This is a genomic window from Aequorivita antarctica (assembly GCF_007997155.1).
Taxonomy (GTDB): Bacteria; Bacteroidota; Bacteroidia; order Flavobacteriales; family Flavobacteriaceae; genus Aequorivita; species Aequorivita antarctica.
In genome coordinates this window covers 173,015-288,357 of record NZ_VORT01000002.1, presented here as the reverse complement: position 1 = coordinate 288,357, position 115,343 = coordinate 173,015, and the positions used below count along the sequence as shown (strand labels likewise).

The window sequence follows — 115,343 nt, the reverse complement described above, 5'->3', positions numbered from 1 at the left end:
ATAACGATTGGAAAGTTAAAAGAAAACCAAGATCGAGGCTTAAATTCTGGCATTACCGATTTGGGTTTTGAAGCAATCGATCTCTTACTTGATAACACTGAAGGAAAAAGGATCCCAATTGATATAAAACACTTGAGTACGACTTCTAGGAAAGCATATTATAACCTACTCGATACAAAATATACATCAGAAAAAATTCCAATTATCGCCAGTCATGCAGCTTGCAACGGCAAACATTCCATCGTGCAATGGGATCAAGTTGGCATTCCCGAACACAGAGAATGGTTCTGCGATATTGACATCAATTTTTATGATAACGAATTGATACGAATTGCTAAAAGTGATGGAATTTTTGGTATACAATTGGACGAAAGGCGTATTGGTAGTAGCAAAGCAATCTCTGATAGTAAAATGATTTTTCCAAATAAACGAAAACAACTTCAGAAGAAAGCGCTGTTGGTTTGGAGGCAAGTACAACATATTGCCGAAGTACTGGACAAAGAAAAACTATTTTGTTGGGGAATACAGAGTATTGGTAGTGATTTTGACGGAATTGTGAATCCAATCAACGGTTTGTGGACCGCCGAAAACATGAAAGATCTTGCCGAAGAAATGCTGGACCACGCTGAAGATTATCTTTCAAAAAATCTTATAAATCTCAATGATTTAAACAGAATCAATGCAGAAACAATCGTGGAGCGCGTGATGCACGTTAATGCGATGGAGTTTATTAATAGAAATTATTAAAGATTGTCAATTACTACTCAGCATCCATTCAAAAATCATGGGTTTTGGTAGTTTCTTGAATTTAACCATAGTAAAAGGCGTAGAAATAACCATGGTGGCATTTTCTCCTGCTTTTGGACCTTTTCCTTCGAAATGAATTACAACCTTGTTTTCCTTTTCAATAATTTCTATTACCGCAACGGAATGGCCTCCTGTGGATGTTTCGCCACTATTTATGAAAGCTACGTTTTCCTTTTCAAAATCTACTTCTGGAAGAGGAATCCCCGGCTTACGAGTAGAATTAATAGTAGCGAAGATTTCCTGAAATACCTCAGGCGTTTCAATAATTAGATTTCTTTGAGTAGTAAAATTGCTGTGTGAGTTTGAGATAAGTACCTGAAACGGAATGTTTTTGCCAGACACATTAGTTTCTGGAACAGCCGTTTTGCAAGCCGTTAATAATAACAAAGGAATTAAAATTACAATACTTTTAATGTACTTTCGATATAGCTTCTTCATATAGCTTTTCATACAAAGGCACAATTTTTTTTGTATCGTAAATCATTGCAGCCTCTATTGCCTGTTTCTTGAATTGGTTCAAAACTTCATCAGATGCTAAAATCTTCATAGCGTTTTCAGCCATTTCGTCCACATTGCCTACATCACTTAAAAAACCACTTATTCCTTCAATATTCACTTCTGGCAAACCTCCAGTATTACTTGAAATTACAGGAACTCCACAAGCCATAGCTTCTAAGGCAGCAAGTCCGAAGCTCTCCTTTTCAGAAGGAAGGATAAAAAGATCTGTAAAACAAAGAATTTTATCAACCTCATTGCTATTGCCCACAAATAGAACTTTTTCCTCAATACCTTTTTTGATACACAGATTTTCGCAGGCTTCGCGTTCGGGGCCTTCGCCAACAATAATTAGCTTTGAAGGAATTTTTTTCTGAATACGGTCAAAGACTTCAATTACATCTTTTACACGTTTCACTTTCCGAAGATTACTTACGTGAGAAATGATACGTTCGTCTTTGTCTGCCATCAAATCACGCTGACATTCGGTAAAAGTATTTACTTTCTTTGGAATATCAATAAAATTTGGAACTACATGAATTTCCTTTCTAATATCGAAAAGTTGTAGCGTGTCTTCTTTCAAGCTCTTTGAAACGGAAGTTACTACATCACTATTATTTATGCTGAAGGTAACTGCTGTTTTATAAAAAGGATGGCTCCCAACCAACGTAATATCGGTTCCGTGAAGTGTTGTAACCATTGGGATATAAATGTTTTCTTCTTCCAGCATTTTTTTCGCCATATAACCAGCATATGCATGCGGAATGGCGTAATGTACATGAAGTACCTCGATTTTATGGAGTTTAACCATATCTACCAACTTGCTGGAAAGCGCCAGCTCGTATGGCTGATAGTGAAACAGGGGGTATTCTGGAACAGAAACTTCGTGAAAGTGAATGTTTTTTGAAAGCAATTCCAACCGAACAGGTTGTTTGTAGGTTATAAAATGTACTTCGTGACCGTGCTCGGCAAGTGCCAAGCCCAACTCTGTGGCTACTACTCCACTTCCACCAAAGGTTGGATAACATACTATTGCTATTTTCATTTTATAGTTTTCAAGTTTAAAGGTTCAGGTTTCAGGTTTTCTAAAATATTCTAAAAATTAATAGTCAATCGCCTCGTATATGGCCTCTTGGATTTTGCTGCGCAAATCACTCTTAATCAACTTTCTATTTTCGGGATCGGGAAAGGTGCGGTTCGATAAAAAGACGTACACTATTTCTTGTTCAGGATCTGCCCATGCAAATGTTCCTGTAAATCCGCTGTGCCCAAAGCTTGTCATTGAAACACAGCCGCAAGTTGGCCCGGAAGTTCCCAATTGGGGTTTATCAAAACCAATTCCACGTCTCACATTTTTATCGCAATAATAACAAGTGTTGAAAAGATCCAATATGTCGGGGTTGAAATAACGCTTACCGCCATAAAAACCTTTCCAAAGATACATTTGCATTATTTTTGCAACATCGTTAGAATTGCTGAATAATCCCGCATGACCACTTACGCCGCCAAGCATCGCTGCTCCTTGGTCGTTCACATAACCTTGAACTTTCTGCTTTCTGAAAACATCATCTTGTTCGGTAGGCGGAATATTGTCTTTTGAAAACTTTTCTAAAGGATGGTACATTGTGTAATTGGCACCCAAAGATTCGTAAAGGTTTTCTTGGACAATCATTTCCATTGGTTGTTCAAATTTCCGTTCAAGATATTGCTTCAAAATGTAGTATGGAAGATCGCTGTACTTATATTCCAGTTTTGGGTTTAAATCACTTTCACGAATATCTTTGTATATAGTATCCATATAATCCCTTCGCATATAAAGGTTTTCAGCAACTTGCACGTTAAAATCCTTTCCTGGAATATCGGAATAATATTTTGAGGAAACGCCTGTTTTTTGTTCATTATAAGTATGCCTGTAAAAAGGAATCCAAGCCTTGAAACGCGCATAATGCGAAAGCATTTGCTTTAAAGTAACATCTGCTTTGTTTGAGTTTTTATACTCAGGAAGCATTTCAGAAAGCTTTGTATTCAAGCTTAATTCTTTCTTATCTGCTAATTCCATCACTATGGGCAGACTTGCTAAAATTTTTGTCAATGAAGCGAGGTCGTAAACAGTGGAATCGCGAACTTCCTGTTTTTTATCGTATTCGTGGTAGCCGAAATTTTTCTGATAAATAATCTTTCCTTTTCGTGCCACTAAAATCTGCGCTCCTGGATACATTCCTTCACGGATCCCCAAATTTGCGAGTGAATCTATTTTTTTCAGTTTATAGCTGTTCACGCCCACGCTTTCGGGAGTTCCATATTGTAATCTTCGCAAAGATTTTGTTTGCAAAAAAGTGTTCAATGGAAAATCTTCTCCTAATGAAACTGGCAATTTGCCCTTCGCCTCTCGAGCCCCAAAAATTAGTTGAGCAGAAAGTTGTTGTGAAATTTTACTGTTTTGATAAGACATTATTACACCTTCAAAATTTGCGGTGGTTTTCAAATCTAGCATAGCATATGGTCTCGCAAAAACATCTAGTATTACAGTATTTGTCCTTGCAATTTCATAAAGCCAAACGAGTTCATTTTCAGAAAATTCAAACTTTTTCCAAGGGGTTTCGTTGCTTCTGTGAAAGCCGATAATTACATAATTATATTCCTTTAATTTCTGAACATAATCGTCTAGACTAATAGCCTTAACCCAATCTACATTGCCGTATTTTTTTAACTCGTTTAAAAAATCTTCTCCGGAATCATCGCCAAAATTGAGGTATGCAATTTTTTTCTTTTGAAGATCTTTAATAGGAAGAATGGCGCGGTCGTTTTTAATTACGGTCAATGCATTGTCCATCGCTTCTTCGTAAAGCGCATCATCGTTCACGGAGTTTAAATCTTCAACCAGATAGGCCAGACTTACGGGTTTGTAATGATTTAAGCCAACTTTGTATTTAGCATAAAGAATTTTCTTTACTGAATATGCCAAGCGTTTTTCGGTAATTATTTCTTCGTTGTATGAATTAATGAGAAATTCCATAGCCTTCGGAACATCTTCGGAAATTAAAAGCACATCATTTCCGGCCAAGAAAGCTGCCAGTTCAATTTCGCCAGGATTCTTAAAGTCTGATGCACCTTTCATATTGAGGGCATCGGTAAAAATAAGGCCATTGAAACCCATTTCTTTTTTCAAAAGATCTGTAACCACTTTTGAAGAAAGTGAAGAAGGGTAATTCATTTGCGGTTCCAAAGCAGGAATATTCAAATGCGCCACCATCACACTATTCAAGCCTTGGTTTATCAGTTTTTTATAGGGATACAATTCCAAAGTATCCAACCTTTCCCTTGAGAAATCCAAGGTGGGTAGGGTTTTATGGCTGTCCATATCAGTATCGCCGTGGCCAGGAAAATGTTTTGCGCTTCCCATAATTCCTGCACTTTGCATTCCCTTCATGAAAGCTAGTGCCTTTTCGGTTACGTTGTCTCTGTCCTCTCCAAAAGAACGGTTACCGATTATTGGGTTTTTTGGATTTGTATTAATATCCACAACTGGAGCAAAGTTTATATGAACACCCAACCGTTTGGATTGTTCACCAATACGGCGACCTACTTTTTCAACAATTTTATTGTCGGTAATGGCACCCAATGTCATATTCCACGGAAAAGCATACGTAGAGTCAAGTCGCATTGCCAACCCCCATTCTGCGTCCATCCCAATCATTAAAGGTATTTTGGCTAATGATTGAAATTCATTATTCAGTTTCGCTTGGCGTACTGGTCCTCCTTTTGAAAAGATAATTCCTCCCAGATGATAATTCGTGATTAAGTCTTTTATTTTATCGGTTTTGGCTTTTGGATCGCTACTGAAAATATCAGCCATAAAAAGCTGGCCCATTTTTTCTTCCAAAGTCATATTTTCGTAGATGCTATCAACCCATTTCTTTTGGTTTTGGAAATCCTTTTTAAGGATCAAGGGATTGTTTTCCTGAGCAATTGCCGGGAAATATATAGATATAAGAATACAGGCTAGCAAAAATTTCTTCATAGCATGGAAAAGGGATTATGATAAAAACCGATTGTGCCAACTTTCTGTGGCAGGAACTTCCCAATTTTCAAGGTATTCTTCTTTTGTATTTACAAGATTGTTAAAGACGACAGTATTTTTTGAAACCGATTTGTCCTTTGCCATTTTTCTGAAATCGGTCAAAGGTTTATAGGCTATATATTCGCCCGAATAGAAGGTAACATTCATTTTATCGAGCAAGTCCACATCAAATTTTTCTTGAAGCGATTGAATAAAATGTACCGACGCATCAATACTGCAGCCCGAAGCCGACGCATTGGCCTGATTGAGGCCGAGAACAATAAAGCGGTTGTATTTTATTTCGAGTCCAGCTTCAAGTTCTGCGCCGTGGGCGGTCCATTTGGTGAGGAAATCGTTTGTAAGTTCGGTAATTTGAGCAACTTCATCATCGCTCAACTTTCTATTGGCCTGATATACCCATACTCGGGAATCATCAGGCAGGTTTTTAAAATCTATCAACATTATTTATAAATCTTCTGCATTTGCAATCATTTCTGCAACGTCCATCACTTGCACGTTTTCTTCAGCGTTTTTGGCCTTTACCCCATCCGTCATCATTACCATACAAAACGGGCAACCGGTAGCAATTATTTTTGCCGAAGTCTCCATAGCTTGTTCGGTTCGTTCTACATTCACGTCTTTATCTCCAGCTTCTGGTTCCTTAAACATCTGCGCTCCGCCAGCACCACAGCACATTCCGTGTTTTTTGTTGCGTTTCATTTCTACCAATTCCACTTCCAGTTTTTCGAGTAGATTTCTTGGAGCTTCGTATTCGCCATTGGCTCTTCCCAAATAACATGGATCGTGGAAAGTGATTTTTTTTCCTTTGAATTTTCCGCCTTCCACTTTCAATTTACCTTCATCCAATAATGACTTAAGGAACTGGGTATGGTGCATTATTTCATAAGTACCACCAAGTTCGGGATATTCATTGCCTATTGTATTAAAACAGTGCGGACAAGCTGTTACAATTTTCTTTATTCCATAACCATTCAGCACTTCTATATTAGCCATAGCCTGCATTTGGAAGAGGAATTCATTTCCAGCTCTTTTAGCGGGATCGCCCGTACAGCTTTCTTCTGTTCCCAAAACTGCGAAATCTATGTTTGCTTTGTGAAGTAATTTCACAAAGGCTTTGGTTATTTTTTTTGCTCGGTCGTCAAAACTCCCTGCGCAGCCCACCCAAAAAAGCACTTCGGGCTGCTTGCCTTGTGCCATATATTCGGCCATTGTTGGGACTTTTATTGGTTCACTCATTCCTTAAGGTTTCAGGTTCCAGGTTTCAAGTTTCAAGTTCATAACTTTGAACGTTGGAGCTTTTAATTTGGAATTTTAGATTTAATCTTTAAATACTTCTATTGTTACTTCTTTTTCCACCAAGTCGGTGAATCTTCCTTTGTATCGCGTGGCTCTCACCAAATGGTTATCAACCCAGTGATAGTTACCGCCACGGGGCTTTCCCATCAACATTGTGTGGTATTTAAAACCGTGTTTGTCAAGCCAAGTCTCTGTTACTTCACGATGGGCTTCTGTTCGAGAGGTGAAAAAACAAATGATGTGGCCTTCGTCATACCATTTGTTCAATGTTTTTAACGCATCGGGAAATGGTTCACAGGTTGCCATTCTTTCAGGTTCTTCATTGGGAATATCCTCGGTAATGGTTCCATCAATATCAATCAAGTAGTTTTTTATCCCTTCAGGAAGAATTGGGCTCACATGTTCGCCCTTTTCTACTTTATCGTGCAACATTTTTTCTACTTCTTCTTTTTTCATAGTCATGACCGCAATCGCGGATATCTTTTCGTTTTAATCAAAATTTTCAATCAATTCTCATTCTTCCAGTTCAAACGGTCCATTTGGTTATAGGGCCAAGGCGCTCCGTTGTTTTCTATGTTGGTCATTGCAACGTTCAACTCAGTTGGCGCAGCAGACTGTTCCATTACCAAATATTGGCGCATATCCATAATAATACTCAAGGGGTCTATACTTACGGGACAAGCCTCTACACAGGCGTTACAAGTGGTACAGGCCCAAAGTTCTTCGCGTGTAATATAATCGTCCAACAACTGTTTTCCGTCTGGTTTGAATTCGCCGTTTTTGTCGATGTTCTTCCCTATTTCTTCCAAGCGGTCTCGGGTGTCCATCATTATTTTTCGGGGTGAAAGTTTTTTACCCGTAATATTTGCTGGACATTCACTGGTGCAGCGGCCACATTCTGTACATGTGTATGCGTTTAATAGTTGAATCCTGCTTAAATCCATTACATCGCTAGCGCCAAATTTTGAAGGAGCTTCTTGTGTTCCTTCAGCGGGAGCCGCAAATGGATCTACGTTTGGATCCATCATCATTTTCACTTCGTTTGTAACTGATTCTAAGTTTTTAAATTTTCCTTTTGGGGTTACTTTTCCGAAGTAAACATTCGGGAAAGCCAATAAAATATGTAGGTGCTTGGAAAAATATAGATAATTAAGGAAGATGAGTATTCCCAAGATATGCAACCACCACGCACCCCGCTCAATGGCGAAAAGTGTTCCTTCTGAAAACCCGTCTATAAGCGGAACGATGAATTTACTAATAGGAAATGATCCAGCTTCAACATAATGGGCCGCTCCAAGAGATTGTAATGATTGATCGGCAGCGTTCATTGTTAAAAACAGTACCATTAATACCATTTCAAAATAAAGGATAAAGTTACCGTCGTTTTTTGGCCATCCTTTCATTTCAGGATTCCAAAATCGTTTTAATTTTTGAATATTTCTTCGAGTCCAGAAAAGAATAACGCCCACTAAAACCAATAGTGCTAATATTTCAAAAGATCCAATTAAAAAGTTGTATAGTCCTTCTGGAAGTATTGTGGAAAGAACGCGATGCGTCCCGAAAATACCGTCGATGATAATTTCCAGCACTTCAATATTAATAATTACAAAACCAACATAAACAAAAATATGCAGCAAACCCGGAATGGGTCTAACAACCATTTTTGATTGTCCCAGTGCAATACGGACCATATTACTCCATCGTTGCCCTTTATTATCAGAAGCGTTCACTTCTTGGCCCAATTTGATATTGCGGATTATTTTACGGATGTTGAGCGTAAAATAACCTATTCCCGCCGCGAGGGCAATGCTGAAGAGTATGTTAGGAAGATACTGCATGATTTATTCGTCTGGGTTGTCCGGTGTTACGTATTCTTTCTGCTTTTTACCAAAGACTGAAATGTTTACGTAACGTTTTGGATTTAGTTTAACATCCTGAAGAAGTTGTTCAAGTTGTCTTGAAGCACCTTCTAAATTGTCGTATAGTTTGTCGTCTTTAAGCAGTTTTCCAACAGAGCCCTCACCACTATCAATTCCAACCACAATTTTATTCATCCTGTCAATCATATCTTGCAGGTCTGAAACCAATTTTCCAGTTTCTAATTGTGCCAAGGAATCGGTAAGTTGGGAAAGATTAGTTGCGGTTTTATCCAGATTGGTAAACGTATTGTCCAGTTTTCCTGTATTGTTAGCCAGAATATGGTTTAGGTTTTCGGAAACTCCTGAGAACGAATTCAAAGTATTATTCAGGTTTTCGATGGCTTCTTTCAGGTTTTTTCGCGTTTTTTCATCAACTATGTCGTTCACATTCAACAATAGTGTGTCAACGGTAGCCAATGTATTGTTTACTTTTTTCTCTAAGGGCCCGAGTGCTTTAGTAACGGCGGTCAGCATACCATCTTCCACATCGCCACGCAGGGTATCGCCACTTTTGGCAATATTATTTGCATCGTACTCAGGGTAAATACCTAAGTTTTTTCCGCCGAGAAGGCCTGAACTATATATTCTAACTACACTATTTCTAGAAAAGTCGAAATCTTTTTCTAAGGTAAATTTAACCACTAACCCCCCTTTTGAATTGGCAAAGGAAATTTTTTGCACCTTCCCCACGGTGAGACCATTAATTGTAACTGGGGCCGCTTGAGCCAAACCCTCCACATTGTCATATTTCACGAAAAATTCACGGTTTTTATCGAGAAGGTTGGTGCCTTTTAAAAAACTATAGCCAAATATTAATAACAATATGGCGCCAATGGCAAGAATTCCGGTTTTAACTTCTTTGGATAGTCTCAAGAGTGCAATTTTAGATTTTGAACAAATTTAAGTGATAAATATAAAGAAAGCTTGCTAATTGGCTTTCGATTTTAACACTTCTGGCACATTAACTTTTTTTCCATTTTTGAATGCAACAATGTATGCAGATGGAAAACCTTTTTGCTGCACAAATGTTTTCATAACCTGAATTTTGTTGTAGTCAGAGGTTTCGGCGTAGTAATACTTAAATAGTCCGTCTTCCTTGACGCGCGCTACATCTTTGAGTCCCTTAAAATTACTGGGTTTCGGGTCCAATTTTCGGCTGGTAGCAGCCAATTGTACTTTAAAAACCACGCCTTCGTAGTTATCTACTTTAGTTGTTTGGATTGCTTTTTCAACTTCTAGTTCCTTTACTTCGGGGTCTTTAATATTATTGTTTGCTACGGAAAGACTGTTAATGTAGGTTTTAATGGCACTACTTATTTCCCGTGCCATATCGGTCTGTCCTTTTGCGGAATTCAAATAAGCCCCTTCGTTTTTATTGGTAAGAAAACCTGTTTCAATCAACACACTTGGTATATAAGTGTTGTGAAGTACCCAAAACCCAGCCTGTTTTACACTGCGGTCGTTTTGTTTCAGATTGTTTACAATATTATTTTGCACCAAACTTGCCAAAAGAATACTTTGGTCTAGGTATTCTTCTTGCATTAATACCATTCCTATTAACGATTCTGGGGCATTTGGATCGAAACCGCCGTATTTTTCCTTATAGTTGTCTTCCAAATAAATAACCTCGTTTTCTTTCTTTGCAACCTCAAAGTTGGCTTGGCTTTTGTGCAATCCAAGAACAAAGGTTTCTGTGCCAAAGGCATTGCTGCTGTGGGCATTACAGTGAACGGAAACAAAAAGATCTGCATCTGCCCTATTAGCTATTGCGGCACGTTCACGTAATTCAATAAAAACATCTGTTTTGCGGGTATAGATTACTTTTATGTTTGGAAGTTTTTCCAGCTCTGCCCCTACTTTTAAAACAATATTGAGTGATATTTCAGATTCTTTATAACCATTTCCTTTGTTTCCATGGTCGTGCCCACCGTGCCCAGCATCCAAAACAACAACAAATGTTTTTATAGGGTTTTCAGCTGCAGAAGCAGGTAAATTAATTATTGTGAAAATTATTATTAATAAGAAAGCAGTAAGAGTTTTCGTTTGCATATACTTGTTAACGATTGATATTATTCATTATTATTACAAAAATTGACGGTTTTAACCACGACCGCTGTGCAAAAAGGCTAAGGAAACAGGACAGATTCGAATTTAAAATAAGGAGTATCTAACTTACAAAACCAAGCCGTCATTTTAACTGTCTCCCTTTAATCCTGTTTCATTTCAGTCATGTTTCGCACTACCATTTCAATGATATTTTCTTTTTTTCAAAAATTTCAATTAAAAAAACGTACCCCAAAAAATATGTTTATTTTTGACCGTTTCAAATACTGAGCCAAATCTACAAAATAATAGCATCAGAGCATTGCAGACCAATAGGCATTACTTAACAATCTTCTTAACATTCCTGCTTCTTTGCAGTGCAGTTTTACATGCACAGGACATTCCGCCAAAGAATGAAGCTAACATCCCCAAAACCACCAAAGAAGATACTATTTCAGTAAATCTAAAACCGATTGTTGATGAAATCAACGAGCAAGCTCAAGACACCGTAAAGACTGATTCTATAAAGCCTCCCAAAGAAACCTTGACGGATGTGGTTGATTATTATGGCGAAGATTATGTACTTCTCAACAGAAAGGAGAATAGAGTTTATATGTACAACAAAGCTTACATTATCTATGGAGATATGCGTATAGATGCGGGCTTGATAATTCTTGACTACAACAAAAACGAAGTTTATGCAAAAGGAATAGACAGCGCAGGGGTTTACAGCCAACGACCCATTTTCGTGCAAGCAGCTAATAAAGTGGAGCCTGATTCCATTCGGTATAATTTTGACACAAAAAAAGCACTTGTTTATAACAGCCGAACGGAGCAAAACGGTTTTCGGGTTATTGCCGAAGTGACCAAAAAAGTAAACGATTCTGTGGTTTATCTTCGGAATGTGAAGTTTACCACTTCAAAAAACATTGACGATCCGGAATATTATTTCTACACCCGTAAGGCGAAGTTTGTTCCCAAGAAAAAAATTGTAACAGGTTTAACCAATATGTACATTGCCGATGTGCCAACACCTGTGGGACTACCGTTTGCATATTTCCCGTTGACAGAAGACCGTACTTCTGGTTTTATTATTCCTTCGTTTGGGGAGAACAATAGTCGCGGTTTCTTTTTTCAAAATGGCGGTTATTACTTCGCCATCAATGATTATTTGGATTTTAGCCTTTTGGGGGATTATTACACCAACGGAAGCTATGCCCTTCGTGGGGAATCTGCTTATGTGCTGAAATATAAATATCGCGGAAACTTCAGTGCACGTTATGAGTACCTTGTTCAAGAAGAGCGTGGTTTTCCTAATTTCCAAGAAAGCGCTATTTATAACATTCGCTGGTCGCACATGCAGGACACAAAGAGTAATCCGAGTTCTCGTTTTTCGGCTTCAGTAAACTTGGGGAGCAGTAAATATTTCAACCAGTCCATTAATCAAACCAACAATGCCAGCGCATTGGTGAATACGCTGAGTTCTTCCATTTCTTACGCAAAATCATTTGAAGGTGATCCGCAGGTAAATTTTACACTTGCTGCCACCCATTCGCAAAACACAAATACGCAGCAAATATCCATGTCTTTGCCAAACCTAAATGCGAGTGTTTCCAGAATATACCCTTTTGCCCCAAAGGATGGCACTAAAAAAGGCATTATTCAGAATATAAATTTTCAATATGATATTTCCGCAGAAAACCGAATCCAGACTACCGATTCGCTTTTCTTTAAACCAGAGATGTTCAACAGCGCGCAGATTGGGGCGCAGCACAATATTCCCCTCACCACAAATTTTAAAATTCTTAAATATTTAAGTGCTTCCGCAGGAACTAACTATCGGGAAACCTGGGTTTTAAAAAGCACTCGCAAACGCTATGACGAAGCCGCTTTTGATGGTCAAGGTGGCGTTGTTCAGGACACAATCCCTGGCTTTGAAAGTTACCGAACCTATAACTTCTCAACCAGTTTAGGAACTACGCTGTACGGACTTTTTAACTTCGGAAATGATAAAAAAATACAGGCCATTCGCCACGTGGTGCGCCCTTCCGTCAGTTATAACATAAATCCGGCATTTGATAGGTATTATGACGAGTTCATTATACCCGAAACAGCCAATGAGGCTGCGGGTGAAACCGTGCAATATTCCCGTTTTGAAAACACGCTCTACGGTCCGCCGAGTAAAGTATATTCCAGCAGTATCGGGATGTCCTTGAGCAATACTTTTGAAGCCAAGATGCGGGATAGCGATACCACAGCTGTGGAACCCAAAAAAGTTACGTTATTGAACAACCTGAACTTTTCTACGGCTTATAATCTTGCGGGTGATTCTTTAAATTGGAGCCCGCTGCAATTTAACGGAAGCATCCCCATTGTGCCAAAACTTGATTTCAACTTCAGTGGGTCTTTGGATCCCTATGCCTTAGATAACAACAATAACAAAATAGATGTTTTCAACATTAACAATGGTGGAAGTCTGTTTAGGCTTACCAATGCCAATGTGAGTATCAACTATTCCTTTAGCAGTAAAGATTTTGAAGCAAAAACCAAGGATACTGGGATAGACAATGAAACCTTCCGAAACGGTGGCCGACCGGATGATCTTTTTGGGGAAGCTTCCAATATTTATGATGGGCAGATTTATAAAAACAACGAGGAAGAAGACGTTGATAAAACTAACATTGAGTGGTACAATTTCACCATTCCCTGGGATGTTCGCTTTGCATATACCATCACCTACGGCAATGGCCAGCGGCAAAATGAAATATCTAGCCAATCGTTTATGATGAGCACCAATATGGAACTTGCGCCCCGCTGGACCGTAGGCGTTTCCTCGGGTTATGATTTTAAGAACAAAGGAGTTACCCTTACACAGTTCCGTTTCCAACGCGATCTGGAAAGCTGGCAAATGAGCTTCAACTGGACGCCCATAGGCAGTATCAACACGGCTTGGTATTTCTTTATAGGTATAAAATCTTCTATGCTTAGTGATATTAAGTATGACAAGCGTAGGGAAAGTGATAAAAGGCTTTAAATCAATGAATGATTATTAATGAGTAGTTAGATTATACTAATCATTCATTACTAATTACTCACTACTAATTACTCACTACTAATTACTAAAACATGAAAAAGATAATTACGACACTGCACGCCCCTGCTCCAATTGGCCCATACAATCAAGCGGTTCTTAACGGCATTATGCTCTACACTTCTGGGCAGATAGCCATTGACCCAAAAACAGGTAACTTGGTAACGGATGATATTAAAACCGAAACTAAACTGGTAATGGAAAACTTAAAGGCCATCCTTACCGAAGCCGGAATGACGTTTGAGAATGTTTTGAAAACCAGCATTTTTATTAGCGACATGCACAACTTTGCAGCCATCAACGAGGTGTATGCAACTTACTTTAATGAAGCCACTGCCCCAGCCCGCGAAACGGTTGAAGTAGCAAACCTGCCCAAATTTGTGAATGTGGAAATTTCAGTGATTGCTTCGTTATAAGTGACTATTAGAAAATTTTAAAAAACCCCTACTTTTAAACGTGGGGGTTTTTTTATTAAAAGCCTTTACTAATATAGTCTGATATTTTTTTAAAAAACAAGCCCGTTTGTAACAAAGGCTACAAAACAAATCATTTTTAACAATTAATTTTGATTAAAACTTAAGAATGATGCAAAGAATTATATTATTAGTAGCAGCAACATTAATTTCATTTTGCAGCTTTTCGCAAACAGCTCCTTTTGAACTTAGCATAGAGCCAATAAATATTAATGGTTTAGGAGGAATTCAATCATATGCCGTTGGCCAAGACAATGGCAAATGGCTTATTGTTGGTGGCCGTTTAGATGGATTGCACCGAAGACAGCCTTGGGCCGCTTTTGATATCGCGGGAAATAACAATCAATTAATTGTTATAGATCCACTCACAGAACAAAAATGGTCAGCACCACTTACTTCATTGCCAACAGGAATCCAAGAACAATTAAGTTCCACTAATATGGAGTTTTTTCAAGAAGGAGATTATTTATATTGTATAGGTGGTTATGGATATAGTGCAACAGCAGGTGATCATACAACATATGCCAATCTTACTGCAATAAAAGTTTCTGATGTAATTAATGCCATTGTAACAAACTCAAGCTTTTCAAGCTATTTTAGGCAAATTGCAGACCCTCAATTTCAAGTTACAGGTGGTGGATTAAATAAGATATATGATGTTTATCATTTGCTTGGTGGGCAAAAATTTATTGGTAGATATAACCCCAATAACGGACCAACATTTGTTCAGGAATATTCCAATCAAATTAGAAGATTTACAATCGCAGATAATGGAACTTCCATAACAATTAATCACCTGCCATCTTATACAGATACTGAAAATTTGCATCGAAGAGATTATAATGCAGAAAGTCAAATATTACCAGATGGAACAGAAGGTATCACTATGTTTTCAGGAGTTTTTCAACAAACTATAGATTTACCTTTTTTAAACTCTGTTACTGTAGCTTCTGATGGATATGCTGTAAATAATGCATTTCAACAATATTACAATCATTATCATTGTCCCGTATTGCCAATATATTCAATAACAGAAAATGAAATGCACTCAGTGTTTTTTGGAGGCATTGCTCAATTTTATGATAATAATGGCACCTTAGTTCAGGATGACAATGTGCCTTTTGTAAATACAATAGCACGAGTTACAAGAGATGCCAATGGCGTAATGTCTGAGCATAAATTACCAATAGAAATGCCCGCATTACTTGGATCTGGCGCAGAGTTTATTCCAAATTTAAATTTCCCGCATTTTGAAAATATGGTTTTTAAACTAGACAACATTACAAATGAAAATACCTTAATAGGGTATATATTTGGTGGGATTAGTAGTTCTCAGCCAAACATTTTTTTCATTAATGATGGAACTCAAAGTACGGCAAACAACCAGATATTTAAAGTATTTATAAAAGCAGCTTCCCCACTATCAATTGATGACTTTAACGCCGCAAGTACAGATGTGCTTAATTTAAAAATTTATCCAAATCCAAATGACGGAATTTTAAATCTACAATTTAATTTAATAGAAAAAGATGATGTGAAAATTTCCGTTTTCGATGTTAAAGGAGTGCTAGTAGATAAAGTTGTTTTGAAAAATTTAAAAGCAGGTAAAAACAATTATTCAAAGGAAATTAAAAATCTTACCAAAGGAGGTGTGTATCTAATCACTCTTGAAACTTCAACTGGAAAAGTAACGCATAAATTAATTATAGAGAATTAAATGAAGATAGATTAAAGTTTTTTTTATTACTATTTCCAATTAAGGTTTACGTAAATACGTAATCCTTTTTTTTTGAAACTAATAGAATTTCATCCAATGGCTTTTGAGCTAGCGAATTCGCAATATGATAAAGGTTTAGATATACAGGATTTATTGTCACTATGGAGGCCAAAAACTAACTGCTGAACACCAAGCTGGCAACGCTTATGGAGTTAAGGCGGAAGTAGTTGGGTTTTTAGCTATATTTGGAGTTAAACAATATAACCCTATAAGGGCGTATAAATGTAACAGTTGCATTTATACACATGTTGCCAGTAATTTGAAAGAATCTTGGAAGTAACCAAAAAAGACGTAGAGAAACTAATTGAAATAAAGAAAGCAGATTCTTTTCTCAATCATTTATGGAATTTTATTTCTCGTGATTACCGAGCGCAAGGCGAAATTAGTAGAAGCTTTATAAAAGTTTGGAAACAGAGTTTTTGGAATGGAGGATTTTATCCTGTTTTTAGATTTGAGTTCAATGCAAATAATCATTTGATAAATATAACGGGCAAACTTAATCCCATTGCTAAATTGCTGATTGGACTTATATCTTGTGGATTTATAATCGGTATTTTTCCAAAAAACCCTACCGAATTCGACTATTTAAGTTATTGGTTGCCAATTTCCGTGGTAATTATTTTCTTATTTATTTTGATTTTTATTTTTCGGAAATTATACCTTTTTGAAAAACGAAATCAACTCGACGATATATTTGAACAATTAGATATAGAAATTGAAGAGAAGAAACCTGAAAAAGAGTGGTCTGCCAAAAACATTTTAATTAGACTTTTCACATATCCATTTTGCTTATTTCTAATCGGAATAAATGTTTTTTTAATCATTCCGAACGGACAATATATTTTGGCATTAGGAAGCCTTGCAATGGTTTCCTTTTATCTTATAGTGGATTTGAAAATGATATTTCGAGAAAAAACTACTGGCAACAATGTATAAAAAAATAGGGCAAGTAAGTGCTAAACCCAATGTTTCAGGCATATTTGCGAGGTCGCCAAATCTTTTGATTTGGCTTTTAGAAAAATAATTTAAAACAAAATACAAAAGATTTGGCTTGTGGATAATCCGAAACATAATTGTTTATTTACAGCCCTACTTCTTTTATGCTAAACGTTGTGCACAAGCATAAAAAGCCATTTAGATAAAATTCAATAGCACTTAAATTGGAGGTAAAAGTATACACACCGCGCGCTGCCCTTCAGGAATATGTTTTAAACATATCCACTGTAAACGTCTTGCTTCCCGAGGGTATTAATGATGTGGTAACACCTTATCCTCCTACTCCATTTCAATCGTTGATGTTTTACTGCAATCATCCTGTGTCCATGGGAAAGGTAGTGGAAGGTGATTTTCAAAAACAGCCACTTACGGTACTAATAGGTCCCCAGTTTTCGCGTGTGAACATCAAAGTACATCGTCAGTTAACGGCAATACGTGTCGATTTTCTTCCAGGTGGCATGTATCGTATGTTGGGCATCCCCATGCATGAACTGTTCGATGCTGGTTTTGATGCACTCGATTTCTTCGGTAGCGAAATGAGGAGTATCAACGAGCAATTGCAGAACACCCCTAATATAGAGGAAGGAAAAAATATTGTAGAGAAATTCCTTTTAAATCAAGTTACGAAACTTAAAGGAGTATTGCCCGTTGATGCTGCCTTGCGCCTGCTCATGACCCATAACGGCAATATGCCCATCGAAAAAACCGCCTCGGTTTCGTGTTTGAGTATAAAACAATTCGAAAGGAAGTGCAAAGAAAGAATTGGGATGAATCCAAAACTATTTGCACGTATTTTAAAATTTTCAAAAGCTTACAGATTGCACGAATCTTGCCCAGAACTTAATTGGACACAAATAGCTTACGAAGCAGGGTACTATGATCAGATGCATATGATTAGGGATTTCAAAACCTTTGCTGGGGTAAATCCTTCCGTAATTGAGCAGCAACTTCTGTCCACACCTTTGCGGATGCAAAAAGACCTGCGATATTAAGTTGTCTATTTTTTACTATGCAGACCCTATGTGCTCCACATATCTTTGTTAAAAAACATGACAGCAAATTCAAAAAACAGCATAATGATCAGTGCAATTCGCATCACCATAGTATTCCTTTTGTTTTGTGATTTTTCTTTTGCACAAGATACTTTAAACACAATAACCAAACCCTTACACCTGGAAGAGTTAACAGGTTTTACGCAAACATTCTATTATAGTCAGGGCCAAGAGGAAAGAGCTAATAGTATTGCTGTTTTTATGGACAATGCCGGAACTTATTTTCAAAAAGAGATAGGATTTACACCCAAAACTACACTGTATATACTTGCCCCTCAAGACTGGAAAGATTTTGCCGCCAAACCGCTTCAAGAGGTCTATGGATTTCCCCATAATGTAGATAGTGGTCACTTGGTAATTGCAGCCGAAGACAATGATTTTTGGCGCAGTTTTTTGCCCCCTATAGAACAACTTCCATCCCCTATCGCAACAGAAGTTATAAAAGCTTATGGTAAACCAGACGGTTCTTTCAGCATGATGCCCTTCTTTGATTTGCTCGCCCTTCATGAAATGGGACATTCCTATACGGCACAGGCTGGTCTGAAAATGCATAACTATTTGATGGGTGAATTGTTTGTAAACATCATGTTGCATGCGTATATAGCCGAAAAACAACCCGAACTTTTGTCAGCTTTGGAAGCTTTTCCTAATATGGTAGTAGGAGCCGGTACGGCAGCATATAAATATACTAGTTTAAAAGACTTTGAAGAATTGTATCCAACTTTGGGGATGGGACCTAAAAATTACGGATGGTATCAAAGCAAACTCCATTCAGCCGCCAAAGATATTTACAATAGTGCTGGAAAAGAGGTATTGCAAAAACTTTGGAGAGCTTTAGAAAATCATCAAGAAGAAATGAATGTTGAAGCATTTATTAGCATGTTAAATAAAGAAGTACATCCCTCGGTAGCAAATGTTTATTTAGAATGGAATAAAGCTGAATAATAAATTGCATATTGCTAAGAACGTGTAAAATAAATGCTTCGTTCGTTCCATTTTTAGGAAATTAGTAGCTTATAAGCAACCATCCTTAAACATAAACGTCGTCTTCAGTAATAAGAATTATTTATTTACTCATTTTAAAATCTACTTCATAAGATACAGATAGCTACTATTCGTTTATAAAAACCATCACTCAATTGTCCTATCTTTGCCCGACTAAACAATAAGATGGCTTCTACTCTACTTTCATCCCCTTTACAGGGTTTTACAGATTACAGGTTTCGCAATGCGTTCAATCATTACTTTGGTGGGATTGATACATTCTATTCGCCGTATATTAGGCTGAATGGAAAACTGAAGATTAAGCAATCCTATCAAAATGATATATTACCCCAAAACAACACAAGCTTAGAGGTGATACCACAAATAATTACTAATGATGCCGATGAATTTGTATATGTTGCCAAATACGTGCTAAGTTTAGGTTATAAAGAATTGAATTGGAATTTAGGTTGCCCGTACCCAATGGTTGCCAAATCTGGAATGGGCTCTGGCCTAATCTGCAATCCCTCAAAAATAAACGAGGTTTTACACAAAGCCCACAACGAAACAGATATTTTGGTTTCAATGAAAATGCGGATGGGATACGAGAACGCTGAAGAAATTCTAGATGCCTTTCCTATTTTAGACAAATATCCCCTTAAAAACATTGCCATTCACGCCAGAATAGGAAAGCAACTTTACAAAGGTCCGGTAGATTTAGATGCCTTTGAAAAGTGCATTGGTAGTACCAGACACAAGTTGTACTATAACGGAGATATTACCAGCGTTGCCGCTTATAAAGCTATTGAAAAACGCTTTCCAACAATTGATCATTTTATGATTGGCCGTGGCTTAATTGCCGATCCTTTTTTACCTAGTATGATCAAAAATAACACTACGGAATATCCCGAAAACAGATGGGCTATTTTCTCAGAATTTCACGACACTATTTATCAGCAATACGACGCCTATTTGTCTGGGCCCACACCTATAAAAATGAAAATGCTCGGTTTTTGGGAGTTCTTTTCCCAAGCAACATCAAATCCGCAGAAAACATACAAAGCCATAAAGAAAGCCACAAATCCTATAAAATACAAACAGGCTGTTGCTCAAATTTTAAATACCGAAATGAAAGTTGCAAGCTATTAAATGTAGAAGAATTGAATAAGGCGGAAAATGAAATGACGAGTTGGACTATTTGCCCGGAATGCTTAGGCCGCGGCAAAAAAAGCCGGAGGCTCCGCAAGAAAGTTAAACTCCGTTACCAGTTAGCATTAAATCAATTTGAAAAAACGAAGGGTGAAGGGACGGCTCCTGTCCCTCCAAAAGGTCACTTAGATTCCTGCATAAACTGTAACGGATCTGGGTTGGTTCCTGCTGACAGCCCTCCTATAGTTGATAAGGATAACTACCCACATATTGCTATTATTGGTGGTGGTATAGGAGGCGTGGCTTTGGCTGTGGCTTGTTTACACCGCGGAATTCCTTTTACTCTTTATGAACGCGATAACAACTTCGAGGCTCGATCACAAGGCTATGGACTTACTTTGCAACAAGCTAGTAAAGCCATTGAGGGCTTGGGCCTTTTCTCATTAGAAGAAGGCGTAATTTCAACAAGACATGTGGTTCATACCACAGATGGAAAAGTGATTGGCGAATGGGGCATGCGAAAGTGGATGGATGCAGATGCGCAATCATTTTCAAAGCGTACAAATGTACATATTTCACGGCAGTCCTTGCGCTTAGCGCTGCTTGAGCAACTCGGCGGCCATGATGTGGTTCAGTGGGGACACCAGTTAGTAGATTTTAAGGAATGTGAAGATAAAAGCGTTAATCTAAGCTTTCAAATAAACGGAGATATAAAAATAGCGAAGGCAGACCTTCTGGTTGGAGCCGATGGTATTAGAAGTTCGGTGCGAAGCTTGCTCATTGGTGAGGATATTAACCCTTTAAGGTACCTAGGTTGTATTGTGATTTTGGGTATTTGTCCATTAGAGGCGCTTGATGGTCTCGATAGTGATTTGTTGGACTCTGCTACGGTATTTCAAACCGCCAATGGCAATGAAAGGATTTATGTGATGCCTTATGCGTCAGACTCGGTGATGTGGCAACTTAGCTTCCAAATGCCAGAAGAAGAGGCTCAGGCCTTGAGTGCTCAAGGAGCTCAAGCTCTAAAGAAAGAAGCCTGCCTTAGAACTCAGTGGCACGATCCCATACCTCAGATTTTAGCGGTTACCCTAGAATCTCAGGTTTCTGGCTATCCCGTTTATGACCGAGCATTACTCAAGCCGGAATTGTTAGAGAAAAGTGGCCCAATAACGCTGATTGGAGATGCGGCTCACCCTATGAGTCCATTCAAAGGACAGGGTGCTAATCAAGCGTTGCTGGATGCGCTGGCACTGGCTCGGGGCATCTCAAGAGGTTGTAGGCCTTTATCGAACTGGAGAGAAACTGGAGTGAGGAAAAGTGTATTAACTGATTTTGAATCAGAAATGTTAGCACGCAGTGCTTCCAAAGTGAAAGATTCAGCCGCCGCTGCACAGTTCCTACATTCCGAAATTGTTTTGCATGAGGGTGATGAGCCTAGAGGACGGTGTATAAATAAAAAAGATGAATAGCTATGACTATAATTAATGGGGGCTTAGTCACTTAACCTAGAGTATAGCACTTTTTAAATGCCATACTAATTATAGCTGAAATGTTAGTGGCAATTTAAAAAGTTCACAAAATGGAAAACTCCTCCATATATTTCAATAAAAAAAACTAAAAAATTTGTGAAACCGAATAGTTGCATTTATATTTGCAACCGAACAGTTTCGCAAATAAAACCTAATGAGATGAGAAGGGACATTTTTCAAGCAATTGCCGACCCCACAAGACGGGCTATTATTGCCTTAATTGCATTGCAAGCAATGACACCCAACGCTATTGCTGAAAACTTCAACACTAGCCGACAAGCTATTTCTAAACACCTTCGCATACTTACAGAATGCGAATTGGTGAAACAGGAACAACAAGGTAGAGAAATTTACTACTCACTTGAAATTGAAAAAATGAAAGAGATTGATAAATGGCTTGCTCAATACAGGAAAATTTGGGAAACGCGATTTAATCAACTTGACAACGTATTATCAACAACTAAAAAACAGAAAAAATGAATAATGATTTGCTATTTGATTTTACCGTGGAGAAAGCAACTAAAACGGTAACAATTGTCAGAGAATTTGCAGCTGAACTTCCTTTGGTTTGGGATGCATATACCAAACAAGAAATTCTGGACCAATGGTGGGCGCCTAAACCTTGGGCTTCAAAAACAAAACTTATGAATTTTGAAGTTGGCGGACGAAGATTTTATGCGATGGTAAGCCCGGAGGGTCAAGAGCATTGGTCCATTCAAAAATATACTTCCATTAGTCCAAAAACTAATTTCAAACTATGGAATGCTTTTGCAGACAAAGATGAAAACCCAGAATTGCCAGGTTCTGAATGGGATCTAAATTTCAGCGAACAAAACGGAAAGACAAAAGTGCGTATTACCATTTATAACGAATCACTTTCTAGAATGGAAAAGATGATTGAAATGGGCTTCAAGGAAGGATTTACAATGACAATGAATAACTTGGAAAAATTATTGGCAAGTTTGACGCAAAAATGATTTACGTATTCAAAACATCTGTCAAAACTAAAATGCAAATAAATAAGCTCAAACCCCATATTGACAATAGTCTGCCGAAAGCAAAATGGAATTTTGATCTTGATGACATCGATAAAATTTTGTGTATTGATAGTGAAGAAAATATTATTTTACCAATAATAAATTTGCTAAAAACTCATAATTTCTACTGCGAAGAATTTGAATAAAAAATAATCGAGCGGAAAGAAGGCTATTGAACTGAATTACGGAGTGAAAAAATAACACCAGAATTAAAAAAACGTCCGGAAAAAATCTTCTCAGATGTTTTTTGTTCTATAAATTCATTACCAGCTTCCGCCGCCGCCGCCTCCAAAACCACCGCCCGAGGATCCTCCTCCACCCGAAGAGCCACTGCTAGAAGGCGAACTGACCATGGTAGACTGGGCCGATGAAATGGACTCTGAAAAAGAATTCGAGAAATTATGCATGGTAAATGCGCCCGCAGATGAAGTGTACCAACTGGGTGGCTGTATATTTAGTGCTTCAAACTTCTTCGCCCATTGATTAAAAAGGCCAAAAGCTAGCGCATAACCCATCGTCGTTTCAAAATAGGAAGGACTATCCTGCAAAAGCATTTTCAGTTTGTTTTGCTCAGCAATTTTTATGAAGTTTTTAAAACCTTTTAAATCCGAGAAAACATCATTGCCCTTTGCATTCTTCTTTACCATATAAACCGTCATAAACAACAGGAAAATTCCAATAGGAACTACTGCCAGAGCTGCCCAAAGTCCCCAAAAGAACAAAAAGACAAAAAAGAGCAAGACTCCAAGAAGCGAAATACCTATAACGGTCCTAGTTTGCATTTTCTTAGCCTGTGAATCGTAATAAATTTGTGCCTTATCCTTCAAAATCATCTTTGCTGTACTCATTGTAGTATAAAAGGTATCTATCAGGCTGCTGACTAAGATTTCTTTTTCGTTAGTACTAGAACCAATTCCAAAGAGCCCCCTATAAATGGTTTCTTCATATTTGGGTGCATCAGCTGGCAATGGTCGCAATCGGGTAAGCTTAGTATCGTCTTTCCCGAACCAGCCCTTTTTGGGAATCTGTTCCATTTTGATAATGCCGCGAGATCCCCAATAAGGTATCAAGGATATAAGATCTGGAGTATCTGCGTTGTCATCAATTAAAAATCCTGCCATTGCCGGATCCACACCGCTTGGTGGAAAATAACTCGTGGTTGCCACTACCCTATCATCTTTGCCGTATTTGTTCCATATTAAATAAAAGATGAGCAGCATTGCCCCAAGAATCAACGTCCAACCGTAATCAGTCCAAAAAGGCCACCACGGTTTCAACTCCTTTACCGATCCCACGGGAAGGTTTAATAAAACCGTTACACTCTGCCCAGGGCCAGATAGAAAGTCTTTGTGACTTTCGACAGTAAAAACTCCGTCGGTGTATTTAATATCAAAATCCTTACTAACAGCTGTATCCCCGATGAAACCAGAATACACAAAAAAATCTTCCACATCTGCATCTACATTTATTGGAAGATGGACCGAAAAATCTATCTGCTGAAATGCAGCATACCAATCATCTGGCTTTACATTCCAATAAAACTGTATTTGTTCCTTCTCAAAAAGAAAAGCGTTGTAAACCCTGTATTTTATTTGATAGTGCTGCGGCCCAATAACCGTTAAATCTTTATCACCAATTTTAATTTTAAGGTTACTTGATAGTTTTTGAACAAAATCAAAGTCTGCCTCAAACTTATGGTCTGGAACGTCAATTTTCCTGATTTTGATTTTGCGTTTTTCCTGTTTGCCTTCAGCTGTAACCAAATCATATTCAGTCCGGATGTCTCTAAAGATTCCGTGTTTGTAGGCGGTAAAAGTGAGGTCGTAATCCTCCACCACATCAAAATAACCCTCGCTATTGATATAAATATCTATTTGAGCCTTGTTAACAGTAAAATCTTGTGCAAAACCCTCAAGAAAAAACAAAACTCCAAAAAGAAACAGGAATAGTTTTTTCATAACCAACGTATTTAATTAAAACTCACTTTTACGTTTTCACGGCTAGCCTCTTCTGTTTCAAAATATTCAAAATGCTGATAACTGAACATTCCCGCAAACAATACGCCGGGAAAGCTTTCACCATAAGTATTGTTCTCGCGTACAGTGCCATTGTAGTAACGACGACTGCGCTCCAAGTTTTCCTCAATTTCGTTGAGTTTTTGTTGCAAATCTAAAAAGCCAGCATTTGCTTTTAAATCTGGATATGCTTCTCCCAAAGCAAAAATGCTTCGCAGGGTTTGCTGCAATTGGTTTTCGGCCTTTATCTTTGCGTTTATATCATCTGAAGGTACGGCCATTGCTGCGTTACGGGCGTTGATAACGCTTTCCAAAGTTGTTTTTTCGTGGGCGGCGTAACCTTTTACAGTCTCCACAAGGTTCGGAATTAAGTCGTAACGACGTTTTAAAGCCACGTCTATATTGCTCCATGCATCTTTTACCACGTTTCTGTTTTTTACGAAACGGTTAAAGACAATGACTAGCAAAAAGACAATCACCACAAGGACGCCGATAAGAAGAAGTACAATACTCATAATTGGTTAGGGTTTATTGATTATTTTTTAATGAAGTAATCATTTCATAATGAATTACTAAGATACATTTTTATTCGCTTTATATTCTATACTGCCAAAATAAAACACTACTATGGTTTAATTATTTTTAAAACAAAAACATTAATTTAATAGCTTCGCAATGCTAGATTCTTTTCAAAAAAGAATAAAGAACACTAACCAACCAAATTTTCCGATTTTGAAAAAAACTACCTACCTCCTATTCTTTCTATTGATTCCCTGCTATTTAATTGGACAAACCGACAGTATTCAAAAAAAACTAAAATTCTCTGCTGATTTTAAATTTCGAGTGGAAGAAGACTGGGATTCCCAAAAATCAGACGGAACCTATCGCGACGACCGAACCCGTCTGCGATACCGCGCAAGACTAGGCGCAACCTATGCCTTTAAAGATTGGGTGTCCTTCGGAATGCGGATACGGACCGGACAAGCCAACAAACAACAGGATGCACATTTAACTTTGGGCGACCAGTTTAGTAGCGTACCCATTACTTTTGAAAAATTATACGCCAATTTCAGCTACGATTGGTTGAGTGCTTGGGTGGGAAAAAATTCATTTCCTTTTGAAATGCAGAACGAGCTTTTTTGGAGCGACAATGTTTCTCCTGAAGGTATTTATTTTTCGGGAAAATTCAATTTTGAAAACGATTTTCTGCAATCATTAAAAGTAAATACCGGTCATTTTATTTTCGCTACTAGCGGCACTTCCTTGGACAAAGACAGCTATTTTGAAGGAATTCAGCTCGTCTCTTCACACTGGCAAAACCGGATAAAATTTTTCCCTGCTTTTTATTATTTTAAAAACATGCCGAACATTCCAGATGGGAATGATACGTTCAATATAGAATACGCAATTGTTCACATGGGGGCGAAAGTAGATATCTTTAAAAACCCAAAAATAATAGTAGGTTTCGACTATTATCAAAACGTGCAGGATTATAACGGAAATGATTCTATTCCGAAGCTATTACAAAGTCAAAAAACAGCTTATGTTGCCAATGCCGGTATTGGGAAATTAGACAAAAAAGGCGACTGGAAAATTCAGCTGACCTACACCTATTTAGAACGTTTTGCGGTTGTGGATTATTTGGCACAAAACGATTGGGCTCGCTGGGATTATTCCTCCCAAAACTCGCCAGACGGAAGGCTAACAAACTTTAAAGGTTTGGAAATAATGGCTGGATATGCGTTGGCAGAAAATATGGATTTAAGACTGCGGTTCTTTACCGTTGAGCAAATAGTGACGTATGGAATCGCCAAGGAAAATGGCAATCGCATACGTCTGGATTTTAATATTGGGTTTTAATATTTTTGAAGAAGCACTTTTAGAAAAACACTATGTCGCAAATAAATTTGTTCCACTTTGAAATGGATACGGAAAAAAACCTGCTTCCAAAAGACGGAACGGTGAATTACTTTGGAAAAGTTTTTTCTGAAGAAGAAGCCAGCCGTTATTTCAAAATTCTTCTCAATACAATCGATTGGAAAAACGACGAAGCAATGATCTTTGGAAAAAAGATTGTTACCAAAAGGAAAGTGGCTTGGTATGGAGACCATGGGTTTGACTACACCTATTCAAAAATTACCAAAAAAGCACATTTGTGGACACCAGAATTAGTATTACTAAAAAAACAGATTGAAAAAAAAAGCGGTGAAACCTTCAATAGTTGTTTGCTGAACCTCTACCATTCTGGCGAAGAAGGAATGGCCTGGCACAGCGATGCCGAAAAAGATCTAAAAAAGAACGGCGCAATTGCCTCTGTAAGTTTTGGAGTAGAACGCAAGTTTGCTTTTAAACACAAAGAAACTAAGGAAACGGTCTATTTTAACTTGGAGCCTGGAAGTCTTTTGATAATGAAAGGCACTACGCAAACACATTGGCTGCACAGATTGCCTCCAACTAAAAAAGTGAATGAAGCTAGAATTAATTTAACCTTTAGAACTATTGTTGCTAATTAACGAAGTAGATTTATTTTCTAAAAAACTCTTAAACCTTTTTAAATTTTTTGAAAGAAATAAGTGTTTCTAGGCTAAGATGATTTCTTAAAACTACTCCCCATCTTCTTCAGTCTTTATTGCATTTGGATCAAAATCTACTGGATCACTATTATCATCTGGCGTTATTGGTAGCTCCTCAAACTCCAAAGTCAATTTTTTATTGAAAAGCTTTTGGTATAACTCTCGAAAGGTGTTAAAATCCACTGAATATGAAATTCCTGCTCCCTGCTCAAATATCTGGTCTTCCCCTATAAATTGTAAGTCTGCTTGTCGGTTAAAGAATGTCATACGCAGGCTTCCATCATCATTGATAAGCCATTGCACCTCAATATCGCCCGCAACGGAAGTTTCGTTGGCACCACCCACGGGCACTCCTACTTTTCCATTGATAAGAATTCGTTCCGTAATTTTTGTAGAAATTGTAAGATCTACATAATCAGCGGTTTCTTGGTCTGGGGTATTATCGCCAACAGTGTACCCAACGCCAAGACTAAATTTTCCATCTTGATCTGCAAAAAGATCATTGACTAAACTTGAAACCCTATCTGCTAAAGTTCCCGCAAAAGCATTGGAACCTCTGTAATTATCGTTCACAAAATTACCTGTTGCCAATAAAAAGATAGCTTGGTTCTGTTTCTGATCATCAGTTTTAAGTTTGTATTCTAGCTCGCTCTTTAGTGTTGAACTTACATTCGGAAACTCTATGTCAAATTTTAAAGCTGGTTGGGCAAGTTCACCATTTAACCCTACGATAACCTCAACTGGAATCTTTCGGTTTATGGAAGGGTTATCCAACAAAATAGATGGATTGGCCTGTGTTTTATAGATAGCACTCAAGTTTAAGTTTGCTTTTTCTGGGGCACCATCCCAAGTTATGTTTCCACCAGGTACTACCCCAATCTTTCGTTGAATTATTCCACTATAGCGAAAATCAAATACTCCTTCATAAACTTGAAAATCGCCATACATCTGGAATTTTCCTTTTGTATTAATTTCAATAAGAAGAATTCCCGCTCCACGTCCTTTCAAGGTGGAATTATTCACCTTATCTACCACTACCTCTACTTCAGCATTTTTATTGATGTCCAATTCAAAATTAAGCGTTAATCCCTTCGATTCATTAGTGACTAATGTTTCTCCGTTAATACGCGCTTCTTTTTCTTTTGGCGAAAGGAAATACACAAAGGAATCATCACTGATAGATTCTGTATCACTAATAGGAATTTTAAACGTAGTGCCTCTTTCAGTAGTTGCATCAACATTAATAACCAATTCGTCAATAGGCCCTTCAATGTCTGCCCTTCCACTTATAAATGCTGTTCCGTAATACAAAGCATCTTCCTCAGGTGGTTTGTCCAGGACCAATAATCTTTCAGGCGCTTCTATATGTAGGTTCAGTTCCCAATTGCTAAAGTTAGTGTGGGTTGCATTTCCATATAACACACCTAAAGTTTTATATTTTGTGTCCTCTATTTGTGTGCCATCAATTTCAAATTTATTTTTAGTCACAATAATTTGGGCGCCGGTTTCAATATCAAAATCGGTATTTAGATAAGGAATTTTCAATCCACTGTTCTCCAGTGTGAAACGTCCCAAAATATCGGGTGACTTGTAATTGCCCGAAACCCGTGCATTACCCGTTATTAGTCCACGGATATTTGTTATTACATCGCCACCAAAAGGGCTAAATGCCTGCATATTGAATTGGTTAAGATCAACATTCAACTGTATTTGCGGGTTTTTGGCAGAAACATCTATCTCGCCCACTGCGTTGATTGACTTCACATTGTTATTTGTTAGTGAAGTATTTATCCTGTATTTGGTCAAATCTTCATTGCCGTCAATCTTTAAATCCAAATCACCGAATGGAATTTCATTTATAATTACGCCGTCAATGGTAACCGCACTGTTGGGATAATATGCACCGTTCTTCTGAATAAAATCGAACTTCCCGTTCATATTTCCCTGAAGCCGTAAACTGTCTATTTCAGGGGTTATATTACCAATATTGACATCTTTGAAACGCACTTTCAAATCCTTATACGTAGAATCCCTCATTACTCCCGCCATCTGTATTAATTCATTATTATGGCTAAGCACCAACGAATCTATTCGGATTTCCTTAAAATTATCATCAAAAACAACCTTGTTTAAACGGTTATTGTTTTCGTTAAGAAACCAAACATTGCCTTTATAAGTTATATCAGATTTTTTTACCCCAATTACAGATTTCCCTTCCGGATTGATAGTATGGTATAAAGAGAGGTTGAAAAGGTCCTCTTTCTTTTCGCCACCCTTAAACTCAGACCTCACATACATAGTGTCGTTCAAGGTTTTGTTGATGACGTTTACATCTTTCAAATTATAAAAACCAGTGTAAACTGAATCAGCTGATATATATGTGTTATACAGCGGGTTATCATTATCTACTTGAATGTTTAATTTACTTATATAATTATCAAGAATAATAACCTCCGGCGAACGGAAATCAAGCTTAAACTTAGATTCATCTGAAGAAACAGAACCTTTCACACGTGTATTATCGCCAAGTTTCAGTTGTGGTACAAAGACGTCAATAATTTTATTATAGATCACAAATTCATAATCTAAATATTGATTTGTAGTAACCTCCTGTGGAATGTAGTTTGTATAGATACTAGCGATCCCGTTCTGAAATAGATTGGGCATATCTTCAATTAAAAACTCTCCCGAGATTTGACCATTAATAATGTCGGGCGAGTTAATTTCAATAGTTCGTTTAGGGCCTTCGAAAGAAGAAGTGACTGTAAAATCATCGAAATAAAAGTTGTCGCGTTCGTTTTGATAAAACGTTTGGCTAAAATTAATGGTACCTATAACGTCGTCAATTGTTTTTCCTTGCATATCAACCACAACTTTCCCTGTAAAGACTGAAATACTATCACGCTTTATCAGATTTAGTTGATTCAATTCCGCATACTCAACATCTGCCTCAAAATCAAGTTGATTCGTGTCCGAGGAAGCATCTATCAAACCTTTAAACTGTAATTTTAAGTTTGGATCGTCTATGGAAAGTTCACCGTTAAAAAGCGGATTTTTCATATTCCCCGAAACAACTATATTTTTATAATTATATCCTTCAAAAGCAAATGAAGAAACCGTTCCCGAAATTTCAGTATTTATGTTCTTTTTATTAAAACCGCTACCGTCAAAATCAAGATTGGCTGTCATTTTTCCGAGGGAAGTGGTGTTTGCGATCTTACCTAGATTAAAATCTTTCAAAACCACGTTTCCTTTATAGTAGGCGTTGTCTATATTGTTGATGTTGCCCATCTTTAAATCTACATTGGCCTGCCCTATTCCGCTTTGTAAAATGCTTTTTGTATTAAGTTCATTGCCAATTATTGAGGTATTTCCATTAAGGCTGAAACCTCCCAACTCTTTCAATTCAACTGGAACCACATCGCCCAATACACGAGGCATAAACCTTCTCAGATCAAAATAATTAGTAGAAATATTGTGATTGTTAGCAATAATAGTATACTCTTTTTCTGAATCTAAAATATTCTTAAAAGTATAATCGCCTTGAATATTGGTGTCTCCTGTTTTAAGAGTTACATTGTTCGCTGTAAAATCATTCAAAGTTCCTTTAAGCTCGGTGTCCAATAAAATCAGTTGATCTGGACCAAATTCGTTGTAAAAACCATTTAAATCGTTTGTTGCGACTTTGGAATCCTTCAAATTTGCTGTAATCACTACATTATTTACAAAATCGGTCATTCCATTTTTAGAATAATCCAAATCCACATCGCCCATAACTTTTGATTCTGCGGTTTCAAGGTTGAGGTCTTTCAGGGTGATATTTGTTTCAGTATATGAAAAATCCGCTTGCATATTCTTAATTGTGATTCCGCGTGCGGCTACCAATGAAAGTTCCTTGATATTTGCTTTTACTTCTGGGCCATTGATTTTAAAATTATTGGCAACCACATTTACATTGTCCAAAATGAAAACGTCGGGGTTTTCAAGATTTTCATCTGTAATTTTAACTCTGCTATTGGTTAAGGTTACATCATTGCTGAACAGCGAAAATGGGGAAGTACTTGGTTTGCCGGTATCAAACTTTTTTGCGAAAATGGAAAGGTTATCGGTTTCTTCGTCTTTATATGTTTTAACGTAGAGTTTGGCGTGGTCCAGCACTATCTTTCCAAAACCAAGATTACCTTGTATCAAATTTTGAAAACTTATAATGTTGGTTTGAACTTCTTTACTATAAATTAAGGTATCTTGATGATGGTCGGCAATAAAAACTTCCCGAATATCAACTTCACCTTTCCAATTAAGGCCCAAACGTTTTATATTGATATCGGTACCGTAAGTTTCGTTAAGGTTAGTTGTCACTTTTTTTGCGGCCCAAGTCTGTACTGAGGGAATAGAAAAAATAATCACTATAAGCACGAGCAGCAATACAATGATTACGAAGGTGCGAACTATTATTTTCCGAAGTTTTTTGATACGCTTTTAAAGTTTTAATTTTACAACCAATAAATATACCTCTTTTGCTTTGACACAAAAAAACTGCTACATCCTCGGCATTGAATCTTCCTGCGACGACACTGCTGCTGCCGTAATAAATAACGGCGAAATACTGAGCAATGTTGTTGCTACACAAGCAATACACGAACAATATGGCGGTGTGGTCCCAGAGCTTGCCTCGCGTGCGCACCAACAAAATATTGTTCCCGTAGTGCACCAAGCGTTACGCAAAGCAAATATCGATAAAAATCAGTTATCTGCCATTGCTTTTACGCGCGGACCTGGATTGATGGGTTCGCTTCTCGTAGGTGCCTCATTTTCAAAATCTTTGGCGATGGGCTTGGGTATTCCGCTGATAGATGTGAACCATATGCAGGCACATATTTTAGCACATTTTATTAAGGCCGAAGGACAGATTGCACCGAATTTTCCTTTTTTGGCGATGACTATCAGTGGTGGCCACACACAGATTGTGAAAGTGGTTGATTATTTTGAGATGGAAATCATTGGCCAGACAATTGATGATGCTGTAGGAGAAGCTTTTGATAAAAGCGCAAAAATCCTTGGACTGCCCTATCCTGGTGGGCCGTTGGTTGATAAATATGCCCAGAAAGGAAATCCAAAAGCTTTCAAGTTTCCAAAGCCTAAAGTGAATCCTATGGATTTCAGCTTTAGTGGTTTGAAAACTTCAGTGCTTTATTTTGTTGAAAAAGAAGTAGCTAAAAACCCTGACTTTATTTCTGAAAACATGGAAGACATTTGTGCGAGTCTGCAATTCACAATAGTAGATTATTTGATGGATAAACTGAAAAACGCAGTAAAAAAAACAGGTATAAAAGAAATAGCTATAGGCGGTGGAGTTTCAGCGAATAGCGGTATTCGCACTGCTTTAAAAGAAGCTGAAACAAAATACGGCTGGAAAACCCACATCCCAAAATTTGAGTTTTGCACCGATAATGCGGCAATGATTGCCATGGTGGGCGAATTGAAATACAAAACCCAAAATTTTGCGGAAAATAATGTTGTAGCTTCGGCACGCATGAAGTTTTGAGAATATGAACCCCAATTCCGAAGAAATATTAAAACGCATTAGAATCGCACTCAGCCCTTGGAAGAAAGACATTGAGGAAAAGCGCATGTTCGGTGGTACATGTTTTCTTTTTAAAGGAAAAATGTGTGTGGGCGAAACCAAAGAACGTCTAATGGTTAGGGTTCCCGCTGAAAGAATGAAAGAAGTAACAAATAGTCCATTCGTAAAACCAATGGATTTTACTGGAAAGCCGATGAAAGAATTCATTTTTGTAACAACCCAAGGTTTTGATACCGAAGAAAAATTACAACAGTGGATTGAGATTGGCGTCGCGCACGCAAAAACAAAACTGAAATAGATGCAGCTTTTTTACACTCCCAACATTTCTGAAAATTCAAAAGAAATAACCTTTGATAAAGAAGAAAGTCGCCACATCGTCAAGGTTTTACGGATGAAGGAAGGTGATTCCTTTAAAATCACAAATGGAAAAGGTTCTTTTTTTGATGCAGAAGTAATAAGTGCCAACCCAAAAGGATGTTTGGTAAAAATCATTTCTGAAGAAGTTCAGCAACCCCTTTCCTATCAACTACATATAGCCGTTGCTCCCACAAAACTGAACGATCGTTACGAATGGTTTATGGAAAAAGCTACAGAAATTGGTATTTCAGAGATTACACCAATAATCTGCGATCACAGCGAACGAAAAGTAATTAAATCCGAACGCTACGAAAAAATCCTGCAAAGCGCAATGAAACAATCATTGAAGGCCTATTTGCCTATTTTGAACGAAGCTGTTTCCTTCAAAAATTTTGTAACTTCTGAAAAGACTACTGAAAGCCTAAAATGTATTGCCCATTGTGAAGAAACCGATAAAAAATCGTTGAAATCGGTACTTATTCCGAAGAAAAAAGTGATAATCCTCATCGGACCTGAAGGCGATTTTTCTAACGAAGAAATTGAATTTGCAAAAACGAGTGGTTTTATACCAGTTACTTTGGGTGAAAGCCGTTTACGTACAGAAACCGCTGCGATTGTGGCCTGCCACAGCGTCGCTTTTATAAATGAGTAATAAAACAAACACATAATTTAAAGTACTTCGTTTTAAATTCTTTAATATTCTTTCCGAATTAGTACTTTTGAAAGCTATGCGAATAAAACTCTTTTCTCTTTTCTTTTTCGTTTTCATTGGAAGCATTTCGGCCCAAGAAATTGCCCTTTTGCAGTACGGTGGCGGAGGTGATTGGTATGCAAATCCAACTTCGTTACCTAATCTTGCAAAATTTTGCAACGAACATATTGACACGGCTATAAAAGAAAAACCACAAACTGTTACTCCCGGAAGTGTTGATATTTTTGATTACCCTTTTGTTCATATGACAGGACACGGAAATGTATTTTTCTCTACTGAAGAAGCTCAAAATCTCAGGACCTATTTAATGAGTGGCGGCTTTCTTCACATTGATGACAACTATGGGATAGACCAATATATTCGTAAGGAAATCGTGAAAATTTTTCCGAATAAAGAACTGAAAGAGCTTCCAGCCAGTTACCCTATGTTTAGTTATGTTTATAAGTTTCCACAGGGAATGCCCAAAATCCACGAACACGATGGTGGACGACCACAGGCCTTTGGAATTTTTGAGGAAGGTAGATTGGTTTTACTCTACACTTTCGAAACCGATCTTGGCGACGGTTGGGAAAATCCCGAAGTGCATAACGACCCACAGGAGGTTAGGTTGAAAGCACTACAAATGGGCGCCAACATTATTAAATACGTTTTTGAAAATTAATTTTCTTGTATTTAACCTATTCAAATACTATCTGAATCCCTTAACAAAACTTTGATTTTTTGTACCTCGGAATATAGTATATTTACGGCGTGAAGACCACCGCAAAAGCAATAACCTTAGGTATTTTAAGAGCCCTCGCTGTATTGGTGGGGATCGTGATATTACTTTGGTTTTTATTTGAAATCCAAGCACTCATACTCTACATTGGTTTGGCCTTGGTACTTTCTTTGATTGGCAGGCCAGTTGTGTTATTTTTAAAAAGAAGATTAAAACTCGGCAATACATCTGCCTCTGTTATTACCCTTCTTTTGATTATAGGCACCATCAGTTTGCTTCTCAGTATTTTTGTTCCTATAATCATTGAGCAAGGAAAACATATTTCCAAAATAGATTTTGATCAGGTAAAACGCGATTTAAATGAATTGAACATTCAAGCCAGTGATTATCTTGGCGTGGACCACTTTCAGCTGGTTGAGGCCGTCAAACGCACTACTTACATTCAAAACTTGAATGTTGAAATTATACCCAGTTTTATTGATATTTTCTTTGGAAATATTGGCGGAACTATTGTTGGTATATTCTCCGTTTTGTTTATTTCATTTTTTCTATTAAAAGATGAATACTTAATAGCCCGCTCTGTACTCGTCTTTGCGAAAAACGGAAATGAAGAAAAGTTCAAACGAATATTAATAAAGATTAAAGAGTTACTTTCTAGATACTTCATCGGTTTACTGTTGCAAATTTCAATTTTAGCTCTTTTTTACTCCGTATTATTGCTCTATCTGGATATTCGCGATGCAGTAGCAGTTGCAATAATCTGTGCATTTTTAAACATTGTCCCCTACTTGGGCCCAATAATAGGCTGGGTTCTAATGTTGCTTGTTGTAGTTTCAAACAACCTTGGCGCCGATTTTTCCAGCGGACTTTTACCTTTATTGCTTATTGTTACGGGTGGTTATGCTATCGCACAGGTTTTCGATAATTTTATATCGCAGCCCGTTATTTTTGGTCATAGTGTGCGTTCACATCCGCTAGAAATTTTCATAATTATCTTAATAGGAGGTTTCGTTTTTGGTATTCCAGGGATGATACTCGCCGTTCCAACTTACACAGCCTTAAAGGTGATTGCCAAGGAATTTCTTTCGGAATATAAAGTTGTTAAACGACTTACCAAAAATCTTTAAGGTTTGTTCAACCAATTACTTTTAAATACCGAAGTACAGGATTTTATTAGAAATTTTGAGGGGGAAGTTTCCAAACTCGCTTTCGCTGGAAGTCCGTTTGAAAAAGTTACTGTGCAAGAGCTAATGCAGCAAATTGAAAGTAGAAAAAAGGCAGTGAAAAAATTACCCACCTGGTTTGAAACTCTAAATATTTTGTTTCCGCCAAAGTTGAATTTGGAACAGACTTCTTCGGAAATCACTGCAAAATACAAAGCTTCTTTGATTAGTGGAAACACAATTGCGGATATTACGGGCGGTTTCGGTGTGGATAGTTTTTTCTTTTCTGAAAAATTCCAGACCGTGCATCATTTTGAAACGAACGAAAGGCTTTCTAAAATAGCGCAACACAACTTTGGAGCTCTCGGGAAAGAGAATATTGCTTGTTTCTCTGAAGATGGCTTAAAAGCTGTTTTAAACAATAAATACAGTACCATCTATGCAGACCCTTCCCGCCGTCACGAGAGTAAAGGCAAGGTTTTTTTTCTAAAGGATTGTCAACCCAATATTCCCGAGAATATTTCTGAACTTCTTAACCATTGTGATCAATTTCTTTTAAAAACTTCACCAATGTTAGATATTACTGTTGGTTTGAGTGAATTACAGGGGGTTTCAGAAATTCATATTGTAGCAGTTGATAATGAAGTGAAAGAACTATTGTGGTTGCTGAAGAAAGAAGCGGATGCCAATCCAAAAATCAAAACAGTTAATTTCACGAAATTCGGCACTGAAAAATTTAATTTTGAATGGAATGAGTCCGCAACTGCCAAATATAGTTTGCCACAAAAATATCTATTTGAGCCCAATACTGCCATTTTAAAAAGCGGTGCATTCGATTTGGTTTCTGAAAAATTGAAGCTGAACAAACTTCATAAAAACACACATCTTTTCACATACGAAACATTAGTAGATTTCCCGGGAAGAAGTTTTTTTATTGAAAAAACGGTTCCTTACTCCAAATCTGAAATGCGTGCTGCGCTATCCTTCAAAAAGGCGAATGTTGCAACCAGAAATTTTCCGGAATCTGTAGAAACCCTCCGTAAAAAGTGGAAAATTGCAGATGGTGGAGATGTTTATTTGTTTTTTGTGACCAATTTGGAAGATAAAAAGGAAATAATTGTTTGTTCAAAGGTTTAAAACGGTTTTTTTTTAAGAAATTTATTTACCATTCAATTGATTTCAACCGCTTTAAAATTTATCTGCAAAAAAGGCTATTTTTTGTTTGCGTTATTACATTTGAAGACTTACATTTGCAACCGCATTTTAGGATGACACGTTCATAAAAACTGGAGAGGTGCCGGAGTGGTAACGGAGCAGATTGCTAATCTGTCGACGGGTAACCGTCGCCAGGGTTCGAATCCCTGTCTCTCCGCATTATAGAGTTTAAATAGAAAACTCACAAATTACAGTGAACAATATTAATTGCTGTTCACGGGGTGTAGCGTAGCCCGGTTATCGCGCCTGCTTTGGGAGCAGGAGGCCGCAGGTTCGAATCCTGCCACCCCGACAAAAACCGAACACATTGTTCGGTTTTTCTGTTTATTATTGGTCGCGTAGCTCAGCTGGATAGAGCATCTGCCTTCTAAGCAGACGGTCACAGGTTCGAATCCTGTCGCGATCACTTAAATCCCCTACTTAGGGGATTTTTTGTTTTTTATAAAGTATCTTTTACTGATTTATTTTGATATCTATAGTAGCATTAATTTCTAGGATATCATTTCCCGCATTGGCCTCGGAAATAAGTCTTGAAATTTTTGTTTGCGACTCTTTTAATTCTTCTAATCGTCTTTTGTATTTATCAATATTTCCAAGATTGCGTTCTTCGCGGCTAAATATTTGTCTATTATTAAATTTGATTTTATTGCCAATAATTGAAAACAATATTTCTGCGGCTTCTTCAGGTGTAAATTTTCCCTTTATTAAATCTACGGTTTCATGCTTTTTCATCTAAGTTTTTTTTAAAGATCGATACAAATATGGGTATGTTTATTCATATATTTTTATTTATATTTACTATGCTATTAATAAAATTATTTAATGAATTATACTCTCAATCAGCTCAATATATTTTTAAAAATCACAGAGCTAAAAAGCATTACCAAGGCGGCGGAAGCACTCTATTTAACACAGCCAGCAGTATCCATTCAACTTAAAAATTTTCAAGATCAGTTTGAAATTCCATTGACAGAAGTTATTGGCAGACAACTTTATGTTACGCCCTTTGGTCAAGAAATTGCCGAGGCTACAAAACGGATTTTAGCCGAAGTGGAAACAATGAAACACAAAAGCTTGGCCTTTAAAGGAAAACTTACCGGTCGTTTAACCATTGCAGTGGTTTCCACAGGCAAATATGTAATGCCATTTTTTATATCTGAATTCTTAAAAATCCAGGGTGGAGTGGATTTGGTTATGGATGTAACCAACCGTTATCAAGTGTTGGAATCTCTTGAAAAGAATGAAGTTGATTTTGCCTTTGTCTCGGTTCTGCCAGACAATTTGAAAGTAGAGAAAATTAGCATTATGGAAAACAAATTGTTCTTGGTAGCAAACCCTGAATTGGCGAAAACATTTTCAAATAAAACTGAAGATATTTTTGATGACTTACCTTGGATTTACCGCGAAGAAGGCTCTGCGACAAGACAGGCGATGGAGCGTTTTATAGCGAATAAGAATATTCAAGTGAATAAAAAAATTCAGCTTACTTCTAACGAAGCGGTCAAACAGGCGGTTTTGGCAGGATTGGGTTTTAGTATAATGCCTTTAATAGGATTAAAAAATGAACTTAACGACAATGAAATAAGTATAGTTCCTGTAAATGGACTTCCTATAAAAACTGCTTGGAATTTAATTTGGTTAAAAGGAAAAAAATTCTCTCCTGCTGCCCTAGCTTATCTTGGATATTTGAATGAAAACATTGAATCTGTAATAAAAGCTCATTACAGTTGGTTAGAAAAATATTAAGGGTTGCAATAGTCACAGAATGTGGGATCTTGGAATGTTACTCCATTCTTTTCACGGTTACAATTAAAACAACATTTTTTGCAGGAAAAACTGTAGGCTTTTATACCTTTTGTTGGCAGCTTACAAAGGCTACAAGTTAAACCTCGAATAGCGTTAACAATGTTGAAGCCTGGCGCATTGCATTCTGGGCAAAGCAAATTTATATTAGCTATTAAGTTTTTTGTTGCCAAGTGAATTGCTTCCATTCTTGTAGGATTGTTCATCGCTCGCATATCGGTTTCGGCGGTGATAATTTTCCCTTTATTCAAAAGTTCAATAACTTGATTTTCTAATGAAAGGAAGTTTAGAAAATCTTTTATAATTATTTCCGGAAGAGTATTATCGCTAGATTTCAATATTACGCCGTGTTCTGGAAATCCAACTCGGGTAGTAAATTCCTTTAGATCATTCAAGTTTTCAATTTTTTGATGATTGAAATTTGTCTTTTCGGTGAAATGCCGCCCTATTATTTCAAAATCGTTTTTTACATCTATAAGTATAACCAATTCCTCATTACCAGTAATAAATGGGCTTTCCGGATTTGGGCCAAAAGAACCTTCACTTGCAATCGCCAAAGTTGCGCTGGTATTTGAAAGGGCAGCGAGCGCCTTGACCCGAGCAGTTTCTAATGGATTTTTTATTCGTTCAATCTCTCCACTAAAAGTGCCAAATTGATCCGTATTGAAACCCTTTGGCACTTCACATTTCATTTGATATTCATTTTTAAAAAGAGGTGCTATAATCTTCTCCTTACGGTGCATTGTAGCAATAATTACGTCCCTTTTTCTGAAAATTTCAACACCGTTATATTTCTTCATTTTCAATATAAAATCAAACCGTAGCTGTTAATTTAACCTTCATTTCATCCTTCTTTACAAATGGTTTCAGGCTATTTGAAAAATTTTCCCATTTCATTCCTCGATTGTATTTTTTAATAGTATCGTTGTCTTTCACATCCATAACCATCAAATAAATCCATTCGTTATCTAAAAGACTTCTTAAGTTTTCATTGTTGAGTAGTATTTTTTCCACTCCTTGAATTGGAGCTTTAATAATAACCGAAAGTCGCAGTGGTTGGTGGTACATTTCAGTATCGCTTTGTTTAACCGATTCCTTTGGAAGTCCCATTTTCAAATCGCCACCATTGCCTTGAACTACCCCAAATTTTCCAGTGATATTATGGGTTATTTTTGAACCGCCACCAAAAGTATCATTATCAACAGTTGAGAAGTAATAATGGTTATTGATCCATTGTGTTACTACCATCGGACCCTGCATTATTCCTTCCAGTGCGGCGCCTTCCGTATCTAATTCCCAATCGTACGAATGTAAAAAACAACGTCCGCCAAGGTTTAAATTTTTGGTCAGTTCTCTTGGTGCGACTATAAAACTTGCGTTTTTGGCGAGACCCCATTCTGGACGAGTTTCGGACCAACTGTTTGCTTTGCTCTGCGCTTGCGATATGCTTTTGTCCTTTTCACCCAAACGTTCTGCTGTTGCATTTTTTTGCGCCTTCGCAAGGTTTTCTTTTAAAATTTGCACCGATTGCGAATGTGTTTTAGGAACTTCTGAATCAAAAATCACAATTTCATCAGTTGTTGTATTATGCTCAGCTCCTATAAAAATTGTTTCGCGAGGAATTTCGAAGGAATAATTTTTCAGCAATATTTCTCGTACTTCTTTCAAGTTTGCCAATTTTGCTAGCATTCGCGCATTGTGTCTTCCCGGACTTGCGGCACATGCGCCACAATCCAAACTTGAACCGAAAGGGTTGTTTGCCGTATGACTTCCGTGACCCACAAATAAAACAATTGGCGCAAAAGTTTGCCAACCGGTGAGATCAAAAGCTCCTTTTACAATCGCCACTTTTTCCTCTAAGGGAATGCTATCTGTATGCAAGTAGTTTTCATTAGTGCAGGTATTTATTTTCGGTTCATATATTTCTTCGTAATCAGTAATTTTCCGATTGTTTCTTCGGTAATTATAGCCCGAAAAAAGCGTTCTTCCTATTAATGAAAATCCGTAAAAAACACCCGAACCTTCTACGTAGCCAAACGCTGAAGGAAGCATATTCTTCATTCTTCGAAGGAAATATTCACTGAAGTTTTTTAGCGTATTTCGCTTTGCGAATTTCTCAGCCTTCTCCGATTTGTCTTTTTGAGGAATTTCAGAAACAATATAGGCCGAGCCAACTATTGGAGGACAAGATTTGCGAACAATTGAATCATTCTCGTTTTTATAATCCATCGCTATTCCGAAGAATCCCGCATAACCGAATGTTTCGTAATGACCAACATTTTCTATATGTCTTCGCATCAATTCTGAACGTGTATCAATACACAGTACAAATTGAGCATCCGGAATTTGTATTTTTCTAACTTTAGAATTCAGCGCTATGTTATTTTCTTCTAGCGTCTTGGCTAATTTTTTCTGCCAACTCTGCTCCCACGCTTTTAACCAAAGATGGCGAAGCGAGTTAATTGCTGTATTTTTATCCGCAGTCAAATTTTTTGGCAGAAAATCTATATTCAAATTATCTGCAATGAAAAGACGCACCGCCAAATAATCTAGCATTGTAATGGGATATTCTTTCTGCCAAGCTGTGTTAGCGTCATTTCGATGTTTTATGTAGCCCATCCAGCCCGGTAACGCCGCTAGATGATACTTGAAAATTTCAACACATTCCTCTTCTGAATAATTTTTTACTAAAACCATTAAGGCATCAGCCGCGGTTTCTGGAATTTCATTGCTATTTTTAAGGTTAATTTCAGTGTCGTATTTGGCAAGCTTTCGCCAAGAATTAAAAAAGCCTTCGTTTTTGTTTGGCATTTCCCACTCTGCGAGTCCTTCGTCCATAAAGGCGGCAAGCCATTTCGAAACAATTCGGTCAATGTCGGTATTGTGGCTTCTTTTGCAAATAGTTTTTTCAGACTCCATCTTTTTTAGAGATTCCAAAGGCGTAATTTCAAATCCATTTTCTTTTAAAAGATTTGTCACTTCACTTTCTTCAATTTCTTTGCGGTTCCAAGCTTGGCGATAAACGGAAACTTCGGGAAAAGATCTTGATCCAAAAAGTTTTTCAGCTTGTATCACAGCTTCCGAAAAATGGCTTTCCTCGAAACCTACCAGCGGATTGGAAGTTACAAAAGAATAAAGAGGCCAAGTTGTGCCGACAATTTTTGAGGCTTCGTCTATACTTTGCTGCAATTTTGAATACATTATAAAGATTTCTTATTTGAAGTTAGAATGGTTTTTTTATAAGGTTGTGAATCGTTCATCAATTTTACATAGAGCCACGGCACTTTCCTATAAACACCTAGTTTCATTATAAAGAAACCGATTAGGAAAATGATTCCGAAGATGATATGTGCTGCGGAGATAGACACTGGCGCATCAACCATTGGCATGTCTGCCATTAAGATTGTTACAGCGTTGTATAGCATTGCATAAAGCACAATGCCAATGGTAAAAAGCAGTATCGGAAAAACGATTTTTTGAATGGATGAAAAAATCTCCTGTTTCACAATATTGTAAGTTATCTGACCAACCGTTATTGCTACAATAAGCGTTAGTATTATTCCGCTATCCATTGCCGTTCCTTTTCCTGTGAGATATGAAAAAAGTACAGCTCCCATAGCTCCAAACAGTAGTACAACTAAAGTTTGTAATGGTGTAATTACAATTTTATAGGGCTTTGTGGGATTAGTTTGTTGAATTTCTTCACCCGAAGAAAGAAACAAATAAGCCTTATAAAATCCGTGCAAAATAAGGTGGGCTACGGCAGCATTGAAAAAACCCAATCCGCATTGCATAATCATAAAACCCATTTGGGCAATTGTGGAACAAGCCAGTTTTTGTTTTACGTTCACTTGAAGCAATTTCGTGAACTGTGCCGTTACAGCAGTAATTCCGCCAATTATAAACAGAAGTGTTAGTGTGTGTGATTCAAAAAGCAGTGTCGAAAAAAATGCGAGTAATATTCCGGCGCCATTCACAAAACCAGCGTGCATAAGTGCCGAAGCTGGAGTTGGCGAAGTCATAGCTGAAAGCAACCACCGCTGAAAAGGGTACATTGCAGATTGGATTATTGCAGCCATAATAATACATACAGCAGCAACTATTTTTATGTGGGCAGGAAGTAGGCTAAGTTTGGGAATAATACCTTCAATATTATAGGTGTCGGTTTGCGTAGCTAAAAGGATTAATCCTGCTCCAAGAAATAAAGTGCCCAATAGAAAATACTTTTGAGCGTATTTAGCTGCTTGCCGGGCCTCTGCCCAAGACCTGTTTATTCCTATTAATTGCGCCATAAATATTCCCATTAGCAACCACGAACCTATAAAAGGTATAATGTGGTTGGACATTACGAGAAGCATTACTGAAAATAAAAATCCCAAACTGTGGAGCGTGAAACCCAGTTGATGGGAAAATCCTTTTAAATAATTTTTCGAGTAATTACTTACAATGGCGCTAAAAAATGTAACTGTTGTCCAAATTAAAATGGTAAATCCATTAATTCTGAAAACGTCCTCCCAATACCAAGAAGGTGTTTGTGGAAAAAAATAAATAATTGTTAGAAGATTGACAGCGAAAAGTAACCAAATTAAGAGAGGAACGAATGTAAAAATGTTTAAATGGTTGGTGGTTTGAGGGCTGTGAAGTAATTGTGGGTTGGTGGGTTGTTTCAGGGTGACCTGCATAATTTTTAAGGTTTTTTAAAAAATTGAAATTTTGAGCTGATAACCAAATTATCAACGCGACAAATTTCCAAAAACCTTTTTATAAATTTTTATTTATATTTTATATCATAAGCATTAAATTAATTTATGGTTCGCTTATTTCCCACGGCTTTATTTCCTTCATTTTTTTGAATTTAAAAGAAAATCAATCTAAGAAAATATTTGAAATTGTATCCGGATTTAACTATTCCGGATACTCTACGCGAAGGTGATAGATATTGTTCAATTTCTTCTTAAGAACCTTTTTTATGGTCTCAATTTCCTTAAAAGTAATATTCGCATTTAAAAACTGCCCCTGCGCCATTTGATTGTTGATTATCTTTTCAACAAACTCGTCTATAATTGTAGAAGAGGGTTCTTTTAAACTTTTACTAGCGGCTTCTACACTATCTGCCATCATCAAAATTGCAGTTTCTTTTGAAAAAGGAATGGGTCCTGGATAGATGAAATCTTCTTTGTTGGCCTCGCCCTGTTGTTCTCTTTCTTTTTTATAGAAATAATACACCAAGCTTGTTCCGTGATGGGTACGTATAAAATCTATCACTCTGTCTGGAAGGTTATTTTTTCGAGCTATTTCTATCCCTTTTATTACGTGATCTATAATTATTTTAGCACTTTCCTTCGGATCCAATTCGTTATGTGAGTTTATTGAATTGGCTTGGTTTTCAGTAAACATTGTAGGATTCAGCATTTTGCCAACATCGTGATAGAGTGCCCCTACCCTAACCAACATGCTGTTTGCACCAATTTCATTGGCGGAAGCTTCGGCTAAATTTGCTACGTTCAATGAATGGTGAAAAGTTCCAGGAGCTTTGTTTGAAAGCTCTTTGAGTAATTTTGAATTGGTATCGCTCAGTTCCAATAAGGAAACGTCAGAAACCAACCCAAATATTTTTTCATAAAAATAAATCAAAGGATGGGCAAAAAGAGTGGCCAAACCACAAAGGATAAAATACCCGAAATTTTCCCACTGAAGGGTTTGTATATTTCCTTCTTGGATTACAAAGAATGCAAAGTAACCAAGAATGTAAATCAGCGTTATCTGCCCCACTGAGATAAACAGGTTTGCTCTTTTATACAATTCCGAAACGGTAAGAATGGTAACAATTCCTGCAATAAACTGAAGGAACATATATTCAAAACTGTTGGGCACGATAAAGCCAAGCAATAGTATGGTCAAAACGTGTACAAAAAGCCCAACACGCGGATCAAAAAAAGCTTTCAGGATAAGCGGCAGAATACAGATTGGCACCACATAAACATAATCAGAATGAACTTTCAATACAAGTGTGGTAAGGAAAACCATCAAAAAGATGTTGAAGAATATAAAGGTTACTTTTGTATTGTTGTTGTATATATATGGTCTATAATTTTTCAGAAAAAGAAAAAGCATTAAAAAAACCAAAGAAACGAGCATAGAATAGCCTACCAAAAGCCACAGGTAATTGTTTTTGCTCCAAATTTGGCTTTGAAATTCAGCTTTCAACGATTCCAGTATCTGAAATTTATCACCTTCAACCACTTCGCCCTTTGCTATAATACGTCCACCTTTTTCAATGATTCCGCGGTTTGGATTAAGTGCTTTTATTTCAGCATCTATTGAGGCTTCCGTTAGTTTTGAATTTAACTTTACGTTGGGTTCAAAAACTTCGTATAAAAGATTGTAAAGAAGCACCTGAACGTCTTCGACTTTATTTTTTTCTACCAACTCCCGTACCTTTTTGTTCAAATTCTCTTTTTTGAACAATTGGGAATAGTTGCGTTCTTCAATCTCGTTTCCTTTTTTCAGGTAAATAAGCCTATCATCGTCGTAAGTATGAATCTCATCGGTAACGCCATTTTTATAAACTTCGGAAATAAAAACATCGGCTAATCTCTCAATTGCTTTTTCGGGAGTTTTATAGAGGCTATCTATATATTTGGTTTCAAGATTATTGTTGAAGTTTTCGATAACATTTTCCTCTATTTCACTATTATATTCAAAATAGGGAATGGCATTGGCTCGAATTTCTTGTCGCTCTCTCTTTAAAGTATCTTCGTTTTTCTTTATTGTGAAACTGAAAGGTGCATACAGGTTTTCATACTGCCAGGGTTTTCCTTTCTGGAAATTATATTTAAACTGACCGCCCTTAGGCAATAAATAAATGATTAAGAGTGTGGAAATTATGAAAAGAAAAACCTTATAAATAAGGGATTGGTTTTTGGCGAACAAAGAAAAAAGGTTCTTCATAAAATGATTACTTAGAGTAAAGGTATAAATAAGGAACGAGTTATCCCAAAACCATTACTTGCAAAGATTGATTTTTAAGATGGAAATCCGTAATTTCGCAGTCCTTATTTCAAATATAAAAACTAGTAGCATGAGTAATAAAGTAGTTATCGTATCCGCAGCCAGAACCCCCATCGGAAGTTTTATGGGAGGCCTTTCATCATTAACTGCAACCCAATTGGGTTCAGCAGCCATAAAAGGTGCATTGGAAAAAATAAATCTTGATCCATCTTTGGTGCAAGAAGTTTATATGGGCAACGTAGTGCAAGCTGGTGTTGGACAAGCTCCAGCACGTCAAGCTGCTTTAGGTGCTGGTATTCCTGACACTGTTCCTGCTACAACTATTAATAAAGTTTGCGCTTCTGGAATGAAAGCCGTTATGAATGCTGCACAAGCTATTGCTCTTGGCGATGCCGATGTAGTAATTGCTGGCGGAATGGAAAGTATGAGCAACATTCCTCATTATGTGCATATGCGCAGTGGAACAAAATTTGGGCCAGCTACTCTGATTGATGGCATGCAAAAAGACGGTTTGGTAGACGCTTACGATCATAACGCAATGGGAACCTGTGCCGATCTATGTGCTACAGAATATAAATTCTCTCGTGAGGACCAAGATGCTTTCGCCATAAAATCATACGAACGCTCTGCAAAAGCTTGGGCCGATGGAAAATTTAATGAGGAAGTTGTTCCTGTTGAAGTGCCACAGCGTCGTGGAGAACCAGTTATAGTTTCCGAAGATGAAGAGTTCAAAAATGTAAAAATGGACAGGATTTCTACTTTGCGTCCTGCCTTTTCAAAAGACGGAACTGTTACTGCTGCAAATGCATCAACCATCAATGACGGTGCAGGAGCAATGGTTTTGATGAGCGAGGCAAAAGCAAAAGAATTAGGACTTACTCCCTTGGCTTACATAAAAAGTTATGCCGATGCTGCGCAAGAGCCAAAATGGTTTACCACATCGCCCTCAAAAGCACTTCCAAAAGCAATTGCTAAAGCTGGGCTAGATATTAAAGATGTAGATTATTTTGAGTTCAACGAAGCATTCGCAGTTGTAGGTCTTGCAAATATGAAAATTTTGGGTCTTAACGATAGCAACGTAAATGTAAACGGAGGCGCTGTTTCTTTGGGGCATCCACTTGGCTGTAGTGGTGTTCGTATTTTAATTACCCTTCTGAATGTCTTGAAACAAAACGATGCTAAAATTGGCGCCGCAGCAATCTGCAACGGCGGTGGTGGTGCTTCTGCAATGGTAATTGAAAGAATCTAAACCGTATATTTCAATAATTTCTGAATGGATTACGGTATCTGCAATTTAAGCGTTGTCCCACTTCGAGCCGAGGCTTCCGATGTGAGTGAAATGGTAACGCAGCTACTTTATGGAGAACATTTCAAAATACTGGAAACTCGTAAAAAATGGAGTCGCATCCGTTTGGCTTTTGACAACTATGAAGGGTGGATAGACAACAAACAATATATAACTATTGCTGAAGAGAATTATTCAGATTTTGAAAAACAGGAATTGAAACTCTCATCAGATTTGGTAGACTTTGTAACTGCTTCAGACAATCAACTTTTTTCTATCTGTTTGGGAAGCAATATCTCGGCCTCGGAATATTTGAGACATCATTTTGAAGGAAAGTCAATTTCTAAAGTACTTCCTAAGGAACATCTTATTGAAACTGCATTAATCTACCTAAATACTCCTTATTTATGGGGAGGCAAAACTCCATTTGGTATTGATTGTAGTGGTTTCACCCAAATGGTTTACAAACTGAATGGATACAAATTACTCCGCGACGCTAGTCAACAAGCAACACAGGGCGAAGCGCTGAGTTTCATTGAAGAAAGCGAGCCTGGAGATTTAGCTTTTTTTGATAATGACGAAGGAAAAATCACCCACGTGGGCATCATTATGAAAGATAACTACATTATTCACGCCCACGGAAAAGTACGTATTGACAGGCTGGACCACAGTGGTATTTTTAATTATGAATTGCGCAACCACACACACAAACTGCGAGTAATTAAAAGAATTATATAAAAAAGCAAAACCCCTGAAATTTCAGGGGTTTTGCTTTTTTAATATTTGAAATAAATATTATCCTTGCTTTTCCAAAGCTTCAAGTTTAGCTTTCATTTCTTTATATTTTACATCATCGGCAAGTTGTCCATAAATGTTCATTAAAGTTCTAACAACCTCTTGACTGTCTGGCTTCAATTTAAATGCTTTTTCCAAATACGGCAACGCATCTGAGTATACGTCATTACGCTGTTGTTTCAATTGATCATACTTTTGATTGTCTGCTCTAGAATTTCCTAAGCTGTTCATTTCTTCAACCAAGGCATCTTCGCCAGAAAGTTTCAAAACTGCTATGTTAATTAATGCTGCTTCATAATCTGGATTTAATTCTAAAGCTTTTTCATAATACTCAATAGCTTTTTCATTGTTGCCTATTTCGGCACTTCCAACACCAAGGTTGAAATAGATTTCTGGGTTTTCAGGGTCAGATGCCACGATTTTGCCCATCAATTCATTATACCTTGCAATATCACCCATTTTATAACTCATATCGGCATCCGCACGCATTAAATAAACATCGTTAGGACTCTCCGCGCGGGCATCCTTCATTAATCCCATTGCTTTTTCGTTATCGCCGTTTTCAATATAAATAAGGGTCATATTTCTAAGAATTTCACCTTTTTTAGATTCTGTTACACGTTTTTCAGGCTTAATAAATTGACCTGACTTTACAGCTATATTTCGAACGTTTTCATTTTCAAAAGCTTCCACTTCACCAGTTTCTTTATTAGTTGCAACAAATTCTTCGGTTTCACCCGTGAAGCCAGAATCCAATACCATTTGATAATACTTTAATGCAGAATCATAATCTTTCCCATTAACTGCATTGCTAGCAGCATAATACAAATCGGAAGGATCTTTGGTTAACTTATAACTAGTATACAGTTTATCCGTTGCCATTTGGTACTGACCAGCGGTTTGATCTTTTACAGCACTATTAATCAAGGCGGCACGAAGATTCTGTATTGGACCAGCTAACTGGGCTTCCATTTTCGGATCCATCTCGAGTGCTTTACTAAATGCTTCTACAGCACCCTTTAATTTAGTGTAATCTGAACCACCGGAACCTAATAATGCTTCTCCTTTTGCTGCGTAATATTGTGCTTTTAAGGCATTATCGACTGTACCTAACAAAGGTTCAGCTTCACTCAAATAGCTTAATGCTTCACTGTATTCGTTTGATTGTATGGCCTTTTCAGCTTTTTTTATTTCCTTTTTTTGAGCAAATGAAATAGCAGATACAAAAGCCAGTCCTGTTATTAAAATTCGTGTTTTCATGTGTTAAAGTTTATTCGTTATTTTCGGTTTGAGTTTCGTTATTATCAAGATTAGTGCCATCGTTGTTTTCGTCACTGATTTCTAAGTCTAGGTCTTCTTCGTCTTCATCCTTCATTGCTTTTGCAACTGCAGCAATTGCGTCATCTTCCCTTACCTTTATTAAACGTACACCTTGTGTGGCGCGGCCCATAACGCGAAGGTTTGCAACAGCCATTCTGATAGCAATACCAGATTTATTGATGATCATCAAATCATCATCATCGGTTACATTTTTTATGGCCACTAATTTACCGGTTTTTTCGGTAATATTAATAGTCTTTACTCCCTTTCCACCTCGATTGGTAATTCGGTAATCATCAATTGATGAACGTTTTCCATAACCGTTTTCGGAAACAACAAGTATGTCTGAATCATTTTCATCTACCGCAATCATCCCTATAACCTCGTCGTTTTTGTCACCGAGCCTAATACCACGTACCCCGGAAGCGTTTCTTCCCATCGATCTGGTTTTTTCCTCTTCAAAACGAATGGCTTTTCCTGAGCGTACTGCCAACATCACTTGGCTTTTGCCTGTTGTCAATTTTGCTTCAAGCAATTCATCATCCTCACGAATAGTGATAGCATTGATACCGTTTGTTCTTGGTCTAGAATATTGTTCTAAAGGTGTTTTCTTCACTTGCCCTTTTTTGGTGGCCATAATTACATAATGACTGTTTATGTAATCTTCATCCTTTAAATCTTGTGTACAGATGAAAGCTTTCACTTTATCATCCGGTTCAATATTTATAAGATTTTGAATAGCTCTTCCTTTTGAAGTTCTTGTTCCTTCGGGAATTTCAAAAACACGCATCCAGAAACATTTTCCTTTTTGTGTGAAGAACAACATATACTGGTGATTGGTTCCAACGAATAGGTGTTCCAAGAAATCTTCATTTCGCGTGGCTGAAGCTTTTTGTCCAACCCCACCCCTATTTTGGGTTTTGTATTCTGAAAGTGAAGTACGTTTAATATAACCTGCGTGCGAAATGGTTAAAACCACTTGTTCGTCCGCAATCAAGTCTGTAATACTTACGTCGCCACCAGCATATTCAATAACTGAACGTCGCTCATCGCCATATTTTGCGCGAATTTCCTCAAGTTCTTCTTTGATTATTTGCATTCTGCGTTCTTTGCTCGCAAGAATTTCTCTATAATCTCCGATAGTTTTCATCAATTCTTCATATTCCGTGCGCAGTTTATCTTGCTCCAGACCCGTCAACTGACGAAGACGCATTTCAACAATGGCCTTGGCTTGAATTTCTGTAAGCTTGAAGGACTCCATCAATTTCTCTCTTGCCTCATCGGCATTGGAAGAAGCACGAATTAAGCGGATTACTTCGTCAATATTATCTGAAGCAATAATCAATCCTTCCAGTATATGTGCGCGTTCCTCAGCTTTACGAAGCAAATATTCGGTACGACGAACCACTACTTCGTGGCGGTGTTCCACAAAATAATGAATCAATTCTTTCAAATTCAACATCTGTGGCCTTCCTTTTACCAACGCGATATTGTTCACGCTGAAACTGGACTGCAATGCTGTAAATTTATATAAGGTATTTAAAACAATGTTTGGAATGGCATCTCGCTTCAAAATGTAAACGATGCGCATCCCATTTCTATCACTCTCGTCACGGATGTTTGAAATGCCCTCAATTTTCTTGTCGTTTACCATATCAGCGGTCTTTTTAATCATGTCCGCTTTGTTTACTTGATATGGAATTTCAGTAACGATGATACACTCCCGTCCCTGTACTTCTTCAAAACTCGCTTTTGCACGCATCACAACGCGCCCTCGCCCGGTATGGAAGGCTTCACGAACACCTTCGTATCCGTAAATGGTCCCGCCCGTTGGAAAATCAGGAGCTTTGATGTGCTGCATCAACCCATCAATATCAATATCGTTATCCTCAATATAGGCAATAGTTCCGTTTATAACTTCCGTAAGGTTGTGAGGCGGCATATTTGTTGCCATTCCCACCGCAATTCCGCTTGCTCCGTTAATCAAAAGTCCGGGAACACGCGTTGGAAGAACAGTTGGTTCTTTTAAAGTATCATCAAAGTTTAATTGATGGTCAACTGTTTCTTTGTCAATATCAGCAAGCATATCTTCAGAAATTTTCTGCATTCTTGCTTCAGTATAACGCATTGCTGCAGGGCTATCGCCATCTACGGAACCGAAGTTACCTTGACCATCCACCAACATATATCGCAAGCTCCATTCTTGTGCCATACGCACCATGGCATCATAAACTGATGTATCACCATGGGGGTGATATTTACCGAGAACCTCTCCCACAATTCTAGCGGATTTCTTATGAGCGCCCGTAGCTTTAATGCCCAGTTCGTGCATTCCGAACAAAACCCTTCTATGTACGGGTTTCATTCCATCGCGAACATCTGGCAGCGCACGTGACACTATGACCGACATCGAATAATCGATGTAGGCAGACTTCATTTCATCTTCAATGTTTATAGGGATTATTTTCTCACCTTCAGCCATAAAAAATAGGTTTAATTATCGTTGTTAAACTAATGGAGCAAGATACACTTTTTCGTAGGTTTAACAGGGGTTTTAGCATTCGTTATTCACGAATTTATTAACAAAATTGGGGGTCAAAATCGTTAATAAGTATCGTTGCATATCCTTTGAATTCCACTATATATTTTGTCCTTTTACTAAAATGATATCAAAGAGGAACAGTTTTTGTCCTATTTTGGTTAATTTAGTACTTTTAAGAAGAGAGGATATTTAAAATATGGATGATAATTTTTCCCCAAGAGTTAAAGATGTAATTGCTTACAGTAAAGAAGAAGCGTTGCGTTTAGGTCACGATTTTATTGGCACTGAGCACTTAATGCTCGGTCTTTTAAGAGACGGCAACGGCAAAGCGGTAACTATACTGAACGCACTTGCGATAGACTTAAACCACCTGCGAAGAAAGGTGGAGATATTGAGCCCCGCTAATCCGGGCGTTACAACAAATACGAACGATAAAAAGAATCTTCACCTTACCCGTCAAGCGGAAAGAGCGCTGAAGACCACATTTTTGGAAGCAAAACTTTTTCAGAGCAATTCCATTAATACGGCTCATTTGTTGTTGTGCATTCTTCGGAATGAAAACGACCCAACTACGAAATTGTTGAACAAAATGAAGATAGATTATGACGTGGTAAAAGACCAATTTAAACTTATGATCACAAACGATGACGATTATATAGATACGCCAAGTGCTGAATCATTCCCGAATGAAGATGACACTTCGGCTGAAGATGCTGGAAAAGAAAACTTATTTTCAGGAACCACAGCAAAAACGAACAAAAAGTCCAAAACACCTGTTTTGGATAACTTCGGAAGGGATCTTACTGCAATGGCAGAAGAAGGAAAACTTGATCCTGTTGTAGGTCGCGAAAGCGAAATTCAACGTGTTTCACAGATTTTAAGCAGGAGAAAGAAAAACAACCCCTTACTAATTGGTGAGCCTGGCGTTGGTAAATCTGCAATCGCAGAAGGCTTGGCCCTGCGTATAATCCAGCGAAAAGTTTCACGGATTCTTTATGACAAAAGAGTGGTTACTTTAGATTTGGCAAGCCTTGTGGCCGGAACCAAATACCGCGGTCAGTTTGAAGAACGCATGAAAGCCGTGATGAACGAGCTTGAAAAAAATGACGACATTATTCTTTTCATAGATGAAATTCACACTATTGTTGGTGCTGGTGGCGCTACAGGTTCATTAGATGCTTCAAATATGTTCAAACCTGCATTAGCACGGGGTGAAATTCAATGTATTGGCGCAACCACTTTGGATGAATACAGACAGTATATTGAAAAAGACGGTGCCCTCGAAAGACGTTTCCAAAAAGTATTGGTTGAACCCACTTCTGTTGAAGAAACTATCGAGATTCTTATGAATATAAAGGATAAATACGAAGCTCACCACAATGTAATTTATACAGATGAGGCCATTGAAGCTTGCGTGAAGCTTACAAATAGGTATATGACTGAGCGTTTCCTTCCAGACAAAGCTATTGATGCTTTAGACGAAGCTGGCTCACGCGTTCACATAACTAATATTCACGTTCCCGATAAAATTTTGGAACTTGAAAAACAATTGGAAGAAGTTCGTGAACTTAAAAATACTGTCGTAAAAAAACAGAAATACGAAGAAGCCGCAAAACTTCGGGATGACGAAAAGAACTTTGAAAAGGAACTTGCGATCCAACAGGAGCAGTGGGATGCAGATTCAAAACTTCACAAAGAAACCGTTTCCGAAGAAAATGTTGCAGAAGTGGTTTCAATGATGACCGGAATACCCGTGAACAGAATAGCACAGACTGAAAGCACCAAGCTTGCAGCCCTACCCGACCGAATAAAAGGTAAGGTGATTGGACAGGATGAGGCTGTTGCTAAAGTGGTAAAAGCAATCCAACGGAACCGTGCGGGATTGAAAGACCCAAACAAACCAATTGGTTCCTTTATTTTCTTGGGACAAACCGGTGTAGGTAAAACCCAACTTGCAAAAGTATTGGCTCGTGAATTGTTTGATTCTGACAACGCGTTGATTAGAATTGATATGAGCGAGTATATGGAAAAATTCTCCATTTCACGCTTAGTTGGTGCACCTCCAGGATATGTGGGCTACGAAGAAGGCGGACAGTTAACTGAAAAAATAAGAAGAAAACCTTATGCTGTACTTCTTTTGGACGAAATTGAAAAAGCGCATCCAGATGTTTTCAATATGCTTCTTCAAGTTTTGGATGACGGATACTTGACAGACAGCCTTGGAAGAAAAATTGATTTTAGAAATACTATTATCATTATGACTTCCAATATTGGAGCCCGCCAAATTAAAGATTTTGGACAAGGTGTTGGTTTTGGAACAGCTGCAAAAAAGAGCCAAGAAGATACGCATACAAAAAGTGTGATAGAAAATGCTTTGAAGAAAACCTTTGCGCCTGAATTCTTAAACCGAATTGATGATGTTATGGTCTTTAATGCATTGGAAAGAGAGGATATCCATAAAATTATCGATATTGAACTGGACAAACTTTTTCTTCGAATTTCAGATTTGGGATACGAGCTCAAACTTACCGAAAAAGCAAAAGATTACATTGCCGACAAAGGTTTTGACAAGCAATACGGTGCAAGACCACTAAACAGAGCCATTCAAAAATATATTGAAGATGCCTTGGCGGAAGAAATCATCAACAGTAATTTGCAGGAAGGTGATGCAATAACAATGGATCTTGATGAAAAGACAAACGAGCTTACAATAAAAATAAAAAAACAGAAGAAAACAACCGAATCTTAACTTCCGTTTTTTACCTTAAACATCCCTAAGTAACACTTGGGGATTTTTTTATTTTAAAAATTCGTAAATTAGAAAGACCAAATAAGTTTATTATGATTGATAATTTACATTTTGAATTTGGAGAAATTCGCGTTTTTGAAAATTTTGTGGTAGTGGTCATGAAAGAAGGAATTACCGTAAAGCCTGAATATAATGATGATTTGGCTGATATTGCGGAAAAATATTATAAAGGAAGAAAATTTGGCTATATCACTTACCGTATAAACAGCTATGCCGTAAACCCAATGGTTTACTTAAAAACCTCGGAAATCGAAAATCTAGCCGCATTCGCAGTGGTTTCTGCAAGTGGATTGAAAGCTAGCAATTTGGAAGTTGAAAAGCGATTCTTGAAAAAACCACTCAAACATTTTACCAGTCTGGATGAAGCAAAAAATTGGATAAATGAAATGATTGAAAACGCATCTCCAAAATTCTAAAAAAACAGATTATTTTATAATCTTAAATGACTTTTTAGTATTTCCAAACCCAGTGGCCATAAGAATATACAGTCCATTCTGATAATTTGAAAAATCAATGGTAATGGAAGTATTTCCATTATTGGTTATCGTTTCAAGTTTTTTCCCTGCAAGGTCGAAAATAGTTACCCCTTTCACTTCTTGAGTATTGCTCAAAACACAATTGTTGTTATTAGCCTGTTTTGAAGCAATAACCTCCTCTAGATTATGCTTTTTAGTTTCTAGCACTAATGGAATACAATCACTAATGGAGTCTAAATTTGCATAAAAGGGCTCTGTATTTTTAAAAAAGCAACTCAAATGCCCCGCTTCATTAATATCTGGGTGACCTCCAGGAGCATTTATTATTGAAAGAGACCCTACACCCTCTACCCACACAGCATTTTCTGTACTGATAGTATTGCCAGGTGCTGGGGAAAAATAAAAATGCTTGTATTCATTCCCATCTACCAATGGTCTTTCAACAATGGAATCCAGTAAAAAAGGTCCGCCATCATGCGGAAATGGACTAATGGGATTTTGCATATTGAATATATCACCTTGGCTCAGTGAAAAATCATATAATAAAAACTCCTCATTGAATCCTTGAGAAACTACATTCAAATAAACTTTTTTATTTGCCACATCTTCCCGGAGTAAAAAGGTGCGGGAAATGTAATGATACCCATCCAAAATTTTATAATTTTTCCCATCAACAATGGTGTCGCCATCTGTAAAATACACATCTGTTAAACATCCGAAGTAACAGGTTGTAAAATGCCATTCATTAAGATTATCCAGTAATGGCTTATAGCTTTGTGAAAAAACTGAAATACCAAAAAAGATAAAACACGTAAACAATACTATTTTTTTCATAATATAATTTCGTTTCAATAATTAAATTTAACCAAATAAGATATCTGCGTCAATATCCAAAGATTGTAGAAATGCAACACTTGCGTGAATATCATCTGCCATCAATCTATCATTCTCAATAAATGGCACAATGGAGCGATAGGGTTTTAGAAAAGACTCAATAAATGGTGAAGACTTTTTCGGCTCCCTAAATTTCAACGCTTGTGAAGCATTCATTAACTCAATAGAAAGTATGGTTTCTATGTTTTCAATTACACGTAAACATTTTGTGGCGCCGTTGGCTCCCATACTCACGTGGTCTTCTTGACCATTTGACGAAACAATAGAATCTACAGAGGAAGGAGTAGCCAATTGTTTATTTTGGCTCACGATGCTTGCGGCGGTATATTGAGGAATCATAAATCCACTGTTCAGTCCGGAATTATTTACCAAAAAAGCAGGCAATTCCCTTAGACCGGAAACCAATTGATAGGTTCTCCTCTCAGAAATATTGCCCAATTCTGCCATGGCAATCGCCAAATAATCGAGTGCCAATGCCAAAGGCTGCCCGTGAAAATTTCCGCCAGATATAATAAGATCTTCGTTTACAAATATGTTGGGGTTATCAGTTACTGAGTTTATTTCAGTCTTAAACGTTTTATGTACAAAATGCAATGTATCCTTCGTGGCTCCATGAACTTGTGGAATGCAGCGGAAAGAATATGGATCTTGCACGTTTTTCTTTTCAGAAAGTCCCATTTCACTTCCTTCCAAAAATGCCAAAATCTGTTCGGCGGTTTTAACCTGGCCTCTGTGTGGTCGCACCAAATGAACAAGCGCGTTGTACGGACTCATATTACAATCAAAAGCATCTACTGAAACAGCGCCAATCAAATCGGCCAAATAGGAAAGCTTATAACTTTTCAGAAGACAATACACACCATAAGCACTCATAAACTGGGTTCCATTCAATAATGCGAGCCCTTCTTTGGCCTGCAGTGTAATGGGTTCCCAATTGAATTTTTTAAGCATTTTTTCTGATGAAATTCTTTCGCCCCCGTAATACACTTCCCCTTTGCCGAGCAACGGCAGCGAAAGATGTGCCAATGGTGCCAAATCGCCCGAAGCGCCCAAACTTCCCTGGTTGTAAATTACAGGCAGAATATCGTTGTTATAAAAATCAATTAGCCTTTCAACAGTTTCAATTTGAACACCGCTATAGCCATAACTGAGCGATTGTATTTTCAGTAAAAGCATCAGTTTTACAATAGGCTTTGGTACGAATTCGCCAGTTCCACAAGCGTGTGACATCACCAGGTTTTCTTGTAATTTGGAAAGGTTTTCAGAAGAAATTTTCACATTACATAAAGAACCAAAGCCTGTGTTTATACCATAAACAGGGGTTTCGTTATCCTTCATTTTATGGATTAAATACTCTCTTGATTTCTTTATATTAAGCTGCGCTTCTTCAGAAAGTTCCAAGGTTTTATGGTTTTCAATGATTTCCTTGACGGAAGCTAAATCAAGGATTTCAGAACTGATATAATGTATTTCTTGCATTGGGTTGGTATTCTTTAGGCAAAAATACTACTTTTAAATTGCTGCGCTATCTTTCTTCGTTTCAAAAGCAGATTAGCTTACTTTCTTTCATTGAATCTATATGAAAAATTAACAAAATATCGTGGATAGAATTGTTTATTCATTACGTAATTTTACGTTGAAGTTAAAATTCGTATAAAATGAAATGCCCATTATTAAATTATAAACTAATCGAAGATGTATATGTGGGCATTCCATCTTCCTATTTCTTAAATATTTTAAACAGATGAAAAGATTAAGTTTATTCGTTTTGGTGCTCTTCGCAATTTCTTGCAAACAAGAAGAAAAACCAGATTATTCCGTTATTAATGGAACCGTTGAAAACAACACCGCCGAAACTGCTCTTATCCGCGGAAATGATTTTGAAGCCAGTTTTTCTATTAATGAAAAGGGGGTTTTTACAGATACACTTCACATAAAGGTCGATGGTTTTTATGATCTTTCTGTAGGTCGCGAACGCACGGAAATTTATCTCGAAAAGGGAAAAAACCTTTCCGTTAACTTAAATGCAGACGAGTTTGACGAGAGCCTAAAATACTCGGGTGATTTAGCTAATATCAATAACTTTTTAGCAGCTAAATATCTGTGGAATGAGCAAAAGATGGATAATAAAGAGGTGTACTTACTGGATGAGAACAAGTTTAAGGAGCGATTGGATCAAAACCAAAAAAGCATCGACAGTTTATACGTTGTAAATAAAATTGAAAATGAAAATTTTAAAGCAAAGTTGGCTGATGAGGATAACTATTCCCACGCACTTATGGTTGAAAATTACAAAGATGCACATCGCTATTATTCAGGAGATGAGACTTATAGGGTTTCAGGCGATTTTTATGATGGACTTAAAGACATAAATTTTAAAGATACTCTAGCATTTAGAAATTCTGTAGGGTATCAAAATTTACTGGAAGCCCATTTTAATAGATTGGTGAATGAAGAAACTTTTGAAAGTGGCAATAACAACCAAACGGTTATGTATCTAAAAAAAGTCAATGAAGCTTTGCCTAACGGTTATGCGAAAGATAAAATGATGAGTTCCTACTTAAGGTTTGGGCTTAAACCAGATGAAACCTTAGATGAGGCCTACAATATTTACAAAAACAGCAACCCAAATCCTGAGAATCTTGCAACACTTACCGAGCGCTATAACAAATTGAAAACCATTACAGCAGGAAACCCCTCACCTACTTTCAATTATGAAAACCACAAAGGCGGAACAACTGATTTGGCTACTTTAAAAGGCAAGTATGTGTATATAGATGTGTGGGCCACTTGGTGTGGGCCTTGCTTGCGCGAAATACCTGCCTTAAAAGAAGTTGAGAAAGATTATCACAACAAAAATGTGGATTTTGTAAGCCTTTCTATAGACGAACCCAAAGATTATGACAAATGGAAAGCAATGGTTTCTGAAAAGGAATTGGGTGGAATCCAGCTAATGGCGGATAATAATTGGAAATCAAAATTTGTGGAAGATTACGCTATTATGGGAATCCCGAGGTTTATTTTGATCGATCCGCAAGGAAACATCATTTCTGCCGATGCGCCGAGACCTTCAGACCCAAAATTGAGAAAGATATTTGACGGGTTGATGTAATTTAAAACAGCTTTTGTCCGTTCGAGAGTAGTCGAGAACTTAGAAATTCTGATGTCATTTTTGTCTCGACTTCAGTTTATCCTGAGTGAACAACAAGGCGCGAACGGACAATTTTATTGCTCCCCATTCGATTCGTTTTCTATCTCGGGTTGTTCTAACAAGTCTAAATACGCTTCTGCCAGATTATCAATTATATCGCCTGCCATTACAGCTTCATAACCCATTTGCCCAAAAGCTATGTCGCCAGCGCGACCGTGTATATAAACCCCAAAAACCGAAGCCAACAGTGGGTCGTAGCCCTGCGAAAGCAGTCCGGTAATCACACCACTAAGGGCATCACCACTGCCTGCGGTTGCCATTCCAGGGTTTCCAGAGGTGTTTATATAAAGTTTATCGCCGTAAACTATTATTGTATATGCACCTTTTATAATTACCACAAGCCCGTGTTTGCCTGAAAATTTCTTTACTTTTTCAAGTTTGTCATAATCATCTTTCCATTCACCAATAAGCCGCTTCAATTCGCCAGGATGTGGTGTTAAAACGGAATTCTTAGGAATGAGTTTGAGCAACTCCTTATTTTCGGAAATATTGTTCAAAGCATCGGCATCAATAACAAAAGGAATGTTTTTTTTCTGAAATATACTTTTCAAGGCTTCAACGGTAGCTTTGTTTTTTCCAATGCCCATACCAATTCCAATGGCTGAGGGTTCAAAATCTACTGTAATATCACTTATAAATGCTTCCTCTTTATCGGTAATAACCATTGCTTCGGGAATTGAAGTCTGCAGAATATTGTAGCCGCATTTGGGCACAAAAGTAGAAACCATGCCGGCGCCAATTCTAAAAGCTGCGGCAGTTGAAAGCACAGCAGCACCAATCTTTCCGTAACTTCCCGCAACTATCAACGCGTGACCGTAGGTACCTTTATGTCCAAATTTATCACGTGGCTTATAAAATCGTTGTGCCTCCGGTTTTGAAATAAGCTGTGCCAAAGGCTCGGTATTTTGCAGAAATTCCAAATCTAAACCAATATCCAAAACGTCAAAGTTGGAAACAAAAGAAGCTGTTTCTGGTAAAAAGAAAGCCAGTTTGGGTGTTTGGAAAGTTAAGGTATGATTGGCGTTCACAACAGCCTCCTTGTCTTCTAAAGGCGAGTTGGAGAACAAGCCACTAGGAATGTCTATGGCAAGTTTAAAGGCTTTGTTTTCGTTAAGGTATTGAATAAGTTTTTTCACCCAACCGACAGGGCATCGGTTTAAACCAATTCCGAAGATGGCGTCTACAATAATATCTTCATTGTTGATTTCTGGAAAATCAGCTTCACTTTTCATCAAAATCGGCCATTTTTTGGTTGCGTTTTTGATCTTCCCGTAATTGAGTAAAAAGTTTTTTGAACGTTTGTCGCTGCAATTCACCACATATACAATCACATTATAGCCATGCTCTATCAGCAATCTACCCACCACCAAACCATCACCGCCGTTATCGCCAATACCACAAAAAATATGAATTGGCACGGGAGCCCCTTGCATTCGCTGGTGCAACCAGTTGAATATTTGCGTGCCAGCACGCTCCATCAAAGCTTCCGAAGTAATTTCTTGTCTTTCAACGGTGGCTTTATCGGCTTCGTATAACTGTTCTGAGGAAAATATTTTCATATAAAAAATCTATTTTGATAATTCGATTCTAAAAATAATTGGGATTGGCGTGTTAATTGCACCAATACATTCAAAGATAACAACATTCCTTCGCATTGTTGAAAAGAAGGTTTATAACTAATTGCGGAGCAACAAAAAAAACGACTGATAATTTTTAATTTTAAAAAAAACCATATCATGGAAACCAGAGATAGTTTACTTCTAAAAATGCGCCCCGACATTCCTTCTGCCAAAATAAGCCCGGATATGTCTTCCGACGAATGTTTTCAAAACAAAACATTACGACCTGTGGCAAAACTTCAGAACGATTTGTTGCTGGCAGTTTTTAGAAACTACGTGGCAAAACACAAAAACGTTTTTTATGATCTTTCTATTGAAAAGAAGCTGGATTATATTGAAAACGCTATCCACAAAGACATGAAATTCCGGAACTCGCTAAAGGGAATCATCATTGGCCAATTTACTTTGGAAGAGTTTGACGCCTATATCCAAAACTCTTCTTCCCTAAACAAGCGGATGATGGACATAGTTAAGGAACGGTTGAAAAGCAATATTCAGCTTTTGGAGTATGATTTTGCATGATTAAATAGGTATTAGTGAAAAGTGATGAGCGAATAGTTGTATTTTTTCCAACTCTCAACTCACTAATACTGATTCCCCGTTTAGGTCGGTGGTCAAAACATCGCTCATATAGTTGAAAAAGGGACGGAGCAGCTGATAATGGTGAATCAAATTGTCTATAAAATCAGCAGCGAATATTTCTTTATCGGTGAAGCGATGGTTTACAAAGAAGCTTTTAAGCCTAATTAAATCTATATTTTCATCTTCTTTACTGAAACCCTTGGGAGCTGTCTTTACAGCGTATTCCTGGTTGAAATTTCCAAAGGCTTTTTTGAAGTCCTTTTGGGCCAAAATCTCCCGTATTTCAGAACTATCCATTTCAAATTCTTTCCGTATCCTTAAAAGATCGGCTGGATTTGGATCAAAAAAACCTCCTGCCATATAACTATTTCCAGGTTCCAACCGCAGGTAATATCCGCCACGCCGTTGTGCTCCCGCCCTACTAAAACTCACGCTTCTATGAAAGTTATAAGGTGTTTTGTCATTGCTGAAACGGATATCACGATTGATTCTAAATACTTTTGTGGTGGCTATTTCATCGGTAACATTCAACCCCTTTTCTACAGCAGCATAAAACTCCTTCAGCACCTTTTCATTTGCCAAATACTCCTTCTTATGCTCCTGCATCCATTCACGATTGTTATTCTCCTTTAGTTTTAACAAGAAATCGAAAGCAGGTTTGGGAATAGTTGGGTTCATCATTAGTTTTTTTGGATAGTAAAGATACAATGTACAATTAGTAATGAATAATTAGTAATTGATAGAATAGATAAAATTACTTATATTTATGACAACAACCTTAAAACCAATTTAATATGAATGCAACAACAAAACCAAACACAGCTTTTTGGATAATCGCTATTCTCGCACTTCTATGGAACATAATAGGTGTTTTTTTTTGGATAATGGAACACTTTTTAATGACCGAAGAAATGAAAGCTGCCTACCCACCCGAAGAACTTGAACTAATAAACAGTGCGCCATCATGGGGGATTTATGTCTATGGAATCGCCGTATTTGGTGGACTATTGGCAAGTATCCTGTTACTGATGCGCAAGAAAATGGCCGTCGCTATCTTCGGAATTTCTTTATTGGCCATTTTAATACAAATGGGATACTGGATTTTTGGCATGGATTCCGTAGGTGTTATGGGACCTCAATCACTGATTATGCCTCTTATTGTTATTGCCATTGCTATTTTTGAATATTTCTATAGCAAAGGAGCTGCACGAAATGGATGGCTACAATAAAATTAAAGAAACAACATAAAGAAAGCTTTGGAGAAACACATTTAGTGTCCATCCAAAGCTTTTATCTGTGGTATTGATTCATAAAATATTAAGCCATAACATTGTTTGACTCCAATACGGTAATATTTGCATTGGGATCAATTTTATAGATTATGTTTTTCACTACTTCTAGCTTCTTGGTATTGCGGGTTACCAAAATCATCTTTTCATTACTATCGTGGTGAATCAGCTTTAAGATACCATCAGTGCTTTTCTTGTTTAGCAGAATCTCTTCCTGTATCAAGAGGTTTTTGCTTGAAAACACCAAAATGATTTTATTTTGAACAGATTTCTTCATAAAATATTCAATAGTTTTACTGATTGCAACAATTGCAACAATACTATAAGCTGCCATCGTGAAATCTGCAAAAACAACCGTTCCTAAAAGGATTACAACACCATCCACAATCAAGATAAGCTGGTTGTAAGGCAATCTTATTTTAGTGGAAAGAATACGCACCAAAATGTCGTTTCCGCCTGTGGTAGCACCTGCATTCATCACTATAGATACCGCCACACCTATGATTACACCCCCAAATACAGAAGACATCAACACATCGTTGATAAACACCTTTCCTCCAGTTATGGAGGTTATAAGGTCTATATAGAAGGAAACCAAGATCATAGAGAACAAAGTCTTCACCCCTGTTTTAGCTCCCAAGACCCTTGTACCCCAAAGCAACAAAGGAATATTGATTAACAGCGCAATCCAACCTACAGAAAAGCTCGTAAGTTCCTTGATAACAATACTCAAACCCAAAATACCCCCAGGTACGATGTGGTGGGGAATAATAAGCAAGGCATAGGCAACGGATAATAACAAGGAACCCAGAAACACATAGGTATAGCTTTTTAGCTCGGTGAGCACAATTTGCTTTTCTAACTTGATGGCGAAAACTCTTTTCATCTTGATTGTATTATAAAAAAAATCCCTTTGATTTTGTATTTATCAAAGGGACTTTAAAACGATTAGTATGGTTTTATCATTCACTTTGAGGTATGGGTATATGCTTGCGAATACGCTTATGCATACTGCAATTAAAATAAATGGAGTGTGTTGTATTTTTCATTTTCAAATATTTCTTAAACAAAAAAAGCGTTCCTCTTTGGGGAGGAACGCTTTTTATATTTTATATATAATCGCCCTATACCCCGGAAGTTTCTCCGTGCATCTTACAAATATTATTTGAGCGAAATTGTTTCATAATTATAGGGACAAATCTATGACAATATATTTTAGGGTTAAATATGTTTTGGGAAAAGTTTTTGATTTTTTTTGTTTCCTAAACGATTGGTTTAACCTTAAGTACCTAATAGGTTCGGTTTTGGGTTGCAGTGGATATGCTTTTTAAGCATTCTCCATAGTGCGTTTAGATTTTCTATAAAGGTAATTTGGATAAATAGTACGCTTTGCAAAACGGTTCAGTTTATCGCTGTTTACCATTTTTATATATATCTGTCTAGTAACTCCGAAGTATTCGTAGGTATTGCCATCCAAATAGGTAATCTCCAAGAGCATTCCTTTATGCTGAAAATCTGCAATGCCAGAATTAGTGATAGTTTCTGTGTATTCTTCAAGGTTTGCAGCTTTGGTTTCTGGGGCAACGCTTACCAGAAAGTGATAGCCATCTATAATCTTACGGCTGTTTATTTCAGCTTCTTCACGCAACGCATCTCCATCTTGGAACTTGTCTGGATGCCACTCTTTTACCAAATTGCGGTAACTGGTTTTTAGTGCTTTTAGCTCTATTTCCTTTTCAACCCCAAAGAGTTTTTTGTATTCGTTGATGCGTTTCATTAGCTTATTTCTTTAGCGGCCGCGAAAGTAGTGTTTAATTATGAGGAAAAAGTAATTTTATAATCATAATATTCATGTGTTATGTTTGCGCCCAGCGTTTTAAATCTATTTAAAACAAAAAACCGTTGCAAAGGATCATGAATTTAAGCTTGCTTATACAGCACTATATGACTTTTTTTGTGAAGCGTTTGCGAAAAACATCCTAACGAATCAAATTATATTATAATACTTTTAATTAACGCAAAGTGCTAAAAAAGTAAAAAAAAGGAGGTATCCCTTACAGATACCTCCTTTGCTATTATTTATACTATGCTTTATTGCGGTTGAACCACAGTATTTCCGTCAAGGATTACTGCAGTTTGCGCTAAGGCTCTTCCGTTTAAAGAAGCTCCTGTTTGTAATGTAATACCAGTCATTGACAGGATAACACCTTCAAAATGCGCAGTAGTTCCAAGGGTTGCTTCCCCGCCTACTTGCCAGAAAATGTTCGAAGCTTTTGCCCCTCCTTCTAAAGTTATGTTTACGGCAGAACTCATATTTAGATCTCCAGCAATTTGGAAAATCCATACATCATCTGCTGTTCCCGAAATAGTTACATCAGTAGGCATTATTACAGTATTAGTCCATTTGTAAAGACCTGTAGTTAATGTTAATCCACCGATATTTCCTGCCCCAAGTTCTACAAAGTCAGGCGTAGGACGTCCCGCTGCATCATTGTATGCCGTAATCATATTTTCAACCGCTGTGGTTAATTTTATCGGGGTTGGTGCTGCCATATCTGCTGCATATATTTTTCCCGTTACCTGAGCAGATGTAGCGTAACCGGTATAATCTGTTAAGGCCAATCCGGTGATATACGATGTGGCTGCAGGGCTTAAGCCTAAGTTACCTGTAACAGCAGAAGTCGGAACGTTATTGATAGCTGTTTTCGCTAGAATTACATAATTTCCTGCGTCGCCAAGATCAACAATTCCTAAACCGGGTTCGCTGGCTCTCGTTGTAAAGCTCAATTCGGTGTTAGCTTCAAGCGCATTTCCGGCTACGTCTGTTACTCCAGTAGCTATTGTTACCGTGTAGCTAGTATCAGGACCTAAAAGTGTTTCTGAAATAAACTTTGCAGTAGTTCCTGAATAGGAAACAGTTCCCTCTAATTGAAGGTCTGCTTGTTTTACTGAAAAAGTTGAAGCATTTATAGTGGAGGAATCCATTGCTTCACTGAAGTTTACAGAGATAACTTTATTTCTTGCAACGTCAATCTCATTAGCTTCCGGATCGGTTGATAAGACGGTTGGTGCAATGACATCTGCTTCAGTTGAAGTACCAGTAGTAAAACTCCATACTTGTTCTGTTTCAATTGCTTTTCCTCCTAAATCTTTAGCATCTGTTGTTAACATTGCCGTATAATTTGATAAAGGATTCAAATTAGCTGTAGGTGTGAAACTTGCGGTTGTACCTGAAAAACTAACATCTCCAGTTATACTATTATCACCGTCCGTTAAACTAAAAGATGTGGCATTGATAGTTGTAGGATCCATAGCTTCGTTAAACTCTATTGTAATAACTTGATTACGGGGCACCTCAATGGCATTGCTTGCCGGATGGGTAGAATTTATTGTTGGAGGAATATTTGTTTCAGTAGTTTCATCTTCTGAACAGGCTGTAAATAATGTAACCAATGCTAATGCAAAGGCAGGTAATACATTTTTGATTTTCATATGTATAGGTTTAAATGAGTGTGAATAATTGTCACAGGCGTAAGGTAGGTTTTCGAAATCCCTTTAATGTTAATTACTGCTTTCCTTAAGTTAAACCATTCCCATGTTTATCAATCTACTAATGTAATCTACATAAAAGAGAGCCTTGTTTACCATTTGCAGACAAGGCTCTCTTTTAATTATGAATGTATTTTGTTTTTTAGCTATATTTTTTCAAATACCAGCCTGTAATGTTCCATTACTTCTTTTTCAAAACACACCCGATTAGGGCTTATTTTAAAAACTGCTACTTGATGTCTAAATTCCGTATCAGTAATTAATTTTGGAAGCAGGGAAAGGTATAAGAGATACTTTTTGAAATTGAACTTCCGGAACTTTTTTCTCCACTGGGCTATGGTTTCAATATAGTCTAACCTGCCACTACTTTGAGAGATAAGTTTAAAATGGGGTTCGGCATTGCGTATTACCATTTCGGGTCCATACGGAAGCCACGAGCCGGGAAATTGTTTAATCATTAAAGCCATCACATGCGCCGCTGATCCTTTTTCGGCATTTACATCTATATCTTTAAAGTCGATCATATTTTTGCCAAAGGTCATGGTCTGCATATAAAATCTGCCACCAATGGGCAGCAAGTTGTAAAGTGTTTGAAAGAAGTCACTATAGATTTTTTCTTGTTTTCCGTCTTTCCATTCTTCTATTGAACAGAAATGCTCCAACCCACCAATACAGCTAATGGCGTCAAAGGTTCCAAAATCTTCAGGTTTTACCGTACGGCAATCTTTTACGAAGACCTTCATACCATTGTTTTGGCATGCTTTTGCCTGTCCTTCAGACAAGGTTAAACCTATACTTCTGGATCCCCTCTCGGTATTTATGTAATTGATAAAAGGTCCCCAACCACAAGCCATATCGAGTACTTTACTTCCCTTTTTAATGTGGAGGCTATCGGCTATGAATTTATGTTTTTCTTTTTGCGCTTCTTCTAAAGACATTGAAAAATCTCCATCATATTTTGCACCGCTATAATCTGAAGATTCACCCATACTTAAACGAAATATTTCGTCAATGGTGGTATATGTAAAGTCTAAATCTTTTTTTTCAGCCATATGCCCGGTTGTTAGTTGGTTTTCTTAAATGCGTTTTTAGTATGTAAAAAAAACCATCCGTTAAGATGGTTTTTTTACTGTTTGACTTTAAGACTGTTATAGCAATCTTACTTTTACAGCGCTCAGACCTTTTTCTCCTTGCTCCACATCAAACTGCACTTTATCATCTTCACGGATGTTGTCAATTAGATTAGTTGAGTGAACAAAAATGTCTTGGTCTGTGTCTTTTACTTTTATAAAGCCAAAACCTTTAGCTTCATTGAAAAATTTTACGGTACCTTCTTTCATTACATTTACTTTTTTAATATTTATTAGTTTATTTATAAATTTTTTTAACATTGTTTTTGTCATTTTAATTAGAAAATTGTTGTCTTCGCTTTATTGGCTGACAACAGTTTGTTTTCGCCCTAACAATCGGAGCATTTTAATATGGGCTACTATTGCAAGCCCAAAGTTTTTCTTAACATGATACTCCATACCGTATTCTTCTGCGGTTTCTGCTACAATCTTGGTCAATTTTTTATAATGCACATGGCATACATCTGGTAATATGTGGTGTTCCACTTGATAGTTCAGCCCTCCTATCATCCATGATAAAAATTTACTTTTGGGTGAAAAATTAGTGGTTGTGTTAAATTGGTGGCTGTACCAGTCGTCACTCATATCCCCTTCTTTATTGGGAAGTGGAAATTCATTTTCAGGCATAATATGGGCTACTTGAAAAACGGTACTCACCAAAAGCCCTGTTACAAAATGCATACTAAAAAAGGCTAGCAATATAATCCACCAAGCCTGCGGTACCATAATCAATGGCAACACCAATGCGTAAGTATAATAAAGTAGCTTCCAGCCTATCATAGAGCTTAACACTTTTTTGAATTCGTGTTTTTTATTGAAGAACCCCATATTTTTATAGCGTGTAAGGCGCACAAAATCTTTTGTGGTAATCCACGATATGGTAGATATCCCGTAAAAAAACCATATATAAATATGCTGAAAACGGTGGAGCCAATAGTGTTTTGCGTGGGGCGAAAACCTTAAAAAGAACGGTGCATTAATATCATCATCTGCATGCTCTATGTTTGTAAAGCTGTGGTGCAATACATTGTGCTGTACTTTCCATACCGCATCATTAGCACCTATAAGATTAAAGGTGTACCCCAAAATGGTATTTACTTTTTTATTTCTGGAATAAGACCCGTGAATAGCATCGTGCATAATGCCCATTCCTATACCAGACATGCCAAGGCCAGCTATTAAATAGGCTGTAAAAAGGGCCCATACCGATGTAATTAAACCCGTAGATAACAGAATGATTGGGACAAAAAAGAAAGAAAGCATAACCACAGTTTTCGTCACCATGTTTGCATTGGCGTTCCTACTGATGTCATTTGTTTTAAAATAGGCATTTACCCTACTCCGCAATGTCTTAGAAAAAGTGGCATTTTTTTTTCTCGAAAATTTTGGATTATGTACGCTGTTACTCATGAGTTTATTTGCTAACATGCCGAAACCAAGAATATCCCTCAAAAACAAGGGGTTTTATCATTGGTTAAAGAATGGCGCAGTGTTTAGCGAATTTATTATGAAGAAAACTTTTTGAAGATAACTATTGTTGTTAATCCTATTGGTTTTACCATAAAACGCCTGATGCACTACGACTGTTAAAGTATAGTAGAAAGCGAAGGATTAATTAAAATTCGATGGAGATTAAAAAAAGATAAGCTGACTAAATCATTGATTTCTGTAAAAGTAGACTAAAATAACGGGGCATCTCCATTTTATATGTTAAAGGATTGATTTACAAATTTATAATCAAAAACGTCATTGTTCAGAAAGACGCAACTGCCTGTATTACGCGCAGTCCAATTGAAGCAACCTGCCGTGGCAGAATTCCAATCTGGTACTAAAAGTTTCATGAGATTGCCGCGGCCTATCGACCTCGCAATGACAGTTAATAATTAAAGGATATAAATCCGAACCTTCTTCTTTTTAAGGCGACTGTTGTTCAGTTTAACTACCAATTGATTGGCAAGAGCTAGCGGTACTGCAACAAAGGCACAATCCTGTTTTAGTTCTATAGCGCCCAATTGTTCATTGGTTATGTTTCCCTGTTTGATGAATAGCCCCGCAATATCGCCTTTTGAGATTTTGTCTTTCCTCCCTCCCGAAATGAAGAGCGTTTCCCAGTATTGTGGCACTAATGGCGATGCTTGAGGAATTTCTATCGGTTCTGTTTTTTCAATAAATTCAGGCAATAGCTGGTTTTTCCACTTTAGCACATAGGCGGTACCTTTTTCATTAACCCTAGCCGTTCTGCCGTTTCTATGCGTAAATTCTACTGCCGAATGGGGCAGCTCGTAATGGATAATAAATTTTAATTCGGGAATGTCAATCCCTCTAGCCGCAAGATCGGTGGCCACCAATATCTGGCTGGTGCCATTTCTGAATTTTATAAGCGCCCGTTCCCTGTCTTTTTGCTCCATTCCGCCCGAAAAACACGCGTGGCTTATCTTGTTTTTATTTAGAAAATCACTCACAATTTCAATACTATCCCTAAAGTTGCAAAAGATTATTCCAGGTTGATTACCAAGGTAAAGCACAAGTTTCAGTAAGGTCTCCAATTTGTCTTTATCTGGTGAAATTATCGTTTTGATGGCAAGTTTTGGATCTGTCTTTTCCGATAAATAATCTAGTACCGTTGGTTTGTCTAATTTTACAAACTTAGGGATTCCAACTCCCTGTGTGGCAGATGTTAATATGCGTTTACTTACACCAGAAAGTTCACTCAATATTTCACTCATTTCGCTTTCAAAACCTATCTCTAGCGACTTGTCATATTCATCCAACACCAAGGTATTGATACTCGCTTTTGAAAAACGGTCATCGTCAAAGTGATCTAAGATTCTCCCAGGTGTACCTACTAAAATAGCAGGGGTATGCTTCAATTCTATCTTGTCCTTGCTCTTGGCCCTACCGCCATAAACTGCATTAACCTTAAAGCCGGACCCCATATTCCGAACTACTTGTTCAATCTGTATGGCAAGTTCACGCGTGGGAACAACAATCAAAGCTTGTACCTCGTGGTTATCTATATTTAAACTTTTAATTATGGGCAACAGAAAAGCCAATGTTTTCCCAGTGCCAGTTGGTGATAACAAGATGGTGTTTGCTGTCTTTTCAATTACGGCAATAGCCTCCTCCTGCATAGGGTTTAAGGCCGCAATGTTGAGTTTTGCAAGAATATCCTGTTGGTCCTTTATTTCGTTTGCCATTATTTCTGTTTCTTCTTTTTCTTTGTTGGCTTTGCGGGTGTTTCTGCTTTTGGAGGAATAATAGATGTTTGCGCAAGTTGATGTGCCAATATCTTATCCACCAACTCTTCCTTAGTCAAATGATGGAATACTGTGCTAATTTTTTCCTTAAATTCCGCTGAAATGGTTCGGTTGGGTTTTGTTTTAAAGATTTTTTTTGCCCATAAAAATGTATTGCTTTCCTCTGTGCTTTGGGCGTCTGGCTTTTTCATTTCCGTAAAAACGATCCCTAGTTCTTCTTCAAACTCTGGGATTTCAAAAACCTCCTCTTGCTGGAGTATCGTTACCGAAAGTCCTGCTGCTCCTGCCCTAGCCGTCCGACCGCTTCGGTGAACATACGTTTCATAAGTATCTGGCAAGTGATAATTGATTACATAACTGATTTCCTTAACATCCAGTCCCCGCGCGGCAAGGTCTGTGGCTACAAGTATGTCTATATTTCCTTCCCTAAACTGACCCATCACCCGATCGCGGATGGCTTGGGTAAGACTCCCGTGAATGGCGCCAGAAGAGAATTTATTAATGGCTAGATTCTTTGCCAGTTTATTGACCGCAGCTTTTGTTTTACAGAAAATAATACCCCGCTCCCCTTCCTTAGAACTTAAAAAGTGTAGCAATACCTCTAGCTTTTCAATGGGTTCCACCACCATAAATCGATGGTCTATGCCCTGATGGCCCATCGTTTCCATATTGGCTTCTATGTGTAGCACGTGCTTGCTCATATAGTTTTGAACCAATTGCTTGATGGTTCCGGGCATTGTAGCGGTAAACAGAAGCGTTCTTCTGCCTTTTGGAATTTCAGCAATAATGTTGTCCAAATCGGTTTTTAGGGCAGTAACCATTTCATCTGCCTCGTCCAGAACCAAATAGGCTACATTTTTAAGATCAATGGCATTCCGCTTTATTAAATCTACCAAACGTCCAGGTGTTGCCACCACTATGTGGGTGGCATTTTTTAAACGCTCTATCTGCGGTTTTATAGGGATACCGCCACAAAGGGAGGCAATACGTATTTCGGGACTGTGCGTGGCGAAGGCCTCTAAATTGGCGTGTATTTGCTGACCAAGTTCTCGCGTAGGTGCCAGGATGATGGCTTTAATATTGGTATTCTTAGGATCTATAAGTTGTAACAATGGCAATCCAAAGGCTGCCGTTTTCCCGCTCCCAGTTTTTGCCAAGGCCACTACATCCTTAGTTTCGGTCAAAATGAGTGGAATTGTTTTTTGTTGAATGTCTGTGGGCACTACAATGTTTAACTCTGCTAAACTTTGCTGTAATGAAGGGTTGATTCCTAAAGAGGAAAAGGTATTGGGCATAGTAAAATTTTCGGCAAAGATAGTCAGGGTTTTGGTGGAAAGGGATAAATATGTCAGGAACTTGGCGCTGTGGTCCGAGTTTTCTGTTTGGTTAATTCACAAAACCTCCGTACACTCTTTGGTAAATCAGCTATTCTATCTCGACATTGCGTCCTATGATTTAGAATAATGCTTCTACTTCAATATTTTATAGTTTATCACCAACCTCTTTGTTTGGATCAATTTTCGCCAGTCTATAAAGAAAAGGCAGAAAAGAAGCACTAAGCTTAATATTAAACTTGCAATTGATTCCCAAGAAAATGTATTCTCTATTATACTTTCAATGTTTTCTGAGGCGTATTTACCAAGATGTAATGCAATACTATCACTCGTAAATTTACCTATGATAAATGCAGGTATAATATAAATGGGTTTTATTCTGGAAATGCCCGCCCCTAAAAAAAGTGGTGTGGTGGGAAGTGGCAATAAGGAATACGCAAGAACAATCGCTTGTCCCTTCCATTTATTTTCTCTCATTTTATCGCCAAGAAACTGAATGTCGTTATTTTTTGATTCTTTTAAATACTTAGTTGCTAATAATGGAGCATATAAAAGCAAAATGTATCTACCCAAGACCGAGCCAACAACTCCTATTATAATTACTAACCACACATTCAATTCAAAAATGATCTGAAAAAACATCATTATTGTAAATGCTGGTGGGAAAGGAAAAGGGACTATATCAAATAGTAGTGCACCTAAAAAAACTAATATATATTGCCACCACATTTTATACTTTTCTTTACTAAAATTTCTATTAAACAATTACCACACAACGGTCTAAATAAACAGCCGTTTTAATAGCTCTATCATAGCCGAAAGGTAGTTAATTGCGTTGGATTCCCTTTGAATGTTCAAAGTAATTAATTTGCAAAGTCATTGCGAAAGAACAACCAAAGAAGAGACTGCCCGTAATGAGTAAAGTCGAAAGGAAGCAAATCGAATATAAACTTAATAAATCTGCCTAAAACCTCGTCATTGCGAAGGAGGCACGACTGCCTTGTACTGAGCGCAGTCGAAGTGAAGCAATCTGCCGTGGTGTAGTTTTAATCATGATGGCAAATAGCTTCCAGAGATTGCAACGCTACGCTCGCAATGACGAGTTGGTTCATGAGATTGCCTCGCTGCTTTTGCAATGAGGGTTTGAAGCAGGAGAGTGCTACCTGCGCTCACAATGAAGACAACGCATCATTTCCAATTCTCATAAGTCATTTCAAATTTAACTTCGCCCTTTCCGTGTGTTCCAATTTCTTTCCAACCCGTTTTCCTGTAAAAACTTTCAGCTCTTGTATTGGGAGCAGTTCCCAGCCAAACATTCATTTTGGTTTGTTTAAAATACCAATCCAGCATAAGCTTTTGCAATTGTTTTCCTATTCCCTGTTTGTCATAGCTTGGATGTACAAATAGCGCCCAAATATTGTTTTCTTGTAAGTCCACTATCGAAAAGCCAACTATCTTAGTGTCTATTTCACATACCCATCCTTTTCCTCTTTTTGTTATAAACTCCAAACAATCCTCGTCTGTAACTAAAGCAGGGTTAGACAGTGTATTTTCGGTTACAGCATTTCTTACTATTTGAATTTTCTTTATGTCCGCCGCTAATGCTTTTCTAAAAATCATTTTTTCTATAAGTTTTTAGTATTACTTTTCCAAAACAACATGCAGTACATTATCTATAAGGTGGGCCTGAAACCCAACCAACAATTGATTGCCGTGTTCCCTTGGTTATAGGGGTAACCCGATGCATAATAAATGATGGGAAAATTATTACAGTCCCCTTCTCTCTTGGGGCATTTACTATGTTCTGATTAATCATAAACTGTAAATCTCCTCCTTCATAATCATTTGGATCTGATAACTGAATGGTCATACTTAGCTTACGCGCTGAAATTTCTCCCGCACCGAAATCTAAGTGCCATTCAAAAAAATCGCCTGTTGAATATCTTGTAAGCTGCAACTCCTGGTGAAAGCCCAATAAATCAAACCAATATCTTTCATTATTACAATTAACAGCAAGCCCTGCCAGCTTATTATAAATCCAATCATTGTCTTTGCTGTTTTCAATAAACATTACAGAACTTTTCCTTAACTCATCTCTATACTCACTTTCTCCAGCTACAGTTGCTTTTATTGTTTTGTCATCATCCCAAAAGCTTAGTATGTTATCTATTTCATGGGGGAGAAATAATCCTTGATAGTATACGTATTCTGCAAAGTTGTGTTTGAGTGGAAGACCAAATGAATAGTTTATTGACATAAAATAAAATGTTTCTATAAAAATTTAAAATTAGGGTATTATTAATAAGTTGTAAGCTAAAAGATAAGGTATTGTATTCTACATCTTTTCTAAGCTAGTTCTATCCCATTTAGAAGTTTTGGTTGCTGCTATATAAGTTGTTTGTAAAAAGTCGTGCAAGTTTTTTTCTGGATTATCTGAGGTTTGTACATCTTCATATTTTAAGAAAAACTCCCCCATTTCGGGGCTGTAGAATGCCTCTTTCGGCAAAACCTTCTGCTCTCCAAAACGCGCATCACTGGGGTATGCATAGGCATAAAAAACAGGGATAGGCGAATCTTTAGAGCCAGGCCAAAACCCGGCACTGCAGACCTCTTGTGAGTAAGCTTCCTGCATTACGTCCAAAGGCATATTGGGCATGCCGCCTTGATGAAGCGGCGCGGGTTTTCCTGAAAATCGAGTAACAGCCAAGTCAAATGCGCCCCAAAATAGGTGTACCGGACTCGCCTTTCCTATAAACTCACTTCTGAATTCAAGAAAAACGGCATTCACTTTAACCATAGCTCTCCAAAGTGCATTCGCCACCTCTGGATTGTAGGCCTTGTTAATCACGTTCTCTGCGAATGGAATTGCTGGCTCCATTTCATTTGGACTTGCGTGAATTCTAATTGCTAGTCCAATGCTTGCTAACTTTTCAAAAAGCTCTTCATAAAAACTTGCCACAGTTCTGGGTTTTAAGTCCATCGTCACCGTTTCGGCATTGGAACATTGAATAAGCAGTTTATGCGTTTTAAAGTTAAAATCTATTTGGAATATTCGCCCTTCAAAGGAAATTGCATTGGTTGAATAGCCTGTGGGGGTTATATAAAGCGTGGTATGCCAAGAATGATTTTGCCACGGCATCGTCTTTAAACGTATTTTTCCAACAATTTGAATCCATTGGTGCAGTGTTTCAATGGTGTCTTGCATTTCTGCAAAATTTAAAACTGGCCAGTTCTTTTCATTTCCCATTTTTACAATCTTTAATAATACATATGTCTATAAATCCAAGCTTTAGTTTTTTATAATTATGCTTTCAAAAATATAAAACCCAAGAACACATAAACTGTTCGTGGGTTTCAAATTAAATTATTGAATAAAGTGCTAAGCATCAAACCAAATATAGTAATAATAGTTAGGCATTTAACTTATCTTTTTCTAAGATTTTAACAATTACAGATTACACTGGTGATGCTCGAGGGTATTTTTATAAACTAAATGTTTACTACTACAAAAGATAGTTTTGCACGCTTCTTTCCTGGCTCGTTGAAGTGTTTGATTAAAGTAATTCTATTCGTAGTACCCGTTTTTTTATCGCTTACATGGTTTATATCTCCACCATGAGTCTCTGCAACAATTTGTGCTAAAATCAAACCCATTCCCAACTTACAGAAACTGATATTTTATAGTTTTAGATTCTGTTGTAAAAGAAAACAGGAAGTAAAGAACTTCCTGTTTTGCTTTTAATTTTTGGTTTTGGTTTTTCTAGGTTTATCACCTGGCAATCCTTTTTCGTTAATTGCCATTGCGGTACAAACTCCGTCCTCTATTTTTAATAAAAAATCAACCGAATTACTACTGCCAGCAACTGATTCTTGACTAACTGAACCATCATTCCAAGTCCACTCTATCTTCAATTTACAGTCTCCGTTTGGGCAATCCCCTGTTGGTATTACACAATCACCATCTTCAACCGAAAATACTGTTGTATTACCAGCACATCTTTTTGTAAAACTTATATCTTGCATACTAACTTTTCCTACACCACCATCAGATCGTCCTACTGTCCATGAATCTTCATTTGTTATATTACTTGATACTTCTTTAGCCAACAGAGGTGTACTTTTGTCTATTTTTTTTTCTATGCGAACTGGTTCATGCATTCTTTTTCCCGTTGCCATTCCACTCGTCGCATCTCTTGGGCTTTTTACTTCCGTAACAGAATTATCTAAAGAATTTACACTGTATTCTGACATTGCTTTATAGTAATCGTAACCTTTCTTTCCTGATGCCTGATTAACCGTAACATCTATTGGTGCTTTTGCATCATATTCAAACATAATAGAAAATCCCGTTTCTGTGGGGTTTACTCGGCACTTAACATTTTTTTTTAAGTCATATCCTGCCGATTTTGCAGCTACTTCTTGTGCAACTAAATGACTCGAGATACTTGTAATAGCAACTAGGGCTATTGTAATGATTTTTGTTTTCATAATTTCTAAGGTTTAAATTATTTAATTTTCTGGTAATGAGCTCGATACAATCAAAAATTATGCCCTATTCATCATTAAATAATAATTATAAATTATAAAAAAAGAAGATTAAAATTCTAAATGAATTTGCCCTTCTTATTGCTTTATATAGTCAGGTGCGTAAACAAATCTGCGTTGCCATTCAAGTATTGACAAGTGAACGAACAACTATTTTATTTGAAATAGTTACAAGCTTAGTGGAGGAGCGCTAGCTGGGGGTTGAAAATTAATGAAGACAACAGTTGTTTTTTACCTCAGGTCTTTGCTACTGCTGTTTTTCCAAAGCTCAGTTTATTAGTTCCCATTATTAAAAGCCACAAACAGATTCCAATTTCACCAAGGGGTGCTGGCATTCCCGTTATGTCAGATAAAATCGTTGTGTGGAAACCTGAATATAGAAAACCTCCAAAAAAGTTTATTAAATACCCAAAGCAACCCGCCATTAAAAAAATACCAAGGAGCTTTGGAAGGAACCCTGATTTATACACTAAATAGCCAAACGGGAACAACCAAAGACCCCAAAATACTTGTAAAACTGTTAGTCCAGTGCTATAATTTTCAAGCTGTAACATCACTTGGGTTTGAAGGTTGCTTTCTCCAAGTTTTTCTAAATATTCTGGTTTCGTAATAAGGGTTAAAACTGAAAATTTGTTTAGAAAGTTTACAAAAGAAATAGGTACGCTTAGTAAAGCAAATAACACCATTAGGCTTGCGTGGGTTTTATTTACTTCGTGTAAAAGTCTGTACAAAGCCAAGGGTAAAAATATAAAAATGACAGAAGAGATGATACCAACTATAATTTCCAGTCGAAACAACCATTCAGAATTTCGTATGTTAGCTACTGTTGTTGTTGCGCTCTCGCCTATTAATTGAGAAGGAATGTACACAAGATAAATCATTCCGGTTATCACTAGCAGTAAATATAACAACCCCGCTACCCTAGCTTTCTTATTTCTTGATTTCATACTGATGCATCTTGATTTTTTGGCCACTTAAAGGCATTCCAAACAATTAAAAAAGTAAGGATACTTTCTAAAAATGCCATAAAAGCATAAAAGCCATACCACTCGGTCATTGAGTTAATTCCTATAAAGAGCATCATTAACGTAAATAATATCCCAAATACTATATTGAGGATTCTATTCAAGCTTGGTTTGAGGAGAACAGATGCCGCAACCATTACCGAGGGAATCGCTAAAATTAGGGTTGCTATCAATAATTTGGTGGGACTGTCCAATATATTTTCACCCGTAAGTAAACCATTTATTTTCCCTGGGGTGTACAGTTCAAAATAGTCTCCATATAAGTAGCAGAAGGTTACGGAGGCCCATAAGGCAGCAAGTTTTATTTTGATGTTTACTTTTTGGTTTTCCAACATAACGCAGTTCAATTTTGAGTGTCTCTAATTATAAAGACGCAAAACCGCTGCAAATAGTTGCCTAGGTTTTTATTAGTAAATTGTTTTCAGCTTGTGGCTCCCATTTTTAGTTCAACTATATATAAACATACATACTTGACGTTGCCCATTGCGAACCATCGCTTTTATCTATTCCTATTTGACTTGGAGATGCAGTTGGCAGTCCTTTTATTATAATCTTATCATTATTTAGCAAATCGAACCTATACTTACCATAATTAGACAACGGAATTAATACATTACTTGTCATTAAAAGTGCTTTTGTTCCATTTGGCAAAACAGCATCAATAGGATCGCTGAATTGAATCCCAGCATCACTGGCTATTCGTAAACCATCTAGAGGCTGTGAATTAGTATTGATGAAATAATAGTACCACTGTGTGGCTCTTACGGTAAACGAAATAACAAAGGGAATTGGGGCATCATTGGTTGCTAAAGCCAGTATATCATCAAAGGCGATATGTAATTTGCCAAGAAGGTTACTATCCTCCCTTTCATTCAAGCTTGGATGGAGTATTGTTTGGTTTCCAACGGTTTCATTTTGGGTGTCTGCGCTAGAAAAAGACAAGGAAACCATCCTGTCTAAGGGAAGGTCTGTGTAATTATAAAACAAGGGGTCTTGAACAGTAATATCAAAATCAAAGGCCGTGATACCGAAGGTGTTGTTAAGTTGCGTTAAATAGGAAGAAACAGTTTCATCTGTAGGGGCAAATAATTGAAAGCCATTTGCTGTCTGTTTTAGCACGATGCCCATTTGCCCAATAATCTCTTTAAAATGACCAGCGGGAGTAAAATTTAAACCACGCATAAGGGTGTTCTCAAAATAGGAATGAAAAACCTGTACAGAACAAATAGGTTTATAAGTAATTTGATTCATTGGATTTTGGTTTAAGGCATTAGAAGATTCAAGAAGTGGGTAGCTGCTTTTTTCAATTATTCAACATTCCTTTTAAGGCCGTATTCTTGTTCCGCAAATCAATACCACCTTCATACACTGCTTTTAAGTTGACAAGGAAAAACGACCATCCGGAATCGCAGCCCAGCCTAATTCCTCTTTTTGATTGGTTATCTGTTGGAATATTACTTTGTGTTAATTCCACAAGTACATCATCCTGATCTTGAGTAAGTTTAACTTCTACAAGGCAGTCTCCAGCAAAAGTGAATTGCAACAGGTCTATCCCATTGGCTTCTATAATCTTTCCCGATTCTACAGTATCATACAAATACCAAGACCAGTGATAGCTGCTATTTTTTTCAATGTTTTTGTCCTTTGGTATTTGTTTGCCCGCTGCATTCTCAAATACAGCTTTGCTCAAAAACCATTTTTCAATTTCCTGAGGGATGGTCCAAGCGTTGTATATTTCTGAAATACTTGCCTTAACAGCAATTTTCTTTGTGAAGGTTTTCCAATTGTAATCGTCCATAGTTCGTTCTGTTTTTCAGCTTGTTGGCAATAGGCGTATGTAAAAGAATTTTATGTAGTATATAAAAACCCAAGAACACAAACCGTTCTTGGGTTTTAGTTATAAAGGGGAGAATATATCTTTGTTTTAAACCAAATATAGTAAAAAATGCTATTTTTTTAAACTGTTTATTAAAGATTTTGAAGGTTATAATCAGGACTTTATCTGTAACGAGGAAGAAAACAGTTGTTTTAAATTCATTTTTATGTCTTTGTCTCATCCTAAAAAAAGCCTAAACCAAAACTAAGTTTTTCTACCAACTAGTTCATAAAAAACGGCATTCTTGTTGGGTCGTATAGACCACACGAATGCCGTGCTTATTAGCTGTATTAATTTTAATGTTTTTCTAGCTTTCCAAGAATGCTTTCAACAGCGGTTTTTATTTTTTCAATAGCACCTGTTAAGGCGAGATCTATGCTGTCTGCTTGATTAGTGACAGCGATGGGCTGTCTGCCTTCAAGTCTGGCTTCTAATAAACAGGAAATAGCATTAAATCCATCCTTTTTTCCATTTTCATCTTTTAAGTGAACCTCTACTCTAGTAATATGAGATTCAAACCGCTGTAAGGCTTCCTCAATTTGAGAAGTAAAAAAATCTTCCGTTCTTTTTTCTCCAGAAATAGTCTTATCTGTATTTATTTGTATTGTCATTTTAGAATCGTTTTTTATTGTTCTTTTTTATAAGTTTCTATGATGCCATCTAAGGAGTCTAAATACCCCTTTAGTTTTTTGTTGTTTGTTCCATTTTTCGTGTCCGATAGAAATGTTTTGGATACTTCGGTCATATCATCAATCAATTCTGGATACTCCTCATGAATTTTTAAGGTGGTCAATCGGATATTTTCAATAATTTTATTTTGAGATTCCATTGTCTATATGTTTCAAAAAATTAAAGCAGCTTTAAAGTAAGCTTGCTTTTAATAAATTCTATTTTAAGCCTGTAAGGCATTTTGTTTGACGTTTCTTTTTTGAACTTTTTTGGTGAGCTAAAGATTACCGTGTGCAGCTAATGTGCTTTGTGTTGCCTTCTGTTGGTTACTCTCTAAAAGTTTAAGCAATAATCATTTTTTGTTTTGTTGTTTTTTTATTGTTGTTTTATCAATCGCAAAGTGGTTGGTTAGTTGGTTAACATTTCCAGTTGGATTTGTTGGATTAGTCTGTTCTGTTGTTCTTCTAAATTTCAATCTATCTTCAATAATTCCCATATTTATGGTTTTTAAATGTACATTGACAGTATACGGCTCTAATACTAAAACATTGCCAATACTGTCTTAAAACCAAGAACTTAAATCTTGCAGTACCGTAACCATTACCATAAACTTGCAACCTACGTTTTAGCTATTTTTTTTATTTGAAGAGATGGCTGTAACATCTCAACGTTGCCGTTTTGACACACAGCTGTTTAGAAATATATAGCAGTGCTACGGATTATGCTGGAGAAATGGACTGCTACAGGATGTGGTAGTTTTTCAGTATTTTGAATGATAGTTTGGAATACTACTAATTTTGGATTGCCATGCGATACAATCGCGTGGGAGCGGGGGGCAATAAAACACTCGCAACAGTGATGGTAAATAAACTATATAGATTATAGTCCTTCGTTTTTAGTATTAGCTGCTGGTTTTTCAGTTGAGGTAATACAATCAATTTTCCATTGCTCACCGTATTTTTTATAGATTGCCGTCCAAGCAAAATGTGTGTTTTCTTGAACAGTATCTCCCATTTGATCTTTATAAGTTAAAGTCACAATTTTATCAACTATTGTATAAGCCATACTTCCATCGTCTGAAAACTTAATTATGGGTTCAGCTACATCATCCCATTTAATAAATACTACTGATGAGAAATAGTTATTGTACCGAGAAATCGTTTCTTCTTTTGTAGGAATACTAATCATTCCTTTATTTACAGCTATAAAATTATCAGAAAACTGGTTTGCAAATGAAATTGAATCTTTATTAAAATGATAATCCCTTTGGGCATCATGCAATTCTAAAATCTTCTTTTTCGCTTCTGATTCATCAAATTCTTTTTTACAAGATGCAGAGATAAAAAGAATTAAAATGAATGGAATCATTTTTTTCATACTTTTGATTTTAGCTATGATAGGCTTGTAGTTCATTCTATTTAAAAACAGCTTTATCACCATATTGGGTTATAGCATCAAATTTTGACTTAATCCCTTCGTATTTATCCTGTTGTTTCTGTGCTTTGTAAAGCTTCATTTGGCCCCAATAGGCTATAGCACTATTAGGGTGTTTGTCAAGTATTTTTTCGTAACAAGATTCCGCTTTTTCAAACTCCCCTTTTTTAATGTACGCAGCAGCTAAACTTAATAAGGTCGGCCTTGGATAATATGGAGGTTCTGAATAGCCTAAATCTTTCTCCATTTTAACAGCTTTTTCGAGCGTAGGGATCCCTTTTTCATAGTCGTTTTCAGCAACCAGAATATTCCCTTCTAATTCAACTGAAGTAACGCGCAGTGTTTTCAATTGAAATTCATTTAACTTTTCTTTGTCCTCTTCCAATATGGAGTTTCTCCAAAATAATGCGTCTAGTTGGTCTAATTTTATTTTGGCTGTGCTAACATCATTCTTTGCTAAAGCTTGCATTCCTGAAGAAAAAAGAGTGAGCGCTGTTTTATAATCCATCGCGGCCCTTCCATACAAGGTGTCTTTGTCTGTTATTGCTTCAAATTTTTCAACCGCTTTGTCCCAAAAACCAAAACGCATCTCCATAATTGGAGGGGTAATTATTCCTTGATAAAAGTAGGCTCCGCGGTGCATGTCAACCCTGTCTGCAACGGCAACCATTTTTTCAAGTTTTTTTGCGTAGTAAAGTCCCTCTTTATAGCGACCGTCTTGCGCGCAATTGGCTAACAAATAATTAAGGTTATGTATGTAATTCCAATTATCAATCTCTTTAATATTTTGATCGGCCATATAGGTGGAGTCTACTTTCATAGCCATAATGAATTGATCATGTGCCTTTTTGTAATCGCCCAATTTATAATATATATGTCCTGGCATATGAACAATGTGACCTGATTCTGGTGCTAAAGCTGCCAACTTATCTGCGCTCGCAATGGCTTCTTCAGGGCAACAGTTTTCCATTTGGTGAATCCAGTAATGATGCACCCCATGATTTTCTGGGTTCGAAATAAGAAGATCTCGCAATAAATATTCACTATAAATGGTTCCTTTCTTAGGGTCCATGTGCTCATCGTATCCAGACATATTAAACAATGCCAAGAAAAGTTTTGCATCTACATCATCAGGATATTGATGTACGATATTTTCTAACTGTTTTAAATACCCTTCCGGATTTTCAGTTTCAACAAAATCTAAAATTCCTTTGCTATAAATTGCTTCATATCCTTCCGCAGTTTCACTTAGCGCTTTAAGCTTTTCTGTAGCCTTTTCTTTTTCTGCATCAAACTCTTCATTATCGATAAATAAAATTGTGTGAAGAATACCCCAATAAGGCATCACTGCAGTAGAGTCAATTCGAATAGCCTCCTTAAAGGATCTATAGGCCTCAAAGTCCCAGAAACAGTGCAACTGACTAACGCCTTGGCTAAAATATTTTTGCGCCAGTTCTGACGAAGTTTTTATTTTTAATGTTGAAGACCCCACACCACTCATAAGTTTTGGCGCAGGCAGGTTTTCAATATAATTTACACCACTTCTACATGCCATCACATGATTTATTTCTTTACCATGGTCACTGTGATCATGTTGCGCAAAGACCGGGTTTATTATAATCAGTAATAAAATAAATAGTACTTTTTTTGTCATGATAGCTGGTTTATGGTTCGTTTTTGGTTAGCCTAACACTCCGATTTACAGTGTGTTTATGAATTTTAAAAATAGTAAAATTTAGTCAGGTATTTTCATTGCCAAACAAAGCTTACCAAATTACTTTTTACAATTTGGTTGGGGTGTTACGTATATACGATACTTTTCCTATAATTATATAACCAACAAACTTTTCAAACCTCTTACTTCGTCTTTCGTACTTCGTACCTCATTCTACTCTTCTAACCAAAATGTCCATCCACAAACGTAAAGCACTCTTTTAAAAGGTCTCAATATTATACGCAAGCCTGAACAAAAAAACAAAGCCGCTTAAAGCGGCTTATATATATTCGGTTTTTAAATAGTATGGGGTTGTACTAATGTGTTACCGTTTTTAGCGATAGGCTTTGTATTAATCGGCTTTGTTCCATTCTAGACATACATTGGCTACTGAAGGATGCACTTCCTTATTCAGCATGCTCATAAATTCTTCATCTTTCATTTCGACCTGATGTTTTTTCAAACACTTATGTTTCAAAAGTTTTATCAGTCGTTACTCTCAGCTTGCTTTTTTCTAAAAGTGTAATTAAATCCAACCATTAATAAATCTGTTGTCATGTCATAAGACACTTCGCTTCCAGGGATAGCTCCGTATGGAGGATAGTTTTGAATGAAATTTGGATTTAATAATTGACCAGATGTTTTTCCACCACTATCGCCATGATGGTAAACAGCATTTAAGTTAAGTTTATCTGTAACTTCATAAGTAAATCCTATTTGGAAGGCATTTTTAATAATAGCTGTTGCTGGTATATTAAAAAATGTAACTTCATCACTTATAGGGTTTGAACTGTATGTGTAACCAATACGAACAGGTAATCTATTTATTCCCTTGTATTGAACACCTGCAGAAATCACTGAAACATTTTGCCATCCAAAGCCACTTACTGATGCCGTTGGAGTCCAACCTGTTGTAGAAAAACCATCTGTGTTTTCATAATCTATTAACCTATAATCTAAAGCAATATCAAAATCAGATTTTGAATACCCTAAACCAATGGAATAAATAGCTGGATAGTCCATATTAAATTTATTAGTACCAGTTGAATTATCTAAATACGTATTGTCGAATTCAAAGTCACTAAAAGATTGTGGCGTTTTATAGGATACTCCTGCTTTAAATCCAGAGTTAGAATCATAAAATAAACCTATTTGCCCTCCAAAACCTGTTGCTGTAGCTTTATCTGTTGATGGATAACCTGCTTGTGTTGGATTTGCAGTTGGATTTGGCATAAGCTCCAGCGTAGCATAATTAAAAGTGGGTTCAACACCAATAGAAAGATTGTCGCTTAGTTCATAAGCCCAAGTAAAGCCAATTTGCAATAAAATATAGTCAGATTCAATACCGCCAAATCCCCCCATACTCTGAGGCATATTAATAGGATTAGTCATACTTTCGGGAAATGTGACTCCAAATCCACTGATGCCGAATGCAGACGCCCCAAAAGTGTGTTTGCTATTCTCTTTTCCCCAAACCACTGCCAAAGCCGGCATAGGAGAAAGACCTCTATCATCCTTAGTTTCTCCAGAAAAGAAATTACCTGTAGGTTGCCCCATAGTGTCAAATTCTGGTACTGTTGAATATAAGGTAGGTGATGAGGAGAATAGTCCAATATCAAAACTTGCTATCGTTCCATCAAAAGTAGAAATTGAAGCAGGATTCCATTGTAAAGCACCTGATATATCTAATGGTTGTCCTGTTGCAGCACCACCCATTGACATATTAACCGACCCTACACCTTGCATAATGTGACCAGTTTGAGCCATAGCTGAAACTGAAAAAAGCACGTACAATAATTTTAAGAAAAATGGTTTCATAATTATTTGGTTTGCTGTAATATTTGAGTTTAATTTTTCAAAAACTACATGGTTATTATCTTATTTAAACACTATAAAGGTATTTGGATATTAATTATTTAAATATGACAAAAGTCACGAGCCCTTTTAAAAATATTTACGATTTCCATACTTTCTTTCATTGTTTAAGCATTATTCAATATATAAATTAGCAGATCTTTTAGCTTATCTGCCCAAAATTGATTTTTATCATAAAAAGAGTAAATCTAACGTCTTAACTTTGTCACAAATAAATGAATTATGAAAAATTTAGTCATTCTAGGAGCAGGTACCTCGGGTACCATGATGGCCAATCATTTAGTTTCTAAACTTGATAAAAAGGATTGGAACATCACTATAGTAGATCAATATAAAACACATTACTACCAACCCGGTTTTTTGTTTTTACCCTTTGATATTTACACAGAAGATCAAGTAAAAAAAGTTGGTAAAAAATTCATTCCCAAAGGCGTGAACTATATTCAGAAGAAAATTGAACAAATTTTCCCGAAGGAAAACAAAGTTGAATTGGAAGACGAAACGTTACAATATGACATTTTAATTGTTGCAACGGGCTGTAAAATTGCACCACAAGAAACTGAAGGAATGAAGGGGGAAAATTGGCATAAAACCGTATTCGATTTTTATACCTATGAAGGTTCCTTGGCTCTGCGAAACAAACTACGAGACTGGAAAGGCGGTAAAATGGTTGTTCACTTTACCGAAATGCCTATTAAATGCCCTGTAGCACCGCTAGAGTTTGTTTTTTTAGCTGATTCTTATTTTACAAAAAAAGGAATGAGAGACAAAGTTGACCTAACCTATGTTACTCCGCTTGGAGGTGCATTTACCAAACCTAAAGCAACAGCAGCTCTAAGCCATTTAATGAAAGAGAAAAACATTAAGGTTGTTACAGACTTCAATATTGAAAGAGTTGATAATGAGAAAAATCAAATTGTTGATTATGGCGATACCACTGTTGACTTTGATTTACTTGTTACGGTACCAACCAATATGGGCGATGAAGTTATTGAACGCTCTGGAATGGGAGACGATTTAAATTATGTTCCTACGCATCATACCACATTGCAATCGCTTGATAATGAAAACGTATTTGTAATCGGTGATGCTACTAATGTTCCGGCATCTAAAGCTGGTTCTGTTGCCCATTTTGCATCAGAAACTTTAACTGATAACATTTTATTATATATAGCAGGTAAACCTTTAAAAGAAGAGTTTGATGGTCATGCAAACTGTTTTATTGAAACCGGCAATAACAAAGCATTGTTGATTGATTTCAATTACAAATATGAACCATTAGAAGGTACTTTTCCAATTGCTGGTATTGGCCCTCTAAAGCTTTTAAAAGAAAGTATTTTCAATCATTGGGGTAAATTAGCCTTTAGGTGGATTTATTGGAATATGCTTTTAAAGGGAATACCTATACCAATGGTAAGTAGAAATATGAGTTTAAAAGGAAAAAAAATTAATTAAAAACAATTATTATGGATTTAAACATAGCAGGAAGTAGATTAGATGTTACAGAAGATGGTTATTTAACAGATCTATCTCAATGGAACAAGGAAATAGCTAAAGAAATAGCTAAAGAGAACAATATTGAATTAACTGATAAGCACTGGGAAGTACTTAATTGGATTCAAGAACAAGTTAAAAGCGACGTTGCCTTATCTATAAGAGGTATTAAAAAAAGTGGGATAATAGATATCAAGGAATTTTACAATCTGTTCCCTGGTGGACCATTAAAAATATCAACTAAAATAGCCGGTGTACCAAAACCAAAGAGCTGTATTTAATAAAATAAAAGCAAAACATTATGAGCACAAAAGTTAGAAAAATGCTTTTCATATTATCGAAAGCAACGATTGAGAATGCCTATGCAGCCTTCATAATGGCAAATGGCGCACGCATGGAGGGCATAGAGTCTGAAATATTTTTTACGTTTTTTGGTTTGGAGGTAATTCAAAAGAAAAAACTAGCGCATTTGCATGTAGCAACGGTTGGTAATCCTGCTATGCACATACCTACCATGTTGGGAGGCTTACCCGGTATGGAAGCCATGGCAACCAAAATGATGAAGAAAGAAATGGAGAAACTGGATATGCCACCCATTGGCGAATTTTTAGAGATTCTTTCCGATTCTGGCTGTAAGCTATGGGGATGCAAGTTGGCTGTGGATATGTTTCACCTTGAAAGAGAAGATCTAATTGATGAACTAGATGGCATCTTAACCATTGGTGATTTCTACAATAGAGCCGATGAAGAGGGCTGCCAGCTGCTGTTTATTTAATAAACTTATATAAATCGTCATTGCGAAGGAGCGACCATAGGAGCGACTGAAGCAATCTGCCGAGGTGTAGTTTCAATCATGATAACAAGTAGCTTCATGAGATTGACACGACCTATCGGCCTCGCAATGACGAGTCTGCACATCATTCCAAACGTCATTGCGAAGGAGCGACTGAAGCAATCTGCCGTGGTGTAGTTTTAATCATGATGGCAAGTAGCTTCATGAGATTGACACGCTGCGCTCGCAATGACCCCTCGACTCCGCTCGGGGCAGGCTATTTTGAATCATTAAATTGTTTTGCTGCGCTCGCAATTACGGTTCTGTACAACAATTATCTTGAAGGAGAACGTTTTAATCAAACCACGCTACCTTTCCGTTTTCAACGTCATAAATGGCGCCTACTATTTTTATTTCGCCATTATCCTCCATTTCTTTAAGGATAGGGCTGTTTTTCCTGATATTAGCAATAGTGTTATGCACATTGCTTTCGCAAACCAATTCTACGTATTCAGCGTTAGATGAATTCTTTTCACCTTTGTAGTCTACCATTGCAATTGCAGGTTTTATTTTTTGAAGCATTGCTGTAATATTACCCAGCTTAACGTCATCAACAGCCGCTCTTATGGCCCCACAACTATGGTGACCCATTACTAAAATAAGCTTTGCCCCAGAAACTTTACATCCATATTCCATACTCCCAAGCATATCTTCATTGGAGAAATTACCGGCTACACGAGCTACAAATAGGTCGCCTATACCTCTATCGAATACTTTTTCAACAGGAACCCGACTGTCTAGACACGATAGTATTACCGCCTCAGGATACTGACCACCAGCGCTATTTATAACTTGCTTCGATTTGTTTCTTGGGGTTAGGTTATTGCTGGCAAACCGCTCGTTTCCTTCTTTAAAGGATTGTATTACACCATCTGGAGTTAGCAGGGATTGCTCTTCTTTGGTCATAACTTCTTCAACTCCACCATCAGTTACCTCCTCAACGATTACCTCTTGAGGTGCTTCTGGTTTCTCTGATTTTTGTTCTTGTTTACAGGCTGTAAAGGCCAAAAATGCAAAGGCAATTACTGAAATTTTTAAGGTACTGTTCATGATTGGTTGGTTTAGGAAATAGTTGTTTAAGATAATTGGTTATTGATTTAAAACAGTGAAGATAAGGTATTAATGTATGGCATTTTTTATTCACTTTAGAGTAGCGTTTTGAGATTAACGCTATTGAATCTTCGATTTGCCACACTTCGCTCCCAATTACAATTTAAATTAATAAAGAACCCCCTAAAACTATTTATGCAAATAGTTTTAGGGGGTATATCTGAGTTCTTAACTCTTGGCTCTTGTCTCTTTATTTAAGCGAAGCCATATCAATCACAAAACGATACTTCACATCTGCTTTTACCACGCGGTCATAAGCGGTGTTTATATCTTTGATGTCTATAAGTTCAATATCTGAAACAATATTGTGTTTGCCACAGAAATCCAGCATTTCCTGAGTTTCTTTAATACCGCCAATCAACGACCCAGCAATACGCTTGCGACCCATAATAATCCCGCCACCATGGAAGGGTTCTAAAGGCTCTACAGCGCCAACTAGCACCATTGTGGCATCAACTTTTAAAAGGCCTATATATGGATCCATCTTGTGCCCTACGGGTATGGTGTTCAAAATAAAGTCAAAAGTGCCTTGGTGTTTCGCCACTTCCTCTTCGTTTTTGCTGATAAGTACTTCGTGGGCCCCTAGTTTTTTAGCATCCTCCGCTTTTGAAGGCGAAGTGGTAATCATCACTACATTCGCACCCAAAGCATGGGCAAATTTAACCCCCATATGGCCCAGACCGCCAAGGCCAATAACGCCTACTTTATCTCCTTTTTTTACTTTCCAATGGCTAAGTGGCGACCAAGTGGTAATACCAGCACATAGCAAAGGTGCTGCACCAGCTTCGTCAAGATTTTTTGGGATATTGAGAACAAACTCTTTGTCCACTACTACGCTGGTGGAATAGCCACCAAAGGTTTGCTGTCCTTTTAGGTGTTTGTCTTCACTGTTATAAGTGAAAGTTGCACCTTTTTCGCAGAATTGTTCCAAATCATTTTTGCATTGGGCACATTCTTGGCAGGAATCTACCATACAGCCTACTCCTACTACATCGCCCTCTTTAAAGTTTTTTACGTTTTTGCCAACGGCGGTAACATGACCAATAATTTCGTGCCCAGGAACCACTGGATATTTTGAGCCGCCCCATTCGTTGCGCGCGGTGTGGATATCGCTATGGCATACACCACAGTATGTGATGTCTAATTTAACATCGTCATCGCCCACTTCCCTGCGCTTTATGTCCATTGGTTTTAAGTTGTCTTTTTCGTTTTGTACGCCGTATGCTTTTGTGCTTGTAGCCATTGAATTTTTAATTTATGTGTTTATTGAATTTGCCTGATTGGGAAAGAAATCCAGCATCAGTTTTTTTGAATTATGTAAAGGTATCTATACTGGTGTAGATAAGAGGTTAAGGACGTGTTAATAGAATTATTAATGAATAATTAATAATGGTTGTTTGTTTCAGCTAACCTTTTATGGTTTTTACATTTTCCTGTAAACCTAATAACTGCAGCAGGATACTGGGAAAGTATGGTTTCATTATTTTTTTGGCTAATATTTAAGGAATATAAGTTAAGTTGACGCTTTAAAATAGATTATATTCACATTATTAACAATTAAAAATTAAAAAAATGGGAGACATTTTATGGATTATTGTAGTCTTGCTTGTAATAGGCTGGCTCGGCGGATTTTTTCTATTTCCTGCAGTAGGTGGGCTTATTCACCTTTTACTGGTAATTGCAGTAATATTGATAATTTACAAATTACTTACCGGCAGAAAGGTTTAATCTTTTAACCTCTAATTTTTACAAAGGCTTCTAAGTTTATTTTTAGAAGCTTTTTTATTGGCTCTATCTAATTATTCACCGATACTACTGATTCTTTTCAAAACTTTTCAATAAAAAGATTTAGTCCAAAACACAATATTCCAACATCAGTAATTATTATCCCTTCTTCATTTTAAAACTTTACTTTTAAAATAAATAAAGTAAAACACCAAGCTATTCGTCTTCCCTATTATAAGGCCATTTAAAACCTCCATGAAGGACCAAAAAGAAATTCTTGTTACCGATTCCATTCAGCAATTTGGCGGGAAACTGTTTGGGTTTATTCGAAAACGGGTCCGGAATGAAGAGGATGCTGAAGATATCCTGCAAGACGTTTGGTATCAACTGAGCAATTTTGCGAATGTAGCCGATTTGGAGAATGTGGGCGCTTGGCTTTATAGAGTAGCACGGAACCGTGTGACTGACCGTTATCGAAAAAAAACAACAGACTCATTGGAAGACTATGTTTACGAAAATAATGAGGATGAAAATGGGTTGATTAAGGAATTGTTGTTATTGGACGACACTAATAACCCCGAGTTAGAATTGTTTAAGGAAAACTTTTGGGACGAATTGATGGAAGCTTTGGCAGAGCTTCCAGAAAAACAACGGGAAGTTTTTATATGGAACGAAATTGAAGATTTAACACTTCAGCAAATCGCTGACAATACTGGCGAAAAAATTAAAACAATTATAAGCCGAAAAGGCTATGCCGTAAAACATTTACGCACAAAATTAAATCACTTATACAAAGAATTAAACCTATAATATTATGAAAAGAAATGCTTTTAATCGAAATGGAAAAAAATTCTGCGGAGGCTTATTCTTCTTCTTGCTGTTGTTTTTGCTTCCCTTTGCAATACAAGCCTTGTGGAACGGGATCTTGCCAGAGATAATGAATGTGTCCACAATAACATATTGGCAAGCAATGGGGCTGTTTGTTCTTAGTCGTATTCTCTTTGGTGGCTTTGTAGGAGGCAAACACTGTGGAAGCAAAAAACGTCACTTTGGAAAAGCGGGCTTTAAAGAGAAATTTATGAATATGACCGATGAAGAAAAAGCAGCTTTTAAAGAACGATGGAAAGATCGCTGTGGCAATAACAACAAATGCTAAATATCATTGTGAAGCTTTCAGAAATATTAATATCGTCAGTTTATCCGGTCGAGCGAAATGCTTTATTGAGCTTAGTTTACCCTGAGCGTAGTCGAAGGGTCGAAGTATCAAGACATTTTTAATACTAAAAAAACAAAAAAATATAAAGTAAAAACCCTGCCAATTCGTCTTCAATCTTAGAAAGGCTAAAATCGGGCCCAATGTTTTCAATACTAACAAAATAATATAATACTATGTTCGAACTTGCCACCCTAGAAAAAAGAACAAACCCTTTTATTGGACAACCCCAAGTATTGGTTTTTGGAAGCAATATTGACAGCACACTAAAAGCCAAAGTTGTTCAGGAACAATTGGCATACCTTTCGGGAGTTGTTGATATAAGTGTTGACCTAGAGGACTGGGAACATGTATTAAGAGTGGAATGTAGTTCCGAAACAGTGCCAGAATTGGTAGTTGCAAAAGTGTTGAGTATGGGGTTTAGATGTTATGAATTATAGCAAGTAATAAATCACCTCACAACTCACTACCCAATACTCAATACTCAATCCTCACTACTAAACCAAATATGTTTTATAGTGATTTTAAAGCCTAGGATCACCTTTTTTTATCTTTCCTGAAAATCGGGGTACTGTAATGGAAGTCTTCGTGGTATTGATAAAATAGACTCCAGTTAAAAGCACTGCCGCCGCAATAATGGATTGTGTGGTAATCTGTTCATTTAAAATAAACCAGCCCAAGAAGAGCGCAATAATGGGGTTTACAAGCGTTGAGGTGGCTACTTTGTCTGGCGAAACAGTTTTCAGTAAATAGTTGAAAGAGGTAAACGCCACAATGCTTCCAAAGATAATTAACAACACCATACTCAATTGCACGTGTTGCCCCCACTGGGTTGGCGCAGTCCATGTTTCGCCAAAAAGCAAACTGGCCAATGCAAGCGTAATTCCGGCAGTGAACATTTGGTAGCCTGTGTTGACGAAGAAGTTTTTAGGAAGGTCCGCTTTGCCAACAAAAAGGCTGCCATAGGCCCAACTGAGCATACAGCCAAAAATCATCAACATTCCCATTAAAGTATCTTCGTTGGCGATAATTTGTTTTTGGCCAACGAGCAGAAAAATACCTAAGATTCCTAAACCTACGCCTACCAAAGACATTGTTTTAATCTTCTTGCCTTGCAATAACCGCATCAGTAATAAAACTACCAATGGCTGTGCGGAAATCTCCAAGGCGGCGAAACCGCTATCTACATATTTTAGTGCCCACACGATAATTCCATTCCCAAAGGAAAGGAACAAGATACCTACTATAAAAGCATTTATAAGCTGTTTACGGGTAATAGCGAGACTTTTACCCATAGCCTTGGCAATAATAAAGATAAGTAGCCCAGCAGTCGTGAAACGGATAGATGCCAAAAAGAAAGGTGGTAATTCTCCAACCGCAACTTTATTTAGCATATAGGTGGAGCCCCAAATAACGTAAATGGAGAAGAACGCGAGAATTATTAGTAAAGGCTTTTTAGTTTCTCGTTTCAATTTATTGTTTATTATTATTAAATTTTTGATTTATGACCACTCTTATCCTTCGAAACTTTTTCAGCCTAGATGGAGAACCCTAACTCTTACTTTCCCCTTTTATTCTTTTTAAAATTTTTGTCCCCTCTGGTTTTTGGTTTTTTGTATTTAAGTTTTATAATTCGCTTGTAGGAGCCACCTTGATTTTCCTTTCGGTTTTTTTCTTTCTTTTCGTGAAAGGCGGGCCCTGCTTCTTCTTCATTGGTAGGGTTGTTTATTTCTATAACTTGTGGCTGCTCATCGTAAGTGAGTTGTGTTGCTATTTCTAAATCTTTGGGAAGATCTATTTCCTCAATCTTTAAACCCATCAAAGTTTCAATGGCTTCTTTGGCATCTTTTTCCTTTTCGGTGTAAAGCAAGATTGCGGTTCCCTCCTGTTCCGCCCTTCCAGTTCTACCAATGCGGTGCATATAGTTTTCTGGGAACACGGGGGTATCAAAATTAATTACGTGGCTAATTCTATCCAAATCCAATCCACGCGCCATAACATCTGTAGTTACAAGGATGCGGGTTTTTTCAGAATTAAAATTTTCAATGGAACGGATTCTGTAATTCTGGGTTTTGTTTGAATGGATTACGGCAACCTCGCTTCCGAAGCAATCATCCAAAAGATCAAAAACCATATCGGCACTTTTCTTATTAGGAACAAAAACAAGCGTTTTTCTGAATTGTTTTTCGTCTTTTAAAATGTGAAGCAATAGATTGACTTTCGTATAAAAATTTGGAACAGCATAAGTGTATTGCGAAATGTTTTCCAATGGCGTTCCACTAACCGCAACAGAAACTGTTGTGGGCGCAATGAAGAAGTCGTGGATAAAAGCATTTACCTCATCCGTCATAGTTGCAGAAAACATAATGTTCTGCCGCTTGTCTGGGAGCAGTTCCAAAATGTTGGTAAGCTGAAAGCGGAAACCGAGATCGAGCATCACATCTACTTCATCAATCACCACTTTTTTAATGGTTTTTAACTGAATGGCTCTGCTGATAATCAAATCATACAAGCGTCCCGGGGTAGCAACAATGATGTCAGTTCCCTGGGCAACGGCTTCTTTTTGGTTGTTGATGTTTGTGCCACCATAGATTCCTACAACGCGTACGGAGGAATATTTTCCAAACTTTTCAATTTCTTCAACTACTTGCAGAACCAGTTCGCGTGTTGGCACCAAAACCATCACTCGTGGATGTACTTGCTTTGAAAACTTCAAATCCTGAAGAATTGGGAGCATATACGCAAAGGTTTTTCCTGTTCCCGTTTGTGCAATCCCCACCATATCGGCACCAGACATTATTACCGAAAACGACTGTGCCTGTATGGGCGTGGGTGTTTCAAAACCCAAGTCGGCAATGGCATACTGCAGTTGTTTGGAAATATTAAGTTCGTTGAATGATTCCATGCTTTTTTTATTTCCTGCAAAAGTAGCGTTTCAAGCCCAATAACGCACATTTATGTACTTATTGATTCTTCGAGGCTTTATATTATAATTATATCTGCCGCACGGCTTCCTATATAGTAAAGTATTCTGGCATTCTTGGAAAATGATAATATTGACCAGATGATTAGCGATTCGGCTAATGGAAAGTCATGAAGCAATAATAGCTCTGATACTTTTACCCCCGATTATTTCGATAATTAATCATATCTTATTTTTCCCATAATATTTCCAGTGTATTTACCTTGCACTTTATCTTTTGAAAACAATACTTGGTTATTGTAGAAATTCAAAAACACATCGATATCTTCTGTTTTATTGTATAAATATATGCCCATACTTGATCTCCCCATTTGCTCATAATTTGTTGATTGCCCATTCTCCTTTGGGCCAACCCATTTTCCTTCATAGTTGCATTGAAATGTCCCAATGGTCGTAACAACTTTTAAGGCATTGAATGCATCAACTTCTCCCATTTCCTTGTCATATTCAGAAAGTGATTGCTGAGGATACATTCTATTAAAACGAGTGCTTTTACCAGTTCCATCCAGTCCTTCTATCATTATTGTGCCTACATAAGTGGAAACGGAAACTTCTTTTCCGTCAATGAGAAGTGTACTTGGGTTAACAAATTTCCATGTATGCTGTGTAATTTCGTTTCCATCACGAATCGATAAATCACCATTCTTTTTGAAAGTGGCAAACCTTCGATATTCTTTTTTGAAATCGCCAAGCTTCCATATACCTATCAAGGCATCTTCAAGCGTGCGTGAAAAAGGGGTTGAAAGTTCTTGATATTCTTTATGAAGAGGACGATCATAGGTCTTAATTAATTTTTCCAAGGCCATCATAAATTCATCTGCGGTTCCATCTATCTCCCTTCGTACCCAAAATCCAGCAGCAACGTGTGCATAAGCGGCCAAAAGTCCCGGTTTTTTGTATTCCGTAGCATAGGAATATGCTGAATAAACATCTCCCATAAAATAGTTTTTTTGAAAGTCTCCATGACTGAGATGTTCCAAATAGGAAGTTTTTTCTTGCTCCATTGTAACTGAATCTAATTTCCACGCTTTGTAGCTAAGACTATAGGCGCGGGCCAACAATGACAGGTGTTGTTCATAAATATGCTGGGTGTTTTTACGAAAAATTTCATCTGTTGCCCCAGGAATTAAATATTCCGAAATCCATTTTACGAAATTTGGATTGTAATGTCCAAAATCAGCCGAATGCCAATTGAATTGTGATTCGTGTGGCCCACTATTGAAAATTTTGAAGGGTGACAAAAACTGCATTTTATCCAGACTGAGGATGGGTTCCCCATAAGCAATAATACCTCTTATACCAGTAACATAAGCTGCAGGTGGATCATAGTCATTCCCTGCTCGCCAAGTTGCCCGGATTATCCAAGGCACGGCTTCGTCTTTTGCAGCACGGGTTTCAATAAGGGCGTTTTCTATTATTTTTTGTTGCTTGTTTAAGGAGTCGTAGGCAATAAGTTTTTCTTCTGTTCTTTTCTTTAAGTCAATTTTGCTTTTGTCTAAAAAATAAATCCCAACGCTGGCACCTATCAACATTACAACTAAGAGCCCCATAATTGCTCCCATCATCGTACGTTTTTTTTGCCTTCTATCTTTTTCAAGAGCTAAAATCCGATTGTGTTCTTGTTCACTGCGGTTTAGGTAGTCAATACATTCTGTAAATCCTTCTTTATAACGATTTGCCCAAGGAGCTTCGGGTTTAAATGTATCACGCCATTCTAGCGCAAGTTGTAATTCACTTCCTGTTAAAAAATCTTTTTTTTGTTGTTGGTGAAGTTGCCATGCGTCAGCTAGATTTAAATAATAATAGGCTGCTTCGGCTTCCTCGTCCACCCAGACATTCAAGGTTTTCCATTGGCGTATTAAACTTTCGTGTGAAATATCTATTACTTTGTCATTTCCAGATTTGCTTATAATCAGAAATGCGCGTTTATCCTTAATAAATTGTTCAATGCTGTGGAGCACTTCTTTTTCAGTTGCGCCTGTAATGGAAACCAATTGGCTTAAAAGGACTGGGCGTCTTGTTTTACGTCCGTTTTCATCAATAATTGTAAGGGCCTGAAATATTTTTTTTGTGAGATGTCTTTCTTTATCATCCATTCCTGCAAGAGCCTCGTCTGCATGATTGGAGAGCGCATTTTCAATACCGCCAATACTTTCGTAATCTTCAAGGCTCAATTCGTCACTTTTACTATTGCTCGTTTTGTAATCCCACATGCGCATTAAAGCATGTTGCAATAAGGGTAATTCATCCTTTATTTTTCCTAAATCGTTGAGAAGTATTGATGTTAGCGATTGGTTAACCGTACCTCCGTAGAGTTTTGCAGGCCCTTCTATTACTGTTTTAAGTTGGGTACGGTTTAAACGTGGTACTAAATATTGACTCTTATTCATAGCCTCAGGAAGACCAAAGAATTGTGTACAATCGCCAATAAAGTCGGATCGCATTGTAATTATAACATAGAACGCTGTTATAGTTTGTTGTGAAAGCTCCAACATAATGTTCACAAAATCAATGGCTTCATCTTTTCTTTCATTGTTATTTTGATCCATAACAAATCTGAAAAGTTCTTCAAATTGATCTACTAATAAAAAGAAATTAATATTCTTTTCTTTTTTAATGGGCTCAATCAACTCCAAGATGGCCGTTACCCCTTTTTCCTTTACTTCCTGCACCAGAGCTTCAACCTCTTGCTCGTCAACATTTGCGTTTATTTGTAACAACAAGGATTCAGAAAGGTTATATAATGGGTTTTGTCCTGGCTTCATAATAGCCACAAGCCAATGGTCACTATTCTGAACTAAGTATCCTGCTTTCAACAATGGAATAAGCCCAGCCCGCAAAAGCGATGATTTTCCACTTCCGGAACTGCCCACTACAGCTACAAAATGGTGCAAGTGAAGTTGTTGCAATAGCTCCAAGGTTTGTTGGGCTCTTCCAAAAAACAAAAGACCTTCATCAATATCGAAGGGTCTAAGCCCTACATAAGGATTGGGATTATCTGTCTTCATGCCGCTCCAGCTTTTAGAGAGGTTAAAAACTTTTGAATTACATCACCCTCCATAATTTTGCTATTACTGCTGTCCACAATATTTATTTTCAGAAATCTTTGTTTAAGTACAATATCGGTTGCCTCTTTGTGTGGAGGAGCCATATACACAAAGAAATCATCTATGGGATAATTGTTCGTTATTACCAATTGTAAAGCTGCACTCATTCGTTCCGTCATCCATTCCTTGGAAACATTGCCATAAAGAAATATCAACTTTCTCACTTGTGACATTCTGTCTCCCAGCATGTTGATGTTTTTTCGGGGATCGTCTTCTTGTGGATTTATAAATGGTTGTATTTGATTTTCAAGTAAAGTTTTGCTTAGGTTTAGGGCATACATTTGGTCATTTAAATGTGTGTCCAGCAAAACGGAAAGAGTCTTTATATCGTGTTTTTCTTGTGCCTTTTTTATTTTAAGTTGTTCTGCAAAATCAATTATTTCCTTTGCAATAGTACATTTTGAACTTCGGATAAACTCATATCCTTTTTTGGATACTTTTCCAGCCTCAACCTCATTCAAAAAGGTTTTATAGTTTTCTTCCTCTATTTCATCAGAATTCAAGTCTTGTGGCACCCAAATCATTTGGGATTTATCAGTATTCAAGCAAATCTCAGCCTGTTTCTGCGGATACCAAATATCTGATAGACCATCTATTTCACGGCCTGGATATTGATCCAGCAAATGAACCGCAAGATCAGACTTCGCTATAGCGTCTTTAGTGGTTTTTTCGTGGGCGGCTTCTTCATAGGGTGGTGGAATTCCATCAAGAATTTGGCACCCTTCTTTTTCAAGTTCAGCGACAATACGCTTGCGTGGTGTGCGCAAGGTGTCAACAACATCAGCGAGGTATACTTTGAAAACATCACTTCCATCTGCGGAAACTATTTTCTCGGGCTCAAAAGCATCATTACTATTTTTTTGAAAATCTGTGAGTATATTCCAAAGAGCTTCCTTTAATTTTTGCATTTCAATCATGAACTCCGGCGAAATAATTTCTAGGGTATTCCCAAAATCCTCGCTTTCTTTTGAATTGTGAAAAGGAAAACCACTGGTGCCAGCCAATTCTTCGGGCCATTGTGAAAACGGAATATTATTAAGAAGAACATTGATAATGCGAGAACGGTTAGCTATTTTTAACCCTGCTTTTTCAGATTGTGATTTTTTATAGAATATATCCAATTCCTGCTTGCAATATGGAGACTGAATATACCCCGGGGAATTAAGGCAGATCATAATTGCAGATTTCTTGATACCTTCTTCAATAGAATCATCAAAAAGAACGCTGCCGTCCAGTTTTTTACTATCCCACCATATTTTTACCATATCCATTCTGCCAAACCGTTTGGCGAGCATTACATTAAGGTTTTGGTAAAACTGTTTTATCCACCCCTCAAGCTGGCCTGGGAAAGCTAAATTATCTACGTGTGCATAACTAATGAAAATATCGTATTCATATCCTGGAATTAACGCCATCTGATTTTATTTTTAATCTAAATAATTTTCAATATAGTAATAAATGACTGAAAATTAACGAATACTATATGTTTACATATAGTAAATTACTTAACCTAGTTTCTAATTTACGGAGGCTTTTATACCGCGCTGGGATTCATCTTCTTCAAGGCGTCAGTTGCATAATTTGAACCGAAATTGGCGTCGAGATTAAGTGATTCTTCCCGACCCAAAGTGTATAAAACGTAATCAACACCAGGCTTGGAATAACAAACAATCAGGTCTGCCAAAACATTATAGGCGCCTTTTGTTTTTTGTGCTGAGGTATTGAGTTCACTGTAAGCCGAAGAGGCAAATTTTGAACAATCCACTAACTCGTTTTTATTATTGATATAATTTTTTCCAGCAATTACTTGGCAGCCAGCAGACCAATTGGAAGTCCCCATTCCCGACCAATGAATATTGATGCTGTTGTTTACCTCTAAGCTGTTATTGCCTTTAACGGTAAGATCATGAGCCGTAAGTGCATTGTCTCTGTCTAAATCCCGCAAAATTATTACTCCGTTCGAATCATAAGGTTTTAATGCACGATATATTTTCTGCTCTTCAGATATCTTGTGCCAGCCAAACCTATATTTGTGCTGTCCTTCCACTAGCGATGGAGGGATGTTGTTTTTTACCATGTTTTTACTTGGGTCAGTGGAGCCCCAAAACTTGAAAACCATTCCGTTTACAAGCAATACAAAAAAGTCGTCGTTGGCGCGCTGAACGGCGGCTGCAGTATCTTGTTTACGGCGAATCCCAATTAAATGAATGTTATCCGTTGAAAAATTCCAATCGTTTACTTTGATGGTTGAATATGTTTTGGGAAGTGCATTCACAGCCTGCATTATAGGCCCAGGATTGGACTTGTAATGCGCTTTGGCTTCATTGAGAAGCTTTATCCAATCACTGTATTCTTTTGTTGGATTTGCTGTAGATGATTTACCCCAATCTGCTACTTTTCCTTGGTTTTTCCATCTTTGAACGTGTTGCATCGTTACATTGCCAACTATGCCGTCAGGAACCATAGTTTTATCTCCTTCGGGATCCATTGTGCGAACGTATTCCTGAAACAATCGTGCAGCCGATTGGGTTACATAGTCAAAAACCCCATCAACAACTCCTCTGGGCATAAATCCTGCTTTATAAAGAAATTGTTGAAGTTGTGCCACTTCAGTTCCATTTTCCTGCCTAAAGGAACGCCAAGTGGTCCTGTCGTCATCCCTAAAGGAAACAGCCGAAGCTGTAAGACCATCTTTGTGGTATGGAGAAAGATACTTTTTGCGATCTAATGGAATTTTGCCAAGATCGCAGCTGCCAAGAAATAGAGTGCTCATGAAATTAGTTTTTAATTAATATATATAGAAACTGAACTTGAATTGAATCAGTTTTTATTAAAAGCCATTAAGTCTATACTAATCTTGGGGATAATATTTTGAGGAAAGAAAAATGCATCTTCAAAAATAAAATGCTCTTACTCTCTGTAAGTCATTTTATTATAAATTCATTTTCAGTTATAAATATATAAAATTACAACGAGAAAATCGTTGTAACTGTAAATTATGGAAAAAAAAGGTGATTATGTTTGAATAACTATCACTTTGCATTTAGGAAGTCTATTCTTCAGGTGGATGGCCGTGGATTTCTTCAAAAACAGTATCGAAATTTTCACGTAGATAACTTCTCAGTTTTAGGCGATAATCATCTTTTAGCCAACTTATAAAATTATGTGTGCTTTTGCTAATGCATTGCGAGTATCTTTCGATGCGGTAGTCAATGTCATCTCCAAGCATTTTTGCTAAGCCCAATGCATCGTAAACATCTTCACTGTTTTCAATACAGATGTAAGCATGTTGTTCAATGGATCTTTCCAACACTACTTTGGAGGATTCACCTCTAAAAGTTGCATCCTGATAAGTGCCCTTTATATCGAAATAAACTTCATTACTCTTTGCAAATTCTGCTCTGAGTTCTTCAGGCATTTCATATCTAAAATGGCTCTCCAATTCATCATCGCTCAACAGGCGATCCATATAGTAATCGGGCGAGCGGAAAATAGCATGCCAATCCAAAGGTGCTTCCCAAGGACCAAAACGCTGATAGTTATTTCCCAAATCAATCATTGAGAATTTTGACTTGTTGTTCAAAATACGCGACCCACGGCCAATCATTTGGAAATAGAGCGTTAAGGACCGTGTTGCCCTATTCAGAATGATGGTATCAATAGTCGGTTCATCAAAGCCAGTGGTTAAAATACTCACTGATGTCAAAATTGCATCTGGAGTGTCTCGGAACCATTTCAAAATCTGTTTCCGTTGTTTTTTGGTGGCGGTATTGTCCAAATGCATAATAGGCAAACCTTCCGCTTTCAAATGATAATAAACTTGTATGGAAGTATTTATTCCATTGTTGAAAATCAATGTCTTTTTTCCTTTGGAATGGTTTAAATAGGCTTGGTATAATTGATCCAACATTCCCACCGCGGAATAAAGATCATCGGAAGACTTTACGGTATAATCACCATTGGAACCAATTTCCAAGGAAGTCAGTCCCATATTGTATTGAAAAACCTCAACTTCTGCCAAAAATTCATTGTCAATTAATGACTGAATGCTTTCTCCAACTATCAATTCCTGGTAATTGTCCTTCATAGGAAGTCCTCTGTTGGAACTTAGCGGCGTTGCAGTTACACCAAGGATAAATGATTTTTCGAAAAATTTAAAAAGCTTAGTGAACGAGTTGTAATGTGCTTCATCAATTATTACCAAACCAACGTCCGAAATATCCAGCTTATCATCGTTTAGTCGGTTGTTTAAAGTTTCCACCATTGCTACAAAACAACTGTATTTTTCCTGGTCATCGAGGTTTGCTGTGCTGTTCACCACTTTGTTCACAACTCCAAAGCTGGTCAACATATCTGAAGTCTGCTTGCAAAGCTCCACGCGGTGGGTCATTACAAGCACTTTTTTGTTATGGTTCTTTAAATATTGGCGTACTATTTCAGAAAAAATAACCGTTTTTCCGCCCCCAGTTGGAAGTTGATAAAGCAAATGATAGTCGTCGGGCGCAGTTTCAAATTTTTCAAATATCCTGTCAATAGCCCCTTTTTGATAACTATATAGCTCTTTGTCAGTCTTTTTTTCGTGAATTGCGTCTTTGGCCTCGGTCATAAAGTCCCCATTTGTGAAGGTTTGCAAAACTACGTCCTTTTGTAGGTTTTGGACGAAGAAATAGCGAATTTATTACGAACGAATTTTCTGATATTTTATTTTGACTTAGTTTTTAAATAAAGTTGCTCCACTTTTTCGCGTGCCCAAGGAGTTTTTCGAAGAAATGTTAAGCTCGATTTGATGGAGGGATTGCTGTTGAAGGAGTTTATTTTTATTTTTTCACCCAATGTTTCCCAGCCGTAATAATCCACAAGAAATTCCATAATTTCTGCAAGCTTGATTCCGTGTAAAGGGTTGTTGGGCTGTTCGTTATTCATAATTACTTTTAAAGTTCTTTTTCTTAATTGTCTCTTCTTTGTTCTCTAAAAAACTACCAATCAATAGGCCTATAATCTTTCAGAAACTTACCGCTCCAATGTTTTCCTGTATTTATTCCATCAATCAATGGGTCCATCACTCTTGCAGCACCATCAACAATATCTAGCGGTGGCTGAAAGTCGTGCAGTTCCATTTTGCGTTTTGCAAGTTCTACGGGGTCTTCATCAGTAACCCAACCTGTATCAACTGCATTTATATAAATTCCATCTTTTGCAAGACTTCCAGCTGCGGTATGCGTCAACATATTGAGTGCGGCCTTTGCCATATTGGTATGCGGATGTCGGTCTTCCTTAAAAAAGCGGTGGAACTTCCCTTCCATTGCAGAAACGTTTATAATGTGTTTCTTGCCTGTATTTTCCTTCTTCATTATTTCACCCAAACGATTGCAGAGCACAAAAGGTGCAATGGAGTTTACTAACTGAACCTCAATCATTTCGGTGGTTTCAATTTCACCAAGCCTTAAACGCCAACTGTTTGTTTTTCGAAGATCTACTTGCTGCAAATCTGCATCTAATTTTCCTTCGGGAAATACTTCTTTGGCACTTAATGAGTTGTCAAAACTATACGGAATCTGTGATAACTTAGCAGACGCACGAATACCAATACCTGGCTCAGAACCGTGCCAAGTAACGGGCAGATTCTTGTTTGGGTTTTTGCCAATGTCAGCCGTAAGTGTTTTCAATTCCTGCAAGCAATTCATATGATCATGCAATAATTCCTTTACAAACTGCGGATGTTCTTCAAAAGGCATTTCCTCCTTCGCCATCAAATGCTGGTAAAAGCCTGCTGGCCGCCTTACGGTTTGGGCAGCATTATTGATGAGAATGTCTAAATTTTCGTATTTCTGCTCAATGTAGTTACAGAAAATCTCCACACTCGGAATATGGCGAAGATCCAAACCGTGGATTTTCAATCGATTCGCCCATTTATGGAAATCTTCTTCCTGAGCAAAACGATAGGCCGAATCTGCTGGAAACCGAGTTGTAGCAACTACAGTAGCGCCTGCCCTAAGCAACATTAATGAAATATGGTACCCAATTTTTAATCGGGAACCCGTCATAACAGCCACTTGTCCCGTTAAATCAGTAGTCTGAAATCGTTTTGCGTAGTTGAAATCGCCGCATTCCGTGCACATTGTATCGTAAAAGTGATGTAGTTTGGTATAAAGTGTTTTACAGACGTAGCAGTTGCGCGGCGTTTCAAGTTCTAGTTCTTTTTTTGAAGATAAATCTGCCGTTTGCAATAGTTTCGGCGCTACGAATACTACATTTTCCCGAGCACTTCTTATCCCTGTTTCCTTACGCGCAGTTCTATCTTTATTGGCCTGCTTGCGTTTTTTTGCTTTTTGTGCATCTTTTTTCCTTCGCGAAAACTCATCGCGGTTAGGTCGTGAAAGTTGCCCCGAAGCTTTTATTAAAGCGGTGCGCTGTTTTTTTGGGATTTCGAATATGCAATCAGTATTACTGTTCAGATATTCAAGAATAGCTATACACTTAGCTATTTCTTTGGCGTTGATTTCTTGGTTGGCATCAATACCAGAAACGGTCTTATTCATATTCTCCATTTCTTCCGTTGTGGAAGTTTCTATTTCAGAAACCCGATGTGACATAAATTAATTTTCGGCAAATATAGTCACAGTTTGAATGTTCAAAGCATTTTATTTCAAATAGTAAAAACAATAGTTATTGGTTTACCAATTCCTTTTGAACATTTGTGGGTACCGGTTGATAGGACGAAAACGCAGATTTAAAAGTTGCCCTGCCCTGCGTCAACGATCGTAAATCTGTTGAAAAACCATAGAGCTCTGCTTCGGGGGTTAAACATTTTAGAACTTGATAGTTATTGTTGCTCTCTATTCCCTGAATCATCGAACGGCGAGCCTGTAAATCAGTCATTACGTTACCCACCATTTCTTCAGGCACTTTCACGATAAGTTCTAAAACTGGCTCCAAAAGCTTGGGATTCGCATTCAAAAAAGCTTCTTTGAAAGCGTGCGCACCCGCAATTTTAAAGGAAATATCATTAGAGTCCACAGAATGCATTTTGCCATCATAAACCATTACGCGCACATCGCGAATATATGAGTTTACCAACGGGCCTTCTTCCATTACTTCCAAAACACCTTTCATTATTGATGGCAAATAACGCTGGTCTATCACGCCACCAACAATACAGTTGTAGAAAACTAATTTTCCACCCCACGAAAGGTCCACTTCTTCTTTTCCTCGGATATTGAAACCCTGCGGCTCATCCATACCTTCGTTCCAAGGTTCAATTTTTAAATGAACTTCTGCAAACTGACCAGATCCACCCGACTGCTTTTTATGTCTATAATTTGAAGTTGAGGAACGCTGAATAGTTTCCCTGAAAGCAATTTTTGGTTTTTCAAATCTTGCTTCCACACCGTATACATTTTTCAACGTCCAATCTATAGTGGCAAGATGAAGCTCACCTTGGCAGGAAAGAATAAGCTGCTTTGCCTCAGAGGAAAAGGAAATTTCCACTGTGGGATCTTGACTGTGAATTTTCTTTAAAGACTCGCTGAGCTTTTCTTCGTCTTTCGTATTTACAACAAAAACGGCCTTTTTCACTCTTGGTGGTGGGAATTTAATAGGTTTTATGGTAATTGCATGTTTAGGTGCCGCCAAAGTATCATTAGTCTCGGTGAATTTCAATTTCAAAGTTGCACCAATGTCCCCCACGGTCAATTTTGTAACGGGTTGGCGCTCCTTTCCATCCATTATGAATAGCTGATTTATTATCTCGGTTTCATCATTTCGAGAATTGACTAATTTATCATTAAGACGAACTTCCCCACTCATCACTTTAAAAAAGGTTATCTGACCCAAATTGGGTTGATACACTGTTTTGAAAACAAATAAAGCCGTTGGGTTTTCCTTTGTGGCATTTACTTCTTTTCCTTCCATGCTTTGCTCAGATTTTAAATCTGCGGCGGCGGGCGCAACATTGTCAATAAAACCCATCAATCGCCCTGTTCCCATATCGTTTAAAGCAGAAACGCAAAACACCGGAAAAAGTTCATGGTTCAACATTCCCGCTTTGATGCCAACCCGCATTTCGTCCTCATTTAAAGTTCCTTTCTCAAAAAAAAGCTCCATCAATGTTTCATCATTTTCTGCAGCTTTTTCTATCAATTCATTGTTGAGTTCGTTGGCTAATTGCTTTTGATCATCAGGAATTTCCAACTTTTCGGGCTTTCCTCCATCTGGAGAAAATTTGTACATTTTCATCTTCAGTACATCAATAATGCACTGGGCACCATCCACAACCAAGGGATATTGCATTTTTACGGCGTTGTTGCCCACCAAGTTTTTTATGCTTTTGAAGCTCTCATCAAACTTCGCATTGATGTGGTCTATTTGGTTAATTACGAAAATCGTTGGTTTGAGGTATTTATCGATATAATTCCAAATGATCTCAGTCCCCACTTCCACACCTTGTTGTGCATTCAAAACAGTAAGGATGGTATCTGAAACACGAATGGAAGAAATGATTTCTCCAATAAAATCATCCAAACCAGGAGTGTCGATAATGTTTATTTTGTAATTGCGCCATTCTGTATGCAGTGGGGTGGCGAAAATAGAGTTACCCCTTTCGTGTTCTACATCGTGATAGTCTGAAACAGTGTTTTTATTTTCAACCGTTCCGCGACGGTTTATGAGACCAGCTTCAAAAAGCATGGTTTCCGCAAGTGTAGTTTTGCCGCTGTTATGGGCGCCTACAAAGACTACGTTTTTGATGTGTTTGTCGTCGTATATTTTCATCTGTTCGTATTTTTTGGTTAGTATATTTCAGATGCAATGCGCCAAAAAATTCTTAAGTAGTTTGGACTTGCTTATTTACTGTAAATCATATTGCCGGTTAGTATTTTTGGACACTTAAAGATAAGAAATATATTCAATATTTTTTTTAGAAACATTCAATAGTTACAGATAATCTTTCCATAAAGACATAATATTTAACCCTTATTGAGTAAATCAAAAACTTGTATATTTATTCGATTTTTAAAATTGAAACAATGAGAGAAACACTAACTAACCAAAAATTTCAAGCATTCATCCGTAAACTTCTTTTGTTATTAATTCTTTTTTATTCTGGAAACCAGAGCATTGCTCAATGTTGGGAGAAAATCGAAAAAAGAGCTTGGCATGCATTTGCTATTCAAGAAGATGGGAAGTTGTTGAGTTGGGGACTTAATCAACAAGGACAATTGGGAATTGGAACCACAATAGACCGACTGGAACCTATTCAAATTAATTGTGCTCTTGGGGAACAGAAGATTTTGAAATAGCACAACAATTGGAAGTTTTTCCAAATCCGGCAAAAAAAAGCATTCACATTATTTCATCCCAAAAAGGAAATACTGAAAAAAATTAGCATAATTGATTTTACTGGGAAATTTATAATTTAAGAATGAACCTATTAATAACGAAGAATTTAATATTGAATTCTTAAACCCTGGTAACTATATCTTACAAGTAGTTATGGATAGTGATATCCATAATATTAAATTAGTAAAAAATTAATTCATTAACTTACTTATTTAACAATTTTGGTTACGTGGTTTCCATCCATCGTTTGTATTTCTACAATATAAATTCCCGAAGCATACGTATTGAAGTCTACTGAATATTCTAAAGAATAAATGTTTAAGGCAGTAAAAATCTCTTTTCCTGTAACATCAACAATAGTAATTGAAATTATTGATGAAGAAGATTCAATGGATAGCAAATCCTTAACTGGGTTTGGGTAATAAGAGACAATAGGTGCAGTGTCAAAATTTTCGGTGTTTAAAACAATATTGCTGTTTTTAATAATAGTACCCGCGTCGCCTACAACAATTGCAGAAGTAGGAGAAACCATAAAAACATCATATAGTGTTTCGGTTGCTCCAGTGTCTTGATGAGACCAAGTATTTCCACCATCATTTGTGATAATAACATTACCTTGTGTGGATACCACAATTCCATTGTTGGCATCGTAAAAACTTACTCCTTGAAAATATTCTGTACTACCAGTATTTAAAATAGTCCAATCATCTCCGCCATTTATAGTTCTTGCGACCAAACCTTTTGAACCTACAGCAAACCCTATGTTTTCGTTTACAAAATCCATTTCAGTCATTAAAACATTCGTGGTATGAAAGACTTCTGTCCAAGTGGCTCCACTGTTTACGGTTTTTATAACACTACCTGTTTGTACAGCGATATAACCAGTAGTAGGAGATGTGAAAACAACATCGGTAAGCAATTCAGAAACTCCAGAATTTCCTTCTGTTACAGTCGAACCGCCGTTGTTTGTTATCCATAAATTACCAGCTACGCCAACAAAGTATGCCTTAGTCGGACTCACCGCAGAAACAGCCCATAACGAGCTACTGTCTGGTGGAGTTATAGAAGTCCAGGTTGTACCCCCATCTGTAGTTCTATGCATAGATCCAACTGTGGTTGCCGCGCCATAGCCATAGGTATTATCAAAAAAACTAAAATCGCGAGTAGCTTTGGAATTGCTAAGAACCCAAGTATCCCCCCCGTTTGTAGTTTTCATAATTTTATTAAATCCACCAGAAGCAAAACCTTTCTGCGAATCCATAAAATAGATAGCGTCCAACCTGCCCGTTGCAGCGGAATTAATTATATCCCACTGTTGTGCTTGAACTGTATTGAGAGAAATACTAATTAAGGAAAGAATTAAAGTAATTTTTATCATAATAGAATCTAAATAGTTGAATATTGTTAAACCTTCCGTTATATTTAAGAAGGCCTCAAAACTAAACATTTTTCGACAAAAAAGGGAAAAGCATTTTATTGAAATAAAATTCAATCAATTTTTTTGGTTAAAATGAAGTTTTATTTTTTTTAAGAGAAGATAATCAGCAACAGTAATTATTATTAAAATATTCCCAAAGTATGATGTGTATTTTTTCAATCTGTCTAAATATCATTATCTTCACATAAACTAAAAAAAAACAACATGAACAATAAAGGAAAAGGAATATTGGCATTGCTAGGTATAGCAGGTGGTGCATTTGCATTTTGGAAATACAAAAATATGTCGCCAGAAGAAAAACAAAAGCTTAAAGATAAAGCAACCGAAACAGGTAATAAAATAAAAGAAAAAGCTGGAGAAGTACAAGATACTATTTCAGAAAAATACGACCAGCTTAAAAACGCTGCTAAAAAAGAAGCAAACGATTTTACTAATTAATATCCTGGTTATTAAAATAGAAAAATCCCGACAAGTGCGGGATTTTTTATGCTTACATTTAAAATGTTTAAATTTTCTTAACCCTCACGGCGTTCATTCCTCGTTGCCCTTTTTCGAGCTCAAAGGTCACCTTGTTGTTTTCAGTAATCTCATCTATAATACCACTTACGTGGGTAAAGTATTTTTCGTTGTTTTCATCATCTATAATAAAGCCGAAGCCTTTGGAAGAATCATAGAAAGAAACTGTTCCTTTTCTTACTGGGTCAAAAGCTTCGCGATCACCTTCTTCTTGCTTAGGAATTCCTAGTATTATATCTTCAGCTTCTACCTCCACTTTCATTGATGGATCTGGCGGAGTATCTACTAAATTTCCGTTGTAATCAACATACACAAATTCAATTCCTGGAGTTTTGTCTGCCTTACGGGCATCTTTCTTCTTTTGCTTATCTTCCCGTTTTTTCAGTTTTGCTTTTTCCTTTTCTTTCTTGCTGTATGTTTGTTGCGATTTTGCCATTTGTATTTTTTTGAATAAAAAAAGCCATCCACGGTGGGCAGATGACTTTTTAATTAGTTATATGTAATAAATTGTTTTATTGGTTTACCTAGCTGGATTTTAAATATTGCTCACCTTAGTGGTGCAAAGGTAAAGTAAATTAAATAGTTAAAATCATAAAAATGGTTAAAATAAGGAAGCTATATAATCGTTTACTAAAAACCTTCCCAAGTTTCGGAATTATAGATTCCCAGCATCTTTGCCACAGCAATCATTTGTTTCGCAACTAGTTAAGTTCCTGAATTAAATCTATTGCTTCATTTCCAGAAATATTTTTTAATAAAAAAAACCTCCCTAAGGAGGTTTTCCAAGCATAACTATAAATGGGAATTAGTCATGCTTTATAAAATTAAGCGCTGCAGAATTCATACAGTACCGCAAATGTGTTGGTGCGGGTCCATCATTAAATACGTGGCCCAAATGCAAACCCGTTGATTTTTCTACAATTTCATCACGGGTCATCCCTAAGCTGTTGTCTTTTATCCAAACTACGGCATCGTCATTGATCGGTTTTGTGAATGAAGGCCATCCCGTTCCCGATTCAAATTTATCTTCACTGCTGAACAATGGTTCGCCCGTTGCAGCACTTACATAAATACCTTTTTCATGGTTGTTGTTGTATTCATTATTAAAAGGAGTTTCGGTTCCTTTTTTCACCATTATTTGATATTGTTCATCTGTAAGTTCTTTTTTCCATTCGGTATCAGTTTTTGCTTTTGGAAATTGGCTGTTAATTGCAGGGTCGTCTGCTATCTCCAATGTTTCATTTGTAGTCATTGCCTTGTCGCCATTTTTTGTTTGGTTGTTTTGGCAAGAAACCTGCGAAAGACATACTAATAATCCGAATGAAAGTGTGACTGTTTTTAATAAATAGTTTCTCATATTGTTGATGCTTTAAAGAGTATTTTTATACATACTATAAAAATATACGCAAACTAAGTCGAGATGGTTTTATAAAACTAACTATCAGAAAATATAAAAAACTGTTATTGTTTCAATTTGTCAGAATGCATTTTTCGAAGTTTGGCTAGTTTTGGCGAAATAACAGCTGTGCAATACCCTTGCGATGGGTTGTTGGCATAATAATTTTGATGGTCATCTTCTGCAGGATGAAACTTTTCCAAAGGACTTAATTCAGTAACAATCGGATTTTCATAATAGGGTGCCATTTCATTTAGCACGTTTTCAGCTATCTGTTTTTGCTTTTCATTTTGATAAAAAATAACCGAACGATACTGCGTGCCCCTATCCGCCCCTTGTTTGTTCAAGGTTGTGGGATCGTGGCTGGTCATAAAAATAACAAACAAATCTTCAAAAGAAACGACCGTTGGGTCAAAGGTTACTTGTATCACTTCAGCATGGCCAGTAAGAGCAGAACACACTTCACGGTAAGTCGGCGTTCCAGGAACACTTCCCCCGGAATAGCCTGAAACTACTTTTTCAACGCCCTTTATTTGATCGAAAATAGCTTCGGTACACCAAAAACAACCTCCACCTACAGTCATTTGTTCAATTTTTTTGCTCTCCATTTTTTTTTGAAATTTATAATCCAAAGATACTCACTGTTTTTCTTTAGCTCCATAAAGGATTGTTAAAGATCGTGCGCGTTTCTTTGTCTATAATTTTTTGATTTCTTATTAAATTTTATATATTCGGAAAAATATAAAAATGTCCCAAATGTTCAAAAAAATATTCTTAATATTAATTGTGGCAATAAGCTGCACTCCTCTATTTTCTCAAGAAAGACCTATAGAAATTGTAGAAGAAGCTAAGGCCAATCGTCTCTTTCTATATGCCCTAAACAAAAATGAAAAAGATTTAGACGTTTCCATAACTGTTGAAGGAACCAACTTTCGCCAAAGTAAGAGTGTGCCGAGGGCCGTGCGTGTTCCGGCTGCATCAAAAGTTATGCTTACCAACTTGATTGTGGAAAGAGGTAAAAAGGCCAATTACACTTACGAATTAAAGGTAAGTGATAGCCTTTCCCGCCGTGCATTGCAAAAGGAATATGAGTCGATTAAAATTGAACCAAAAAAAAAGATAATTGTTTACATACCTGAAAACTGTAGCAGTTGTGATAGCCTTGTTTCCAGTTTAGAAAAAAGCCATTATCTATACACTTCCCATAGCTTTTCCGAAAAGCCCGAATTGAAAGCCCAACTGGCTCCAGCCTTCGTTAATGCCACAGTAAAAATTGATTCTGTTACTGCCCCAATCATTAGCTTAGGTGGCGTGCTACATGTGAAAATCGAGGACTACGATCAATTATTGGAAGAATTAAATAAATAGTTTCAATTTCGACATTATTCAATTTCTTAACATACATCAATGTGAGAGTGTCTTGTGTACCCTAGTTTTGTCCTATAAATAATTAATAACTAAAAATTATAGATATGGACAATGCAATAACAGTTTGGAATATTGATACTACACATTCAGAAATCAATTTTAAGGTAAAGCACATGATGATTTCTACCGTAAGCGGTAGTTTCGAAAAATTTGATGGCAAGGTTGAAACTTCAAATGAAGATTTTAAAAACGGAAATTTTTCATTTGCTGCGGAAATCGATTCAGTAAACACAAATAATAAAGATCGCGACAATCATTTAAAGAGTGATGATTTCTTTGGAGCTGAAAACAATCCGAAGTTAACCTTTAAATCAAAATCATTTGACGGTGAAAAAATGATTGGCGATTTAACAATAAAAGGTGTTACAAAAGAAGTAACCTTAGAAACAGAATACAACGGCACCGCAGTTGATCCCTATGGACAAACGAAAGCAGGTTTTGAGTTTGAAGGCAATATAAACCGTAAAGATTTTGGCCTTACTTGGAGCGCCGTTACCGAAGCTGGAAGCATTGTAGTGAGTGATAAAGTAAAATTGATTGCTTCACTACAATTCATAAAGCAATAAATTTTAATAATATAATATTCCCCTTTTAAGAATCGAGAACTTTGTTTGTTTCAAATGAAGTTCTCGTTTTGTATTTTCCTAAGACTTTTCCCTCTTCACATATTCCCATTCGCTAAAAGCAGTTCTTAACATACATCAATGCAAAACAATAGTTAAGGATGTAATTTTACAGTACAAAATAAAAACAATTTAAAATGAAAACAAGACAAATAGAACGCGTATTAACACCACCCGCACCACATATGGTAGGTGATGGTTTTAGGGTACACCAATATATTCCTTCTGGAATACAGGAAGGTTTTGAAAGAATGGACCCCTTTATTATGATGGATTACAATAGCAAATTCTACTTCCCTCCCACCGATCAACCGCGGGGAGTTGGTGTACATCCGCACAGAGGCTTTGAAACGGTGACTATTGCATATAAAGGAAGCGTTGCGCACCACGATAGCGCTGGTAACAGTGGTGTAATTGGTGAAGGCGATGTACAATGGATGACGGCTGCCTCGGGAATTCTTCATAAAGAATACCACGAAGAAGAATTCAGTAAAGCTGGAGGATACTTTCAAATGGTGCAGTTGTGGGTAAATCTTCCCGCAAAGGATAAAATGAGCGCCCCAAAATATCAGGGAATCACAAATGCTGAAATGAAAAAAGTTCAACTCCCAGATAATGCTGGAGTTGTTGAAGTAATTGCTGGAGAATACAATGGTGAAAAAGGACCCGCTTTTACATTTACCCCAGTTAACATGCTAAACGCGAAGTTGAACAAAGATGGAAAAGCCACTTTCAGTTTTCCTAAAAATTACAATACTACAGTTTTGGTAGTTGAAGGAAATATAAAAGTGAACAATTCCGAAGAGATTAAAACCGATAGTTTGGGACTGTTCGCCAATGATGGCGAAGAATTCACCATTGAAGCAACCGATAACGCTGTAGTTTTAATATTAAGCGGTAAACCCATAAACGAACCTATAGCTGCACAAGGACCATTTGTAATGAACACTCGCAGCGAGCTTGTTCAAGCTATAAGTGATTTTAATATGGGGAAATTCGGTTATTTGGAATAATAAATTTAAGTAACTTTAAAGGATGCAAAAATGTCTGGTCGAGCGCAGTCGAGACCTATTTAGCATCCTTTTTTAATTTTTACAACTATGTCAAACCTAAAAATAATAATTCCAGAACGCGCCGCAAATATTGGAAACTTTATGGTTGGTCGCTTGCTCCCTTTTCGCGAAAAAAGGATGGTTGGTCCTTTCGCTTTTATTGATCACATGGGCCCTGTGACGATGGACGAATCTGAAAATCTGGACGTTCCGCCACATCCGCACATTGGACTTTCAACACTAACTTATCTTTTTGAGGGAAGCATTATGCACCGCGACAGTTTAGGTTCAGAAGTTGAAATCACACCAGGCGCCGTAAACTGGATGACCGCAGGAAAAGGCGTGGTCCATTCGGAAAGAACTCCAGAAAGTCTTCGAAATACTAAGAAATCATTGCATGGTCTGCAGATTTGGGTGGCGCTTCCGAAACATTTGGAAAATATGGAACCTTCGTTTCATCACACCAATAAACAGGAAATCCCACATTTTGAAAAAGATGGTGTTTCAATAAAAGTAATTGCAGGGGAGGTTTTTGGAAAAAAATCGCCGGTTCCCGTCCACAGCAATCTTTATTTTTTGGAATTGAAAAGCGGGAAGAAACGTAAAATCAGTCTTGGTGATTATCTTTTTGGTGAAAGCGGCCTGTATATCCTGGAGGGAAATATTTTCAGCGAAGGAAATACTTACGAACCTAAGCAAATTTTGATAGCGAATGATAGCAAACTCTGCGAATTTGAAATGGCGGATAATACAACTGTTTACATTTTTGGCGGTGATCCTTTCCCTGAAGAACGTCATATATATTGGAATTTTGTTGCAACGGAAAAAGAAACTATCGAAAGAGCGAGAGAGGATTGGAAAGCAAAACGTTTTCCAAAAGTACATGGAGAAACTGAGTTTGTTCCCCTTCCAGATTAATTGGTTTTGAAATTTTTATGCGCCAATTCTTTACGAACACGGCTTAAACTTTCTGGGGTAATTCCCAGGTAAGAAGCAATCATCCATTGAGGCACTCTCAGCAAAAGATCTGGATACATTTTTATAAAACTCAAGTAACGTTTTTCTGCCGTAGCACCAAGCAAAAGATTGATGCGTTTCTGCATTTGCCGAATATGGTTGTGCAATAGTTTATCGTTAAACCTACTGAAAACAGGGCTTGTTTGACTTGCACTGCAAATAAAATCTTCGCCAATCATAACTACTTCAGTGTCCTCTATGGCTTCAATATAACTTTCAGAAGGGTCGTTGAAATAGACGCTGCTCCTATCAACAACAAACCAATTTTCGGGCGCAAACTGGATTACGTGTTCCTTTCCAGATTCATCGAGCATATAGGACCGCAGCAAGCCTTTTTCAACAAACAAAGAATGTTTACACAAATCGCCTTTTCTTAAAACGATAGCTCCCTTTTCATATTTTACCCGTTTTAAATCTGAAGTTACCTTAGCGGCTTCGTCTGCAGTCATTCCTGCGGTTTCCACCAAATAAGAATTAAAGCGGGGTTCTATTTTATTATTTTCTAAAATCATTAAATAGTGAATTTCTCAACATTTTAAAATTACTGTTTTCTTACGAAACAGCTGTCTGGTTTAAGAAATAAACTTATGGCACTTTCTTTGATTTGTGAAAGAGAGAACCTTAAACCATTTTCAATTATGAGAAACTCAATTATGCCCACCGTGAATACCGGCAGTATGGCCGATATTGCTTTTCTACTTCTAATTTTCTTTTTGGTAACCTCAATGATTCCGAATGATAAAGGAATTGCGCGCGATCTTCCGCAGCCTTGTCCGCCCGGTGCCGATTGTAATATTCCACTTAAAAAGAATAATATTTTTACAATCAGCGTCAATGAAAAAGGCGAAATTATGGTGAATAAGACAATTACCCCAATTGAAAATCTAAAAGACGAATTAAAACATTTTTTAGATAACAATGCAGACCAGTCCTGTATTTATTGTAGCGGAGAAAGGCTTGCAG

Annotated in this window: 103 protein-coding genes and 3 tRNA genes (2 of these 106 running past the window's edge); 44 read left to right on the top strand and 62 right to left on the bottom strand. The window is 37.2% G+C overall.

Annotated elements, in window-relative coordinates; genetic code table 11:
• Positions 1-747 carry the 3' portion of an amidohydrolase family protein gene (locus ESU54_RS03920; RefSeq protein WP_111843836.1) on the top strand. It extends 708 nt beyond the left edge of the window, so the window shows 747 of its 1,455 coding nt (coding positions 709-1,455); the start codon falls outside the window, past its left edge; the stop codon is at positions 745-747.
• Between the two features lie 6 nt (positions 748-753).
• Here ESU54_RS03920 and ESU54_RS03915 read toward each other — a convergent pair whose 3' ends face one another.
• From ESU54_RS03915 to ESU54_RS03875, 9 genes are all read right to left on the bottom strand, one after another.
• Positions 754-1,245, bottom strand: coding sequence for a protease complex subunit PrcB family protein (locus ESU54_RS03915; RefSeq protein WP_160113259.1), 492 nt, complete (start codon positions 1,243-1,245; stop codon positions 754-756).
• Positions 1,217-2,347, bottom strand: coding sequence for an N-acetyl-alpha-D-glucosaminyl L-malate synthase BshA (gene bshA, locus ESU54_RS03910; RefSeq protein ID WP_111843834.1), 1,131 nt, complete (start codon positions 2,345-2,347; stop codon positions 1,217-1,219). Before bshA ends, ESU54_RS03915 begins: the two co-directional genes overlap by 29 nt.
• 57 nt (positions 2,348-2,404) lie before the next feature.
• Positions 2,405-5,323 (bottom strand): glycoside hydrolase family 3 N-terminal domain-containing protein, encoded by a 2,919-nt coding sequence (locus tag ESU54_RS03905; RefSeq protein ID WP_111843833.1) that lies wholly within the window; start codon positions 5,321-5,323, stop codon positions 2,405-2,407.
• Positions 5,324-5,338: 15 nt separating this feature from the next.
• The gene (locus tag ESU54_RS03900) at positions 5,339-5,824 is read right to left on the bottom strand and encodes an ABC transporter ATPase (protein WP_111843832.1); all 486 of its coding nucleotides are present in this window, start codon (positions 5,822-5,824) and stop codon (positions 5,339-5,341) included.
• Between the two features lie 3 nt (positions 5,825-5,827).
• Positions 5,828-6,619, bottom strand: coding sequence for a (Fe-S)-binding protein (locus ESU54_RS03895; RefSeq protein ID WP_111843831.1), 792 nt, complete (start codon positions 6,617-6,619; stop codon positions 5,828-5,830).
• 81 nt (positions 6,620-6,700) lie between these two features.
• A complete protein-coding gene (locus tag ESU54_RS03890; protein ID WP_111843980.1) occupies positions 6,701-7,135 on the bottom strand; it encodes an LNS2 domain-containing protein in 435 nt (144 codons plus the stop codon).
• A 50-nt stretch (positions 7,136-7,185) separates the two neighbouring features.
• Positions 7,186-8,517 (bottom strand): (Fe-S)-binding protein, encoded by a 1,332-nt coding sequence (locus ESU54_RS03885; protein WP_146848078.1) that lies wholly within the window; start codon positions 8,515-8,517, stop codon positions 7,186-7,188.
• Between the two features lie 3 nt (positions 8,518-8,520).
• The gene (locus ESU54_RS03880; protein WP_111843829.1) at positions 8,521-9,471 is read right to left on the bottom strand and encodes an MlaD family protein; all 951 of its coding nucleotides are present in this window, start codon (positions 9,469-9,471) and stop codon (positions 8,521-8,523) included.
• Positions 9,472-9,525: 54 nt separating this feature from the next.
• Positions 9,526-10,647 (bottom strand): N-acetylmuramoyl-L-alanine amidase family protein, encoded by a 1,122-nt coding sequence (locus ESU54_RS03875; protein WP_146848077.1) that lies wholly within the window; start codon positions 10,645-10,647, stop codon positions 9,526-9,528.
• Between the two features lie 265 nt (positions 10,648-10,912).
• Here ESU54_RS03875 and ESU54_RS03870 point away from each other — a divergent pair, with 265 nt between their 5' ends.
• From ESU54_RS03870 to ESU54_RS03825, 10 genes are all read left to right on the top strand, one after another.
• Positions 10,913-13,675, top strand: a complete 2,763-nt coding sequence (locus ESU54_RS03870; protein WP_111843827.1) for a putative LPS assembly protein LptD — start codon at positions 10,913-10,915, stop codon at positions 13,673-13,675.
• Between the two features lie 92 nt (positions 13,676-13,767).
• Positions 13,768-14,148, top strand: coding sequence for a Rid family detoxifying hydrolase (locus ESU54_RS03865; RefSeq protein ID WP_111843826.1), 381 nt, complete (start codon positions 13,768-13,770; stop codon positions 14,146-14,148).
• 166 nt (positions 14,149-14,314) lie between these two features.
• Positions 14,315-15,922, top strand: coding sequence for a T9SS type A sorting domain-containing protein (locus tag ESU54_RS03860; protein WP_111843825.1), 1,608 nt, complete (start codon positions 14,315-14,317; stop codon positions 15,920-15,922).
• 330 nt (positions 15,923-16,252) lie between these two features.
• Positions 16,253-16,918, top strand: a complete 666-nt coding sequence (locus tag ESU54_RS03855; RefSeq protein ID WP_111843824.1) for a hypothetical protein — start codon at positions 16,253-16,255, stop codon at positions 16,916-16,918.
• 224 nt (positions 16,919-17,142) lie between these two features.
• A complete protein-coding gene (locus ESU54_RS03850; protein ID WP_111843823.1) occupies positions 17,143-17,970 on the top strand; it encodes a helix-turn-helix domain-containing protein in 828 nt (275 codons plus the stop codon).
• Positions 17,971-18,027: 57 nt separating this feature from the next.
• A complete protein-coding gene (locus ESU54_RS03845; RefSeq protein WP_111843822.1) occupies positions 18,028-18,975 on the top strand; it encodes a hypothetical protein in 948 nt (315 codons plus the stop codon).
• A gap of 225 nt (positions 18,976-19,200) precedes the next feature.
• Positions 19,201-20,163 (top strand): tRNA dihydrouridine synthase, encoded by a 963-nt coding sequence (locus ESU54_RS03840; RefSeq protein ID WP_111843821.1) that lies wholly within the window; start codon positions 19,201-19,203, stop codon positions 20,161-20,163.
• A 32-nt stretch (positions 20,164-20,195) separates the two neighbouring features.
• Positions 20,196-21,632, top strand: a complete 1,437-nt coding sequence (locus ESU54_RS03835) for an FAD-dependent oxidoreductase (RefSeq protein ID WP_111843820.1) — start codon at positions 20,196-20,198, stop codon at positions 21,630-21,632.
• A gap of 219 nt (positions 21,633-21,851) precedes the next feature.
• Entirely contained in the window at positions 21,852-22,172 is a 321-nt protein-coding gene (locus ESU54_RS03830) for an ArsR/SmtB family transcription factor (RefSeq protein ID WP_111843819.1), read from the top strand.
• On the top strand, positions 22,169-22,669 hold the full coding sequence (locus ESU54_RS03825; RefSeq protein ID WP_111843818.1) for an SRPBCC family protein: 501 nt from the start codon (positions 22,169-22,171) through the stop codon (positions 22,667-22,669). Before ESU54_RS03830 ends, ESU54_RS03825 begins: the two co-directional genes overlap by 4 nt.
• A 323-nt stretch (positions 22,670-22,992) precedes the next feature.
• Here the strand turns inward: ESU54_RS03825 and ESU54_RS03815 are convergent, their stop codons facing one another.
• Positions 22,993-24,687 (bottom strand): DUF2207 domain-containing protein, encoded by a 1,695-nt coding sequence (locus ESU54_RS03815; RefSeq protein WP_111843816.1) that lies wholly within the window; start codon positions 24,685-24,687, stop codon positions 22,993-22,995.
• An 11-nt stretch (positions 24,688-24,698) separates the two neighbouring features.
• Complete coding sequence (locus tag ESU54_RS03810; RefSeq protein WP_111843815.1) at positions 24,699-25,259, bottom strand: LemA family protein; 561 nt, start codon at positions 25,257-25,259, stop codon at positions 24,699-24,701.
• 217 nt (positions 25,260-25,476) lie between these two features.
• On the opposite strand from ESU54_RS03810, the gene ESU54_RS03805 reads away from it, so the two are divergent.
• Together ESU54_RS03805 and ESU54_RS03800 are read left to right on the top strand one after the other, a co-directional pair.
• Entirely contained in the window at positions 25,477-26,604 is a 1,128-nt protein-coding gene (locus tag ESU54_RS03805; protein ID WP_160113258.1) for a putative porin, read from the top strand.
• A gap of 62 nt (positions 26,605-26,666) precedes the next feature.
• Entirely contained in the window at positions 26,667-27,257 is a 591-nt protein-coding gene (locus ESU54_RS03800; protein ID WP_394348861.1) for an alpha-ketoglutarate-dependent dioxygenase AlkB family protein, read from the top strand.
• Between the two features lie 90 nt (positions 27,258-27,347).
• Here the strand turns inward: ESU54_RS03800 and ESU54_RS03795 are convergent, their stop codons facing one another.
• The gene (locus tag ESU54_RS03795) at positions 27,348-31,676 is read right to left on the bottom strand and encodes a translocation/assembly module TamB domain-containing protein (RefSeq protein WP_235004550.1); all 4,329 of its coding nucleotides are present in this window, start codon (positions 31,674-31,676) and stop codon (positions 27,348-27,350) included.
• A gap of 163 nt (positions 31,677-31,839) precedes the next feature.
• On the opposite strand from ESU54_RS03795, the gene tsaD reads away from it, so the two are divergent.
• From tsaD to ESU54_RS03750, 9 genes are all read left to right on the top strand, one after another.
• Complete coding sequence (gene tsaD, locus ESU54_RS03790) at positions 31,840-32,862, top strand: tRNA (adenosine(37)-N6)-threonylcarbamoyltransferase complex transferase subunit TsaD (protein ID WP_111843812.1); 1,023 nt, start codon at positions 31,840-31,842, stop codon at positions 32,860-32,862.
• Positions 32,863-32,866: 4 nt separating this feature from the next.
• Positions 32,867-33,199 (top strand): TfoX/Sxy family protein, encoded by a 333-nt coding sequence (locus ESU54_RS03785; RefSeq protein ID WP_111843811.1) that lies wholly within the window; start codon positions 32,867-32,869, stop codon positions 33,197-33,199.
• A complete protein-coding gene (locus ESU54_RS03780) occupies positions 33,200-33,910 on the top strand; it encodes a 16S rRNA (uracil(1498)-N(3))-methyltransferase (RefSeq protein ID WP_111843810.1) in 711 nt (236 codons plus the stop codon). It abuts the gene before it with no gap.
• 76 nt (positions 33,911-33,986) lie between these two features.
• A complete protein-coding gene (locus ESU54_RS03775) occupies positions 33,987-34,631 on the top strand; it encodes a DUF4159 domain-containing protein (protein ID WP_111843809.1) in 645 nt (214 codons plus the stop codon).
• Positions 34,632-34,720: 89 nt separating this feature from the next.
• Positions 34,721-35,815, top strand: a complete 1,095-nt coding sequence (locus tag ESU54_RS03770; protein WP_235004549.1) for an AI-2E family transporter — start codon at positions 34,721-34,723, stop codon at positions 35,813-35,815.
• Between the two features lie 3 nt (positions 35,816-35,818).
• Positions 35,819-36,988, top strand: a complete 1,170-nt coding sequence (locus ESU54_RS03765) for a THUMP-like domain-containing protein (protein WP_111843808.1) — start codon at positions 35,819-35,821, stop codon at positions 36,986-36,988.
• A gap of 151 nt (positions 36,989-37,139) precedes the next feature.
• Positions 37,140-37,223, top strand: a tRNA-Ser gene (locus ESU54_RS03760).
• Positions 37,224-37,283: 60 nt separating this feature from the next.
• A tRNA-Pro gene (locus ESU54_RS03755) sits at positions 37,284-37,358 on the top strand.
• Between the two features lie 40 nt (positions 37,359-37,398).
• Positions 37,399-37,472 (top strand) — tRNA-Arg (locus ESU54_RS03750).
• A 47-nt stretch (positions 37,473-37,519) separates the two neighbouring features.
• On the opposite strand, the gene ESU54_RS03745 is transcribed toward ESU54_RS03750, so the two are convergent.
• Complete coding sequence (locus ESU54_RS03745; RefSeq protein WP_111843807.1) at positions 37,520-37,798, bottom strand: hypothetical protein; 279 nt, start codon at positions 37,796-37,798, stop codon at positions 37,520-37,522.
• A gap of 90 nt (positions 37,799-37,888) precedes the next feature.
• On the opposite strand from ESU54_RS03745, the gene ESU54_RS03740 reads away from it, so the two are divergent.
• Positions 37,889-38,812, top strand: coding sequence for a LysR substrate-binding domain-containing protein (locus ESU54_RS03740; protein WP_111843806.1), 924 nt, complete (start codon positions 37,889-37,891; stop codon positions 38,810-38,812).
• On the opposite strand, the gene ESU54_RS03735 is transcribed toward ESU54_RS03740, so the two are convergent.
• The 4 genes from ESU54_RS03735 to ESU54_RS03720 all read right to left on the bottom strand — a co-directional run bounded on the left by ESU54_RS03735 (position 38,809) and on the right by ESU54_RS03720 (position 45,820).
• Positions 38,809-39,669 (bottom strand): DUF6671 family protein, encoded by an 861-nt coding sequence (locus ESU54_RS03735; RefSeq protein WP_111843805.1) that lies wholly within the window; start codon positions 39,667-39,669, stop codon positions 38,809-38,811. The two genes, ESU54_RS03740 and ESU54_RS03735, sit on opposite strands and share 4 nt — an antisense overlap.
• Positions 39,670-39,682: 13 nt before the next feature.
• A complete protein-coding gene (locus ESU54_RS03730) occupies positions 39,683-42,070 on the bottom strand; it encodes a DUF2309 domain-containing protein (RefSeq protein WP_235004548.1) in 2,388 nt (795 codons plus the stop codon).
• Positions 42,070-43,551, bottom strand: a complete 1,482-nt coding sequence (locus ESU54_RS03725; protein WP_111843803.1) for a proton-conducting transporter transmembrane domain-containing protein — start codon at positions 43,549-43,551, stop codon at positions 42,070-42,072. Before ESU54_RS03725 ends, ESU54_RS03730 begins: the two co-directional genes overlap by 1 nt.
• A 223-nt stretch (positions 43,552-43,774) precedes the next feature.
• Entirely contained in the window at positions 43,775-45,820 is a 2,046-nt protein-coding gene (locus ESU54_RS03720; RefSeq protein ID WP_111843802.1) for an HD family phosphohydrolase, read from the bottom strand.
• Between the two features lie 130 nt (positions 45,821-45,950).
• Between ESU54_RS03720 and ESU54_RS03715 the strand changes: the two genes are divergently transcribed.
• Positions 45,951-47,129: an acetyl-CoA C-acyltransferase gene (locus ESU54_RS03715; protein ID WP_111843977.1), complete on the top strand. Its 1,179-nt coding sequence runs from the start codon at positions 45,951-45,953 to the stop codon at positions 47,127-47,129.
• A 24-nt stretch (positions 47,130-47,153) separates the two neighbouring features.
• Complete coding sequence (locus ESU54_RS03710; protein WP_111843801.1) at positions 47,154-47,903, top strand: C40 family peptidase; 750 nt, start codon at positions 47,154-47,156, stop codon at positions 47,901-47,903.
• Between the two features lie 57 nt (positions 47,904-47,960).
• Here ESU54_RS03710 and ESU54_RS03705 read toward each other — a convergent pair whose 3' ends face one another.
• Both ESU54_RS03705 and gyrA read right to left on the bottom strand, forming a co-directional pair.
• Positions 47,961-49,220: a tetratricopeptide repeat protein gene (locus tag ESU54_RS03705; protein ID WP_111843800.1), complete on the bottom strand. Its 1,260-nt coding sequence runs from the start codon at positions 49,218-49,220 to the stop codon at positions 47,961-47,963.
• Between the two features lie 10 nt (positions 49,221-49,230).
• Positions 49,231-51,762 (bottom strand): DNA gyrase subunit A, encoded by a 2,532-nt coding sequence (gyrA, locus tag ESU54_RS03700; protein ID WP_111843799.1) that lies wholly within the window; start codon positions 51,760-51,762, stop codon positions 49,231-49,233.
• 256 nt (positions 51,763-52,018) lie between these two features.
• Between gyrA and ESU54_RS03695 the strand changes: the two genes are divergently transcribed.
• Together ESU54_RS03695 and ESU54_RS03690 are read left to right on the top strand one after the other, a co-directional pair.
• On the top strand, positions 52,019-54,571 hold the full coding sequence (locus ESU54_RS03695) for an ATP-dependent Clp protease ATP-binding subunit (RefSeq protein WP_111843798.1): 2,553 nt from the start codon (positions 52,019-52,021) through the stop codon (positions 54,569-54,571).
• A gap of 92 nt (positions 54,572-54,663) precedes the next feature.
• Positions 54,664-55,047 carry a hypothetical protein gene (locus ESU54_RS03690; protein ID WP_111843797.1) on the top strand — a complete coding sequence of 128 codons (384 nt, stop codon included), beginning with the start codon at positions 54,664-54,666 and terminating at the stop codon, positions 55,045-55,047.
• Between the two features lie 9 nt (positions 55,048-55,056).
• Here ESU54_RS03690 and ESU54_RS03685 read toward each other — a convergent pair whose 3' ends face one another.
• Both ESU54_RS03685 and hutH read right to left on the bottom strand, forming a co-directional pair.
• Positions 55,057-55,941 (bottom strand): T9SS type A sorting domain-containing protein, encoded by an 885-nt coding sequence (locus tag ESU54_RS03685; protein ID WP_111843796.1) that lies wholly within the window; start codon positions 55,939-55,941, stop codon positions 55,057-55,059.
• A gap of 27 nt (positions 55,942-55,968) precedes the next feature.
• On the bottom strand, positions 55,969-57,480 hold the full coding sequence (gene hutH / locus ESU54_RS03680) for a histidine ammonia-lyase (protein ID WP_111843795.1): 1,512 nt from the start codon (positions 57,478-57,480) through the stop codon (positions 55,969-55,971).
• Positions 57,481-57,745: 265 nt separating this feature from the next.
• Between hutH and ESU54_RS03675 the strand changes: the two genes are divergently transcribed.
• Complete coding sequence (locus tag ESU54_RS03675; RefSeq protein WP_111843794.1) at positions 57,746-59,113, top strand: TlpA family protein disulfide reductase; 1,368 nt, start codon at positions 57,746-57,748, stop codon at positions 59,111-59,113.
• Positions 59,114-59,226: 113 nt separating this feature from the next.
• Here ESU54_RS03675 and ESU54_RS03670 read toward each other — a convergent pair whose 3' ends face one another.
• Positions 59,227-60,771, bottom strand: coding sequence for an NAD(P)H-hydrate dehydratase (locus ESU54_RS03670; RefSeq protein ID WP_111843793.1), 1,545 nt, complete (start codon positions 60,769-60,771; stop codon positions 59,227-59,229).
• A gap of 177 nt (positions 60,772-60,948) precedes the next feature.
• Between ESU54_RS03670 and ESU54_RS03665 the strand changes: the two genes are divergently transcribed.
• Positions 60,949-61,353 carry a glyoxalase gene (locus ESU54_RS03665; RefSeq protein WP_111843791.1) on the top strand — a complete coding sequence of 135 codons (405 nt, stop codon included), beginning with the start codon at positions 60,949-60,951 and terminating at the stop codon, positions 61,351-61,353.
• Between the two features lie 54 nt (positions 61,354-61,407).
• Here the strand turns inward: ESU54_RS03665 and ESU54_RS03660 are convergent, their stop codons facing one another.
• Positions 61,408-62,094, bottom strand: coding sequence for a DUF2461 domain-containing protein (locus tag ESU54_RS03660; RefSeq protein ID WP_317046612.1), 687 nt, complete (start codon positions 62,092-62,094; stop codon positions 61,408-61,410).
• A gap of 113 nt (positions 62,095-62,207) precedes the next feature.
• Here ESU54_RS03660 and ESU54_RS03655 point away from each other — a divergent pair, with 113 nt between their 5' ends.
• On the top strand, positions 62,208-62,642 hold the full coding sequence (locus ESU54_RS03655; RefSeq protein WP_111843789.1) for a hypothetical protein: 435 nt from the start codon (positions 62,208-62,210) through the stop codon (positions 62,640-62,642).
• Between the two features lie 88 nt (positions 62,643-62,730).
• On the opposite strand, the gene ESU54_RS03650 is transcribed toward ESU54_RS03655, so the two are convergent.
• The 23 genes from ESU54_RS03650 to ESU54_RS03545 all read right to left on the bottom strand — a co-directional run bounded on the left by ESU54_RS03650 (position 62,731) and on the right by ESU54_RS03545 (position 85,053).
• Positions 62,731-63,588, bottom strand: coding sequence for a YitT family protein (locus ESU54_RS03650; protein WP_111843788.1), 858 nt, complete (start codon positions 63,586-63,588; stop codon positions 62,731-62,733).
• Positions 63,589-64,029: 441 nt separating this feature from the next.
• Positions 64,030-64,479, bottom strand: a complete 450-nt coding sequence (locus tag ESU54_RS03645) for a KTSC domain-containing protein (protein ID WP_111843787.1) — start codon at positions 64,477-64,479, stop codon at positions 64,030-64,032.
• 314 nt (positions 64,480-64,793) lie between these two features.
• Positions 64,794-66,194, bottom strand: a complete 1,401-nt coding sequence (locus ESU54_RS03640) for an ice-binding family protein (protein WP_111843786.1) — start codon at positions 66,192-66,194, stop codon at positions 64,794-64,796.
• A gap of 203 nt (positions 66,195-66,397) precedes the next feature.
• On the bottom strand, positions 66,398-67,303 hold the full coding sequence (locus tag ESU54_RS03635) for a class I SAM-dependent methyltransferase (RefSeq protein ID WP_111843785.1): 906 nt from the start codon (positions 67,301-67,303) through the stop codon (positions 66,398-66,400).
• 96 nt (positions 67,304-67,399) lie between these two features.
• Positions 67,400-67,591, bottom strand: coding sequence for a cold-shock protein (locus ESU54_RS03630; protein WP_111843976.1), 192 nt, complete (start codon positions 67,589-67,591; stop codon positions 67,400-67,402).
• A gap of 90 nt (positions 67,592-67,681) precedes the next feature.
• Positions 67,682-68,791, bottom strand: coding sequence for a fatty acid desaturase family protein (locus ESU54_RS03625; protein ID WP_111843975.1), 1,110 nt, complete (start codon positions 68,789-68,791; stop codon positions 67,682-67,684).
• 473 nt (positions 68,792-69,264) lie between these two features.
• Positions 69,265-70,578, bottom strand: a complete 1,314-nt coding sequence (locus ESU54_RS03620) for a DEAD/DEAH box helicase (RefSeq protein ID WP_111843784.1) — start codon at positions 70,576-70,578, stop codon at positions 69,265-69,267.
• On the bottom strand, positions 70,578-71,933 hold the full coding sequence (locus ESU54_RS03615; protein ID WP_111843783.1) for a DEAD/DEAH box helicase: 1,356 nt from the start codon (positions 71,931-71,933) through the stop codon (positions 70,578-70,580). Before ESU54_RS03615 ends, ESU54_RS03620 begins: the two co-directional genes overlap by 1 nt.
• 174 nt (positions 71,934-72,107) lie before the next feature.
• Positions 72,108-72,737, bottom strand: coding sequence for a hypothetical protein (locus tag ESU54_RS03610; protein WP_235004547.1), 630 nt, complete (start codon positions 72,735-72,737; stop codon positions 72,108-72,110).
• A gap of 423 nt (positions 72,738-73,160) precedes the next feature.
• On the bottom strand, positions 73,161-73,592 hold the full coding sequence (locus tag ESU54_RS03605) for a GNAT family N-acetyltransferase (RefSeq protein WP_111843781.1): 432 nt from the start codon (positions 73,590-73,592) through the stop codon (positions 73,161-73,163).
• A gap of 49 nt (positions 73,593-73,641) precedes the next feature.
• Entirely contained in the window at positions 73,642-74,229 is a 588-nt protein-coding gene (locus ESU54_RS03600) for a 2OG-Fe(II) oxygenase (protein ID WP_111843780.1), read from the bottom strand.
• Between the two features lie 78 nt (positions 74,230-74,307).
• A complete protein-coding gene (locus tag ESU54_RS03595) occupies positions 74,308-75,219 on the bottom strand; it encodes a DUF5996 family protein (RefSeq protein WP_111843779.1) in 912 nt (303 codons plus the stop codon).
• Between the two features lie 491 nt (positions 75,220-75,710).
• A complete protein-coding gene (locus ESU54_RS03590; protein WP_111843777.1) occupies positions 75,711-76,460 on the bottom strand; it encodes a type VI secretion system tube protein Hcp in 750 nt (249 codons plus the stop codon).
• 293 nt (positions 76,461-76,753) lie between these two features.
• A complete protein-coding gene (locus tag ESU54_RS03585; protein ID WP_235004546.1) occupies positions 76,754-77,491 on the bottom strand; it encodes a DUF4386 domain-containing protein in 738 nt (245 codons plus the stop codon).
• Positions 77,461-77,877: a DUF6326 family protein gene (locus ESU54_RS03580; RefSeq protein ID WP_111843775.1), complete on the bottom strand. Its 417-nt coding sequence runs from the start codon at positions 77,875-77,877 to the stop codon at positions 77,461-77,463. The genes ESU54_RS03585 and ESU54_RS03580 overlap by 31 nt, the downstream gene beginning before the upstream one ends.
• Before the next feature lie 115 nt (positions 77,878-77,992).
• Positions 77,993-78,793 (bottom strand): hypothetical protein, encoded by an 801-nt coding sequence (locus ESU54_RS03575; protein WP_111843774.1) that lies wholly within the window; start codon positions 78,791-78,793, stop codon positions 77,993-77,995.
• A gap of 52 nt (positions 78,794-78,845) precedes the next feature.
• Positions 78,846-79,340, bottom strand: coding sequence for an SRPBCC family protein (locus tag ESU54_RS03570; protein WP_111843773.1), 495 nt, complete (start codon positions 79,338-79,340; stop codon positions 78,846-78,848).
• A 374-nt stretch (positions 79,341-79,714) separates the two neighbouring features.
• The gene (locus ESU54_RS03565; protein ID WP_111843771.1) at positions 79,715-80,029 is read right to left on the bottom strand and encodes an HPF/RaiA family ribosome-associated protein; all 315 of its coding nucleotides are present in this window, start codon (positions 80,027-80,029) and stop codon (positions 79,715-79,717) included.
• Positions 80,030-80,043: 14 nt separating this feature from the next.
• Positions 80,044-80,247, bottom strand: coding sequence for a hypothetical protein (locus tag ESU54_RS03560; RefSeq protein ID WP_111843770.1), 204 nt, complete (start codon positions 80,245-80,247; stop codon positions 80,044-80,046).
• A 192-nt stretch (positions 80,248-80,439) separates the two neighbouring features.
• Positions 80,440-80,583 (bottom strand): hypothetical protein, encoded by a 144-nt coding sequence (locus ESU54_RS17770; RefSeq protein ID WP_170253256.1) that lies wholly within the window; start codon positions 80,581-80,583, stop codon positions 80,440-80,442.
• 383 nt (positions 80,584-80,966) lie between these two features.
• Positions 80,967-81,464: a nuclear transport factor 2 family protein gene (locus ESU54_RS03555; RefSeq protein WP_146743971.1), complete on the bottom strand. Its 498-nt coding sequence runs from the start codon at positions 81,462-81,464 to the stop codon at positions 80,967-80,969.
• A 37-nt stretch (positions 81,465-81,501) separates the two neighbouring features.
• A complete protein-coding gene (locus tag ESU54_RS03550) occupies positions 81,502-83,175 on the bottom strand; it encodes a tetratricopeptide repeat protein (RefSeq protein ID WP_111843768.1) in 1,674 nt (557 codons plus the stop codon).
• Positions 83,176-83,721: 546 nt separating this feature from the next.
• Positions 83,722-85,053 carry an OmpP1/FadL family transporter gene (locus ESU54_RS03545; protein WP_111843767.1) on the bottom strand — a complete coding sequence of 444 codons (1,332 nt, stop codon included), beginning with the start codon at positions 85,051-85,053 and terminating at the stop codon, positions 83,722-83,724.
• A 279-nt stretch (positions 85,054-85,332) separates the two neighbouring features.
• On the opposite strand from ESU54_RS03545, the gene sqr reads away from it, so the two are divergent.
• The 3 genes from sqr to ESU54_RS03530 are packed head-to-tail and all read left to right on the top strand — an operon-like array spanning position 85,333 to position 87,379.
• Entirely contained in the window at positions 85,333-86,565 is a 1,233-nt protein-coding gene (sqr, locus tag ESU54_RS03540) for a type III sulfide quinone reductase, selenoprotein subtype (RefSeq protein ID WP_111843766.1), read from the top strand.
• Positions 86,566-86,576: 11 nt separating this feature from the next.
• Positions 86,577-86,885, top strand: a complete 309-nt coding sequence (locus ESU54_RS03535) for a TusE/DsrC/DsvC family sulfur relay protein (RefSeq protein ID WP_111843765.1) — start codon at positions 86,577-86,579, stop codon at positions 86,883-86,885.
• Positions 86,886-86,905: 20 nt separating this feature from the next.
• Positions 86,906-87,379 (top strand): DsrE/DsrF/DrsH-like family protein, encoded by a 474-nt coding sequence (locus tag ESU54_RS03530; RefSeq protein WP_111843764.1) that lies wholly within the window; start codon positions 86,906-86,908, stop codon positions 87,377-87,379.
• Between the two features lie 351 nt (positions 87,380-87,730).
• On the opposite strand, the gene ESU54_RS03525 is transcribed toward ESU54_RS03530, so the two are convergent.
• Together ESU54_RS03525 and ESU54_RS03520 are read right to left on the bottom strand one after the other, a co-directional pair.
• A complete protein-coding gene (locus ESU54_RS03525) occupies positions 87,731-88,486 on the bottom strand; it encodes a carbonic anhydrase family protein (RefSeq protein ID WP_111843763.1) in 756 nt (251 codons plus the stop codon).
• 250 nt (positions 88,487-88,736) lie between these two features.
• Positions 88,737-89,789, bottom strand: a complete 1,053-nt coding sequence (locus ESU54_RS03520; RefSeq protein ID WP_111843762.1) for an NAD(P)-dependent alcohol dehydrogenase — start codon at positions 89,787-89,789, stop codon at positions 88,737-88,739.
• Between the two features lie 329 nt (positions 89,790-90,118).
• Between ESU54_RS03520 and ESU54_RS03515 the strand changes: the two genes are divergently transcribed.
• From ESU54_RS03515 to ESU54_RS03500, 4 genes are all read left to right on the top strand, one after another.
• Complete coding sequence (locus tag ESU54_RS03515; RefSeq protein ID WP_111843761.1) at positions 90,119-90,274, top strand: lmo0937 family membrane protein; 156 nt, start codon at positions 90,119-90,121, stop codon at positions 90,272-90,274.
• Between the two features lie 252 nt (positions 90,275-90,526).
• A complete protein-coding gene (locus ESU54_RS03510; RefSeq protein ID WP_111843760.1) occupies positions 90,527-91,081 on the top strand; it encodes an RNA polymerase sigma factor in 555 nt (184 codons plus the stop codon).
• Positions 91,082-91,085: 4 nt separating this feature from the next.
• Complete coding sequence (locus ESU54_RS03505; RefSeq protein ID WP_235004545.1) at positions 91,086-91,427, top strand: hypothetical protein; 342 nt, start codon at positions 91,086-91,088, stop codon at positions 91,425-91,427.
• A gap of 233 nt (positions 91,428-91,660) precedes the next feature.
• On the top strand, positions 91,661-91,924 hold the full coding sequence (locus ESU54_RS03500; RefSeq protein WP_111843759.1) for a hypothetical protein: 264 nt from the start codon (positions 91,661-91,663) through the stop codon (positions 91,922-91,924).
• A gap of 84 nt (positions 91,925-92,008) precedes the next feature.
• Here ESU54_RS03500 and ESU54_RS03495 read toward each other — a convergent pair whose 3' ends face one another.
• The 9 genes from ESU54_RS03495 to ESU54_RS03455 all read right to left on the bottom strand — a co-directional run bounded on the left by ESU54_RS03495 (position 92,009) and on the right by ESU54_RS03455 (position 106,343).
• Entirely contained in the window at positions 92,009-92,956 is a 948-nt protein-coding gene (locus ESU54_RS03495; RefSeq protein ID WP_111843758.1) for an EamA family transporter, read from the bottom strand.
• Between the two features lie 86 nt (positions 92,957-93,042).
• The gene (locus ESU54_RS03490) at positions 93,043-94,389 is read right to left on the bottom strand and encodes a DEAD/DEAH box helicase (protein WP_111843757.1); all 1,347 of its coding nucleotides are present in this window, start codon (positions 94,387-94,389) and stop codon (positions 93,043-93,045) included.
• A gap of 236 nt (positions 94,390-94,625) precedes the next feature.
• On the bottom strand, positions 94,626-97,475 hold the full coding sequence (locus ESU54_RS03485; RefSeq protein WP_111843756.1) for an nSTAND1 domain-containing NTPase: 2,850 nt from the start codon (positions 97,473-97,475) through the stop codon (positions 94,626-94,628).
• Complete coding sequence (locus tag ESU54_RS03480; RefSeq protein ID WP_111843755.1) at positions 97,472-98,989, bottom strand: toll/interleukin-1 receptor domain-containing protein; 1,518 nt, start codon at positions 98,987-98,989, stop codon at positions 97,472-97,474. Before ESU54_RS03480 ends, ESU54_RS03485 begins: the two co-directional genes overlap by 4 nt.
• Positions 98,990-99,108: 119 nt before the next feature.
• Complete coding sequence (locus tag ESU54_RS03475; protein ID WP_111843754.1) at positions 99,109-100,347, bottom strand: peptidoglycan-binding domain-containing protein; 1,239 nt, start codon at positions 100,345-100,347, stop codon at positions 99,109-99,111.
• A gap of 279 nt (positions 100,348-100,626) precedes the next feature.
• Entirely contained in the window at positions 100,627-102,180 is a 1,554-nt protein-coding gene (locus ESU54_RS03470; protein ID WP_111843753.1) for a DEAD/DEAH box helicase, read from the bottom strand.
• Between the two features lie 95 nt (positions 102,181-102,275).
• On the bottom strand, positions 102,276-102,497 hold the full coding sequence (locus ESU54_RS03465; protein WP_111843752.1) for a VF530 family protein: 222 nt from the start codon (positions 102,495-102,497) through the stop codon (positions 102,276-102,278).
• Positions 102,498-102,550: 53 nt separating this feature from the next.
• A complete protein-coding gene (locus ESU54_RS03460; protein WP_111843973.1) occupies positions 102,551-104,113 on the bottom strand; it encodes an SDR family NAD(P)-dependent oxidoreductase in 1,563 nt (520 codons plus the stop codon).
• Between the two features lie 127 nt (positions 104,114-104,240).
• Positions 104,241-106,343 carry an elongation factor G gene (locus tag ESU54_RS03455; RefSeq protein WP_111843751.1) on the bottom strand — a complete coding sequence of 701 codons (2,103 nt, stop codon included), beginning with the start codon at positions 106,341-106,343 and terminating at the stop codon, positions 104,241-104,243.
• Positions 106,344-106,597: 254 nt separating this feature from the next.
• Here ESU54_RS03455 and ESU54_RS03450 point away from each other — a divergent pair, with 254 nt between their 5' ends.
• Positions 106,598-106,870 (top strand): RCC1 domain-containing protein, encoded by a 273-nt coding sequence (locus tag ESU54_RS03450; protein WP_111843750.1) that lies wholly within the window; start codon positions 106,598-106,600, stop codon positions 106,868-106,870.
• Positions 106,871-107,118: 248 nt separating this feature from the next.
• Here ESU54_RS03450 and ESU54_RS03445 read toward each other — a convergent pair whose 3' ends face one another.
• Positions 107,119-108,288: a T9SS type A sorting domain-containing protein gene (locus ESU54_RS03445; RefSeq protein ID WP_160113256.1), complete on the bottom strand. Its 1,170-nt coding sequence runs from the start codon at positions 108,286-108,288 to the stop codon at positions 107,119-107,121.
• 264 nt (positions 108,289-108,552) lie between these two features.
• Between ESU54_RS03445 and ESU54_RS03440 the strand changes: the two genes are divergently transcribed.
• Positions 108,553-108,786: a YtxH domain-containing protein gene (locus ESU54_RS03440; protein WP_111843748.1), complete on the top strand. Its 234-nt coding sequence runs from the start codon at positions 108,553-108,555 to the stop codon at positions 108,784-108,786.
• A gap of 67 nt (positions 108,787-108,853) precedes the next feature.
• Here ESU54_RS03440 and ESU54_RS03435 read toward each other — a convergent pair whose 3' ends face one another.
• From ESU54_RS03435 to msrA, 3 genes are all read right to left on the bottom strand, one after another.
• On the bottom strand, positions 108,854-109,300 hold the full coding sequence (locus tag ESU54_RS03435; protein WP_111843747.1) for a cold-shock protein: 447 nt from the start codon (positions 109,298-109,300) through the stop codon (positions 108,854-108,856).
• Between the two features lie 369 nt (positions 109,301-109,669).
• Positions 109,670-110,221, bottom strand: coding sequence for a peptide-methionine (R)-S-oxide reductase MsrB (gene msrB / locus ESU54_RS03430; protein ID WP_111843746.1), 552 nt, complete (start codon positions 110,219-110,221; stop codon positions 109,670-109,672).
• Positions 110,222-110,325: 104 nt separating this feature from the next.
• Entirely contained in the window at positions 110,326-110,868 is a 543-nt protein-coding gene (msrA, locus tag ESU54_RS03425) for a peptide-methionine (S)-S-oxide reductase MsrA (protein ID WP_111843972.1), read from the bottom strand.
• Positions 110,869-111,016: 148 nt separating this feature from the next.
• Here msrA and ESU54_RS03420 point away from each other — a divergent pair, with 148 nt between their 5' ends.
• The 4 genes from ESU54_RS03420 to ESU54_RS03405 all read left to right on the top strand — a co-directional run bounded on the left by ESU54_RS03420 (position 111,017) and on the right by ESU54_RS03405 (position 114,281).
• Entirely contained in the window at positions 111,017-111,628 is a 612-nt protein-coding gene (locus tag ESU54_RS03420) for a hypothetical protein (RefSeq protein ID WP_111843745.1), read from the top strand.
• Between the two features lie 104 nt (positions 111,629-111,732).
• A complete protein-coding gene (locus ESU54_RS03415; RefSeq protein WP_111843744.1) occupies positions 111,733-112,254 on the top strand; it encodes a YceI family protein in 522 nt (173 codons plus the stop codon).
• 194 nt (positions 112,255-112,448) lie between these two features.
• Positions 112,449-113,324, top strand: a complete 876-nt coding sequence (locus ESU54_RS03410) for a pirin family protein (protein WP_111843743.1) — start codon at positions 112,449-112,451, stop codon at positions 113,322-113,324.
• Positions 113,325-113,411: 87 nt separating this feature from the next.
• A complete protein-coding gene (locus ESU54_RS03405) occupies positions 113,412-114,281 on the top strand; it encodes a pirin family protein (RefSeq protein WP_111843742.1) in 870 nt (289 codons plus the stop codon).
• On the opposite strand, the gene ESU54_RS03400 is transcribed toward ESU54_RS03405, so the two are convergent.
• Positions 114,278-114,892 carry a Crp/Fnr family transcriptional regulator gene (locus ESU54_RS03400; RefSeq protein WP_111843741.1) on the bottom strand — a complete coding sequence of 205 codons (615 nt, stop codon included), beginning with the start codon at positions 114,890-114,892 and terminating at the stop codon, positions 114,278-114,280. The genes ESU54_RS03405 and ESU54_RS03400 overlap by 4 nt on opposite strands.
• 126 nt (positions 114,893-115,018) lie before the next feature.
• Here ESU54_RS03400 and ESU54_RS03395 point away from each other — a divergent pair, with 126 nt between their 5' ends.
• Positions 115,019-115,343, top strand: partial view of an ExbD/TolR family protein gene (locus ESU54_RS03395; protein ID WP_160113255.1) — the 5' portion only. The gene runs 227 nt beyond the window's last position; the window shows 325 of its 552 coding nt (coding positions 1-325); it begins with the start codon at positions 115,019-115,021; its stop codon lies beyond the right edge, outside the window.

Bases quoted from the DNA above. Each gene is read 5' to 3' on its own strand.
- ESU54_RS03715 (WP_111843977.1), top strand. From the start codon at position 45,951: ATGAGTAATAAAGTAGTTATCGTATCCGCAGCCAGAACCCCCATCGGA.
- ESU54_RS03815 (WP_111843816.1), bottom strand. From the start codon at position 24,687: ATGAAAAAACTATTCCTGTTTCTTTTTGGAGTTTTGTTTTTTCTTGAG.
- ESU54_RS03830 (WP_111843819.1), top strand. From the start codon at position 21,852: ATGAGAAGGGACATTTTTCAAGCAATTGCCGACCCCACAAGACGGGCT.
- ESU54_RS03745 (WP_111843807.1), bottom strand. From the start codon at position 37,798: ATGAAAAAGCATGAAACCGTAGATTTAATAAAGGGAAAATTTACACCT.
- ESU54_RS03685 (WP_111843796.1), bottom strand. From the start codon at position 55,941: ATGAAAAAAATAGTATTGTTTACGTGTTTTATCTTTTTTGGTATTTCA.
- ESU54_RS03670 (WP_111843793.1), bottom strand. From the start codon at position 60,771: ATGAAAATATTTTCCTCAGAACAGTTATACGAAGCCGATAAAGCCACC.
- ESU54_RS03665 (WP_111843791.1), top strand. From the start codon at position 60,949: ATGGAAACCAGAGATAGTTTACTTCTAAAAATGCGCCCCGACATTCCT.
- ESU54_RS03650 (WP_111843788.1), bottom strand. From the start codon at position 63,588: ATGAAAAGAGTTTTCGCCATCAAGTTAGAAAAGCAAATTGTGCTCACC.
- ESU54_RS03485 (WP_111843756.1), bottom strand. From the start codon at position 97,475: ATGAAGACAGATAATCCCAATCCTTATGTAGGGCTTAGACCCTTCGAT.
- ESU54_RS03570 (WP_111843773.1), bottom strand. From the start codon at position 79,340: ATGGACGATTACAATTGGAAAACCTTCACAAAGAAAATTGCTGTTAAG.
- ESU54_RS03415 (WP_111843744.1), top strand. From the start codon at position 111,733: ATGGACAATGCAATAACAGTTTGGAATATTGATACTACACATTCAGAA.
- ESU54_RS03455 (WP_111843751.1), bottom strand. From the start codon at position 106,343: ATGAAAATATACGACGACAAACACATCAAAAACGTAGTCTTTGTAGGC.
- ESU54_RS03800 (WP_394348861.1), top strand. From the start codon at position 26,667: ATGGATACGGAAAAAAACCTGCTTCCAAAAGACGGAACGGTGAATTAC.
- ESU54_RS03675 (WP_111843794.1), top strand. From the start codon at position 57,746: ATGAAAAGATTAAGTTTATTCGTTTTGGTGCTCTTCGCAATTTCTTGC.
- ESU54_RS03600 (WP_111843780.1), bottom strand. From the start codon at position 74,229: ATGTCAATAAACTATTCATTTGGTCTTCCACTCAAACACAACTTTGCA.
- ESU54_RS03550 (WP_111843768.1), bottom strand. From the start codon at position 83,175: ATGACAAAAAAAGTACTATTTATTTTATTACTGATTATAATAAACCCG.
- ESU54_RS03740 (WP_111843806.1), top strand. From the start codon at position 37,889: ATGAATTATACTCTCAATCAGCTCAATATATTTTTAAAAATCACAGAG.
- ESU54_RS03695 (WP_111843798.1), top strand. From the start codon at position 52,019: ATGGATGATAATTTTTCCCCAAGAGTTAAAGATGTAATTGCTTACAGT.
- ESU54_RS03780 (WP_111843810.1), top strand. From the start codon at position 33,200: ATGCAGCTTTTTTACACTCCCAACATTTCTGAAAATTCAAAAGAAATA.
- bshA (WP_111843834.1), bottom strand. From the start codon at position 2,347: ATGAAAATAGCAATAGTATGTTATCCAACCTTTGGTGGAAGTGGAGTA.
- ESU54_RS03460 (WP_111843973.1), bottom strand. From the start codon at position 104,113: ATGAATAAGACCGTTTCTGGTATTGATGCCAACCAAGAAATCAACGCC.
- ESU54_RS03825 (WP_111843818.1), top strand. From the start codon at position 22,169: ATGAATAATGATTTGCTATTTGATTTTACCGTGGAGAAAGCAACTAAA.
- ESU54_RS03915 (WP_160113259.1), bottom strand. From the start codon at position 1,245: ATGAAGAAGCTATATCGAAAGTACATTAAAAGTATTGTAATTTTAATT.
- ESU54_RS03775 (WP_111843809.1), top strand. From the start codon at position 33,987: ATGCGAATAAAACTCTTTTCTCTTTTCTTTTTCGTTTTCATTGGAAGC.
- ESU54_RS03475 (WP_111843754.1), bottom strand. From the start codon at position 100,347: ATGAGCACTCTATTTCTTGGCAGCTGCGATCTTGGCAAAATTCCATTA.
- ESU54_RS03890 (WP_111843980.1), bottom strand. From the start codon at position 7,135: ATGAAAAAAGAAGAAGTAGAAAAAATGTTGCACGATAAAGTAGAAAAG.
- ESU54_RS03515 (WP_111843761.1), top strand. From the start codon at position 90,119: ATGGGAGACATTTTATGGATTATTGTAGTCTTGCTTGTAATAGGCTGG.
- ESU54_RS03535 (WP_111843765.1), top strand. From the start codon at position 86,577: ATGGATTTAAACATAGCAGGAAGTAGATTAGATGTTACAGAAGATGGT.
- ESU54_RS03435 (WP_111843747.1), bottom strand. From the start codon at position 109,300: ATGGCAAAATCGCAACAAACATACAGCAAGAAAGAAAAGGAAAAAGCA.
- gyrA (WP_111843799.1), bottom strand. From the start codon at position 51,762: ATGGCTGAAGGTGAGAAAATAATCCCTATAAACATTGAAGATGAAATG.
- hutH (WP_111843795.1), bottom strand. From the start codon at position 57,480: ATGCAAGAAATACATTATATCAGTTCTGAAATCCTTGATTTAGCTTCC.
- msrA (WP_111843972.1), bottom strand. From the start codon at position 110,868: ATGGAGAGCAAAAAAATTGAACAAATGACTGTAGGTGGAGGTTGTTTT.
- ESU54_RS03785 (WP_111843811.1), top strand. From the start codon at position 32,867: ATGAACCCCAATTCCGAAGAAATATTAAAACGCATTAGAATCGCACTC.
- ESU54_RS03545 (WP_111843767.1), bottom strand. From the start codon at position 85,053: ATGAAACCATTTTTCTTAAAATTATTGTACGTGCTTTTTTCAGTTTCA.
- ESU54_RS03410 (WP_111843743.1), top strand. From the start codon at position 112,449: ATGAAAACAAGACAAATAGAACGCGTATTAACACCACCCGCACCACAT.
- ESU54_RS03860 (WP_111843825.1), top strand. From the start codon at position 14,315: ATGATGCAAAGAATTATATTATTAGTAGCAGCAACATTAATTTCATTT.
- ESU54_RS03865 (WP_111843826.1), top strand. From the start codon at position 13,768: ATGAAAAAGATAATTACGACACTGCACGCCCCTGCTCCAATTGGCCCA.
- ESU54_RS03615 (WP_111843783.1), bottom strand. From the start codon at position 71,933: ATGCCCAATACCTTTTCCTCTTTAGGAATCAACCCTTCATTACAGCAA.
- ESU54_RS03525 (WP_111843763.1), bottom strand. From the start codon at position 88,486: ATGAACAGTACCTTAAAAATTTCAGTAATTGCCTTTGCATTTTTGGCC.
- ESU54_RS03690 (WP_111843797.1), top strand. From the start codon at position 54,664: ATGATTGATAATTTACATTTTGAATTTGGAGAAATTCGCGTTTTTGAA.
- ESU54_RS03510 (WP_111843760.1), top strand. From the start codon at position 90,527: ATGAAGGACCAAAAAGAAATTCTTGTTACCGATTCCATTCAGCAATTT.
- ESU54_RS03835 (WP_111843820.1), top strand. From the start codon at position 20,196: ATGACGAGTTGGACTATTTGCCCGGAATGCTTAGGCCGCGGCAAAAAA.
- sqr (WP_111843766.1), top strand. From the start codon at position 85,333: ATGAAAAATTTAGTCATTCTAGGAGCAGGTACCTCGGGTACCATGATG.
- ESU54_RS03625 (WP_111843975.1), bottom strand. From the start codon at position 68,791: ATGAGTAACAGCGTACATAATCCAAAATTTTCGAGAAAAAAAAATGCC.
- ESU54_RS03885 (WP_146848078.1), bottom strand. From the start codon at position 8,517: ATGCAGTATCTTCCTAACATACTCTTCAGCATTGCCCTCGCGGCGGGA.
- ESU54_RS03595 (WP_111843779.1), bottom strand. From the start codon at position 75,219: ATGGGAAATGAAAAGAACTGGCCAGTTTTAAATTTTGCAGAAATGCAA.
- ESU54_RS03470 (WP_111843753.1), bottom strand. From the start codon at position 102,180: ATGACCGAGGCCAAAGACGCAATTCACGAAAAAAAGACTGACAAAGAG.
- ESU54_RS03645 (WP_111843787.1), bottom strand. From the start codon at position 64,479: ATGAAACGCATCAACGAATACAAAAAACTCTTTGGGGTTGAAAAGGAA.
- ESU54_RS03655 (WP_111843789.1), top strand. From the start codon at position 62,208: ATGAATGCAACAACAAAACCAAACACAGCTTTTTGGATAATCGCTATT.
- ESU54_RS03530 (WP_111843764.1), top strand. From the start codon at position 86,906: ATGAGCACAAAAGTTAGAAAAATGCTTTTCATATTATCGAAAGCAACG.
- ESU54_RS03620 (WP_111843784.1), bottom strand. From the start codon at position 70,578: ATGGCAAACGAAATAAAGGACCAACAGGATATTCTTGCAAAACTCAAC.
- ESU54_RS03660 (WP_317046612.1), bottom strand. From the start codon at position 62,094: ATGATGAACCCAACTATTCCCAAACCTGCTTTCGATTTCTTGTTAAAA.
- ESU54_RS03480 (WP_111843755.1), bottom strand. From the start codon at position 98,989: ATGGCGTTAATTCCAGGATATGAATACGATATTTTCATTAGTTATGCA.
- ESU54_RS03840 (WP_111843821.1), top strand. From the start codon at position 19,201: ATGGCTTCTACTCTACTTTCATCCCCTTTACAGGGTTTTACAGATTAC.
- ESU54_RS03440 (WP_111843748.1), top strand. From the start codon at position 108,553: ATGAACAATAAAGGAAAAGGAATATTGGCATTGCTAGGTATAGCAGGT.
- ESU54_RS03560 (WP_111843770.1), bottom strand. From the start codon at position 80,247: ATGGAATCTCAAAATAAAATTATTGAAAATATCCGATTGACCACCTTA.
- ESU54_RS03420 (WP_111843745.1), top strand. From the start codon at position 111,017: ATGTTCAAAAAAATATTCTTAATATTAATTGTGGCAATAAGCTGCACT.
- msrB (WP_111843746.1), bottom strand. From the start codon at position 110,221: ATGAGAAACTATTTATTAAAAACAGTCACACTTTCATTCGGATTATTA.
- ESU54_RS03565 (WP_111843771.1), bottom strand. From the start codon at position 80,029: ATGACAATACAAATAAATACAGATAAGACTATTTCTGGAGAAAAAAGA.
- ESU54_RS03605 (WP_111843781.1), bottom strand. From the start codon at position 73,592: ATGATTTTTAGAAAAGCATTAGCGGCGGACATAAAGAAAATTCAAATA.
- ESU54_RS03895 (WP_111843831.1), bottom strand. From the start codon at position 6,619: ATGAGTGAACCAATAAAAGTCCCAACAATGGCCGAATATATGGCACAA.
- ESU54_RS03735 (WP_111843805.1), bottom strand. From the start codon at position 39,669: ATGAAGAAATATAACGGTGTTGAAATTTTCAGAAAAAGGGACGTAATT.
- ESU54_RS03555 (WP_146743971.1), bottom strand. From the start codon at position 81,464: ATGAAAAAAATGATTCCATTCATTTTAATTCTTTTTATCTCTGCATCT.
- ESU54_RS03490 (WP_111843757.1), bottom strand. From the start codon at position 94,389: ATGGAATCATTCAACGAACTTAATATTTCCAAACAACTGCAGTATGCC.
- ESU54_RS03710 (WP_111843801.1), top strand. From the start codon at position 47,154: ATGGATTACGGTATCTGCAATTTAAGCGTTGTCCCACTTCGAGCCGAG.
- ESU54_RS03705 (WP_111843800.1), bottom strand. From the start codon at position 49,220: ATGAAAACACGAATTTTAATAACAGGACTGGCTTTTGTATCTGCTATT.
- ESU54_RS03500 (WP_111843759.1), top strand. From the start codon at position 91,661: ATGTTCGAACTTGCCACCCTAGAAAAAAGAACAAACCCTTTTATTGGA.
- ESU54_RS03810 (WP_111843815.1), bottom strand. From the start codon at position 25,259: ATGAGTATTGTACTTCTTCTTATCGGCGTCCTTGTGGTGATTGTCTTT.
- ESU54_RS03590 (WP_111843777.1), bottom strand. From the start codon at position 76,460: ATGAAAACAAAAATCATTACAATAGCCCTAGTTGCTATTACAAGTATC.
- ESU54_RS03630 (WP_111843976.1), bottom strand. From the start codon at position 67,591: ATGAAAGAAGGTACCGTAAAATTTTTCAATGAAGCTAAAGGTTTTGGC.
- ESU54_RS03875 (WP_146848077.1), bottom strand. From the start codon at position 10,647: ATGCAAACGAAAACTCTTACTGCTTTCTTATTAATAATAATTTTCACA.
- ESU54_RS03405 (WP_111843742.1), top strand. From the start codon at position 113,412: ATGTCAAACCTAAAAATAATAATTCCAGAACGCGCCGCAAATATTGGA.
- ESU54_RS03450 (WP_111843750.1), top strand. From the start codon at position 106,598: ATGAGAGAAACACTAACTAACCAAAAATTTCAAGCATTCATCCGTAAA.
- ESU54_RS03520 (WP_111843762.1), bottom strand. From the start codon at position 89,789: ATGGCTACAAGCACAAAAGCATACGGCGTACAAAACGAAAAAGACAAC.
- ESU54_RS03580 (WP_111843775.1), bottom strand. From the start codon at position 77,877: ATGTTGGAAAACCAAAAAGTAAACATCAAAATAAAACTTGCTGCCTTA.
- ESU54_RS03445 (WP_160113256.1), bottom strand. From the start codon at position 108,288: ATGATAAAAATTACTTTAATTCTTTCCTTAATTAGTATTTCTCTCAAT.
- ESU54_RS03640 (WP_111843786.1), bottom strand. From the start codon at position 66,194: ATGAAAATCAAAAATGTATTACCTGCCTTTGCATTAGCATTGGTTACA.
- ESU54_RS03725 (WP_111843803.1), bottom strand. From the start codon at position 43,551: ATGCAGGTCACCCTGAAACAACCCACCAACCCACAATTACTTCACAGC.
- ESU54_RS03730 (WP_235004548.1), bottom strand. From the start codon at position 42,070: ATGTATTCAAAATTGCAGCAAAGTATAGACGAAGCCTCAAAAATTGTC.
- ESU54_RS03905 (WP_111843833.1), bottom strand. From the start codon at position 5,323: ATGAAGAAATTTTTGCTAGCCTGTATTCTTATATCTATATATTTCCCG.
- ESU54_RS03845 (WP_111843822.1), top strand. From the start codon at position 18,028: ATGACAGCAAATTCAAAAAACAGCATAATGATCAGTGCAATTCGCATC.
- ESU54_RS03505 (WP_235004545.1), top strand. From the start codon at position 91,086: ATGAAAAGAAATGCTTTTAATCGAAATGGAAAAAAATTCTGCGGAGGC.
- ESU54_RS17770 (WP_170253256.1), bottom strand. From the start codon at position 80,583: ATGGGAATTATTGAAGATAGATTGAAATTTAGAAGAACAACAGAACAG.
- ESU54_RS03900 (WP_111843832.1), bottom strand. From the start codon at position 5,824: ATGTTGATAGATTTTAAAAACCTGCCTGATGATTCCCGAGTATGGGTA.
- ESU54_RS03400 (WP_111843741.1), bottom strand. From the start codon at position 114,892: ATGATTTTAGAAAATAATAAAATAGAACCCCGCTTTAATTCTTATTTG.
- ESU54_RS03465 (WP_111843752.1), bottom strand. From the start codon at position 102,497: ATGAATAACGAACAGCCCAACAACCCTTTACACGGAATCAAGCTTGCA.
- ESU54_RS03575 (WP_111843774.1), bottom strand. From the start codon at position 78,793: ATGAATCAAATTACTTATAAACCTATTTGTTCTGTACAGGTTTTTCAT.
- ESU54_RS03635 (WP_111843785.1), bottom strand. From the start codon at position 67,303: ATGGCTGAAAAAAAAGATTTAGACTTTACATATACCACCATTGACGAA.
- ESU54_RS03720 (WP_111843802.1), bottom strand. From the start codon at position 45,820: ATGAAGAACCTTTTTTCTTTGTTCGCCAAAAACCAATCCCTTATTTAT.